Source organism: Nonomuraea sp. PA05 (assembly GCF_008086045.1).
Classification (GTDB): Bacteria; Actinomycetota; Actinomycetes; order Streptosporangiales; family Streptosporangiaceae; genus Nonomuraea; species Nonomuraea monospora.
Genome location: NZ_VSEY01000011.1, coordinates 171,863 through 285,062 on the forward strand (window position 1 = coordinate 171,863; position 113,200 = coordinate 285,062).

At 72.5% G+C, this 113,200-nt stretch carries 101 protein-coding genes (2 of these 101 cut by a window edge); 55 read left to right on the forward strand and 46 right to left on the reverse strand.

The genetic code is table 11. The annotated features are described in order from the left end of the window. The 3 genes from FXF51_RS19325 to FXF51_RS19335 all read right to left on the reverse strand — a co-directional run. Positions 1 to 1,082, reverse strand: the 5' portion of a protein-coding gene (locus FXF51_RS19325; RefSeq protein ID WP_148435887.1) for a benzoate-CoA ligase family protein. It extends 460 nt beyond the left edge of the window; 1,082 of the gene's 1,542 nt are visible here — the first part of the coding sequence; its start codon is at positions 1,080 to 1,082; its stop codon lies beyond the left edge, outside the window. Between the two features lie 79 nt (positions 1,083 to 1,161). Beyond that, positions 1,162 to 1,497 carry a hypothetical protein gene (locus FXF51_RS19330; RefSeq protein ID WP_148435888.1) on the reverse strand — a complete coding sequence of 112 codons (336 nt, stop codon included), beginning with the start codon at positions 1,495 to 1,497 and terminating at the stop codon, positions 1,162 to 1,164. A 35-nt stretch (positions 1,498 to 1,532) separates the two neighbouring features. Further along, on the reverse strand, positions 1,533 to 2,477 hold the full coding sequence (locus FXF51_RS19335; RefSeq protein WP_148435889.1) for a LysR family transcriptional regulator: 945 nt from the start codon (positions 2,475 to 2,477) through the stop codon (positions 1,533 to 1,535). Between the two features lie 63 nt (positions 2,478 to 2,540). On the opposite strand from FXF51_RS19335, the gene FXF51_RS19340 reads away from it, so the two are divergent. Next, the gene (locus tag FXF51_RS19340) at positions 2,541 to 3,866 is read left to right on the forward strand and encodes an MFS transporter (protein WP_262379651.1); all 1,326 of its coding nucleotides are present in this window, start codon (positions 2,541 to 2,543) and stop codon (positions 3,864 to 3,866) included. Between the two features lie 92 nt (positions 3,867 to 3,958). On the opposite strand, the gene FXF51_RS19345 is transcribed toward FXF51_RS19340, so the two are convergent. Further along, the gene (locus tag FXF51_RS19345; protein ID WP_148435890.1) at positions 3,959 to 4,873 is read right to left on the reverse strand and encodes a MerR family transcriptional regulator; all 915 of its coding nucleotides are present in this window, start codon (positions 4,871 to 4,873) and stop codon (positions 3,959 to 3,961) included. A gap of 64 nt (positions 4,874 to 4,937) precedes the next feature. On the opposite strand from FXF51_RS19345, the gene FXF51_RS19350 reads away from it, so the two are divergent. Then, positions 4,938 to 5,681 (forward strand): maleylpyruvate isomerase family mycothiol-dependent enzyme, encoded by a 744-nt coding sequence (locus FXF51_RS19350; protein WP_148435891.1) that lies wholly within the window; start codon positions 4,938 to 4,940, stop codon positions 5,679 to 5,681. Between the two features lie 69 nt (positions 5,682 to 5,750). Here FXF51_RS19350 and FXF51_RS19355 read toward each other — a convergent pair whose 3' ends face one another. Both FXF51_RS19355 and FXF51_RS19360 read right to left on the reverse strand, forming a co-directional pair. Next, positions 5,751 to 6,875, reverse strand: coding sequence for an acyl-CoA dehydrogenase family protein (locus tag FXF51_RS19355; RefSeq protein WP_148435892.1), 1,125 nt, complete (start codon positions 6,873 to 6,875; stop codon positions 5,751 to 5,753). An 88-nt stretch (positions 6,876 to 6,963) separates the two neighbouring features. Further along, the gene (locus FXF51_RS19360) at positions 6,964 to 7,785 is read right to left on the reverse strand and encodes an aldo/keto reductase (RefSeq protein WP_316247624.1); all 822 of its coding nucleotides are present in this window, start codon (positions 7,783 to 7,785) and stop codon (positions 6,964 to 6,966) included. A gap of 130 nt (positions 7,786 to 7,915) precedes the next feature. Between FXF51_RS19360 and FXF51_RS19365 the strand changes: the two genes are divergently transcribed. After that, positions 7,916 to 8,635: a sulfotransferase family protein gene (locus tag FXF51_RS19365; protein ID WP_262379652.1), complete on the forward strand. Its 720-nt coding sequence runs from the start codon at positions 7,916 to 7,918 to the stop codon at positions 8,633 to 8,635. Here the strand turns inward: FXF51_RS19365 and FXF51_RS19370 are convergent. From FXF51_RS19370 to FXF51_RS19390, 5 genes are all read right to left on the reverse strand, one after another. Beyond that, a complete protein-coding gene (locus FXF51_RS19370) occupies positions 8,632 to 9,276 on the reverse strand; it encodes a response regulator (RefSeq protein ID WP_148435894.1) in 645 nt (214 codons plus the stop codon). The two genes, FXF51_RS19365 and FXF51_RS19370, sit on opposite strands and share 4 nt — an antisense overlap. Then, positions 9,267 to 10,430, reverse strand: a complete 1,164-nt coding sequence (locus tag FXF51_RS19375) for a sensor histidine kinase (RefSeq protein ID WP_262379653.1) — start codon at positions 10,428 to 10,430, stop codon at positions 9,267 to 9,269. The genes FXF51_RS19370 and FXF51_RS19375 overlap by 10 nt, the downstream gene beginning before the upstream one ends. Before the next feature lie 11 nt (positions 10,431 to 10,441). Beyond that, on the reverse strand, positions 10,442 to 11,233 hold the full coding sequence (locus tag FXF51_RS19380; RefSeq protein WP_148435895.1) for an ABC transporter permease: 792 nt from the start codon (positions 11,231 to 11,233) through the stop codon (positions 10,442 to 10,444). Continuing rightward, positions 11,230 to 12,135 carry an ATP-binding cassette domain-containing protein gene (locus FXF51_RS19385; RefSeq protein WP_148435896.1) on the reverse strand — a complete coding sequence of 302 codons (906 nt, stop codon included), beginning with the start codon at positions 12,133 to 12,135 and terminating at the stop codon, positions 11,230 to 11,232. Before FXF51_RS19385 ends, FXF51_RS19380 begins: the two co-directional genes overlap by 4 nt. Positions 12,136 to 12,211: 76 nt before the next feature. Beyond that, positions 12,212 to 12,892, reverse strand: coding sequence for a MarR family transcriptional regulator (locus tag FXF51_RS19390; RefSeq protein WP_262379654.1), 681 nt, complete (start codon positions 12,890 to 12,892; stop codon positions 12,212 to 12,214). Between the two features lie 162 nt (positions 12,893 to 13,054). Between FXF51_RS19390 and FXF51_RS19395 the strand changes: the two genes are divergently transcribed. The 5 genes from FXF51_RS19395 to FXF51_RS19415 all read left to right on the forward strand — a co-directional run bounded on the left by FXF51_RS19395 (position 13,055) and on the right by FXF51_RS19415 (position 17,721). Beyond that, positions 13,055 to 14,254, forward strand: a complete 1,200-nt coding sequence (locus tag FXF51_RS19395; RefSeq protein ID WP_148435898.1) for a cytochrome P450 — start codon at positions 13,055 to 13,057, stop codon at positions 14,252 to 14,254. Between the two features lie 2 nt (positions 14,255 to 14,256). Further along, positions 14,257 to 15,210: an ATP-binding cassette domain-containing protein gene (locus tag FXF51_RS19400; protein ID WP_148435899.1), complete on the forward strand. Its 954-nt coding sequence runs from the start codon at positions 14,257 to 14,259 to the stop codon at positions 15,208 to 15,210. Beyond that, complete coding sequence (locus FXF51_RS19405; protein ID WP_148435900.1) at positions 15,207 to 15,965, forward strand: ABC transporter permease; 759 nt, start codon at positions 15,207 to 15,209, stop codon at positions 15,963 to 15,965. Before FXF51_RS19400 ends, FXF51_RS19405 begins: the two co-directional genes overlap by 4 nt. A gap of 75 nt (positions 15,966 to 16,040) precedes the next feature. Then, positions 16,041 to 16,592 (forward strand): RNA polymerase sigma factor, encoded by a 552-nt coding sequence (locus tag FXF51_RS19410; RefSeq protein ID WP_148435901.1) that lies wholly within the window; start codon positions 16,041 to 16,043, stop codon positions 16,590 to 16,592. After that, the gene (locus FXF51_RS19415) at positions 16,585 to 17,721 is read left to right on the forward strand and encodes a CU044_5270 family protein (RefSeq protein WP_148435902.1); all 1,137 of its coding nucleotides are present in this window, start codon (positions 16,585 to 16,587) and stop codon (positions 17,719 to 17,721) included. The genes FXF51_RS19410 and FXF51_RS19415 overlap by 8 nt, the downstream gene beginning before the upstream one ends. Positions 17,722 to 17,838: 117 nt before the next feature. Here FXF51_RS19415 and FXF51_RS19420 read toward each other — a convergent pair whose 3' ends face one another. From FXF51_RS19420 to FXF51_RS19440, 5 genes are all read right to left on the reverse strand, one after another. Beyond that, positions 17,839 to 19,914 (reverse strand): SpoIIE family protein phosphatase, encoded by a 2,076-nt coding sequence (locus FXF51_RS19420; protein ID WP_148435903.1) that lies wholly within the window; start codon positions 19,912 to 19,914, stop codon positions 17,839 to 17,841. 59 nt (positions 19,915 to 19,973) lie between these two features. Continuing rightward, positions 19,974 to 20,285 (reverse strand): YbaB/EbfC family nucleoid-associated protein, encoded by a 312-nt coding sequence (locus tag FXF51_RS19425; protein WP_148435904.1) that lies wholly within the window; start codon positions 20,283 to 20,285, stop codon positions 19,974 to 19,976. A gap of 17 nt (positions 20,286 to 20,302) precedes the next feature. Continuing rightward, positions 20,303 to 21,181: a hypothetical protein gene (locus FXF51_RS19430; RefSeq protein ID WP_148435905.1), complete on the reverse strand. Its 879-nt coding sequence runs from the start codon at positions 21,179 to 21,181 to the stop codon at positions 20,303 to 20,305. Continuing rightward, positions 21,181 to 21,567 (reverse strand): hypothetical protein, encoded by a 387-nt coding sequence (locus FXF51_RS19435; RefSeq protein ID WP_148435906.1) that lies wholly within the window; start codon positions 21,565 to 21,567, stop codon positions 21,181 to 21,183. The genes FXF51_RS19430 and FXF51_RS19435 overlap by 1 nt, the downstream gene beginning before the upstream one ends. A gap of 82 nt (positions 21,568 to 21,649) precedes the next feature. Then, complete coding sequence (locus FXF51_RS19440) at positions 21,650 to 24,553, reverse strand: hybrid sensor histidine kinase/response regulator (protein WP_148435907.1); 2,904 nt, start codon at positions 24,551 to 24,553, stop codon at positions 21,650 to 21,652. A gap of 155 nt (positions 24,554 to 24,708) precedes the next feature. Here FXF51_RS19440 and FXF51_RS19445 point away from each other — a divergent pair, with 155 nt between their 5' ends. The 6 genes from FXF51_RS19445 to FXF51_RS19470 all read left to right on the forward strand — a co-directional run bounded on the left by FXF51_RS19445 (position 24,709) and on the right by FXF51_RS19470 (position 29,382). Next, a complete protein-coding gene (locus FXF51_RS19445; protein ID WP_148435908.1) occupies positions 24,709 to 25,392 on the forward strand; it encodes a response regulator in 684 nt (227 codons plus the stop codon). Then, positions 25,389 to 26,231, forward strand: coding sequence for a glutamate ABC transporter substrate-binding protein (locus FXF51_RS19450; RefSeq protein ID WP_262379655.1), 843 nt, complete (start codon positions 25,389 to 25,391; stop codon positions 26,229 to 26,231). The genes FXF51_RS19445 and FXF51_RS19450 overlap by 4 nt, the downstream gene beginning before the upstream one ends. A gap of 81 nt (positions 26,232 to 26,312) precedes the next feature. Next, positions 26,313 to 27,056 (forward strand): amino acid ABC transporter ATP-binding protein, encoded by a 744-nt coding sequence (locus tag FXF51_RS19455; protein WP_148435909.1) that lies wholly within the window; start codon positions 26,313 to 26,315, stop codon positions 27,054 to 27,056. 9 nt (positions 27,057 to 27,065) lie between these two features. After that, positions 27,066 to 27,893, forward strand: coding sequence for a glutamate ABC transporter substrate-binding protein (locus tag FXF51_RS19460; RefSeq protein ID WP_148435910.1), 828 nt, complete (start codon positions 27,066 to 27,068; stop codon positions 27,891 to 27,893). After that, a complete protein-coding gene (locus tag FXF51_RS19465; RefSeq protein WP_148435911.1) occupies positions 27,893 to 28,561 on the forward strand; it encodes an amino acid ABC transporter permease in 669 nt (222 codons plus the stop codon). Before FXF51_RS19460 ends, FXF51_RS19465 begins: the two co-directional genes overlap by 1 nt. After that, complete coding sequence (locus FXF51_RS19470; RefSeq protein ID WP_148435912.1) at positions 28,558 to 29,382, forward strand: amino acid ABC transporter permease; 825 nt, start codon at positions 28,558 to 28,560, stop codon at positions 29,380 to 29,382. Before FXF51_RS19465 ends, FXF51_RS19470 begins: the two co-directional genes overlap by 4 nt. Here FXF51_RS19470 and FXF51_RS19475 read toward each other — a convergent pair. Continuing rightward, a complete protein-coding gene (locus tag FXF51_RS19475; RefSeq protein ID WP_148435913.1) occupies positions 29,306 to 30,571 on the reverse strand; it encodes a hypothetical protein in 1,266 nt (421 codons plus the stop codon). The genes FXF51_RS19470 and FXF51_RS19475 overlap by 77 nt on opposite strands. A gap of 43 nt (positions 30,572 to 30,614) precedes the next feature. On the opposite strand from FXF51_RS19475, the gene FXF51_RS19480 reads away from it, so the two are divergent. Further along, on the forward strand, positions 30,615 to 31,943 hold the full coding sequence (locus tag FXF51_RS19480) for an amidase (protein ID WP_148435914.1): 1,329 nt from the start codon (positions 30,615 to 30,617) through the stop codon (positions 31,941 to 31,943). A gap of 5 nt (positions 31,944 to 31,948) precedes the next feature. Here FXF51_RS19480 and FXF51_RS19485 read toward each other — a convergent pair whose 3' ends face one another. After that, positions 31,949 to 33,949 carry an ATP-binding protein gene (locus FXF51_RS19485; protein ID WP_148435915.1) on the reverse strand — a complete coding sequence of 667 codons (2,001 nt, stop codon included), beginning with the start codon at positions 33,947 to 33,949 and terminating at the stop codon, positions 31,949 to 31,951. 337 nt (positions 33,950 to 34,286) lie between these two features. Here FXF51_RS19485 and FXF51_RS19490 point away from each other — a divergent pair, with 337 nt between their 5' ends. Genes FXF51_RS19490 through FXF51_RS19500 form a run of 3 tightly spaced genes read left to right on the forward strand, consistent with a single transcriptional unit; the run spans position 34,287 to position 37,512 of the window. Beyond that, positions 34,287 to 35,366, forward strand: a complete 1,080-nt coding sequence (locus FXF51_RS19490; protein ID WP_148435916.1) for a dihydrodipicolinate reductase — start codon at positions 34,287 to 34,289, stop codon at positions 35,364 to 35,366. Beyond that, complete coding sequence (locus FXF51_RS19495; protein WP_148435917.1) at positions 35,363 to 35,899, forward strand: carboxymuconolactone decarboxylase family protein; 537 nt, start codon at positions 35,363 to 35,365, stop codon at positions 35,897 to 35,899. The genes FXF51_RS19490 and FXF51_RS19495 overlap by 4 nt, the downstream gene beginning before the upstream one ends. Next, on the forward strand, positions 35,896 to 37,512 hold the full coding sequence (locus tag FXF51_RS19500; RefSeq protein ID WP_148435918.1) for a GMC family oxidoreductase N-terminal domain-containing protein: 1,617 nt from the start codon (positions 35,896 to 35,898) through the stop codon (positions 37,510 to 37,512). Before FXF51_RS19495 ends, FXF51_RS19500 begins: the two co-directional genes overlap by 4 nt. Before the next feature lie 37 nt (positions 37,513 to 37,549). Here the strand turns inward: FXF51_RS19500 and FXF51_RS19505 are convergent, their stop codons facing one another. From FXF51_RS19505 to FXF51_RS19515, 3 genes are read right to left on the reverse strand one after another with little or no spacing between them, the layout of a single operon-like run. Next, complete coding sequence (locus FXF51_RS19505) at positions 37,550 to 37,750, reverse strand: hypothetical protein (RefSeq protein WP_148435919.1); 201 nt, start codon at positions 37,748 to 37,750, stop codon at positions 37,550 to 37,552. Positions 37,751 to 37,796: 46 nt separating this feature from the next. After that, positions 37,797 to 39,245, reverse strand: a complete 1,449-nt coding sequence (locus FXF51_RS19510) for an amidase (protein WP_187414450.1) — start codon at positions 39,243 to 39,245, stop codon at positions 37,797 to 37,799. 36 nt (positions 39,246 to 39,281) lie between these two features. Further along, positions 39,282 to 40,037, reverse strand: coding sequence for a GntR family transcriptional regulator (locus FXF51_RS19515; RefSeq protein WP_222871356.1), 756 nt, complete (start codon positions 40,035 to 40,037; stop codon positions 39,282 to 39,284). A gap of 345 nt (positions 40,038 to 40,382) precedes the next feature. On the opposite strand from FXF51_RS19515, the gene FXF51_RS19520 reads away from it, so the two are divergent. Next, entirely contained in the window at positions 40,383 to 41,489 is a 1,107-nt protein-coding gene (locus FXF51_RS19520) for a glycerophosphodiester phosphodiesterase (RefSeq protein WP_262379656.1), read from the forward strand. 28 nt (positions 41,490 to 41,517) lie between these two features. Here FXF51_RS19520 and FXF51_RS19525 read toward each other — a convergent pair whose 3' ends face one another. Beyond that, the gene (locus tag FXF51_RS19525) at positions 41,518 to 42,339 is read right to left on the reverse strand and encodes a DUF1206 domain-containing protein (protein ID WP_262379657.1); all 822 of its coding nucleotides are present in this window, start codon (positions 42,337 to 42,339) and stop codon (positions 41,518 to 41,520) included. A gap of 109 nt (positions 42,340 to 42,448) precedes the next feature. Between FXF51_RS19525 and FXF51_RS19530 the strand changes: the two genes are divergently transcribed. The 4 genes from FXF51_RS19530 to FXF51_RS19545 all read left to right on the forward strand — a co-directional run bounded on the left by FXF51_RS19530 (position 42,449) and on the right by FXF51_RS19545 (position 47,245). Next, the gene (locus FXF51_RS19530; protein WP_148435920.1) at positions 42,449 to 43,864 is read left to right on the forward strand and encodes a tetratricopeptide repeat protein; all 1,416 of its coding nucleotides are present in this window, start codon (positions 42,449 to 42,451) and stop codon (positions 43,862 to 43,864) included. Positions 43,865 to 43,912: 48 nt separating this feature from the next. Continuing rightward, complete coding sequence (locus FXF51_RS19535; protein WP_148435921.1) at positions 43,913 to 44,746, forward strand: PIG-L family deacetylase; 834 nt, start codon at positions 43,913 to 43,915, stop codon at positions 44,744 to 44,746. Between the two features lie 108 nt (positions 44,747 to 44,854). Continuing rightward, on the forward strand, positions 44,855 to 46,534 hold the full coding sequence (locus FXF51_RS19540) for a PQQ-dependent sugar dehydrogenase (protein WP_148435922.1): 1,680 nt from the start codon (positions 44,855 to 44,857) through the stop codon (positions 46,532 to 46,534). A 213-nt stretch (positions 46,535 to 46,747) separates the two neighbouring features. Next, entirely contained in the window at positions 46,748 to 47,245 is a 498-nt protein-coding gene (locus FXF51_RS19545; RefSeq protein WP_148435923.1) for a hypothetical protein, read from the forward strand. Positions 47,246 to 47,340: 95 nt separating this feature from the next. On the opposite strand, the gene FXF51_RS19550 is transcribed toward FXF51_RS19545, so the two are convergent. Genes FXF51_RS19550 through FXF51_RS19565 form a run of 4 tightly spaced genes read right to left on the reverse strand, consistent with a single transcriptional unit; the run spans position 47,341 to position 51,131 of the window. Further along, positions 47,341 to 48,354 (reverse strand): LacI family DNA-binding transcriptional regulator, encoded by a 1,014-nt coding sequence (locus FXF51_RS19550; protein WP_262379658.1) that lies wholly within the window; start codon positions 48,352 to 48,354, stop codon positions 47,341 to 47,343. A 13-nt stretch (positions 48,355 to 48,367) separates the two neighbouring features. Beyond that, the gene (locus FXF51_RS19555; protein ID WP_148435925.1) at positions 48,368 to 49,177 is read right to left on the reverse strand and encodes an ATP-binding cassette domain-containing protein; all 810 of its coding nucleotides are present in this window, start codon (positions 49,175 to 49,177) and stop codon (positions 48,368 to 48,370) included. Further along, entirely contained in the window at positions 49,174 to 50,136 is a 963-nt protein-coding gene (locus FXF51_RS19560) for an ABC transporter permease (protein ID WP_222871357.1), read from the reverse strand. Before FXF51_RS19560 ends, FXF51_RS19555 begins: the two co-directional genes overlap by 4 nt. 11 nt (positions 50,137 to 50,147) lie before the next feature. Continuing rightward, positions 50,148 to 51,131: a sugar ABC transporter substrate-binding protein gene (locus FXF51_RS19565; RefSeq protein WP_222871358.1), complete on the reverse strand. Its 984-nt coding sequence runs from the start codon at positions 51,129 to 51,131 to the stop codon at positions 50,148 to 50,150. A gap of 133 nt (positions 51,132 to 51,264) precedes the next feature. Here FXF51_RS19565 and FXF51_RS19570 point away from each other — a divergent pair, with 133 nt between their 5' ends. After that, complete coding sequence (locus tag FXF51_RS19570; RefSeq protein ID WP_148435928.1) at positions 51,265 to 52,185, forward strand: carbohydrate kinase family protein; 921 nt, start codon at positions 51,265 to 51,267, stop codon at positions 52,183 to 52,185. Positions 52,186 to 52,206: 21 nt separating this feature from the next. Here the strand turns inward: FXF51_RS19570 and rhaS are convergent, their stop codons facing one another. From rhaS to FXF51_RS19605, 7 genes are all read right to left on the reverse strand, one after another. Continuing rightward, on the reverse strand, positions 52,207 to 53,271 hold the full coding sequence (gene rhaS, locus FXF51_RS19575; protein ID WP_148435929.1) for a rhamnose ABC transporter substrate-binding protein: 1,065 nt from the start codon (positions 53,269 to 53,271) through the stop codon (positions 52,207 to 52,209). A 9-nt stretch (positions 53,272 to 53,280) separates the two neighbouring features. Further along, positions 53,281 to 54,279, reverse strand: a complete 999-nt coding sequence (locus FXF51_RS19580) for an ABC transporter permease (RefSeq protein ID WP_148435930.1) — start codon at positions 54,277 to 54,279, stop codon at positions 53,281 to 53,283. 26 nt (positions 54,280 to 54,305) lie between these two features. Next, positions 54,306 to 55,331, reverse strand: coding sequence for an ABC transporter permease (locus tag FXF51_RS19585; protein WP_148435931.1), 1,026 nt, complete (start codon positions 55,329 to 55,331; stop codon positions 54,306 to 54,308). Then, positions 55,328 to 56,836: a sugar ABC transporter ATP-binding protein gene (locus tag FXF51_RS19590; protein ID WP_148435932.1), complete on the reverse strand. Its 1,509-nt coding sequence runs from the start codon at positions 56,834 to 56,836 to the stop codon at positions 55,328 to 55,330. Before FXF51_RS19590 ends, FXF51_RS19585 begins: the two co-directional genes overlap by 4 nt. A 191-nt stretch (positions 56,837 to 57,027) precedes the next feature. After that, the gene (locus FXF51_RS19595; protein ID WP_148435933.1) at positions 57,028 to 61,302 is read right to left on the reverse strand and encodes a TIGR02680 family protein; all 4,275 of its coding nucleotides are present in this window, start codon (positions 61,300 to 61,302) and stop codon (positions 57,028 to 57,030) included. Next, positions 61,299 to 62,534 carry a TIGR02678 family protein gene (locus FXF51_RS19600; RefSeq protein WP_148435934.1) on the reverse strand — a complete coding sequence of 412 codons (1,236 nt, stop codon included), beginning with the start codon at positions 62,532 to 62,534 and terminating at the stop codon, positions 61,299 to 61,301. Before FXF51_RS19600 ends, FXF51_RS19595 begins: the two co-directional genes overlap by 4 nt. Beyond that, positions 62,531 to 64,216, reverse strand: coding sequence for a TIGR02677 family protein (locus FXF51_RS19605; protein WP_222871359.1), 1,686 nt, complete (start codon positions 64,214 to 64,216; stop codon positions 62,531 to 62,533). The genes FXF51_RS19600 and FXF51_RS19605 overlap by 4 nt, the downstream gene beginning before the upstream one ends. 143 nt (positions 64,217 to 64,359) lie before the next feature. Here FXF51_RS19605 and FXF51_RS19610 point away from each other — a divergent pair, with 143 nt between their 5' ends. Continuing rightward, the gene (locus tag FXF51_RS19610; protein WP_148435935.1) at positions 64,360 to 64,779 is read left to right on the forward strand and encodes an SRPBCC family protein; all 420 of its coding nucleotides are present in this window, start codon (positions 64,360 to 64,362) and stop codon (positions 64,777 to 64,779) included. A gap of 55 nt (positions 64,780 to 64,834) precedes the next feature. On the opposite strand, the gene FXF51_RS19615 is transcribed toward FXF51_RS19610, so the two are convergent. Together FXF51_RS19615 and FXF51_RS19620 are read right to left on the reverse strand one after the other, a co-directional pair. After that, entirely contained in the window at positions 64,835 to 65,716 is an 882-nt protein-coding gene (locus FXF51_RS19615; RefSeq protein ID WP_262379659.1) for a hypothetical protein, read from the reverse strand. Between the two features lie 278 nt (positions 65,717 to 65,994). Next, a complete protein-coding gene (locus FXF51_RS19620; RefSeq protein ID WP_148435936.1) occupies positions 65,995 to 66,363 on the reverse strand; it encodes a hypothetical protein in 369 nt (122 codons plus the stop codon). Between the two features lie 194 nt (positions 66,364 to 66,557). On the opposite strand from FXF51_RS19620, the gene FXF51_RS19625 reads away from it, so the two are divergent. The 7 genes from FXF51_RS19625 (at position 66,558) to mnhG (ending at position 74,457) form a co-directional block, all read left to right on the forward strand. Continuing rightward, entirely contained in the window at positions 66,558 to 67,931 is a 1,374-nt protein-coding gene (locus FXF51_RS19625; protein ID WP_148435937.1) for an alpha/beta hydrolase, read from the forward strand. A gap of 213 nt (positions 67,932 to 68,144) precedes the next feature. Further along, positions 68,145 to 70,916, forward strand: coding sequence for a Na+/H+ antiporter subunit A (locus tag FXF51_RS19630; protein ID WP_148435938.1), 2,772 nt, complete (start codon positions 68,145 to 68,147; stop codon positions 70,914 to 70,916). Beyond that, entirely contained in the window at positions 70,913 to 71,728 is an 816-nt protein-coding gene (locus FXF51_RS19635) for a Na(+)/H(+) antiporter subunit C (protein ID WP_262379660.1), read from the forward strand. Before FXF51_RS19630 ends, FXF51_RS19635 begins: the two co-directional genes overlap by 4 nt. Continuing rightward, a complete protein-coding gene (locus tag FXF51_RS19640; RefSeq protein WP_148435939.1) occupies positions 71,725 to 73,344 on the forward strand; it encodes a Na+/H+ antiporter subunit D in 1,620 nt (539 codons plus the stop codon). Before FXF51_RS19635 ends, FXF51_RS19640 begins: the two co-directional genes overlap by 4 nt. After that, positions 73,341 to 73,892, forward strand: a complete 552-nt coding sequence (locus FXF51_RS19645) for a Na+/H+ antiporter subunit E (RefSeq protein WP_262379661.1) — start codon at positions 73,341 to 73,343, stop codon at positions 73,890 to 73,892. Before FXF51_RS19640 ends, FXF51_RS19645 begins: the two co-directional genes overlap by 4 nt. Continuing rightward, a complete protein-coding gene (locus tag FXF51_RS19650) occupies positions 73,889 to 74,149 on the forward strand; it encodes a monovalent cation/H+ antiporter complex subunit F (RefSeq protein ID WP_148435940.1) in 261 nt (86 codons plus the stop codon). The genes FXF51_RS19645 and FXF51_RS19650 overlap by 4 nt, the downstream gene beginning before the upstream one ends. Next, a complete protein-coding gene (gene mnhG / locus FXF51_RS19655; RefSeq protein ID WP_148435941.1) occupies positions 74,146 to 74,457 on the forward strand; it encodes a monovalent cation/H(+) antiporter subunit G in 312 nt (103 codons plus the stop codon). The genes FXF51_RS19650 and mnhG overlap by 4 nt, the downstream gene beginning before the upstream one ends. On the opposite strand, the gene FXF51_RS19660 is transcribed toward mnhG, so the two are convergent. Genes FXF51_RS19660 through FXF51_RS19675 form a run of 4 tightly spaced genes read right to left on the reverse strand, consistent with a single transcriptional unit; the run spans position 74,412 to position 78,461 of the window. Continuing rightward, positions 74,412 to 74,924: a DUF6328 family protein gene (locus FXF51_RS19660; RefSeq protein ID WP_262379662.1), complete on the reverse strand. Its 513-nt coding sequence runs from the start codon at positions 74,922 to 74,924 to the stop codon at positions 74,412 to 74,414. The genes mnhG and FXF51_RS19660 overlap by 46 nt on opposite strands. A gap of 53 nt (positions 74,925 to 74,977) precedes the next feature. After that, positions 74,978 to 77,008 (reverse strand): xanthine dehydrogenase family protein molybdopterin-binding subunit, encoded by a 2,031-nt coding sequence (locus FXF51_RS19665; RefSeq protein ID WP_148435942.1) that lies wholly within the window; start codon positions 77,006 to 77,008, stop codon positions 74,978 to 74,980. Beyond that, entirely contained in the window at positions 77,005 to 77,976 is a 972-nt protein-coding gene (locus FXF51_RS19670) for an FAD binding domain-containing protein (protein WP_148435943.1), read from the reverse strand. The genes FXF51_RS19665 and FXF51_RS19670 overlap by 4 nt, the downstream gene beginning before the upstream one ends. Then, the gene (locus FXF51_RS19675; RefSeq protein ID WP_148435944.1) at positions 77,973 to 78,461 is read right to left on the reverse strand and encodes a (2Fe-2S)-binding protein; all 489 of its coding nucleotides are present in this window, start codon (positions 78,459 to 78,461) and stop codon (positions 77,973 to 77,975) included. Before FXF51_RS19675 ends, FXF51_RS19670 begins: the two co-directional genes overlap by 4 nt. A 97-nt stretch (positions 78,462 to 78,558) precedes the next feature. Between FXF51_RS19675 and FXF51_RS19680 the strand changes: the two genes are divergently transcribed. From FXF51_RS19680 to FXF51_RS19695, 4 genes are read left to right on the forward strand one after another with little or no spacing between them, the layout of a single operon-like run. Continuing rightward, positions 78,559 to 79,689: an acetate/propionate family kinase gene (locus FXF51_RS19680; protein WP_148435945.1), complete on the forward strand. Its 1,131-nt coding sequence runs from the start codon at positions 78,559 to 78,561 to the stop codon at positions 79,687 to 79,689. A 22-nt stretch (positions 79,690 to 79,711) separates the two neighbouring features. Further along, positions 79,712 to 80,959: an erythromycin esterase family protein gene (locus tag FXF51_RS19685; RefSeq protein ID WP_148435946.1), complete on the forward strand. Its 1,248-nt coding sequence runs from the start codon at positions 79,712 to 79,714 to the stop codon at positions 80,957 to 80,959. Between the two features lie 35 nt (positions 80,960 to 80,994). Next, on the forward strand, positions 80,995 to 83,127 hold the full coding sequence (locus FXF51_RS19690; RefSeq protein ID WP_148435947.1) for an ATP-dependent RecD-like DNA helicase: 2,133 nt from the start codon (positions 80,995 to 80,997) through the stop codon (positions 83,125 to 83,127). A 51-nt stretch (positions 83,128 to 83,178) separates the two neighbouring features. Further along, positions 83,179 to 83,799 carry a hypothetical protein gene (locus FXF51_RS19695; RefSeq protein ID WP_148435948.1) on the forward strand — a complete coding sequence of 207 codons (621 nt, stop codon included), beginning with the start codon at positions 83,179 to 83,181 and terminating at the stop codon, positions 83,797 to 83,799. A gap of 10 nt (positions 83,800 to 83,809) precedes the next feature. Here FXF51_RS19695 and FXF51_RS19700 read toward each other — a convergent pair whose 3' ends face one another. Beyond that, positions 83,810 to 86,746 carry an FAD-binding and (Fe-S)-binding domain-containing protein gene (locus tag FXF51_RS19700; protein WP_148435949.1) on the reverse strand — a complete coding sequence of 979 codons (2,937 nt, stop codon included), beginning with the start codon at positions 86,744 to 86,746 and terminating at the stop codon, positions 83,810 to 83,812. Positions 86,747 to 86,861: 115 nt separating this feature from the next. Here FXF51_RS19700 and FXF51_RS19705 point away from each other — a divergent pair, with 115 nt between their 5' ends. Then, positions 86,862 to 87,404, forward strand: a complete 543-nt coding sequence (locus FXF51_RS19705; RefSeq protein ID WP_148435950.1) for an RNA 2'-phosphotransferase — start codon at positions 86,862 to 86,864, stop codon at positions 87,402 to 87,404. A 48-nt stretch (positions 87,405 to 87,452) separates the two neighbouring features. On the opposite strand, the gene FXF51_RS19710 is transcribed toward FXF51_RS19705, so the two are convergent. Further along, the gene (locus FXF51_RS19710; RefSeq protein WP_148435951.1) at positions 87,453 to 88,025 is read right to left on the reverse strand and encodes an NADAR family protein; all 573 of its coding nucleotides are present in this window, start codon (positions 88,023 to 88,025) and stop codon (positions 87,453 to 87,455) included. After that, positions 88,015 to 88,191, reverse strand: coding sequence for a hypothetical protein (locus FXF51_RS19715; RefSeq protein WP_187414451.1), 177 nt, complete (start codon positions 88,189 to 88,191; stop codon positions 88,015 to 88,017). Before FXF51_RS19715 ends, FXF51_RS19710 begins: the two co-directional genes overlap by 11 nt. 126 nt (positions 88,192 to 88,317) lie before the next feature. Between FXF51_RS19715 and FXF51_RS19720 the strand changes: the two genes are divergently transcribed. From FXF51_RS19720 to FXF51_RS19750, 7 genes are all read left to right on the forward strand, one after another. After that, complete coding sequence (locus FXF51_RS19720) at positions 88,318 to 88,548, forward strand: DUF2945 domain-containing protein (RefSeq protein WP_148435952.1); 231 nt, start codon at positions 88,318 to 88,320, stop codon at positions 88,546 to 88,548. Beyond that, entirely contained in the window at positions 88,545 to 88,883 is a 339-nt protein-coding gene (locus tag FXF51_RS19725) for a DUF3140 domain-containing protein (protein ID WP_148435953.1), read from the forward strand. The genes FXF51_RS19720 and FXF51_RS19725 overlap by 4 nt, the downstream gene beginning before the upstream one ends. Positions 88,884 to 89,073: 190 nt before the next feature. Then, positions 89,074 to 90,423 carry a TrkH family potassium uptake protein gene (locus tag FXF51_RS19730; protein WP_148435954.1) on the forward strand — a complete coding sequence of 450 codons (1,350 nt, stop codon included), beginning with the start codon at positions 89,074 to 89,076 and terminating at the stop codon, positions 90,421 to 90,423. After that, entirely contained in the window at positions 90,416 to 91,078 is a 663-nt protein-coding gene (locus tag FXF51_RS19735; protein ID WP_148435955.1) for a potassium channel family protein, read from the forward strand. The genes FXF51_RS19730 and FXF51_RS19735 overlap by 8 nt, the downstream gene beginning before the upstream one ends. A gap of 41 nt (positions 91,079 to 91,119) precedes the next feature. Then, positions 91,120 to 91,563 (forward strand): CBS domain-containing protein, encoded by a 444-nt coding sequence (locus tag FXF51_RS19740; RefSeq protein WP_148435956.1) that lies wholly within the window; start codon positions 91,120 to 91,122, stop codon positions 91,561 to 91,563. Between the two features lie 8 nt (positions 91,564 to 91,571). After that, entirely contained in the window at positions 91,572 to 91,766 is a 195-nt protein-coding gene (locus FXF51_RS19745) for a hypothetical protein (protein WP_148435957.1), read from the forward strand. Positions 91,767 to 91,832: 66 nt separating this feature from the next. Further along, positions 91,833 to 92,714: an STAS domain-containing protein gene (locus FXF51_RS19750; protein WP_187414452.1), complete on the forward strand. Its 882-nt coding sequence runs from the start codon at positions 91,833 to 91,835 to the stop codon at positions 92,712 to 92,714. Between the two features lie 38 nt (positions 92,715 to 92,752). On the opposite strand, the gene FXF51_RS19755 is transcribed toward FXF51_RS19750, so the two are convergent. Next, the gene (locus tag FXF51_RS19755; RefSeq protein ID WP_148435959.1) at positions 92,753 to 93,319 is read right to left on the reverse strand and encodes a TetR/AcrR family transcriptional regulator; all 567 of its coding nucleotides are present in this window, start codon (positions 93,317 to 93,319) and stop codon (positions 92,753 to 92,755) included. Positions 93,320 to 93,413: 94 nt separating this feature from the next. Between FXF51_RS19755 and FXF51_RS19760 the strand changes: the two genes are divergently transcribed. The 6 genes from FXF51_RS19760 to FXF51_RS60855 all read left to right on the forward strand — a co-directional run bounded on the left by FXF51_RS19760 (position 93,414) and on the right by FXF51_RS60855 (position 99,243). Further along, the gene (locus tag FXF51_RS19760; protein ID WP_148435960.1) at positions 93,414 to 94,334 is read left to right on the forward strand and encodes an NmrA family NAD(P)-binding protein; all 921 of its coding nucleotides are present in this window, start codon (positions 93,414 to 93,416) and stop codon (positions 94,332 to 94,334) included. A gap of 144 nt (positions 94,335 to 94,478) precedes the next feature. Next, entirely contained in the window at positions 94,479 to 95,006 is a 528-nt protein-coding gene (locus FXF51_RS19765) for a PadR family transcriptional regulator (protein ID WP_148435961.1), read from the forward strand. After that, complete coding sequence (locus tag FXF51_RS19770) at positions 95,003 to 95,704, forward strand: ABC transporter ATP-binding protein (RefSeq protein ID WP_148435962.1); 702 nt, start codon at positions 95,003 to 95,005, stop codon at positions 95,702 to 95,704. The genes FXF51_RS19765 and FXF51_RS19770 overlap by 4 nt, the downstream gene beginning before the upstream one ends. After that, positions 95,701 to 97,929 (forward strand): FtsX-like permease family protein, encoded by a 2,229-nt coding sequence (locus FXF51_RS19775; protein WP_148435963.1) that lies wholly within the window; start codon positions 95,701 to 95,703, stop codon positions 97,927 to 97,929. Before FXF51_RS19770 ends, FXF51_RS19775 begins: the two co-directional genes overlap by 4 nt. Positions 97,930 to 97,966: 37 nt before the next feature. Beyond that, on the forward strand, positions 97,967 to 99,025 hold the full coding sequence (locus FXF51_RS19780; RefSeq protein WP_148435964.1) for an LLM class flavin-dependent oxidoreductase: 1,059 nt from the start codon (positions 97,967 to 97,969) through the stop codon (positions 99,023 to 99,025). 65 nt (positions 99,026 to 99,090) lie between these two features. Beyond that, positions 99,091 to 99,243: a hypothetical protein gene (locus FXF51_RS60855; protein ID WP_187414453.1), complete on the forward strand. Its 153-nt coding sequence runs from the start codon at positions 99,091 to 99,093 to the stop codon at positions 99,241 to 99,243. 3 nt (positions 99,244 to 99,246) lie between these two features. Here the strand turns inward: FXF51_RS60855 and FXF51_RS19785 are convergent, their stop codons facing one another. Next, positions 99,247 to 100,665: an APC family permease gene (locus tag FXF51_RS19785; protein WP_262379669.1), complete on the reverse strand. Its 1,419-nt coding sequence runs from the start codon at positions 100,663 to 100,665 to the stop codon at positions 99,247 to 99,249. Between the two features lie 49 nt (positions 100,666 to 100,714). After that, a complete protein-coding gene (locus FXF51_RS19790; protein ID WP_148435965.1) occupies positions 100,715 to 101,347 on the reverse strand; it encodes a pyridoxamine 5'-phosphate oxidase family protein in 633 nt (210 codons plus the stop codon). A 127-nt stretch (positions 101,348 to 101,474) separates the two neighbouring features. On the opposite strand from FXF51_RS19790, the gene FXF51_RS19795 reads away from it, so the two are divergent. The 5 genes from FXF51_RS19795 to FXF51_RS19815 all read left to right on the forward strand — a co-directional run bounded on the left by FXF51_RS19795 (position 101,475) and on the right by FXF51_RS19815 (position 112,618). Beyond that, positions 101,475 to 102,080 (forward strand): TetR family transcriptional regulator, encoded by a 606-nt coding sequence (locus FXF51_RS19795; RefSeq protein ID WP_148435966.1) that lies wholly within the window; start codon positions 101,475 to 101,477, stop codon positions 102,078 to 102,080. A gap of 130 nt (positions 102,081 to 102,210) precedes the next feature. Next, positions 102,211 to 103,791 carry an MDR family MFS transporter gene (locus FXF51_RS19800; RefSeq protein WP_148435967.1) on the forward strand — a complete coding sequence of 527 codons (1,581 nt, stop codon included), beginning with the start codon at positions 102,211 to 102,213 and terminating at the stop codon, positions 103,789 to 103,791. 219 nt (positions 103,792 to 104,010) lie between these two features. After that, the gene (locus FXF51_RS19805; protein WP_148435968.1) at positions 104,011 to 107,964 is read left to right on the forward strand and encodes a HAMP domain-containing protein; all 3,954 of its coding nucleotides are present in this window, start codon (positions 104,011 to 104,013) and stop codon (positions 107,962 to 107,964) included. A gap of 22 nt (positions 107,965 to 107,986) precedes the next feature. Further along, positions 107,987 to 110,476, forward strand: coding sequence for a SpoIIE family protein phosphatase (locus FXF51_RS19810; protein ID WP_262379672.1), 2,490 nt, complete (start codon positions 107,987 to 107,989; stop codon positions 110,474 to 110,476). Positions 110,477 to 110,521: 45 nt separating this feature from the next. Then, on the forward strand, positions 110,522 to 112,618 hold the full coding sequence (locus FXF51_RS19815) for a DEAD/DEAH box helicase (RefSeq protein WP_262379673.1): 2,097 nt from the start codon (positions 110,522 to 110,524) through the stop codon (positions 112,616 to 112,618). Between the two features lie 6 nt (positions 112,619 to 112,624). On the opposite strand, the gene FXF51_RS19820 is transcribed toward FXF51_RS19815, so the two are convergent. After that, positions 112,625 to 113,200: the 3' end of a CHAT domain-containing protein gene (locus FXF51_RS19820; protein WP_148435970.1), read on the reverse strand. Its footprint extends 1,983 nt past the window's final position; only the last 576 of its 2,559 coding nucleotides appear in the window; its start codon lies off the right edge, out of view — the gene reads right to left on this strand; the stop codon is at positions 112,625 to 112,627.

Consider the following 113,200-nt stretch of genomic DNA (forward strand, 5'->3'; position numbering starts at 1 on the left):
ACGTACAGCTGGCCCGGCTCGCCCACCCCGGCCGGCTCGCCCCGCTCGTCGAGGAGGCGGGCCTCGTAGCCGGGCACCACGGTCCCGGAGGTGCCGGGGCGGACCTGGCCGGGGCGGTTGGAGATGAAGATGTGCAGCGCTTCCGTCGAGCCCAGGCCGTCGATGACGTCGACCCCGAAGCGGCCGGTGAAGCGGCGGTAGATCTCGGCGGGCAGCGCCTCGCCCGCAGAGACGGCCAGGCGTACGGACGAGAACGCGTCGGCGGTGGCGGTGTCGTCGGCAGCGGCAGCGAGCAGGGCCGCGAAGAACGTGGGGCCCGCGAAGAACAACGTCGGCCGCTCCTGCGCCACCCGCGCGATCACCCCGCCAGGCGTGGGCCTGGCCGGATCGAGGATCGCGGTCGCCCCCGCCGCCAGCGGGAAGAACATCGAATTGCCGATCCCGTACGCGAAGAACAGCCGCGCCACCGACAGGCACCGGTCGTCCGGCCGGATGCCGAGCACCTGCCGGCCGTACGTCTCGTAGACGTCCCTGATCGCGCCGTGCCGGTGCATGGCGGCCTTGGGGGCGCCGGTGGTGCCGGAGGTGTAGAGCCACAGGGCGGGCGAGTCGCGCCAGGTGTCGTACGGCGGATCGACCGGCCCGCCCGGCGCCGCCACCTCGCCCCAATCGCGGTCCGTGAGCAGCAGACGGGTCACCTCGGGAGCGCCGGTCAGCGCCTCACGCACGGCGGGCTCGAACTCGGGGGTGGCCACCACCAGCCGCGCCCGCGAGTCCCTGACGAGATCCCCCAGCTCAGCACCGTTGTACATGGTGGACACCGGCACCGCGACCGCTCCCATGCGCATCACGGCCAGGATGGTGACCACGGTCTCGGGACGGTCGGACATGACGAGCAGCACCCGCTCCTCCGGCCTGACACCCAGCTTCCGTAAGCCGGTGGCCAGCTCCGCCACCTGGGTGGCCAGCTCGGCGTAGGTGAGCGTGCCGGCGGGGCCGGTGATCGCGACGTGGTCGCCCCGGCCCGCCGCGACGTGGCGGTCGGTGAGATGGACGCTGGCATTGAACGACTCGGACGTCATGGCCGTCCCCATCCTCAGGCGGGCAATCGTTGCCAAATCTTCTACACAGAATGGGTAGCCCGTCAATGACTTGTAGAACTTACGCGGACGGCCTGCGGTCGAGGGCCTGGGTCCACTTGACGGCCACGGCCGCCACCTGGATCAGCTCCGCCCTGAGCCGGGCGGGATCCGACTCGGCGAACGCCTCCATGACCTCCTCGGCCAGGATGTGCCGCCAGGTCAGCGCCCCTCCTCTGGCCGCCGTGTCCGTCGCGTCCCTGGCCTGGTCGGAGGCGGCCACCGTCTCCTCGCCGCCGGTGCCGTCGGGCAGCAGCTGCATGCCGAACCGTACGTCCTGCGCCGCCCTCTCGGCCGCCACCTCCGCCAGGACCCGCGCCAGCGAACCCGGCACTCCCGCATCCCCGTCATGTGTCATGGGGCCCAGTCTGGCGCAGCCCGGATCTCACGCGCTCACGCACCGGCCGGGGGGCGGAAGGCGGGGCCCAGGCCGGTGGGGCGCGAGCAGACGTGGTCGCGGAAGGCACGGACCGCGGGCGTCATCCGCTCCCCCGCCGGCCAGCTCACCCCGACCGTCCTGAACAGGGCCGGCGACAGCGGAATCTCCACCACCCCGCCCGCCGGCGCCTGATCCGACCGCGGCAGAATCGCCACCCCCAGCCCGGCGGCCACCAGCCCACGCACGGTCTCCGACTCCTGCCCCTCGAACGCGATCCGCGGCTCGAACCCCGCCGCCGCGCACAGGTCATCGGTGATCTGCCGCAGCCCGTACCCGTGCTCCAGCGTCACCCACTCCTCCCCCGCCAGCTCGGCCGCCCGCACCCGCGCCCTGGCCGCGAGGCGGTGGGACGGCGGCACGCACAGCATGAGCTCCTGGTCGGCGAGCGGGCGGCTGACGAGGCCGGGGTCGTCGAGCGGCATGGGCGCCACGAACACCAGGTCGATCTCGCCTTCGCGCAGGGCGTCCAGCATGTCCTGCCGCGAGCCCTGCGCCAGGCTGAAGCGGATGCCCGGGTTGCGCTCACGGAAGCCGCCGATGAGGGACGGCACCAGCGTGCGCCCGAGCAGGTGCAGGAAGCCGAGGACGATGCGGCCGCTGCCGGGGTCGATCTCCTCGCGCACCTCGCGGGCGGCGGCGGTCATGGTGGCCAGCGCGCGGGTGGAGGCGGCGGCCAGCGTACGTCCTGCCCTGGTCAGGCGGATGCCACGGCCCGAGGGCAGGACGAGCGGGGCGCCGACGAGCTCGGCCAGGGCGGCGAGCCGGCGGCTGGCGGTCGGCTGGGGGATCCCGAGCAGCTCGGCGGCGCGCGTCACGTGCCCGGTCTCGCCCACGGCGGCCAGCAGCGCGAGGGCCGGGGCCAGGCGGGCGGCCAGCCGGTCATCGGAATCATCCATCATCGTATGGATTATCGCATGGTGACGTATTAGACGTATTTATTAGCCTTGCTTAGCGTTTGGGGGGTGGTGGTTCTCCAAGCTTCCGAACCGGTCGCCGACACCCGGCGCGTGAGTGCGGCCGTGGCGGCGGCGGGGTTGTCGTCGTTCGCCCTGCTGTACGCGCCGCAGCCGGTGCTTCCCCAGCTCGCCGCCGCGTACCGGCTCGATCCGGGCAGCGCCTCCCTCGCGATCGGGGTGGCGACCGCCTCACTGGCCGTCGCGGTGCTGCCCCTGGCGTGGCTGGCGGGGGTGGTCGGGCGGCGGCGGGTGATCCTCTGGTCGGTGGTGGTGTCGGCGGTGATCGGGCTGCTGCTGCCGCTGGCGCCGTCCTTTTCCGCGTTCCTGGTGATGCGCGGGGTGCAAGGGGTGGCCATCGCCGGCTTCGCGGGGGTCGCGGCGGCGTACCTGGCGGACCAGGTCGGCACGGCCCGCCTCGCCGGGGCGGTGGGGGCGATGATCGCGGGCAACTCGGTCGGGGGCATGCTGGGCCGTCTCGGGGCCGGGTTCGCCGCCGGGCCGATGGGGTGGCACGGGTCGCTGGTGGCGGTGGCGGGGGTTTCGCTGGTGTGCGCGCTGTTCACGGCGGTGACCCTGCCGCGCGGGGAAACCGGCGAGGAGACGCGCGGGGCTGAAGAGGCGCGCGGGGAAACCCGCGGGGGTGAAGAGGCGCGCGGGGAAACCCGCGGGGGTGAAGAGGCGCGCGGGGAAACCCGCGGGGGTGAAGAGGCGCGCGGGGAAACCCGCGGGGGTGAAGAGGCGCGCGGGCGACGGGCGGTGGCCGTTGCGCCTCGCGGGGATGGGGCGCGGCTCGGGTTCGGGCTGGTGGCACCGTTCGCCGTCGGGGCGCTCGCGATGGGAGCGTTCGTGGCGCTCTACAACGCGGCCGGTTTCCGGCTGGCCGCGCCGCCGATCTCGCTGAGCCCCGCCGCCGCCTCGCTGGTGTTCCTCTCCTACGCGATGGGCACCGCCTCCTCGGCCGCCGCGGGCAGGCTGGCCTCGCGCCTGGGCCGGACGCCGGCGCTGGTCGCGGCGCTGGCGGTGACGGTGGTGGGTTCGGCGCTGACCGCGCACCCGTCGCTGCCCGTGATCGCGCTCGGGTTCGCCGTGCTGACCGCCGGGTTCTTCGCCGCGCACGCCATCGCGAACGCCTGGGTGACCGCCGACGCGCCCCCGCCCGCCCGGGGCAGGGCGGCGGGCGTCTACACGCTCTGCTACTACCTCGGCAGCGGCGCGGGCGGCACCCTGGGCGCCGTCGTGTACGGCCGGGCGGGGTGGACGTGGCTGATCGTCATGACGTCGGCCTGGCTACTGCTGGCCGCCGCCACCGTGCTCATGACCCGGCGCTCGTGACCCGCCGCTCGTGACCCGCCGCTCGTGACCCGGCGCCCGTGACCCAGCGCCCGTGACCCGGCGTTCACACCGCACGACCGCCGCCCCGCGCGTCAGCGGGTGAGGGAGTGTTCGAGGGAGTCGGTCAGCCAGGCGACCAGCGCGCCGATCGTGGCCCGCTCACCGCTCACCTCCCCCACGAGCCGCCAGTAGCGGCGTACGCGCGGATCGCGGTCGGACGCCACGATGCCCATCAGCTCACGGCGGAAGGCCGGGGTGTCGTCGCGCCCGCGAACGGTGGCGTGGGCGGCGACGAAGCGGTCCAGCTCCGGCCCCGGGCGCGGCTGCTCACCGGCGACCACGCACGGCTGGGCCAGCGTGACCGCCTCGCCGACGCCGTGCATCAGGGCAGTCTCGTCGCCGATCGTGCGGGCGTTGGCCAGCGCCCTGGCGCGCAGGCCGCTCGTCAGCGCCCGGTCGCCGGTCAGGTGGACGAGTTCGGCGTACGCGACCACCTGGAGCGGGGTCGGGTCGGCGGGCGGCTCGGGCACGGCCATGGACAGGAACGAGGCGTAGATCCCGTCGGAGACGGGCGAGACCAGCTGCCGCCGCCAGAAGCCGACCAGCCGCTCCCGCGCGGCGGCGGCGTCCTCCACGGCGGCCAGCAGTTCGAGCCTGGACGCCCGCTGGTCCGGGACGGCCTCCTCGACGGCGCGCAGCGCGGCGCGACGCCAGGCCAGTTCGGCCAGCCGCGCGTCCAGCGCGGCCCGTTCGGCGGACACCTCGTCGGCCATCGAACGTTCGCCGCTGAGCACCCGCGCGATCGCGTTCAGCCCGAGGCCGAGCGCGCGCAGCCGCCTGATCAGGACGAGCCGGTCCACGGCGGCGCGGCCGAACCTGCGGTGGTTCCCCGTGCTGCGCACCGACGCGACGATGCCCTCGTCGCAGTAGAAGCGGATGGTACGCACCGGGACACCCGTCAGCCGGGCCAGCTCTCCGATCCCGAGCGTCTCATCGCGTAAAAGCACTTGAACCTCCACCCGGCTGGAGTTTCTACGGTAACGGCGTACCCGAAGGAGAGGAGTGACACCGATGCCGGTTCTGGACTTCGCGCGGCTCGTGGAGGGGCTGCGGGAGCAGACGGAGGAGTTCGCCGAGGCGGTCGCCGGGGGTGATCCGGAGGCTGTCGTGCCGACCTGTCCCGAGTGGCGGCTGCGGACTCTGGTCTCGCATGTCGGGCAGGCCAACCGGTGGGGGGCGGAGCTGGTGCGCGGGGGCGTTCCGGTGCCCTATCCGGCGGCCGGGGCCGATCCCGTGGGGCCCGATGAGTGGGGGGCGTGGTTGCGGGCGGGGGCCCGGGAGCTGGCCGAGGCGGTGCGGGAGGTGGGCCCCGACGCCGAGGTGTGGTCGTTCGTGGGGCCGGTGCCGGCGGTGTTCTGGCTGCGCAGGATGTTGTGCGAGACCGTCATCCATCGTTACGACGCGGCGCTGACGACCGGCGCAGGGTACGAGGTCGCCGATGATCTGGCCGCCGACGTCATCACCGAGGGGGCGGAGCTGATGTCGCATCCGCGGGTGGAGACGTTCAAGCCGGAGCTGGCGCTGATGCGGGGGGCGGGCCAGCGGCTGGCGTTCCGGGCTCGCGGGATGGCGGGCTGGGTGATCCACCGGCTGCCGGAGGGGCTTCGGTGGGAGCGCGGGGACGGGCCCGGCGAGGTGGTGGTGTCGGGGACGGTGACCGAGATCATGCTGGTGCTGTCGCGGCGGACGCCGCCCTCCGGCGTCAGCGGGGACAGGGCGCTGCTGGAGCACTGGCTGGCGCACAGCGCGTTCTAGCGCGTCGCGTACGGTGCTCGTACGGGCGTGTCGCGTACGGTGCTCGTACGGGCGTGTCGCGTACGGTGCTCAGCGGAAGGCGGGCGCCGTGGGAGGCAGCCCCATGAGGACGGCCCCCGCGGCGTCGTACATCGCCGGGCTCAGGAAGGCGTGCTCCTGCGGCACCATCGCGTCCCCCAGCAACGCCTGCAGAGGATGCTCACGGTAGATCGCCGCGGTCCCCGCCAGCGACACGACCTTGGCCACCACCTCCGCCGCCGTCCTGGCCAGATGCGCGGCGGACAGGCGCAGGTGCGCGTTCTGCGCGTCGCTGACCGCGCCGCCCCCGTCGAGCGCCTGCCACGCCTCCTCCGCCGCCTCGTAGAAGTAGGCGCGCGCGGACCGCAGCATGGCCTCCGCCTCGGCGATGCCGGCCCGGTAGTAGGGCCGGTCGGCCAGGCGCGGCGCGCCGGTGATGCCGGCGCGCCCGCTCCCCTCCCCCTCCGCGTGGTCCAGGGCGGCGCGGGCGACGCCTGCGGAGACGACGGACAGCGACTGGGCGGCGTAGGTGATGGCGGGATAGCGGTAGAGCGGCTCGTCGATCACCGGGGCGCCGCCGCGGATGAAGGTCCATGCGCGGTCGACCTCGACGTCGCGGGCGACGAGGTCGAAGGAGCCGGTGCCCCGCATGCCGACGACGTCCCACTCGCGGACGATCTCCAGGTGTTCCGGGCGGACGAGGGCGCCGCGCGGCTTGCCGGAGGTGGAGTCGTCGCCGGGGATGCCGACGACGAGCACGTCGGCGGCCATGCAGCCGCTGGCGAACTTCCACCGGCCGTTGAGCAGGAAGCCGCGTGCGGTGGGGGTGGCCTGCTGGACGGGGAACAGGCCGCCGGCGAGGACGACGTCCGGGCCGTCGGCGTACAGCCTGGCCTGGGTCTCCAGCGGCAGCGAGCCCAGGTAGACGAGCTGGGAGCCGAAGCTCGCCACCCAGCCGGTCGAGCCGTCCACGGCCGAGACGCGTTCGATCAGGCGCAGGAACCGGGCCGGCGGCATCGGCTCGCCGCCGAAGCGGCGCGGCGTGGACACCCGGTAGAGGCCGAGCCGTTTGAGCCGGTCGACGAAGTCCTTGGGGACGTAGCGCAGCTCGCGGAACTCCTCGCGGCGGCGGGCCAGCTCCGCCAGCATCTCCTCGAACGTGTCCTCGTCGCGCATCCTCGCCGCTCCTCGGTTGGCAGGAAGGGGGCGTTCCCGTCAAGGCGAACCGTTCATCCCCCAGGCTAAGGCGAAGAGCGGCGAGTGGTCAGAGTTCGACGTGGGTGTCAGGGTCGCCGCCGAGCCGGCCGCCGGTGTCGAGGGTGGCCAGGCGGGTCAGGTCCTCGGGCGACAGGCTGAAGTCGAACACCTCGAAGTTCTGCCGCATCCGCTCGGGGTCGGCCGACTTGGGGATGGGCACCGCGCCGAGCTGCACGTGCCACCGCAGCACCACCTGCGCCGGCGTACGGCCGAGGGCGGCGGCCAGGTCGGTGACGGCGGGCTCGTCGAGCAGCTTGGAGCCGGCGCCGAGCGGGCTCCACGACTCGGTGACGATGTCGTGCTCGGCGTGCCAGTCGCGCAGCTCGCGCTGGGGGAAGCCGGGGTGCAGCTCGACCTGGTTGACGGCCGGACAGACGCCGGTCTCGTCCACCAGCCGCTGGATCTGCGCCGGGGTGAAGTTGGACACGCCGATCGAGCGCGCCAGCCCCTGCTCGCGCAGGTGGACGAAGGCCCGCCAGGTGTCCACGTAGAGCCCGCGCTCGGGCAGCGGCCAGTGAATGAGGAAGAGGTCGACGTAGTCGAGGCCGAGCCGGGACCTGCTCTCCTCGAAGCCGCGCATGGCCGCGTCGTAGCCGTGATGGGAGCCGCGCAGCTTCGTGGTGACGAACAGCTCCTCGCGCGCCACCGGCGCGTCGGCCACGGCGGCGCCGACGCCGGCCTCGTTGCCGTAGGCGGCAGCGGTGTCGATGAGCCGGTAGCCGAGCGAGACGGCGTGGGTGACGGCCTGCCGGGCCTCCTCGTCGTTCATCGGCCAGGTGCCCAGCCCCAGGCGCGGCATCGGGCGGCCGTCGGCGAGCATGACGGTCATGATCATTCCCCCTTGGGTGACGCTGACACTCCCCCTTACCCTCCGGCCACAGGGGTCAATCCGCCGCAATCTGTCACACTCACGCGCAGGTTTCCGACTAGTACGGTAGACAACTCGTGGAGGTGCGATTGTGCTGACCGTGATTGGCGCGGGGTTCCCGCGCACCGGAACCAGCTCCATGAAGGCCGCGCTGGAGCGGCTCGGATTCGGCCCCTGTTTTCACATGTTCAACATCCTGACCGAGCCGGCTCGCGTCGACGACTGGCTGCCGCTGGCGGAGGCCGAGGAGGTCGACTGGGAGAAGCTGTTCGACGGGTTCCGCTCGACACAGGACTGGCCGGCTTCCTTCTTCTGGCGGGAGCTGGCGCAGGCGTACCCGGAGGCGAAGGTCGTGCTCACCGTACGCGACCCGCGCGCCTGGTACGCCAGCATGCAGACGCTGATCGACAACGGGCCCCGGACCATCATGGCGCAGGGCGCCGAGCGTGACCTGCCCCCGGCGGCCAAGGCCGTCTTCGGCGGGATGCAGCGGCTGCAGCCCGTGCTCAACCGCATGACCGCCGCGACGTTCGGCCCCGGCAGGACGATGGCCGACGGGCCGGTGGACGAGGCGAGCGCCGTGGCGGCGTTCGAGCGGCACACGGCCGCCGTGAAGGCGAGCCTGCCGGCCGACCGGCTGCTGGTCTTCGACGTGCGGGAAGGCTGGGAGCCGCTGTGCCGGTTCCTGGGCGCGGACGTGCCGGACGAGCCGTTCCCGCATCTCAACGACGGCAAGTCGATGCGGGAGTTCCTCGGCCGGCTGATGTCGGGCGACCTGTCGCACCCGTCGTTCACCGAGAGCGGCGCCTAGCTCTCCAGGTAGCGCAGGATCGCCAGCACCCGGCGGCTGTAGCCGGGGTCGCGGGGCAGGTCGAGCTTGTCCATGATGGCGTTGACGTGCTTCTCGACGGTGCTGAGCGACACGTGCAGCCGCTCGGCGATGGCGGCGTTCACCAGCCCCTGGGCGAGGTGCCGCAGCACCTCGCCCTCGCGGGGGCTGAGCCTGCTCAGCGGGTCGGTACGGGTGGTGCGGGCCAGGAGCTGGCGCACCACCTCGGGGTCGAACGCCGTGCCGCCCGCCCGCACCCGCTCCAGCGACTCCAGGAACTCGGCCACCTCGGAGACCCGGTCCTTGAGCAGGTAGCCGAGCCCCTCCGTGGACCCGGCCAGCAACCTGGCGGCGTAGTGCTGCTCGACGTACTGCGACAGGACGAGCACGCCGACGCCGGGCAGCCGCTCACGGATCTCCAGCGCGGCCCGCAGCCCGTCGTCCTTGTGCTCGGGCGGCATGCGCACGTCGATGACCGCCACGTCGGGGCGGTGCAGCGCGACCGCGTCGAGCAGCGCGGGCGCGTCGCCGACGGCGGCGACGACCTCGTGGCCGGCGTCGTCGAGCAGCCGGGTCAGGCCCTCGCGCAGCAGCACGGAGTCGTCGGCCAGGATCACCCGCACGGCGGCGCCTTGGGCAGCGTGGCGGCGATCCTGGTGGGGCCGCCCGGCGGGCTGTCGACGGTGAACGTGCCGTCGAGTGCCAGGACGCGCCTGGCCAGCCCGGACAGGCCGCCGCCTGACGGGTCGGCGCCGCCGTTGCCGTCGTCCGATATCGCCACGTTCACCGTCCGCTCGTCCTCGGTCAGGACCACCAGGATGTCATGGGCGCCGGCGTGCTTGACCGCGTTGGTGATGGCCTCGCGGGCCACGAAGTACAGGGCGGTCTCGATCTCGGAGGCGGGGCGGCCGGTCAGGTTGTGGTGCACGGTGACGGGCACGCCCGCGCGTTCCGCGACGCCGGCCAGCGCGGCGCGCAGGCCCAGCTCGTCGAGCGCGGTCGGGTAGATGCGCCAGGCCACGCTGCGGAGCTCGTCGAGGAGCTGCCGGGACTCGCCGCACGCCTGGGCGACCAGCTCGGCGGCCGAAGCACTGGCGCCGGGCTTCCCGTCGAGGCTGTGGCGGGCGCGGCCGAGCAGCATGGCCAGCGCGACCCCGCGCTGCTGCACCCCGTCGTGCAGGTCCCGTTCGATCCTGCGCCGCTCGTCGTCCACGGCCTTGACGATCCCGGACCGGGTCTCGGTCAGCTCGGCGATCCGCCGGCGCATCAGCTCCTCCCCGGCCGGCCCGAGGAAGTGCGCGGCCAGCCGCCGGTCGAGCGCGACGGCGGCCCAGAGCAGCGGCACCAGCACCGCCAGCAGCGCCAGCCCGGCCGTGATGCCGAGCGCGCCCCCACTGGTGACGATCTTCACGCCGGGCAGCTCCAGGGGAACCGGCTCGGAGTCTCCCCAGATCAGGTCCCATGTGCCGCCGGCCAGCAGCAGCACGCTGAGGAACAGGACGCTCGCCCAGACGTACCCGCCGAGGACCCCCAGGGCGGCGCGGGCGGCGAGGTAGGCGTACCCGCTGTCGTGCCGCGCCGCCTCGTGCCCGAGCCACCTGGACAGGCGGGCGCGTTCCAGCGCGGTCAGCCGGGCCAGGCCGCGCGCGGCGGCGGGCCGCAGCGCGGGAATCGGCGCGGCGAGCGCCGCGACGGCCAGGAAGAGCAGCTCGGCCACGCCGAGGACCGCGCCCAGGAGGACTCCTGTCACGGGGCGGGCGATGCGGTTGCCTGACACGGGCGTGAAGTCTAGGCGTCGCGGCGGCGCAGGACGGCGTGGCCCGCCGCCACGGCCGCCGCCACCCAGGCCAGCAGCCACGCCAGCCCCTCCCCCGCCGAGTACGGCATGGGCCCGCCGGTGAGGTTGTCCGTGCTGCCCATGAACGCCAGCCCGGCGAACATCGGCATCCGCAGCGACGCGTCGAGCAGCGCGGGGACGCCGGTCATGAGGATCATCAGTGGCAGGCCCATGAGCAGCATGAACATGACGGTCAGCGTCCCGGCTGCGCTGCGCATGGCCGCCGCGACGCCCAGCGTCAGCACGGACACCAGCGCGTAGAACACCCCTGCCCCGAGCAGGTCGGTCACCACCTCGCCGGGCGGCAGCACCACGAGCCCGCCGAACACGTCGGCCGACAGCACCGCGTACACGGCCGCCGTGGCGACCGCCCCCGTGAGCACCCCCGTCGCGAACATCACCGGCCCCACCACCAGCGCCTTGGCCGCCAGCACGATCCCGCGCACCGGCGTGGCCTGCAGCGTGGCGCGGATGCCGCCGGAGGCGTACTCGGCGGTGATCACCAGCATGGCGGGCGCCACCAGCGCGAACTGCACGAAAGACGTGGCCGAGACCACGGCCTCGCTGGCGACGATCCGCACGCCGGTCCGGCCGTCGCGCAGCGCGTCGGTGGCCGTCGCGCCGCCCAGGGTGACGGAGATCAGCACGGTGAGGGCGAACGCGCAGGCCAGGCCCCACCACGTGGCCCTGACCGACCACAGCTTCGCCCACTCGGCCCCGATCACCTGCCGCAGGACCCTCATCTGCTCACCCCGTACTCGACGCTGCCCGAGGTCAGCTCCTGGTAGGCCTGTTCCAGCGAGGCCTCCTTGGCCCGCAGCTCGTGCAGCCGGATCCCGGCCTCGTGGGCGAGGTCGCCGACCCGCTCGATCGCGGCGCCGGTGACCTCCAGCTCGTTCTCCCCGTACCGGTCCACCGCGATGCCCGCTCCGCGCAGCAGCGCCGCGAGGTCGCCCGCGTGCGGGGTTCTGACCAGCACCGCCGTGAGCGAGCTGTTCGCGAGCACGTCCTCGAGCGGCGCGTCCATGATGAGCCGGCCCTTCCCGATCACCACGAGGTGGTCGGCGGTGAGCTGCATCTCGCTCATCAGGTGGCTGGAGACGAACACCGTGCGCCCCTCGGCGGCCAGCGACCGCATGAACCCGCGCACCCAGCGCACGCCGTCCGGGTCGAGCCCGTTGACGGGCTCGTCGAACATCAGCACCTCGGGGTCGCCGAGCAGCGCCGCCGCGATGCCGAGCCGCTGGCTCATGCCGAGCGACAGGGTTCCGGCCCGCTTGCGCGCCGCCGCCGCCATGCCGACGGTCTCCAGCACCTCCTCCACCCGCCGCCGGGGGATGCCGTTGCTGCGGGCCAGCGCCACCAGGTGGGCCCGGCCGCTGCGGCCGGGGTGCAGGGCGCGCGCGTCGAGGAGCGCGCCGACGGTGCGCAGCGGGTTCGGGATGCGGTGGTAGGGCACGCCGCCGACGAGCGCGGTGCCCGAGGTGGGGCGATCGAGGCCGAGGACGAGGCGCATCGTGGTCGACTTGCCCGCGCCGTTCGGGCCGAGGAAGCCGGTGACGGTGCCCGGTCTCAGCTCCAGCGTCAGGTCGTCGACCGCGAGCCGGTCGCCGTACCGTTTGGTCAAACCCTTGAGACTGATCACGCTCCCTCACGCTAGGAGCGGGCGGAGCGGGCGGCCATGGGGGCAGCCCGCCGACTCCGATGGCGGTGAACCGTAATCACCGCTCTTGCGTGTTCAGCAGGCCGCGCCAGCGTTCGGCGGACTCCATCGTGTCCTGGGCGATCCGCTCCAGGTACGCCCCTCCCCTGCCCAGCCTGCCGCCCACGGCGGAGTCAGGGCCGAGCGCCCGCGCCGCCGCCACGGCCATCGCCGCCACCTCGACCGTCTGCCGCGCGCTGACCACGATCGAGTGGTACCAGGCGTCGTCGTCGACGACGTAGATGTCGCGGCGCCGATGCGGGTCACGCTCACGCCTGATCAGCCCCTGCTGGGCCAGGTAGCCGACGGCCAGGGAGACGGACGCCGGGCTGACCTTGAGCCTGCGGGTCAGCTCGGCCGCGGTGAGCCGTCCCTCCTCGCTCAGCCACAGGCCGATGAGCACGCGGGCCATCATTTTCGGCAGCCCCATCCTGACCGCCATCTCGATGGTCTCGTCCAGCGTGACGCTCAGCTCGCCGTAGGGCGCCGCGGCGCCGGGCGCGAGGGCGGGCGTGCCGCGGCGTGCCCGCCGTTCCGTGGCCCGGTGCGCCTGTTCGGGACGGTAGCCGGTGGGGCCGCCGTTGCGGGCGATCTCCCGGCTGACGGTCGAGGTCGGCCGGTCGAGCCGCCTGGCGATCTCGGCGTAGGGGAGCCTGTCTGCGAGACCCGCCGCGATGCGGTGGCGGTCCCGCTGGGTCAACCTTCCTCCTGGCATGCCGGCCATTATTGCCTTCGCCCCCATCCATTGCAACGAATCATTGCGTTCGCATCCAGCGTCATTGCATCAATATTTCCCGTCTCACCTGCGATGACGCAGCGGCCAGATTGACCTGTCTTTCGAACGCAACGTAGCGTTCAAAGCATGTCGAACACGTACTATCGCGAGCAGTCGCCGTCCTTCGACCGCTCCCCCGCTTGCCCCTTCGACCCCGCTCCCGAGGTCACCGCCCTGCGCGCCGAGCAGCCGATCGCCCGCCTGGCCGCGCCCGCCGGCGCCCCGGGCATCTGGCTGGTCACCGGCTACAGCCTGGTCCGCCAGATCCTCGCCGACCCGCGCTTCAGCTCCCGCTACGAGACCCAGTACTTCCCGCAGGCGGGCACGCACCTGCCGCCCGCCCCTGTCGGCGACCTGACCGGCCTGGACGCGCCGGAGCACACCCGCCTGCGCAGGACGCTGACCGGCAAGTTCACCGTCCGCAGGATGAACCTGCTCACCGAACGGGTCACCGAGATCACCCAGGAGCGGCTCGACGCGATGGAGCGGCTCGGGCCGCCCGCCGACCTCGTCGAGGTCTACGCCCAGCCCATCCCCGCCCTGATGATCTGCGAGCTGCTCGGCGTGCCGTACGAGGACCGCGAGCGCTTCCAGGTGCAGACCCGCGTGCTGTCCGGCGCCGCCGAGCCCGAGGCGCAGTACACCGCCTTCACCGAACTCGGCGACTACCTGCGGCGGCTCGCGCTCGCCAAGCGCGACGAGCCGACCGACGACCTGCTCAGTGACCTGGCCACGGGCGGTGACCTCACCGACGAGGAGCTCGGCGGCGTGGCCGCCTTCCTGCTCGGCGCGGGCCTCGACACCACCGCCAACATGATCGCGCTCGGCACGTACGCCCTGCTGCGCGACCCGGCGCAGCTCGCCGCACTGCGCGCCGACCCCGGCCTGGCCACCGGCGCGGTGGAGGAGCTGCTGCGCTACCTGTCCATCGCCGCCAACGGCAGCCGCGGCGTGCTGGAGGACGTCGAGCTGGACGGCGTGCCGCTGAAGGCCGGCGACACGGTCATCCTGGCGGTCAACGCCGCCAACAGGGACCCGGCCAGGTTCGCCGACCCTGACGTGCTCGACCTGCGCCGCTCCGCCGCCGGGCACCTGGCCTTCGGCCACGGCATCCACCAGTGCCTCGGCCAGCAGCTCGCCCGCGTCGAGATGCGCGTCGCCTTTCCCGCGCTCCTGGCCAGGTTCCCGACGCTGCGGCTCGCCGTACCGGCCGGGGAGGTGCCGATGCGCACCGACCCCGTGCAGATCCACGGCGTCCGCAGCCTGCCCGTCACGTGGGAGGCGTGAGCGTGGACACCGCCACAGACACCGCCACAGACACCGCGATCTCGGTGCGCGGGCTGCGCAAGTCGTACGGCCCGCACGTCGTCCTGGACGGCATCGACCTCACCATCCCGCAGGGCACGATCTTCTCCCTGCTCGGCCCCAACGGCGCGGGCAAGACCACGGCCGTGCAGATCCTGTCCACCCTGATCAGGGCGGACGCGGGCGAGATCCGGGTGGCCGGGCACGACCTGGCCGCCGAGCCCGACCGGGTGCGCGCCGCGATCGGCGTCACCGGCCAGTTCTCCGCCGTGGACGGCCTGCTCACCGGCGAGGAGAACCTGCGGCTCATGGCCGACCTGCTGCACCTCGGCCGGGCGCGCGGCAGGCAGCGCATCCGCGAGCTGCTGGCGCGCTTCGACCTCACCGACGCCGCCCGCAAGCCCGCCGCGGCCTACTCGGGCGGCATGCGCCGCCGGCTCGACCTGGCCATGACCATGGTCGGCACCCCCCAGATCATCTTCCTGGACGAGCCGACCACCGGCCTGGACCCGCGCAGCCGCCGCACCATGTGGCAGATCGTCAGGGACCTGGTCGAACGGGACGGCGTGACCATCTTCCTGACCACGCAGTACCTGGAGGAGGCCGACGAGCTGGCCGACCGCATCGCGCTGCTCAGCCAGGGCTCGCTGGTCGCCGAGGGCACGCCGGGCGAGCTGAAGCGGCTGGTCCCCGGCGGCCACCTCGTGCTGCGCTTCGCCGACGCCGACGGCTACCGCCGGGCGGTCCCGCACCTGGGCGCCACCTCGTGCGACGACGCGGCGCTCACCGCCCAGATCCCCGGCGCCGGCGGCGTCAAGGAGCTGCGCGGCCTCCTGGAGTGGCTGGACGCCCAGGCCGTCGAGGTCGCGGAGCTGACGGTGCACACCCCCGACCTGGACGACGTGTTCCTCACTCTCACCAAGGAGCCCGCCCGATGAGAGCGATCACCGATTCGGCGACGATGCTGCGCCGCCAGCTTCGGCACATGATGCGCCACCCGTCGCTGATCCTCACCTTCGCCGGCGTCCCCGTGGTGTTCCTGCTGCTGTTCGTGTACGTCTTCGGCGGCACGATGGGCGCGGGACTCGGCGGCGACCGCACCGCCTACGCCGGCTATCTCACCCCTGGCCTCATGGTCACCACGATCGCCTCGGCGGCGCAGGGCACGGCGATCGCGGTGGCCTCCGACATGGCGGAGGGCATCATCGCCAGGTTCAAGACCATGGCGATCGCCCGCGTCTCGGTGCTCACCGGGCACGTGCTCGGCGCGATGGCGCAGACGTTCGTCGCGATCGCGGTGGTGACCGTGACGGCGCTGCTGATCGGCTTCCGCCCGGCCGCCTCCGCGCTGGGCTGGCTCGGCGTGGCCGGCGTGCTGGCCATGTTCATCTTCGCCGTCACCTGGCTGTCGGTGGCGCTGGCCCTGGTGTCCAAGAGCGTCACCACGGCCAGCAACCTGCCGATGCCGCTGATGGTGCTGCCCTTCCTGGGCAGCGGCTTCGTCCCTGCCGAGTCGATGCCGCCGGGGCTGCGGTGGTTCGCCGAGCACCAGCCGTTCACGCCGGTCATCGAGAGCCTGCGCGCGCTGCTGGCCGGGCGTCCGCCGGGCACCGCCCTCGTGGAGGCGGCCGCGTGGAGCGCGGGCATCGCGCTGACCGGATACTTGTGGGCGCGCCGGCTCTACAACCGGTGACCGCGTGAAAGGGCTGGGGGGCTTCGGGCAACAAGAGGTGTTCAGCGTCGACCCGACCACAGGGGAGTTGCCTGCATGGCCGTCCCGCCCGGTCTCACCGGCCCGCCCGATCCGGGGGCGGACTGGGAGGAGATCTTCACCACGCACTTCGCCGAGATCCACCGCTACATCGCCAGGCGGCTCTCGGCGGACCTCGCCGACGACCTGGCGGCCGAGGTGTTCCTGGCCGCCTACCGGCGGGGTCACGACGCCTCGCGCGGCGCGGTGCGGCCCTATCTGTACGGCATCGCCACGCACCTCGTCGCCCGGCACCACCGCGGCGAGCTGCGCAGGTGGAAGGCGCTCGGCCGGGCGGCGGAGCGGCAGGAGCACAGCCACGAGGACGCGACGCTCGCGCGGGTGGCGGCGGGCGAGCTGACCGGCAGGCTGGCGGGGGCGCTGGCCGCGCTCAACCGCAGGGACCGCGACGTCGTCCTGCTCAGCGCGCTGGGCGGCCTCAGCCACGCCGAGGTGGCCGCCGCGCTCGGCATCCCGGCCGGAACGGTCGCCTCCCGCCTCAACCGGGCCCGCAAGCAGCTTCGCGCGGCGCTCGGCGACGTCAACCCCCTGGAGGTCAACCATGGATGAGCTGGAACTGCTGGCCAGGTCCCTCCCGGACGCGCCGCCGCCCTCGCCGGAGGTGGTCGGGCGGGCCCACGCCCGGCTGACGGCGGCCATGGAGCGGCCGGCCCGCCGCCGAAGCGCGTTCTGGGGGTGGACGGCCACGGCGACCGTCGCCGTCGTCACGGCGGTCGTCTCCGCGGTGACGATCCTCGCGCCCGCGCCCGCTCCGGTGATCGCGCCTCCCGGTGGCAACGACGCCCTGCTGCGGCTCGCGGACGACGTCGCTCGGCTGCCGGAGACGACGGGCCCGTACTGGCTCAGGCCGCTGATCAACGGCAGCCTGCTCAGGGTCGAGGCGGGCGGCGAGGCGTTCAACGTGCTGTCCGCGTCGAGCGCGTACCTGTGGCAGCCGCGCGATCCGGACGACCCGGTGCAGGCGCGGCAGCGGCAGGAGTACGTGCGGCCCGCCACGCCCGCCGACGAGCGCGTGTGGAAGGCGGCCGGGTCGCCGGCGGAGGTCGCGCGTGTGTGCACGCCGGGCACGCCCGCCAAGCGCTGTGGGAAGCTGCGGTTGGGCGACCGGCCCGCGTCGTGCGTGTACACCCGCACGCGGCAATCGGGCGTCCTCGGCGACCGGCGGCTGGGCGAGCTGACGCCGGCCGACCTCGCGGCGCTGCCCGCCGACGTGAACGGGCTGCGCGAGAGGCTGCGCCGCCAGTGGCAGGCGGGCGAGCGGCACGAGAGCTTCGAGGAGTTCCTGCCGCGGGCGTCGTGGCTGCTGGAGATGCCGATCGGCCCGCGGGTGCGGGCGGCCGTCCTGCGTCTGCTGGCCGGGCTGCCGACGACCACGGTGGGCGGGACGGCCGAGGATCCGCTCGGGCGCCGGGGGCTGGCGGTCACGTTCGTCAAGAGCGAGGGCTTCGCCATGCAGTTCGGCGCGGACGACGAGGTGGCCGAGCGGTACACCACCATCCTCGACCCGAGGACCGGCGCCGTCCTGGTGGCGAACGCGAGCGTCGCCGCCGAGAGCGTTGAGGGGCTCGCCGAGGGCACGTACCTGTCCTACCAGGCGTGGACGGACGAGGCGGGCTGGACCTCCGACCGGCCTGAGCGGCCGCGCGGCTGCCGTCTCAGCAGCAAGCAACTCCCCTGAGCGCGCCGGCACGCCTCGGAGGCGCAGGCCTCGGAGGCGCAGGACTCGGAGGCGCAGGACTCGTGATCGCGCGAGTGGACGTCGCAGGCGCGGGACTCGTGATCGCGCGGGTGGACGTCAGAGGCGCAGGAGGAGGACGGCGGTGTCGTCCGCGCGCTGGTGCTGGGCCGCCGGCTCGATGAGGGCGTCGGCGAGGTCGTGCAGGGGCCGGTCGCGATCGGGGGTGAAGCGGGCGGCCAGGCCGGCGATGGCCTCGCCGATGTCCAGGCCCGGCTGCTCGATGAGGCCGTCGGTGTAGAGGACCAGCACAGAGCCCGGCGGCAGGGACAGCTCGACGGTGACGTACTCGGCGCACGGGTCGATGCCGAGGAGCAGCCCTGACGCCTCGTCGAGGATCCTGGCCGGGGCGCCGGGGCTGCTGAGCAGCGGCGGCGGGTGGCCGGCGCTGGCCAGGCACACGGTGCGCGCGTCGAGGTCGACTCTGAGGTAGAGGCAGCTGGTGAACCGGTCGGGGGCCAGCTCGGCCATCAGCCGGTTGGCGTGCGCGAGCACCTCGCCGCAGGTGGCGGTGGTGGTGGCGGTGGCGCGGATGGCGGTGCGCACCTGCCCCATGAGGGCGGCGGCGGTCATGTCGTGGCCCTGCACGTCGCCGATGACGGCGGCGGCGGTCGTGTCGCCGAGGCGGATCACGTCGTAGAAGTCGCCGCCGATGTCCATGCCGGGCGTGGTGGGCACGTACCTGGCGGCCAGCTCCAGGCCGGGGATCTCGGGCAGGTCGCGCGGCAGCAGGCGGGCCTGGAGGGACTCGGCGAGCTGGTGCTTGTTGTCGTAGAGCCAGGCCCGCTCGAACGCCTGCGCGATCAGCCCGCCGAGCGCGGTGAACATGGCCCGCTCCTCGTCCCCGAACCGGTGAGGGTGCTCGTAGCCGAGCACGCACGTGCCGATGGACTGCCCGGCGGCGGACAGCGGCAGCAGCGCCCAGGCGCTCATGCCGTCCACGCGGACGGCGGTGGGGAAGGTCCGCCGGAAGTCCTGCCACGTGCCGTAGAACGACGGCCGGTCCCACTGGTAGCCGGGCACCCAGGGCACCGCGTGCACCACCGGGCGGCCGTTGAAGGTGTCGATGCCCTCCTGGGTGTAGCCGCGCGAGGCGACCACCCGCATGCGGCCGCTCTCCCAGCTCAGGATGGCCAGCGCCTGCGCCCCTGTGACGGGCAGGACGTGGTCGGCGACCAGGTCGACGACGTCCTGCGCGGTGACGGCCTGCGCCAGGCAGGTGGCCAGGTGCAGCATCTCGTGCAGCCCGATCAGCGGGGGGCGTCCCGCGGCCCCGCCGGCCGGGATCTCGTGCGTGGTGGCGGGCCTGATCCTCAGGGTGACGCCGGGAACGCCGGGCAGGCACTCCATCGACAGGTACCGCCCGTCGGGATGGCGGGCGGTGAACCGGGTGACGCGGTGGCTGACGATCGCGCCCCGGTAGTAGTCCTCGTAGAGGGGGTCGTCCAGCCAGGGCAGCGCCTTGCACAGACGCTGCCCGATCATCTCGGACGGGTCCACGGCGAGGATCTTCGCGGCCCGCGCGGTGACGAGCGTGACCCGCCCCTGCGCGTCCAGGTGGCAGTGCCCCTCGGGCAGGGAGTTCAGGCAGGTCAGCGCCGTCAGCCCGGCGGGCTGTCCCGGCCGCAGGGTGTGCACCTGGTCGAGGACGCGGGGCAGCGGCCCGGGAACGACCGGCCGGCCCTGCTCGCCGGCCCGGCGCAGCAGGCGGCCCATCCTGGCGCAGACGTCGTCGATCACGCAGGCCTTGTCACGGCTGAGCTCGGCCTCGCCGCCGGTGGGCCAGCCCAGCATGAATCCGCCCCACACCGTGCCGCCGGAGCGGAGCGGGGCGAAGGCCATCGCGAAGTCGTACGGCAGCGCCAGCGCCGCCGCGGGGAAGCCGCGGGCCAGCTCCACCCGGTCCCTGAGCCAGACGAGCCGCCGCTCGCGCACCGCCATCGCGATCGGGACGCACTCGTTCGTCCTGATCCTGGCCCAGGTGCGGGCGATCGCGGCGGGCAGGCCCATGGTGGCCTCCATCTGGAGGACCTGGTGGGTGCCGTCCAGGACGTACACGGCGCCGATGTGGGCGCCCGCGCTGAACACGGCCTCGATCAGGAGATCGTCCAGGCCGGACGGCTCCGTCCACCCCATACGGGCAGAATACGGATGCGCACGTATCGTGAGCGCCAAGAGCGCGGCAAGTGCCGGGATCAGAGCTCGAAGGCGGTCCTGGCGAGGTCGTGGGAGCGGCCCGCGACGTCCTCCTCGGCCTGCCTGAACGCCTCCGTGATGGCCTCGACCAGCGCGTGGGAGCCCAGCCGCAGGGCGCGGGGGTCGATGTGCAGTCCCGCCAGCGAGCCGGTGGCCGTCAGCTCGACGGCGACCTGTCCGCCGGCGCTCTCCCCGCGCCCGGTCGTCTCCCGCAGCAGGCGGCTCACCTCCTCCAGGCGGGCGGTGCCGGCGGCCATCTCGGCGAGTGCGCGGTCGAGCTCGGGGTCGCCGGTGCGCGGCGGTGTCGTCATGGGGGCTCCTGAAGTACTCAGCGTTTGAAGAGGAACGCCCTGGGCGCGTGGGCCAGCGCGGAGCGCAGGGCGCCCTCGTCGGACAGGCCCCCGCTGGCGACCAGGGGGTAGATGGTGGCGGCCGACAGGGTGCGGCGGAAGAACTTGCCCGCCGGGCCGGTGCCGAGCACGGTCTCGGTGACCCGCGTCGGGGGGAAGAACTTCCTGGCGTCGCTGAGGCCCTTGATGCCGCCGTTGTAGGCCATCTCGGCGACGAAGTGCTTGCCCGCGTACTCCCAGAGGTTGCCCATGGGCTGCCCGGTGGCGGCGGAGCTGGCCGCGTGCACGCCGGTCTTGAGCCCGGTCCACAGGACGGAGTCGGCCAGCGCGTCGAGGCCCTCGCGCACCACGTAGCCGCCGACCCTGCGCTTGCCGATGCGCGCCTCCAGGATCGCCTTGGTGATCTTCTGGAAGATGGTGCGTTCCAGCCTGGCCCTGGCCACCAGCCACTTGAACGCCTGCTCGGCGGCGATCCTGGCGGCCGGGTAGACGAAGCCGAACAGCATGGTGAAGGCCATGGCGGCGAGCTGGGTGCCGATGATGAGGAGCTGCTCGCGGTGCTCCTCGACGGCCGCGGCGTAGTCGTCGCAGCCGGCGGCCAGGTCTTCCAGCTCCTCCTGGAGCGCGGCGTAGCGGGGGCCCAGCTCGTACGGCCACACGTCGGCGAAGCGGGAGACCGTGCGGCTGTGGTTGGCCTGGCGGGCCTCGGTGACGGCGGTGCCGGTCTCGCGGGCGAGCGCCCCGATGTCCGCGGCGAGTTCACGCAGCGCCGTGGCCCTGGCGCGGAGGTTGGACACGTCGGCCACCGGCACGCGCACGCCGGCGAACCAGGCCAGCGCCTGGAAGGGGTCGAACATCAGGCGCCCTCTCCCCTGGGCGGGGCCTGCGGGACCGCGAGCCGGGGCACGTCGGGGATCTCGGGCAGGGTGGCGATGATCCGAAGCTCCAGGTAGTCCCAGAGGGCGTCGAAGTCGCGCAGCCCGGCGGCCGAGGTGAAGCTCTTGCCCGCGATGCGGCGCATGGCGTCGGCGAGCGAGTCGTAGCCGTCGGCGTACCACTCGGCGAACGTGTGGCCCTCCTCGTCGCCGCCGACCAGGTCGGAGGTGGTGGCCAGCGGGGAGGAGGCGCGCAGCAGGGCGGTGACGTCGTCGCCGGTCTGGTCGAAGAGCCGGGCGAGCTTGCGGATCGACGTCCAGTCGATGAGGACCCCGTCGCCGTCCGCTTCGCCGGACAAATCAGCCATTAGTGTTCCAATCCCGGAAAAATCATCTTCTCTGCGCACGCTAGTGGAGCGAAATGTCCGTGGTGTTAATCAGTGTGTCAACTCAGGAATAAGCGGCGTTCATCCACTCGGGCGCGGCGCTGAGCAGCCCGCCCAGCTCCTCCAGGAGATCGCCGTCCACGGCGTGTCCCGCCCTGGCCAGCTCCTCGGCCCGCTCGCACAGCTCGGCCTCGCGGGCGGCGCCGACCGTCGCGCAGGCGCCCCTGAGCCGGTGCGCGAGCCCCGCCGCCGCGGCCAGGTCGCCGCTCGACACGGCCTGCCTCAGCTCCTCGAACGTGCGGGTGGCGGTCGCCTGGTAGGCCCGCGCCACGTCCGCCAGCGCCTCCTGCGACAGCCCGGCCAGCTCGGGCGGCAGCCCGGCGGAGGCCGTCCACTCCGGAATCCTGGCCAGCACGCGCGGCCAGTCGACCGGCTTGGCCAGGTGGTCGTCCATGCCCGCCTCCAGGCACCGGATCCGGTCGCCCGGCATGGCGGCGGCGGTCATCGCGATGATCGGGGTGTGCGTCTCCTCGCTCTCCCTGATCTCCTCCGTCGCGGCCAGGCCGTCGAGCACGGGGAGCTGGCAGTCCATGAACACCAGGTCATAGCGGCCGGCCAGCACGGCACGCACCGCCTGGCGGCCGTTGTCGACCGCCTGGACCTCGTGCCCGGCCTGGCTCAGCACCAGCATCGCCACCTGGCGGCTCACCTCGTCGTCCTCGGCCACCAGGATGCGCGCGCCCCCGGTCCGGCCGGCCACCTGAGCGCCCTCGCGCGGCTCGCCGTCGCACTCCGCCGTGCCCAGCGCGTTCTCCACGGCGGCGAGCAGACGGCGGCGGCTGAGCGGCCGGGTGATCGACTGCACGGCCCGCTCCCCCGCCGCGCCAGGCCAGGCGAACCCCGCACGTCCGGGGGTGACGACCACGATGACGCTGGTGGCCTGGAGCGACGGGTCGTTGAGTATCGCGTCGGCGAGCGAGCGCGGCCCGCCCGGATCGGCGGGATCCGGGCTCAGCACGGGGCCCGTACCGGGGCTCGCGCCCAGGTCCAGGGCGACGACCGCCAGCTCGTACGGCCGCCCCTCCGCGGCGGCGGCGCGCAGCCGCGCCAGCGCCGTCTCCTCGTCCCTGGTCTCCTCCACCTCGGCCCCGGCCTGCTCCAGGCAGCGCGCGGCCAGCGTGCGGTCCTCGGGGCGCGGGTCGGCGACCAGCGCGCGCCGCCCTTCCAGCACTCCCGCGCCGGGCTCCGACCAGGTGAGGACGTCCACCGGCAGGGTGGCCCAGAACCGGCTGCCGACGCCTTCGACGCTGTCGAGCCCGATCTGGCCGCCCATCAGCTCGACGAGCTGCCTGCTGATGGCCAGCCCGAGCCCGCTGCCGCCGGTCCTGCGCGTGATCGGCGAGTCCACCTGGCGGAAGACGCCGAACACGCGCTCCCTGTCCCGCTCCCCGACGCCGATGCCGGTGTCGGCCACCGCGAACCTGAGCACCACCCGTTCCTGGCCCGGCTCGCCCTCGTCGAGCGCGACGTGCAGGTCCACGCCGCCCTGGACGGTGAACTTCAGCGCGTTGCCGACCAGGTTCGTCAGCACCTGGCGCAGCCGGGCCGGGTCGCCCGACACCTGGCGGGGCACGTTCTCGTCGAGCCGCAGCGTCAGCCACAGGCCCTGCTCGTAGGCGTGCGGCGCGAACGGCGCCACCACCTCGTCGCACAGGCGCGGCAGGTCGAACGGCACGGCCTCGACCTGGAGGTGGCCCGCCTCGATCCTGGACAGGTCGAGGAAGTCGTCGAGCAGGCGCAGCACGTTGTGCGCCGACTCCTGGGCGGTGCTGGCGTAGTAGCGCTGCTCCTCGTCCAGGCGGGTGCCCATGAGCAGGGAGTTCATGCCGAGCACGCCGTTGATGGGGGTGCGGATCTCGTGGCTGATCTTGGCCACGAACTCCGACTTGGCGCTGGACGCGCTGATCGCCTCGTCCCTGGCCGCGGCCAGCTCGACGGCCGACCTGGACAGCTCGGCGGCGTACTCCGACAGCGTGGCCTGCGCCCGCCGTTTGCTCCTGGTGGAGTGGATCTGCAGGCCGAGGCCGATGAGGATGAGCAGGGCGAGCAGCAGCGCGACGGTGAGCACGTTGGTGCGCAGCTTCTCGGTGGAGGCCAGCGCCTCGGCGACGGAGACCTCGGCGGTGACCGTCCAGCCGATGCCGGGGATGGGCTCGGAGGCCGACAGGACGGGCCCGTCGATGCCGTGGAACTCGCCGCTCCAGGCCCGCCCGGCCAGCGCGGAGTCCACGCGCGGGTCCTCGCGCAGGGAGGTGAGCGCGAACAGCTTCCTGCCGGGGTCGGCGACCAGCACGCCGGCCTTGTCGGTGATGAGCAGCCGGATGTCCTGCGCCTCGGCGGCGTCCTCGGCGAACTCCTGGATGGCGTCGAGGCTGTAGACGACGGTGAACATGCCGAGCATGCGGGTGCCGTCGCCGCTCGGGATGGGCGCGGCCACCGCGACCGCCCTCGACACGCCTACCATGGTGGGTGTGTACGCCTGCGAGACGTGCGCCTGGCGCCCATCGCGCACCGCGCGGTACCAGTCGGTGGTGGAGATGTCCTGCGGGAGCACGGTCGGCGGCTCCGCGCCTCTGGTCTTGCCCTCGGGCGAGACGACGATCAGGCCGCTGACGCCGTCGCGCAGCCGCTCCAGCTCGCCGAGCCAGTCGCGCATGGTGGCGCTGGTGACCTCGTTGACCGCGTCGCGCACCTGGGGCCGCTGGGCGAAGGCGGTGACGAGCTGCTTGAGGGAGTCCATCTGCTGTTCCACCACGACCCTGCTGACGGAGGCGGTGGTCCTGACGCGCTCGCGCACCTCGTCGGTCATCGCGTTCTCCGACAGCGAGATGCTGGACGAGGTGAGCAGCGCCAAGGGCAGCAGGCCGAGTAACGTCCACAGGGCCGTCACCGCGAGCAACCATCGCACGGGCGTCCGTCCCTCCCCCCACTCGCTCGGGTACAGATTAGGAGGAAACCGGCCAGCGCGCCGGTTCCCTGTGAGCAGAAAGAGCAAAAGGTGATCTTTTTTATTAAAACCCGCTTAAGCTGCAGTGATCTACCTGAATGACGAGGAGCGTGGCGGTGCCTGAGCTCAGGGACATCACCGTTCTCATCGTGGACGACGACCCGGTCGTCACGGCGGCCCTGCACGCGCAGGTCAACCGGGTGCTCGGGTTCAGGGTCGTGGGCATCGCGCACACCGGCCACGCGGCGCTGGCCGCCGCCGGGCGGTTCGCGCCCCGGCTGGTGCTGCTCGATCTGCACCTCCCTGATATGCCCGGTCTGGAGGTCGCGCACCGGCTGCGCCGCCCCGACCAGCCACCCGCCGACGTCATCGTGATCTCCGGGCGCAAGGAGTCGGCGACGGTACGCGCCGCCATCCAGCGCGGCGCGCTCAACTACCTGGTCAAGCCGACCAGGGCGGGCACGCTGGAGCAGGCCCTGCTGCGCTACGCCGCCACCGTGAAGCAGCTGGAGTCCGAGCCCCGCTTCACCGACCAGCAGGAGATCGACAACCTCTTCCGCTCGCTCCACCTCGACGTGGGCACCCGTCCCAAGAGCATCTCAGCCTCCACCGAGCAGGCGGTGCTGGACGCGCTGTCGGACGTCGAGGACGCCTCGGCCGACGAGCTGGCGGCCAAGGTCGGCGTCAGCCGGGCCACCGCCCGCCGCTACCTGGAGCACCTGGCCGAGCGGGGGCTGGTGGAGGGCCGGCCGAAGTACGGGACGACGGGGCGGCCACAGCACCGGTACCGCATCCGATGAGGGCGTTACGGGCGCTGCTGGTGGCCGTGCTGGTCGGCGTGCTGCCCGCCGCCTGCGGCGAGGCGAACGCCTTCCCCGAGGACACCACGATGTCGCGTATCAGGGAGCGCGGCATCCTGACCGTGGGCATCAAGTTCGACCAGCCCGTCTTCGGCTACAAGGACCCCGCCAGCGGGCGGATCACCGGCTTCGACGCCGAGGTGGCCCGGCTGGTGGCCAGGGACCTGACGGGCAGCGAGCGCAACATCCGCTTCGTCGAGACGGTGTCGAGCGAGCGCGAGAACTTCATCGAGCAGGGCGTCGTGGACCTCGTCATCGCCACCTACTCGATCACCGAGACCCGCGCCCAGCGGGTCACCTTCTCCGACCCGTACTACTACGCGGGCCAGGACCTGCTGGTGCGGGTCGGCGACTCCACCATCAACGGGGTCACCGACCTGAAGGGCAAGACCGTGTGCACGGCGCGCGGCTCCACCTCGGTCGAGCGGCTGCGCGCCATGGTGCCCGGCATCGACCTGGAGGTCGTGGACGCGTACAGCATCTGCGTGCCCGCGCTGGTGGCCGGGCGGGTGGACGCGGTCAGCACCGACGACACCATCCTGCTCGGGCTCTACGCCCAGCATCCCGACTCGCTGCGGCTGGTCGGCAAGCCGTTCGGGCGCGAGCCGTACGGGATGGGCATCAAGAAGCAGGACACCGCCTTCCGCGACTACCTCAACGGGCTGATCGCGCGCTGGCTGTGCAACGGCGAGTGGGACCGCGCCTACGTGGCCACCGTCGGGGTCTCCGGCACCACCTCCGAATCCGCCAAGCCGGCTCCTCGCCCGGCCAATTGCTGAGCAGAACGATCACAAGCCTTTCCGCGACACATGCGGCTCCTACGGTTACGCCAACGCTGACCGAGACAAGGAGCGTGACGCATGAGCCAGGCGGATTTGATCGTCCTGGACCAGGTCAACAAGCGCTACGGCGATCATCACGTGCTCAAGAACGTGAACCTGACCGTACGGCAGGGCGAGGTCGTGGTGGTCATCGGCCCGTCCGGGGCGGGCAAGTCCACCTTGTGCCGCGCGATCAACCGGCTGGAGACGATCGACTCCGGCACGATCAGCCTCGACGGGACCCCGCTGCCCGCTGAGGGCAAGGAGCTGGCCCGGCTGCGCGCCGAGGTCGGCATGGTCTTCCAGTCCTTCAACCTCTTCGCGCACAAGACCGTCCTGGACAACGTCGTCCTCGGGCAGGTACACGTGCTGAGGCGGCCCAGGGCGGAGGCCGAGCGCAAGGCCCGCGAGCTGCTCGACCGGGTGGGCATCGGCGGCCAGGCCGCCAAGTTCCCCGCGCAGCTCTCCGGCGGGCAGCAGCAGCGGGTGGCCATCGCCAGGGCGCTGGCCATGGACCCGAAGGCGATCCTGTTCGACGAGCCCACCTCGGCGCTGGACCCGGAGATGGTCAACGAGGTGCTGGACGTCATGACGGGCCTGGCCCGCGAGGGCATGACCATGGTCGTCGTCACCCACGAGATGGGCTTCGCCCGCCGTGCGGCCGACCGGGTCGTCTTCATGGCCGACGGCGAGATCGTCGAGCAGAACACCCCGGACACCTTCTTCGGCGCGCCCAGCAGCGACCGCGCCCAGTCCTTCCTCGCCAAGATCCTGACTCACTGAGGAGTTGTCATGTTCGGCAGATCCCTTTTCGCCGTGTTCGCCGTGGTCGCCGTCGCCTCCGGGTGCGGGGGCGGCTCGGAGAGCTACGCCTCCGTGGTGGACAAGGCCAAGAACGACAAGAAGCTGGTGATCGGCGTCAAGGCCGACCAGCCCGGCCTGGGCCTGCGCACCCCTGACGGCAGCTTCTCCGGCTTCGACATCGAGGTCGCCAAGTACGTGGCCAAGCAGCTCGGGGTCGAGCCGAGCGGCATCACGTTCAAGGAGACCGTGTCCGCCAACCGGGAGGCGTTCATCGAGCAGGGCCAGGTGGACCTGGTGGTGGCCACGTACTCGATCACCGACGCGCGCAAGCAGAAGGTGTCGTTCGCGGGCCCGTACTTCGTGGCCGGGCAGGACCTGCTGGTCCGCGCCGACGACGCGGCGCTGACCGGGCCCGAGGCGCTCAACGGCAAGAAGCTGTGCTCCGTCGCCGGCTCGACGCCCGCCCAGAAGGTCAAGTCGGAGTACGCCAAGGAGGTGCAGCTCCAGGAGGAGCGCACCTACTCGGCCTGCGTGGACCGCGTGCTCGGCGGCCAGCTCGACGCCATCACCACCGACAACGTCATCCTGGCCGGCTACGCCGCGCAGCACTCCGGCAAGCTCAAGGTGGTCGGCAAGACGTTCAGCACCGAGAAGTACGGCATCGGCCTGAAGAAGGACGACACCAACGGGCGCAAGGCCGTCAACGACGCGCTGGAGAAGATGTTCTCCGACGGGAGCTGGACCAAGGCGCTGCAGGCCAGCGTGGGCGCCTCCGGGTTCACCCTGCCCCAGGTCCCGCAGCTCGAGCGGTACTGATGGACGCTCTGCTGACAGAAGGCGGCACCATCTTCGCCGCCTTCTGGATGACGGTGCGGCTGACGGCGGTCAGCGCGCTCGGCTCGCTGGTGCTGGGCACGCTGCTGACCGCCATGCGGGTGGCCCCGCTGGCGTCCCTGCGGGCCACCGCCACCGTGTACGTGACCGTGGCCCGCAACACGCCGCTGACGCTGGTGCTGCTGTTCACCGGCCTGGGCATCGGCGCGAACCTGGGCCTGGAGCTGTCCGACGACATCGCGACCAACAACTTCTGGCTCGCCGTCATCGGGCTGACCGCCTACACCTCGGCGTTCGTCTGCGAGGCGCTGCGCTCCGGGCTCAACACGGTGCCCGTGGGGCAGGCGGAGGCGGCCCGCTCACTGGGGCTCGGCTTCGTCAAGACGCTGGCGCTGATCACGCTGCCGCAGGCGTTCCGCGCGGTGGTGGCGCCGCTGGGCAGCATCCTCATCGCGCTGACCAAGAACACCACGATCGCCCTGGTGGTGGGCGTCGCGGAGGCGTCGGTGCGGATGCGGGAGCTGATCGAGACCTACGGTGACCAGGTCATCGAGATCTTCCTCGGCTTCGCCGCCGGGTTCGTGCTCCTGTGCCTGCCGATGGGGTTGTTGTTCGGCTGGTTGTCCAAGCGGATGGCGGTGGCGCGATGACGTACGCGAACCTGTACGAGAGGCCGGGGCCGCGCGGGGTGCGCCGCAACCGGGTGCTGACGGCGCTCGTCGCGGCGGCGCTGCTGGCGGTGGCGTACTTCGTCTACGTGCGCTTCGACGAGAAGGACCAGTGGGCGGCGGAGAAGTGGACGCCGCTGCTGCGGGGCGACGTGTGGGCCACGTTCATCCTGCCCGGCCTGGCCGGCACGCTCGCGGCGGCCGTCGCGGGGGTGGTGCTGGCCGCGCTGTTCGGGCTGGTCTTCGCCGTCGCGCGGCTGTCGGAGCACCGGTGGATCCGGGTGCCGGCGGCCATGGTGGTGGAGTTCTTCCGCTCCGTGCCGCTGCTGCTGCTCATCTTCTTCGCCTTCTTCGGCTCGTTCGTGCTCATCGGCGTGAACATCTCGGCGTTCGCCGCCGTGGTGTTCGGCCTGACCCTCTACAACGGGTCGGTGATCGCGGAGATCCTTCGGGCCGGGGTGCAGAGCCTGCCGAAGGGGCAGCGGGAGGCGGCGTACGCGGTGGGCATGCGCAAGGGGCAGGTGATGCGGCTCGTCCTGCTGCCGCAGGCCGTCAAGGCCATGCTGCCCGCGCTGATCAGCCAGTTCGTGGTGCTGCTGAAGGACTCCGCGCTGGGCCTGATCGTGGGCTACGACGAGCTGGTGGACAGGGGGCTGAACGGGATCGCGGCCAACTTCTCCAACGTCATCCCGGCGGCCATCCTGATCGCCGCGATCTTCATAGTGATCAACATGGCGCTGGACCGGCTGGCGAACCGCCTCGGCGCCTCCTCAGCGCGGGTGCCCAGGGTGCGATCCCGATGAGGGCCAGCAGGACCAGCAGCGGCGCCCGCCACCACCACGAGACGGTGGCGGGCGGCGGGGCGGCCCGCTCCGACACCCAGGGGCGGGCCGTCTTCGACCAGGCGAGGAACGCGTCCCCGACGGGCATCAGGCCGAAGGCGTAGCGCTTGGTCCACGGGGTGCCGACCGGCAGCCCGGCCAGCTCGCCGTAGTTCGCCAGCGCGGCGGCGAGCGCCGCGTCCCCCCGCACCTGGGCGGCGCCCAGGGTGACCGCGGTCGCCGACAGGCTCACCCCCAGCGGCAGCGGCCCCGAGTCGACGTCGCCCGGCCCCTCCATGCCGGACGGGTACTCCAGGACGGCCGGGCCGAGACCCAGCGGGGTGACCACGTAGCGGTCGCGGAAGCGGGCGTACTGCTCGGCGGCGAAGGCCGGGTCCACGTCCACCAGGAAACGCTGGATGATGCTCTGCGAGCTGCCCCTGGCCACCTCGGCGGGCTCGCCCGTGCCGGGCTCCGAGCGGTGCGGGAGCAGGCCGGTGCGCGGGTCGAGCCGCTCGCGGGCCTGGCGCAGCCAGCGGGCCACGGTGCCCGCGTAGAGGGGTGGCCGCAGCGTGTCGTGCAGGCGCAGCGAGGCCATCGCCACCGTGGAGTCCACGGGCCAGGCCTGGCCCGGGTACGCCTCCAGGAACGGCGACCCCGACTCGTCGAACGCACTGGCCAGGGCGGCCGAGTCCGCGGCGAGGCGGCGCAGCTCGGCCGGGTCGCGGCGGCCCTCCGGCTGCAGAGCGAGCACGCCGCCGCGCAGCCAGTTGGTCCAGCCCCGGTAGAAGACGCCGTGCGGCGGGTCGAGGTCCGGGCTGAACGGCTCGCGGCCCGCCGGCGCGTCGAGCCGCCCGAGTGCCCAGCGCGACTCGCGCAGCGCCTCGGGTCTGGACGCGGGGTCCCGCTGGCCCAGCTCGACCCAGCTCAGGCCGTACAGGACGTGCAGGAAGAAGTAGCCCTCGGGGAAGAGCGTCTGCGCCTGCTCGCCCGCGCCCGCCTCCAGGGCCGGGCGGAGGAAGGCGAGCTGGCGGCGCACGCCGGGCGGCTCGCCGTCCGGGCCCGCGGTGGCCGGGACGATCAGGCGCACCGCGCCGATCAGCGCGCACAGACTGATCGCTACGGCGGCGGCCCTGCGGATGCGGCGGGCGATGGACGGTGCGTGGGGCATCCCGATGATCGTAGTGGGGCGATATGCCCGTCATGATGAGTTCATGCCGATCTCCCCTGGCCCCTTCACCGGCCGCACCCTCACCGGCCTCGCCAAGGACCTGCGTGACGGGCGCGTCACCGCCGTCGAGCTGACCGAGCAGGCCCTGCACGCCGCCGGCACGCTCGGCCGCGAGCTGAACGCCTTCGTCACCGTGGACGCCGCCGGAGCGCTCAAGGCGGCGCGCCGGGCGGACGAGGAGCTGGCCGCGGGCGCCGGCAGGGGGCCGCTGCACGGGCTGCCCGTCGCGGTCAAGGACCTGATCGAGGTGGCGGGGCTGCCCGCGACCATGGGCTCGCGGCACTTCGCGGGGCACGTCCCGGACACCGACGCCGCCTGCGTGACGCGGCTGCGCGAGGCGGGGGCGGTCATCGTGGGCAAGACGACGACGCACGAGTTCGCGTACGGGCCGACCGGCGACCGCTCCGCCAACGGCCCCTCGCGCAACCCCCGGGACCCGGCGCGCATGTCGGGCGGCTCCAGCGGCGGCAGCGCGGCGGCCGTCGGAGCGGGCGTGGTCCCGCTGGCGATCGGCACCGACACGGGCGGGTCCGTGCGCATCCCGGCGGCTCTGTGCGGGATCGCCGGGTTCAAGCCCGCGTACGGGGTTCTTTCGGCGGACGGCGTGTTCCCCCTGTCGCGCAGTTACGACCACGTGGGGGTGCTGGCGGGCTCGGCGGAGGACTGCCTGGTCGCCTACCGGTGCCTCGGGGATCTCCCACCTGCGGGGCGGGACGTTCCGGCGCGGGTGGGGTGGGTGGATCCGGCCGGGCTGTTCGACGGTGATCCGCGGGTGAGCCGGGTCGTGCGGGCCGCCGTGGAGGCTTTGGGGCCGGGCGAGGCGGGGCTGCCGGTGGGGTTCATGGAGGAGGTGCGGGAGACGTACGTGGTGGTGCAGAGCTGCGAGACGGTGGCCGTGCACGCCGAGCGGCTGGAGCGGGCGCCCGAGCTGTTCGACCCCGAGGTGCTGGAGCGGCTGCGCGTCGCCGCGGAGGTGCCCGGCTGGCGGCACGTGCGCGCCATGGAGTCGAGGGAGCGGCTGATGGGAGAGGGTGAGATGCTCTTCGGCCGCTTCGACGTGCTCGCGTTGCCTGCCGTGCCGATCGTCGCGCCGCCGATCGACCGGCGCGAGGTCGAGGTGGACGGCCGGGCGGTCGCGGTGCGTCCCGCGCTGCTCGCCCTGACCAGCCCGTGGAACGTGCTCGGCCTGCCCGCCCTGACCGTGCCCGCGGGGACGGTGGACGGCCTGCCGGTGGGCCTGCAGCTCGTCTGCCGCCCCGGCGACGAGCACCACCTCTTCGCCACGGCCGCCAGGATCGCCCCGGCGGCCTGAGCCGGTCAGCGTTCGGTGGCCGGGTGGGCGGGGTTGGGGTCGAGGGCGAGCAGGATGCCGGTGTCCAGCCCGGTGTCGTAGCCGGCGCTGAACGCCGCCTGGTACGCGCTGTCGCCGATCGCCTCCCTGGCCTCCCGCTCGCACGTCTCCCTGGCGGCGACCCACTCCTGGATGCCGATCTGCGCCCGCCCGATCGTGTCCCACACCTGCTGGGCCAGGCCGAGCCGCCGGGCGGCCGGGTCGCCGTGCCCCGAGGCGGACGCGGCGCAGGCCAGCACGTCGAGGGCGAGGGCGATGCCGATGCTGTCGTGCAGCCGGTGCTTGATCTCCAGCGCCGACCGGGCGTAGGCCTGGGCCGCGTCGTTGCGGCCGAGCGACAGCTCCGCCTGGGCGCGGAAGAGGTCGGCGTAGGCCCGCATCCAGCGTTCGCCGTGCTTGTCGCAGTCGGCGCACATCTCCTCGAGCGCCTTGATCGCGTCCTCGACGCGGCCGTGCGCCGTGTGCACGTGGCTCTGCCCGAGCCTGGCCAGCAGGGTGGGCAGGGTGAGGCCGTGCTCGGGCCGGTGCACGGCCAGCAGGCTGTCGGCCAGCGCGAGCGCGAGCGCCAGGTCGCCCCTGATGGTGGCGGCGGCCATGACCATGGCCTGGGCCGCGAGCGCGGCGGCGGTGTCGCCGAGTCGTTCGGCGACTCCGGCGCACTCGGCGGCCCAGGCCATGCCGGCGTCGGGGTCGCCCTGAACCATGAGGGTCAGGCTGCACACCCACAACGCCCGGTTGCGCACCACACTCGGCTCGGTGTCCAGAGCCAGGGCGCGCTCCAGGTAATGCTGACCTTCCCGCAGGAAGCCGCAGGGATACCAGAAGAACCACAGCGCGGCGGCCATCTCCAACGCGGTGTGGTCACGGGGGTTGGCCAGGCAGAAGTCGAGGGCCGTGCGCAGGTTGTCGTGCTCGGCGGTGGTGCGGTCGTTCCAGGAGATCTGCTCCGGCCCTAGCCAGGCGGCGTCGCCGCGGCGGGCCAGCTTGAGGTAGAAGTTGCGGTGGCGGCGGCGCAGCCCGTCCTGCTCGCCGAGGGCGCGCAGCCAGATGGCGCCGTACTCGCGGATGGTGTCGAGCATCCGGTAGCGCTCGCCGCCGCCGGTGGGCGCCCAGATCAGGATGGACTTGTCGACCAGGCCCGACAGCAGGTCGGGGATGGCGTGGGCGGGCAGCAGGTCGTCGGCGCAGACGTCGATGACGGCCGTGTCGTCGAAGCTGCCCGAGAAGACCGAGGTGCGCGCCCACAGCAGCCGCTCCTCCGGCGTGCAGAGCTGGTGGCTCCAGCCGATGGCCGTGCGCAGCGCCTGGTGCCAGGGCGGGTCGGCCTCGCTGACCTCGGCGTCGGTGTCGCCGAGCAGCTCGAAGCGGTCGTCGAGGCGCTCGCACAGCTCGCCTGCGGGCAGGTCGCGCAGCCGGGCGGCGGCCAGCTCGATGGCCAGCGGCAACCCTTCCAGGCGGCGGCACAGGCGGGCCAGGTCGGCGCGGTTGTCGTCGGTGACGGTGAAGCCGGGCACGGAGCGGGCGGTGCGGTCGGCGAGCAGCATGACGGCGTCCTGCCGCCCGCCGCCGCCGGAGTCGGGGACGGGCAGCGGGTCGATGATGAGCACCTGCTCGTCAGGGACGCCGAGCGGGCGGCGGCTGGTGGCCAGGATCGACAGGTGGGGGGCGGCGACGAGCAGGTCGCGGGCGGTGGCGGCGCACTCGTCGACGAGGTGTTCGCAGGTGTCGAGGACCAGCAGGAGGTGCCGGTCCTCCAGGTATTCGGTCAGGACCTCCATCATGGGGCGGGTGGTGCGGTCGGCCAGCGGGAGCGCCTCGGCGATCGTGTACGGCACCAGCGCGCCCTGGTCCAGCGCCGAGAGCGGGACGAGCCAGGCGCCGTCGCCGTAGCCGGGCTGCATGAGGGCGGCGGCCCGCAACGCGAGCCGGGTCTTGCCGACCCCGCCCACGCCGGTCAGCGTCACCATGCGATATTCCCCGCACAACCGGCGGATCCGGGCGAGTTCTCCGCGGCGGCCCACCAGACTGGTCATTTCCGGCGGCAGATTCCCGGCATGCCGCCCACCCATATTCATGATCCTCACCTGTCCGGCTCGGTCCGCCGCATTCGGTGACAGCAGCTTGCCGGACGCGGCCAGGTTCCGCCACGAAAAGTGAGAAAGTGACTACGCAACAGACCGGGTTGCGGGCGTTTCTTATTGCCTTACCACTTTGCGGGGTTCTGCCATGTTAGTCCGCGGCTCCGGCCCGACCACGGGAAACACGGGCCTTCCCACTTAACCAAGCGCTTGCTACGCTCCGCCCATGGTGTCCACGATCGTCTGGGGTACCGGCAACATCGGCCGCGCCGCCATCCGCGCCGTCGAGGCCCACCCGGGGCTGGAACTGACCGCCGTCCTCGTCCACGACCCCGCCAAGATCGGCCGCGACGCGGGCGAGCTGGCCGGGCTCGGCCACCGCCTGGGCGTCGCGGCGACCGCCGACGCCGGGGCGGCCCTCGCCGCGGGGCCTGAAGCCGTCGTCTACGCGGCCTCCGGCGACATCCGCCCGTCCGAGGCGCTGGCCGACGTCGTCGGCGCCCTGCGCGCGGGCGCCGTCGTCGTCACCCCCTCCCTCTACGCGCTGTACGACCACCGCAGCGCCCCGCCCGACGTCCGCGAACCGGTGCTGGCCGCCATCGAGGCGGGCGGCGGCTCCCTGTTCGTCTCCGGCGTCGATCCCGGCTGGGCCAACGACGTGCTGCCACTGCTGGTCAGCGGGCTGGCCGCGACCGTGGACGCCGTACGCTGCCAGGAGATCTTCGACTACTCCACCTACGACCAGCCCGACGCGGTCCGCTACCTGGTCGGCATGGGCCAGCCGATGGACTACGAACCGCCGATGCTCGCCCCGGCTGTGCCCACCATGGTGTGGGGCGGCCAGGTGCGGCTGATCGCCAGGGCGCTCGGCGCCGACCTCGACGACGTGCGCGAGCACGTGGAGCGCCGCCCGCTGAAGTCCACGGTCACGACCGCGTCGATGGGCGCGTTCGAGGCGGGCACGCAGGGCGCGGTGCGCTTCGAGGTGCAGGGCATCGTCGGCGGGCGGCCCAGGATCGTGCTGGAGCACGTCACCCGCATCCACCCGTCCTGCGCCCCCGACTGGCCCGTGCCGCCCGGCGGCGTGGGCGCGCACCGGGTGATCGTCGAGGGCCGGCCGCACATCGAGGTCACGGTGCAGGCCACCGACGAGGACGGCAACCACTCGGCGGGCGGCAACGCGACGGCCGTGGGCCGGCTGGTCAACGCCGTCGAGTGGCTCGTGGAGGCGGGGCCAGGGCTGTACGACGCGCTCGACGTGCCGCTGCGGCCCGCCATCGGCAAGCTCGGAAGGAGGAGCGGGTGAGGATCGACATCCCGGAGGGCAAGGACCCGATCGAGTACGTGTGGGGTGAGATGGTGCCCGGCATCGGGCCCGCCGCCTCGCGCTACTCGATGGCGGTGTACGCGCACACGACGCTCGGGCTGCGCGAGTTCGAGGCCGCCAGACTGCGGGTGGCGCAGCTCAACGGCTGCGCGTTCTGCCTCGACTGGCGGACGGAACGCGACGGGCACACCGTCGAGGACGGCTTCGCCGACGCGGTCGCCGACTGGCGCACCACCACCGCCTTCGACCCGCGCACCCGGCTGGCCGCCGAGTACGCCGAGCGCTACACCGTCGATCACCACGGGCTGGACGAGGAGTTCTGGAGCCGGATGGGCGCGCACTACAGCCAGCTCCAGATCGTGGAGCTGAGCATGTGCATCGGCTCGTGGCTGGCGTTCGGCCGGCTCAACCACGTGCTCGGCCTGGACACCACCTGCCGCCTCCCGAGCGCCCCGTCCCCGAGAGCCCCGTCCCCGGGAGCCTCGTCACCGAAAGCGAGCCCGGCCTCATGAGCAAGGCAGTTCTCCCGAACGACTTCTCCCGCCGCGGCTTCCTCACCGCCACCGGCGCGCTGCTCGGCACCGCCGCCCTCGGCGCGCACTCCCCCGCCGCCCGCGCCGCCGCCCCCATCTCCTCCGGCGCGCACGTCGCGGCCCTGGTCATCGGCACCGGGTACGGCGGCTCGGTGGCCGCCCTGCGCCTGGCGGAGGCGGGTGTGAACGTCCACCTCATCGAGATGGGCCAGGCCTGGGACACCCCCGGCCCCGACGGCAAGATCTTCTGCAACACGCGCGAGCCCGACTACCGCTCCTACTGGCTGCGCACCCGCACCAAGGCCCCGCTCAACTACTTCCTCGGCTTCCCCATCGACCGCGACATCCCCCGCCACGCGGGCATCCTGGACGCGGAGGAGTTCGGCGGCATCACCGTCTACCAGGGCCGCGGCGTCGGCGGCGGCTCGCTCGTCAACGGCGGCATGGCGGTCACCCCGAGACGCGAGAACTTCGCCGCCGTCCTGCCCTCGGTCAACCCCGACGAGATGTACGCCACCTACTACCCGCGCGCCAACGCGGCCCTCGGCGTCGGCACCGTGGACCCGGCCTGGTTCGACACCACGGCCTGCTACCAGTACGCCCGCGTCGGCCGCAAGCACGCGCAGCGCTCCGGCTTCCCGTTCGTGTTCGTTCCGGACGTCTACGACTGGAACTACATGAAGCAGGAGGCCGCCGGCACCGTCCCCCAGTCGGCGCTGGCCGGCGAGATCCTCTACGGCAACAACCACGGCAAGAAGTCGCTGCAGAAGACCTACCTCGCCCGCGCCGCCGCCACCGGCCGCGTCACCGTCTCGCCCCTGCACAGGGTCACCTCGGTCACCCCCGCCTCGGGCGGCGCCTACACGGTCGTCATCGAGCAGCTCAACACGACCGGCGACACCGTCGCCACCAAGACCGTCACCGCCGACCGCGTCTTCTTCGCCGCGGGCAGCGTCGGCACCAGCAAGCTCCTCGTCAAGCTGAAGGCCACCGGCGCGCTGCCGGCGCTCAACGGCGAGATCGGCAAGGGCTGGGGCGACAACGGCAACGTCATGTGCGGCCGGGCGAATCACCTGTGGGACCCGACGGGCTCGCTCCAGTCGGCCATCCCGTGCTGCGGCATCGACAACTGGGCGGCCGGCGGCGCGTTCGCCGAGGTCGCCCCGCTGCCCACCGGGATCGAGACGTTCGCCTCGTTCTACCTGTCCATCACCAACAACCCGCACCGGGCGCAGTTCTCCTGGAACGGCGCCGCCGGGAAGGTGGAGCTGAACTGGCAGACCGCGTGGAAGCAGCCGTCGATCGAGATGGCCAAGAGCATCTTCGACAAGATCAACTCAAGGGAGGGGACGATCTACCGGACGGACCTGTTCGGGGTCTACAAGATCTGGGGCGATCACCTCACCTACCATCCGCTCGGCGGGGCCGTCCTGAACAGGGCCACCGACAACTACGGGCGGCTGACCGCCTATCCCGGGTTGTACGTCATCGACGGGGCGCTGATCCCGGGGAACACGACCGTCAACCCGTTCGTGACGATCACGGCGCTGGCGGAGCGGAACATCGAACGCATCATCGCCGCCGACCTGTGAACGCCTGGGGGCGGCTTCGGGCCGCCCCCTTCCGGGGTCACGACGCCCAGTCGACGATGCGGGCGTCGGCGCGGAAGCGCAGGGCGGGGTCGGCGTAGCGGGCCTCGGGGACGGCGTACAGGGCGTCCACGCCGGCGCGCTGGAGCGGGTACCCGGCGGCGATCACCTCGATCTCGTCCTCGGGCACGGTCAGCCCGGCGGCGGCGAGCAGTTGTCCGACGGCTGCGGTGTGGGTCATGAGGGGTTCTCCTTGCCGGGGGAAGGTCAGGCTTGTCGCGGGGAGGTCAGGCGGCCAGGGCGGGGACGCGCAGGTGCCAGTCGGTGAGACGCTGGTAGGCGTCGCCGGCCCGCAGGATCGTGGCCTCCGCGAAGGGGCGGCCGGCGAGCTGCAGCGAGAGCGGCAGGCCCGCCCGGGTGAAGCCCATGGGGACGACCAGCACCGGGTTGCCGACGCAGTCCCAGTACTGCGTGAAGATCTGCGCGAACAGGGCCTCCACGTCGATGCGGCCCTGTGCGTCGGTGAGCGAGTCGTAGGTGGGGGCGCCCGTCGAGGCGGTCGGGCTGACGATGACGTCCACGTGGTCGAACAGGCGCGCGACGGCGTCCTGGGCGACCCGGCGGACGCGCTGGGCCTGCACGTAGTCGGCGCCGCTGATCAGGGCGCCGCGGGCGAGCATGGCGCGGGTGGCGGCGAAGTAGTCGCCCCAGCGGGTCGCGGCGTCGTTGCGGTGGTAGGCGAGGGCCTCGGCGCAGGCGGTGACGAGGTTCGCGGTGAGCATCTCGTTCCAGTACGGGAGCGTCACCTCGGTCAGGGTGGCGCCGAGGCCGGTCAGCGTGGACAGCGCGGCCTCGAACGCGGGGGCGGCGGCGGGGTCGGCGTCGCCGGGGAAGTGGTGCTCGCGGACCACGCCGATGCGCAGCCCCTCCAGCGACCCGCCCGTCCCGGCCCCCGTCAGAGGTCCGGCCCCCGTCAGGGGGCCGCTTCCCCAAGCGAGGTCGAGGGGCAGGTCCACGCAGTCGGGGTCGCTCGGGTGGTACCCGGCGATCACCTCCAGCACGGCCGCGCAGTCGCGGGCGCTGCGGGCGAGCGGGCCGACGTGGTCGAGCGAGTACCCGAGCGGCGCCACACCCGACTTCGGCACCCGGCCGAACGTCGGCATGAGCCCGCTGACGCCGCAGAACGCGGCCGGGATGCGGATGCTGCCCGCCGTGTCGGTGCCGAGCCCCGCCAGGAACAGCCCGGCCGCGACGCCGTTGCCGGTGCCCGAGCTGGAGCCGCCCGGCCAGGTGCCCGGGTCCCACGGGTTGCGCGGCACGGGGAACGGCTTGGACGGGTCCACCATGCCGCACGCGAACTCCATCGTCGTCACCTTGCCGGTGATCACCGCGCCGGCCGCCCGCAGCCGGGCGACGACGGGCGCGTCCTTGCCCGCGCCCCAGGCGGGGTCGAGCACGAGGCTCTGCGCGGTGGTGGGGCCCTCGGCGGCGGCGATGATGTCCTTCACCCCGAACGGGATCCCGTGCAGCGGCCCCTTGTCCACGCCCGCGGCCAGCTCCTCGTCGGCCTGCTTCGCCGCCTGCAGCGCGCTGTCGTCGAACCGGGCCAGGTACGTGCCCAGCCCGGCGTCCAGCCGGTCGGCGCGGGCGATGGCCTCCTCGGTCAGCGCCACGCTCGTCACCTCGCCGCCACGCAAAGCGTTCGCGGCATCACTCAACGTCAGGGGAAAGGTCAAGATCGACTCCGTTCAGAGGGATGAGAAGTGGGTTCGTTACGGGTGGCGGCGGGCCGCGTTGGAGACGAACAGGAAGCGATCGCCGCGGACGTGGATGAACGCCAGGTTGAACGGCCGCCCGTCGCCGTCCCTGATGAGCTGCTCCATGGTGATCAGCGGCGAGCCCTCGGCGATGCCGAGCCTGGCGGCCGTCGCGGCGTCGGCGGGGGCGCAGCCGTAGATGAACTCCGACTCCTCGTAGCCGACGCCCGCCTCGTGCAGCAGCGTGTACCAGTCGTGCACGAACGGCTTGTCACGCAGCCGATCGGCCTCGGGGGCGAGCACGTAGTTGGTGGCCATGCCGTGCGGCTCGTCGCCGAACAGCGACACGTACTCCAGGCGCAGGCACGGCGTCCCCGCGGGCACGCCGAGCCGGGCGGCGGCCAGCTCGGGCAGCGGGATCGTCGAACGGTCGAGCACGTGCGGGCGCAGCCGCCGGTTCAGCAGGCTCTCCTGGCCCGGCGGCTCCACGCCGTGGGCCTCCACGAGCTGCGTCACCACGGCCTTGACGACGGCGTGCGTGCCGACGCCCTGGCGGCGGTCGATCAGGCCCTCGCGGCGCAGCACGGCCAGCGTCTCCCGCACGGTCGCGCGGGTGGCGCCGTAGGAGGCCATCAGCTCGGCCTCGGTGGGCAGCAGGCCGTCGGGGAAGGCGCCGCGCAGGACGGCGGAGCGCAGCAGGTCGCGCAGGCGGCGCAGGTCGCCCTCGCGTTCCGGGCCCGACCGGTGCGGCCGGGAGGATCTGCCCGCCATGCATCCGGAGGGTACGGGATGGCTGGCCAGTTCCATGCCACCGCCTCCTCCTCCAGCGCCTTCTTCCTTGGAGCAGGAGGCTACGAACGGCGTATTGCCCGGTGATGTCCGGGTGGTTGCGCCGGGTTACGCCGGATCAGGCGCCTGGCGGACCGGCGCCTGCCTGCGGAAACGGAAAGGGGACGCGGCGATCCGCCGAAACGGCGCGCCGATTCGCCGCGGGTGGCGTCGCGCGGTGGCCACCATCCCGTCACGCCCGCCGCCCCATCGGGTGCGCCCCGTCCCGACCGTCCCCGTGTGCCCACCCGTAACTCGCGGTCCACCTGCGAGGTCTACGGTGCGCGCATGACGATGCGCAGGTTACTCGCGAGCATGCTGTCCACGGTCCTGGTCGGCGGTACGGTCACCGTCGTGCTGACCCAGACCCCCACCGCCACGGCCGAGCGCCGCGCCCAGGATCCCATCGTGATCGCCCATCGCGGCGCCTCCGCGCACCGCCCGGAGCACACGCTGCTGTCGTACGAGGCCGCCATCGCCATGGGCGCCGACTACATCGAGCCCGACCTCGTCTCCACCAAGGACCACGTCCTGGTGGCCAGGCACGAGAACGAGATCTCCGGCACCACCGACGTGGCCGCGCGCCCCGAGTTCGCCGGCCGCCGCACCACCAAGACCGTGGACGGCCGGCCGATCACCGGCTGGTTCACCGAGGACTTCACGCTGGCGGAGCTGAAGACGCTGCGGGCCAAGGAGCGGGTGCCGGACCTGCGGCCCGACAACACCGCGTTCGACGGGCTGGCCGAGATCCCGACGTTCGAGGAGGTCGTGAAGCTGGCGCTGGCGCACGGCGTCGGCGTCTACCCGGAGACCAAGCACCCCACCTACTTCGACTCCATCGGCCTGTCGCTGGAGGAGCCGCTGCTCGACGTGCTCAACCGGTACCGGGTGCGCAAGGCGTACATCCAGTCGTTCGAGACGGCGAACCTGCGTGACCTGCGCGGCAGGACGCGGCTGCCGCTGATCCAGCTCATCACGTTCGGCGGCGCGCCCTACGACTGGGTGGCGGCCGGCAGCACGCGCACCTACGACGACATGGTCAAGCCGGAGGGGCTGCGCGAGGTCGCCGCCTACGCGAGCGGGATCGGCGTGGACACCAGGCGCGTCGTGCCGGTGGACGCCTCAGGCGCGACGACGGCGCCCACCACGCTCGTGGCGGACGCGCATCGCAGGCGGCTGGACGTGCACGTGTGGACGGTACGGAACGAGAACTCGCAGCTTCCCGCCGACTACCGGCTCGGCAACCCGGCCAGCCCCGTCTACCCGCGTGCGACGGGGAACGTGATGGGCTGGCTGTCGCGGCTGCTCGAGCTCGGCGTCGACGGCGCGTTCTGCGACGACCCGTCCATGGGCCGCGCCGTGGTGTCCAAGCACGGGTCCAGGCACGCGGCCTAGTTCCGTCAGGTACGGCGCCAGCGCGACGTCAGGTACGGCGCCAGCGCGACTCGCCGAAGCAGTACCCGGCGAACAGCAGCACTCCGAGCGCCACGACCACGAGCAGCGGCGGCCCCGCCGGGGTGTCGGCGAACTGCCGCAGCGTGGCGTCGATGCCGCCCGCCTTGTCCGCGTCATGGGTGATCGCCGCGTAGCCGACGAGGATGCCGGCCATCCCGGCGATCGCCCCGCGGGCGGCGTACCCGCCCGCGCCGAGCCGGTCCATGACCTTCCTGGCCTTGGGCGACATCCGCCCCTGGTCGAGCTCTTCCCTGAAGCCCTTGGTGACGCCCCGGTGGACCCAGTACACGCCGAGCGCGATGAGGCCGAGCCCGATCGCGCCCACGATCCACTGCCCGGCGGGCAGGGAGAGCAGCTTGGCCGTGGCGTCCTGCGACTTCTGGTCGTCGGAGCCGGCCTTGCCCGAGGTGATCACACTCCACAGCGTGTAGACGACCAGGCCGTAGACGAAGACCCGGGCGACCGCCTCGGCCCGCTCGAACGGCTCGCCGCCGCCGAACAGCGCCTCGGAAGCCTGCCACAGGGCCAGCGCCACGAACCCGGCGACCATGATCCACAACAGCACCTCGCTGAAGGGCAGCCGAGCTAACGTGCTGATCGCCCCCGCCTTGTCCGCCTCTTCGCCGGATCCCTGGCCGAGCCCGACCTGCATGGCCACCACGCCGATCAGTGCGTACAGCACGCCACGGCACGCCAGGCCGACCCGGGTCAGCACGGCCATCGGCCGGCTGCGCGTCGCGCGCTGCGTGGCGGCCTTGGCCTCGCGTCCCGCCTGTTGCGCGGTATTCACCGTTTCCTCCAAAAAAGGTATTGCCGGAGCAACCCGAGTGCCCGGGAATCCCGGATCTACGCATCGGCGTGGGTCTGCCAGGGACGACGCGGCTGGTTACAGTGGTGCGGTGAGCCACGACCAGCACGGCCTCGCGATGACGGGGGCGAGCGCCGCGGCGGTGCGGCACTACGACCGCGCGATCGACGAGTTGCTGCACTTCAGGGCCGAGGTGGACGCCGAGGCGAACGCCGCGCTGACGGAGTCGCCCGACTTCGCGATGGGCAACGTCCTGGCGGCGTACCTGGGGCTGCTGACCACCGAGGTCGAGGACGCGCGCACGGCGCGGGCCCGGTTCGGGGCGTTCCTGCGCCGGATCGACGACGGCGCGCTGCTCCCCCGCGAGCGGGCGCACCTCGCCGCCGTGGGCGCGCTGCTCGGCGGCGACTTCCTGACCTGCGGGGCGCTGCTGGCCGAGATCACCGCCGAGCATCCGCGCGACGCGCTGGCGCTGGCCGCCGGGCACCAGATCGACTTCTTCACCGGCGACGCGCGCATGCTGCGCGACCGCGTCGGCGGCGCGCTGACCGCCTGGCGCGAGGACGACCCGCACTTCGGGCACGTGCTCGGCATGTACGCCTTCGGCCTGGAGGAGGCCGGGCACTACGACCGGTCGGAGGAGACCGGGCTGCGGGCCGTCGAGCTGAACCGCCGCGACGTGTGGGGCATCCACGCCGTGGTGCACACCTACGAGATGCAGGGCCGCTTCGGCGACGGGCTGCGCTACCTCGACGCGCGGGTCCCCGACTGGTCGTCAGGGACGTTCTTCAACATCCACAACTGGTGGCACTGGTGCCTGTACGCGCTGGAGACCGGCGACGTGCCGCGCGTGCTGGCCGTGTACGACGCCGTGCTGGCCGACGGGCAGGCCTGCATGGAGCTGCTCGACGCGGCGGCGCTGCTGTGGCGGCTGTACCTGGAGGGCTCCGACCAGCACGAACGGTGGCGGGCGCTGGCCGACGCGTGGCCGGCTCGGGTGGCGGAGCCGTACTACGCCTTCAACGACATGCACGCGGTGATGTCGTACGTCGGGGCCGGGCGCATCGGTGAGGCGGAGAAGCTGATCGCGGTCAGGGAGGCGTACGTCGCCGAGCCGCGTCCCGGGGTCACCAATCACGACATGACGCTCAGGGTCGGGCTGCCGGTGTGCCGGGCGCTCGTCGCGTTCGGGCGCGGCGACCACGAGGCCGTGGTGGATCTGCTGCATCCGATCAGGCACCGGGTCAACGAGTTCGGCGGCAGCCACGCGCAGCGCGACGCCGTGCAGCGCACGCTGGTGGAGGCCGCGCTGCGGGCCGGGCGGCGGGAGGTCGCCAGGATGCTGGTGAGCGAGCGGATCAGCGTGCGGCCGTGCAGCCCGTACAACTGGCTCAAGCAGGCGGCGCTGGCCGACGCGCTGGGCGACGGCGCGGCCGCGGCCGTGGCGCGCGGCCGGGCGGGCGAGCTGGCCCGCTCCGGAATCGCCGGAGCCGAGCCGGGCGGGTGAGCCGGCCCGCTGCGGAATTGTCGGAGCCGCCGAGTAGTTTCTGCTCACATGGATCCGCAACTCACCCTGATGGTCGTGCACGCCCACCCCGACGACGAGTGTCTGAGCACCGGCGGCCTCCTCGCCCGCTACACCGAGGAGGGCATCCGCACCGTCCTGGTCACCTGCACCAACGGCGAGCAGGGCGACGGCGACGGCGGCGTCAAGCCCGGTGACCCCGGTCACGACGACGAGGCGGTGGCCAGGCGGCGGCTCGGCGAGCTGCGCGAGTCGGTCGCCCACCTGGGCATCGACCATCTGGAGCTGCTCGGCTACCGCGACTCCGGCATGGACGGCTGGGAGACCAACGCCCACCCCGACGCGTTCGCCAACGTGCCCGTCGAGACGGCCGCCGCCCGGCTGGCCGCGCTGATGGAGCAGTACCGGCCGCAGGTCGTGGTCACCTACGACGAGACGGGCGGCGGCGGCTACGGCCACCCCGACCACGTCCAGACCCACCGCGTCACGGTGGCGGCCGTCGAGCGCAGCGGCATCCCCGACAAGCTCTACTACACGGCCATCCCGCGCGCCTCGATCAAGCGCATGTTCGAGCTGATGCGGGAGAACGGCGTCGACCTCGGCGACTTCACGCCCTCCGACGACTTCGGCACCCCCGACGAGCGGGTGACCAGCATCGTCGACGTCTCCGCCTACGTCGAGCGCAAGCTCAAGGCGCTGCGCGCGCACGAGAGCCAGGGGGAGAACATCTTCCTGCTGCGGATGCCGGAGCAGGCGCAGCAGCAGGCGTTCTCGCACGAGGCGTTCGAACGGGTGCTGAGCAAGGTGGCCGCGCCGACGCACGAGGAGGATCTGTTCGCGGGCCTGCGCGACTCCTCCAGGTGAAAGTTTCACCGCTGCGCCGCAGCTTGCCGGATCACCGCCCGCGCACCGGTTGAGATCGGGCGGCGCGGGTCTTACGGTGCTCGTACCGATCCGGTCAAGGAGCCCGTCATGCGCGCCCGTGTGATCCTGACCCTGCTCGTCTGTCTGCTCGCCTTCGGCGTCGGCGTCCCTCCCGCGCAGGCCCAGGTGGTCGGCGGGTTCGACTTCGGCAGGGCGGAGGTGTCGGTCACCGGCCTGCAAGTGCCGTGGGCGCTGGCGTTCCTGCCGGACGGCAGCGCGCTGGCCTCCGAGCGGAACACCGGCCGCGTCATGCAGGTCCGGCCCGGCCAGGCGCCCGTCCAGGTCGCCACGGTGAGCGGGGTGAGCGCATCCGGCGAGAGCGGGCTGCTGGGCCTCGCCGTGTCGCCGTCATACCCGCAGGACGGCTGGGTGTACGCGTACTTCACCAGCACGAGCGGCGACAACCGCCTGGTCAGGTTCCAGCTCAGCGCGCCGCAGACGCAGCCGGTGCTGTTCTCCGGGGTGCCGAGCGCGAGCATCCACGACGGCGGCCGGATCGCGTTCGGCCCCGACGGCATGCTCTACGTCGCCACCGGCGACGCGAACAACACCGCCAACGCCCAGAACCTCAACAGCCCCGCCGGCAAGATCCTGCGCATGACGCCGACCGGCGGCGTCCCCTCCGGCAACCCGTTCGCCGGCTCCCGCGTCTGGAGCTACGGCCACCGCAACGTGCAGGGCCTGGCCTGGGACGCGCAGGGCCGCATGTACGCCACCGAGTTCGGCCAGAACACCTGGGACGAGGTCAACCAGATCGTCGCGGGCGGCAACTACGGCTGGCCCACCTGCGAAGGCACCTGTTCCAGCACCTCCTTCCGCAACCCGATCGTCACCTGGACCACCGCCGAGGCCTCGCCCAGCGGCCTGGCCTACGCCAACGGCACGCTCTTCGCGGCCGCGCTGCGCGGCCAGCGGGTCTGGGCGGTCCCGCTGACGTCGAGCGGCGGCGCGGGCACGCCGGTACCCGAACTCCAGGGAGCCTACGGACGGCTGCGCGCGGTCGCCGTCGGGCCGGACGGCTGGCTCTGGCTCGGCACCAGCAACCGCGACGGCCGCGGCACCCCGGTGGCGCAGGACGACCGCGTCATCCGCGTCCCACCCGCCACCAGCGGCACCGACACCGCCCCGCCCACCACCCCCGGCCTCCCGGCCGCGTCGGGCACGACCGCCGCCACGACCACCCTGACCTGGGCCGCCTCCACCGACAACGTGGGCGTCACCGGCTACGACATCCTGCGCGCGCCGGGCGCGTCCGGCGGCTCCTTCACGCAGGTGGGCACGTCCGCGACCGCCACGTTCACCGACTCGGGCCTGAGCGCGGGCACCACCTACCGCTACCAGGTGCGCGCCCGCGACGCGGCCGGCAACCTCTCCCCCGTGTCCGGCACCGTCACGGTCACCACCACGACCGGCGGCACGCCGGGCGGCTGCACGGCCACGGCCACCACGCAGACGCAGTGGAGCACCGGGTACGTCATCCAGCCTGTCACCGTCGCCAACACGGGCACGGCGGCCAGGAGCGGGTGGACGGTGACGTTCACGCTGCCTGCCGAGCACACGGTCACCGGCTCCTGGAACGCGGTGCTGACCGTGTCCGGGGGGACCGTCACCGCGCGGAACGCGGCGCACAACGGGGCGCTGGGGGCGGGGCAGAGCACCACGTTCGGCTTCCAGGCGAGCCGGCCCGGCGGGAACACCCAGCTTCCGTCCGGCTACGGCTGCGCCTGAACCCCGCCACCGGCCGCGACCGCACCGGCCCTCCAGCGCGCCCCGGCCGGCGCACCTCAGGAGGTGTCCGGTATCGGCCACTGCTGGGGTATGGCTTCCGCGGGCGATGTGCCGGAGGGTGAGGCTGAACAACCCAAGTCAGAACCAGTCATGACGGGAGGTGGGATCGTTCGGCCGGTTCAGCGCCATCCGACACTAGGAAAGGCGAGGGTCATGCCAGATGTTCTCCAGTCACCGGTGTACCTCTCCGGTGGTGCGCAACCCACGCAGATCGCTGTGATGTGGGGCTCGGAACGGTTCGAGTCCAGCGTGACCGGCAAGTGGCAGGAACTGCCAGGCGCGAAGATCACATGGAAGGTCGGCCCCGGATCGAGCACGCCACGGTGCATCCTGGTGGCCACCTTCACCGCCGAGGTGATCGTCGGCAGGCCCGTGAGCGGCGGCAACGCCGTCGGGCTGCTCGACATCACGTTCGGTGGCGAGAACGGGCATCCGCAGAGCGACAACCACCGCTACGCCACCGCCCAGAGCACCGAGGAGTGGGGAAGCGTCACCACCTTGCGGGCGATGAACTACCTGACCGGCGTCGACAGCATGCGAGACGCGAGCCCTCAGGTCGTCTTCAACCTCGCCCAGGGCAGCAACTTCGGCTTCCAGAACTGGCTGCTGAAGCTGGAGGCCTATCCCCAGACAGCCTCTCAGGCCGGGTGATCCCGGGCCGAAGGCCGCCCTTCACGAACCAGCGAGCAAGCGTCCGGCCCCGCTCGGGGGCGTTCCGTTCGCGAGCGGGGCTGACCCGGCTCCCCTTACGGCGTTCGTGGCGGCAGCTCGCCGGAGCCCCGCACGATCAGCCGCGTCGGCACAGTCGTGCGGCGGGCCCTGGACCGGTCCCCGTCCAGCCGGGCCAGCACCAGCCCCGCCGCCGCGGCACCCACCGCTGCCGGATCCTGGGCGACGGCGGTGAGCGGCGGGTCGAGCGCCTCGGCCAGCGGCAGGTCGTCGAACCCGACCAGCGCCACGTCCTTGCGCCCCGCCCGCGACAGCGCCACTACCACCCCCATGGAGGCCAGGTTGTTGCCCGCGAACACCGCCGTCGGCGGGTCGGCCAGCGCGAGCAGCCGCATGGTGGCGCGGGCCGCCGCCTCCAGGTCGTGCCCCGTCTCCACCAGCGCGCGTTCGAACCGCAGCCCCGCGCCGTCGAGCGCGTCCCGGTAGCCCTGGAGCCGTTCGCGGCGCGTGTAGAGGGCGGCGGGCAGGTCGCCGACGAAGCCGATCCTGCGGTGCCCGTGCGCGACGAGGTGCGCCACGCCGGCCCGCGCCCCTTCCCGGTTGGCGCTCACCACGCAGTCGGCGGTCAGCCCGACGGCGGGGCGGTCGAGGAAGACGATCGGCAGCCCGGCCGCCCGTTCCGCGCGCAGGTGGCGGTGGTCGCTCGCGGCGGCGGGCACCACGATGAGGGCGCTGACGCGGCGGGCCAGGAACGTGGCGATGAGCGACTGCTCGTGGCCGGCCGTCTCGTCGGAGGAGCCGACGATGAGCGTGAGCCCGCGGGCCCGCACCGCGCCCTCGACGCCGCCCGCCACGGTGCCGAAGAACGGGTTGCCCAGTTCGGGCACGACCAGGCCGATCGCGGCGTCCCTGGCGCCGACCCGCATGTTGCGGGCCATGAGGTTGGGCTGGTAGCCGAGCTTTCTGACCGCTTCCATGACGCGTTCGCGCGTTTCGAGGGCCACGGGGCCTTCGTCGTTGAGTACGCGGGAGACGGTCTTGGCGGTCACCCCGACCTCACGGGCCACATCTGTCATCGTCGGACGCCGCATCGCAGACATTTTGTCAGAGGCCGATGGCCTTTGCCGCGTCCCGGTCCGCCACCACCGCCTTGCCGTCCGACACCTGGAGCGCGCCGGTCATGATGGCCACCACCTCCGCCATGCTGTGCTCCCGCGGGCTGAGCTCGGCGACCCGCCGCCCGAGCCGCTGCACGTGCACCCGGTCGGCGATCTCGAACACGTGCGGCATGTTGTGGCTGATCAGCACCACCGGCGTGCCGCGATCGCGAACCTGCCTGATGAGGTCGAGCACCTGACCGGACTCCTTGACGCCGAGCGCCGCCGTGGGCTCGTCCATGACGACGACGTGCCGCGCCCACGCCACCGCCCTGGCCACCGCCACGCCCTGCCGCTGCCCGCCCGACAGCGACTCGACCGGCTGGGTGAGCGAGCCGAGCCCGATCTTCAGCTCGGCCATGTGCCGGGCCGACTCCTCGCGCATGCGTTTCTTGTCGAGCATCCGGAAGACCTTGCCGAGCAGGCCGGGTTTGCGTAGTTCGCGGCCGAGGAACATGTTGGTGGCGATGTCAAGGGAGGCGGCGACCGCGAGGTCCTGGTAGACGGTCTCGATGCCGTGCCGCCGGGCGTCGAGGGGGTCGCGGAAGCGTACGGGCTCGCCGTCGAGCTTGATCTCGCCCTGGTCCGGTTGCAGCGCGCCGGTCAGCGCCTTGATCAGGCTGGTCTTGCCGGCGCCGTTGTCGCCGATGACGGCGAGCACCTCGCCGGGCATGAGGTCGAAGTCGGCGCCGTCGAGGGCGGTCACGTGGCCGTACTTCTTGACCAGGCCGCGCGCCTGGAGCACGGGGGTGCTCATCGGGTCCTCCTGCGGGAGAGCTGGTCGACGGCGACCGCGAGGATCACCAGGACGCCGGTGATGAGCGTCTGGTAGATCGACGGCACGCCCATGAGCTGCAGCCCGTTGCGGAACACCCCGACGATGAGCGCCCCGACGAGCGTGCCGAGCACCAGGCCCCGGCCGCCGAACAGGCTGGTGCCGCCGAGCACGACCGCGGTGATGCTGTCGAGGTTGTCGGTCTGGCCGGCCTGCGGGTCGCCGACGCCGGTGCGGGAGACCAGGAGCAGGGCGGCTACGCCGTAGACGAGGCCGGCCAGCGTGTAGACGCCGATGGTCAGCCGGCCGGTCCTGATGCCCGTCAGGCGGGCCACCTCGGGGTTGTTGCCGAGGGCGTACACGTGGCGGCCCCACGCGGTCGAGCCGAGCAGGTACGCGAAGAGCAGGAACAGCAGGATCGCCAGCAGCGAGCCGTAGGTGACGTTGGTCTGCCCGAGCTGGAACGTCTGCCCGAGGAAGGTGAGCGCCGCGGGCAGCCCGGTCACCGTCTGCTCGTCGGAGTAGATGTGCGTCAGGGCGAAGACGACGTTCAGCATGCCCAGCGTCACGATGAACGGCGGCAGCGAGATCCGCGTCACGAGCAGGCCGTTGACCAGCCCGAACGCGGCGCAGACGGCGAGGCCGGCGGCGACGGCGAGCAGTGGCGGCAGGCCGGACTCGACGGCCAGCTTGGTCATCACGATCCCGCCGAACGCCATGATGGCGCCGCACGCGAGGTCGATGCCCGCGGTCAGGATGATCAGGGTCTGCCCGATGGCCAGCGTGCCGACGACCATGACCTGCTGGATGATGAGGGAGAAGTTCGGCCCGGTGAAGAACTGGCCGGTGTTGAGGCCGAAGAACAGGCAGGCCAGCAGGAGCGCGGCCAGGGGGCCTGCGACGGGGGTGCTGATCAGGCGGCGCGGCAGCGGCGCTTCCATCACGGCCATGGTCAGCCCCAGCAGTTGGCCAGGCCGAAGGCGGTGTCCTTGGCCTCGACCCCGGAGACGGCCTTGTCGGTGATGAGGGTGACGCCGGTGTCGGTGTAGCCGGTGGCCTTCTGGCCGTTCCTGGCGAACGCGGCGACGGCCTTGACGCCCTCCTCGGCCATCTTGATCGGGTACTGCTGGCTGGTGGCGGCGATCTGCCCGCTCTGCACGGCCTTGGTGCCGACGCAGCCGCCGTCCACGGAGACGATCAGCACGTCCTTGTCGCGGCCCTTGGCCTTGAGCGCCGTGTGCGCGCCGAGCGCGGCGGGCTCGTTGATGGTGTAGACGAGGTTGATGTCGGGGGCCTTCTGCAGGCAGTTCTCCATGGCGGTCTGGCCTTTGGCCTGGTCGCCGCGGGTGTCCTGGGAGCAGACGATGGACGGGTCGCCTTCCTGGACGCCGAAGCCCTTCAGGAAGCCGTCGTGCCTGAGCGTGCCGACCGTGATGCCGGGGGCCAAATCCAGCGTGGCGATCTTGGCGGGCTTGCCGGCCATGGCGGCCTTGGCGTACCGGCCGATCAGCTCGCCGGCCTTGAAGTTGTCGGTGGCGAACAGCGCGTCGGTGGCGTCCTGCGGCTCGGTGGGGGTGTCGAGGGCGATGACGAGCACGCCCGCGTCGCGGGCCTTCTTGATCGCGGGGACGATGGCCTTGGTGTCGCTCGGGGTGATGAGGATGCCCTTGACGCCGGCGGCGACCATGTTCTCGATGGCCGTGATCTGGGCGGCGTTGTCGCCGTCGAACTTGCCCGCGGCGCTCATCAGCTCCAGGCCGCCGGCCTGGGCCGCCTTCTGCGCGCCTTGCTTCATCTTGACGAAGAACGGGTTCGTCTCGGTCTTGGTGATCAGGCCGACCTTGGGGGTGGCGGTGGAGGCGCTCTGCCCGTTGCCGCCGCAGGCGGCGAGCAGGAGTGCTGTGACGAGGAGTCCGGCCGGAAGCTTCGCATTCATGGCGGTTCCTATCAGGGGGGACATGATGTCATCGTTGACATATGTCAACGTTGACATCGGCCGTGCTGTGATGATGAACTCCGATCCGGGAATCGTCAATGCCCCGTGTCAACGCCCCGGAGAGGCTCGCTCGATGATCGCTGTGCTGGGCGAGTGCGTCGCCGACACCTTCACCGGCCAGCCCGCGGCGGGCTCCGCCGAGCTGGTGCTGCGGGCGCTGCCCGGTGGCGGCCCGGCCAACACGGCGGTGGCGCTGGCGCGGCTCGGCACGCGGGCCCTCTTCCTCGGCCGGCTCTCGAACGACGTCTTCGGCGCGCTGTTCCGCGAGCGCCTGTCGTCCTCCGGCGTCGACCTGTCCGCCTGCGTCGAGGCCGCTGAGCCCAGCACGCTCGCGGTCGCCGCCCTCGACGAGCAGGGCAGGGCCGGCTACACCTTCTACGCCACGGGAACGGCCGACTGGCAGTGGACGCCCGGCGAGCTGGGCCCGGCCCGCATGAGCGGAGCGTCCTGCCTGCACACCGGCTCGCTCGCGCTGGTCAAGGAGCCGGGCAGGGAGGCGGTGGAGGAGTTCGCCAGGGCCGCGTCGGCGCACGCCACGGTCTCGATCGACCCGAACGTGCGTCCCAGCCTGGCCGGGAAGGACGACTACCGGGTGGAGCGGTGGTGCGCGTTCGCCGACGTCCTGAAGCTGAGCGACGACGACCTCGCCTTCCTGCTGCCCGGGGTGCCGCCCGAGCAGGCGTGCGACCGCTGGCACGCGGCCGGCGCCAGGCTCGTCGTCGTCACCATGGGCGCGGCGGGGGCGCTGGTGTCGCTGGACGGCGAGCGGGCCACGGTGGCCGCGCCGCCGGTGAAGGTCGCGGACACGGTGGGCGCGGGCGACGCGTTCACGGCCGGGCTGCTGCACGACCTGGAGGCGCGGGGCCTGCTCGGGGGGCGGCTGGACGGGCTCGGGCTGGAGACGGTGGTGGCGGCGGCCGAGTACGCGGCCCGGGTGTCGGCGCTGACCTGCTCGGTCCCTGGCGCCGACCCGCCCTGGGCGCACCAGCTCTGAGCCCAGGGCGGGGGTCGGCGGTCAGAAGTCGAAGTCGTCGATGTTGTCCTTGGTGAACTCGAACGGGTCGCCGAGCAGCACGGTGCCGTCCTTGCCGACGGTGTACTCGCCCAGCTTGCCCGCGGTGAACTTGTCGCCCTCCTTGCCGGTGATCATGCCGGAGGCCAGCGCGCCGCCGGTGTAGGCGGCCAGGTAGCCCAGGTCGGACGGGTTCCACAGGGCGAACGACTTGACCGTGTCGTTCTTGACGTACTCGCGCATCTGGTTCGGCGTGCCGAGCCCGGTGAGCTGCACCTTGCCCTTGTACTCGGAGGTGGACAGGTAGCGGGCCGCCGCGGCGACGCCGACCGTGGTGGGCGAGATGATGCCCTTGAGGTTGGGGTGCTTGGCGAGCAGGCCCTGCGTCTCCTGGAAGGACTTCTGGTCGTCGTCGTCGCCGTAGACGGTGTCGACCAGCTTGAGCTTGGCGTTCTCCGGCTTGGCCAGCTCGGTCTTCATCATCTCGATCCAGGCGTTCTGGTTGGTCGCGTTCGCCGTCGCCGACAGGATCGCGATCTCGCCGCCGTCCGGGCCGACCGCCTCGGAGATCAGCTTGATCTGGGAGGCGGCGATGCCCTCGGCGCTGGCCTGGTTGATGAAGGCGTCGCGGCAGGACGGGTTGGTGTCGGAGTCGTAGGTGACGACCTTGGCGCCGGCGGTGCGGGCCTCCTGCAGCGCGCCGCAGATGGCGTCCTTGTCGTTGGCCGAGACCACGATCACGTCGGTGCCCTGCTGCGACAGCGTGTTGATGTAGGACACCTGGGCCGACGGGCTGGCCTCCGACGGGCCGGTCTGGCTGTAGACGCCCTTGAACTCCTCCACCGCGACCTTGCCGCCCTTGTTGTCGGAGGCGTCGAAGTAGGGGTTGTTGACCTGCTTGGGCAGGAAGGCGATCTTCAGCCCCTCCTTGATGGTCTGGGCTCCGCCGCTCGCGGCCGGCTGGCCGGTGGGCGCGGCGGGCTCCTGACTGGCGCAACCGGAGACGGCGAGAGTGAAGGCGGTGAGCATCGCCAGGGCGGCGGCCCGGCCTCCTCGAATTCTTGACATGGTGTGTCCTCACTCCTGGGGCAGGGGGGTGGCGGGTCGTCGCCTGCGCCATCGTTCGCGCAGCATGCCGGCGACGTTGGGTCCCACGACGGAGACGATCAGCAGCGATCCGGTGATGATGGTGAGGGTGTTGGCCGGCACGTAGGCCAGTTGCAGCGCGTTGCGCAGGGTGCCGAGCAGGACGACCGCGGCGATCACGCCGAGCAGCCGGCCGCGCCCGCCGAAGATGGACACCCCGCCCAGCAGGACGGCGGCCACCACGGCCAACTCCAGGCCGTTGCCGTTGTCGGCGCGGGCGCTGGCGTAGCGCAGCGTCCAGAAGACGCCGGCCAGCGCCGACATGGCGCCGGTGGCGACGAACAGCCAGAACTTCGTGCGGGCCACGGAGATCCCGGTGAAGCGGGCGGCCTCGGCGTTGTTGCCCATCGCGTACAGGCCGCGGCCGATCGGGGTGGCGTGCAGCACCAGGCCGAACACGACGGCGAGCACCGCCACCACGATGATCATCCAGGGGATGGTCAGGCCGGGGATCGCGCCGATCGCGCCCGTCGTCCACTCCGGCGGGTAGTCGGCCACCGCTCGGTCGCCGAGCACCACGTACGCCAGGCCCCGGTAGAGGGCGAGCGTGCCGATCGTGACGGCCAGCGACGGCAGCCCGAACGCGGTCACGAACACCCCGTTGACCGCGCCGAGCAGCGCGCCGAGCAGCAGCGCGACGGCGATCAGCACCGGCAGCGACGAGATCCCCCACAGCCACAGCTGGCCCATCACGGTGCAGGTCAGGCCGAGGATGCTGGCCACCGACAGGTCGATCTCGCCGGTGATCACCACCAGGGTCATGGGCAGCGCGATCAGCGCGATCGGGATGACCTCCAGCGTGACGAACCGCCAGAAGCGCGGGCTGGCCACCCCCTCGATGCTGATCGCGCCCACCATGACGACCAGGGCCACCGCCACCAGCAGGGCGGCGTCCCACGAGCCGACGAGCGACCGCATCCGCTCAGCCATGGCCGTTCCCTCCGCTCAAGGATCGCTCAGCCATGACCGTTCCTTCCTCTCAAGGACCGGGCGAGCCGGACCGCCAGCGCCCGGTCGAGGCCGATCGCGGCCAGGATCAGCGCCCCCACGGCGGCCCGCTGCCAGAACGGGCTCACCCCCAGCACCGGCAGCGCACTGCTGATCGTGGTCAGCAGCACCGCGCCGAGCGCCGCGCCGTAGACCGAACCGCTGCCGCCGAAGATGGCCACCCCGCCGACCACCACCGCCGCCACCACGTTCAGCTCGAAGCCGTTGCCCGCGTTGGCGTCCAGCGTGCCGAACCGGGCCGCGTACAACACCCCGGCCAGCCCGGCCAGCGCGCCGCTGGCGACGAACGCGGCGAACACCCGCCTGCCGACAGGGATGCCGGCCAGCCGCGCGGCGGCCGGGCTGGAGCCGATCGCGTACAGCTCCCGCCCGCTGCGGTAACTACGCAGGTAGAAGCCCGCCAGCGCCAGCACCACCACCGCGAACAACGCCAGCACCGGCACACCCAGCACCGTGGCGCTGCCCATCCGCAGAAAACCCGGCGGCATGTCCGCGGCGTTGATCTGCCTGCCCGTGGCCCACGTGTAGTCGATGCCGCGAAAGACGTACAAGGTGCCGAGCGTCACCACGAGCGCGGGAACGCGGGCGGCGGCGATCAGCGCGCCGTTCACCGCACCGCAGGCGGCGCCGAGCAGCACCCCGAGCGCCAGCGCCACCGGGACGGGCAGCCCCGGGTTCGACACGAACAGGCTGCCCGTCGCGAACGCCGACAGGCCCAGCACCGACCCCACCGACAGATCCACGTTCCGGGTGATCACCACGATGCTCTGACCGACCGCCAGCACCGCCAGGATGGTCGAGCCGAGCAACAGGTCCTTGACCCCCTGGGCGGTCAGGAAACGCGGGTTGACCAGCACCGTCACACCGACGAGCAGCACCAGCGCGACCGCGATGCCCAGCTCTCTGATCACGAACAGGCGATGCACCAGCCGGGTGCCCTCCCTGGCCCCGTCGAGCACGCCGACCGCCGTCATCCGGCACCGCCGCCCTGACCGGTGGCGGCGAGCATCACCGACTCCTCATCCGCCCGCGTACGGGGGATGTCGGCGACCAGCCGGCCCTCGTGCATCACCAGCACCCGATCGGCCATGCCGAGCACCTCGGGCAGCTCACTGGAGATCATCAGCACGGCGACGCCCTGCCCGGCCAGCTCCGACAACAGCCGATGCACCTCCGCCTTGGTGCCCACGTCGATGCCGCGCGTGGGCTCGTCCACGATCAGCACCCGCGGCTGCGTCGAGAGCCACTTGGCCAGCACCACCTTCTGCTGGTTGCCGCCCGACAGCGTCGAGACGGGATCGGTCAGCCGGGCCGTCTTGACCCGCAGCCGCTCGCTCCACTCGCGGGCCGCCGCGCGCTCGCCGCCGCCGAACAGCAGCCCGAGCCTGCTCAGCGGCCAGCGCCGGGTGAGGGTGGCGTTGCGTTCCACCGACAGCTCCATGACCAGGCCCTGCTGGCGGCGGTCCTCGGGGACGAGCGCCAGCCCGGCGGCGATGGCCGCGGCCGTGTCGCCCTTCGCCAGCCGTTCGCCGTCGACCAGCACCTCGCCCTCGTCGTAGCGATCGACGCCGAACACGGCGCGCGCCACCTCGCTGCGCCCGGCTCCCACCAGCCCGGCCAGCGCCACGATCTCGCCACCGCGCACCGTGAACCCCACTCCGGCGAACACGCCGTGCCGCGTCAGTCCCTTGACCTCCAGCCGCGGCTCTCCCGCCGTCGTGTCGGCCTTCGGATACAGGGACGACACTTCGCGGCCGACCATCCTCCTGACCAGCTCGTCCACCGTCAGATCGGCGGCCAGGCCGGTGGAGACCCAGCGGCCGTCCCGCATGACCGTGACGCGCTGGCACAGCGCGAAGATCTCGTCGAAGCGGTGGGAGATGAACAGCACCGCCGCGCCGGCCTGCTTGAGCGACTCCACGACGGAGAACAGCCGATCGACCTCCACCCCCGACAGCGCGGCGGTCGGCTCGTCCATGATCAGGATGCGCGCGTCGAACGCCAGCGCCTTGGCGATCTCCACGAGCTGCTGGTCGGCGATGGACAGCCCGCGGGCGGGGCGGGCGGGGTCGAGGTGGATGCCGAGCCTGCCGAACAACTCGGCCGTGGCCTCGCGCATGGCCCTGGCGTCGATGCGGCGCAGGGCGCGCAGGGGCTGGCGGCTCATGAAGATGTTCTCGGCCACGGACAGGTCGGGGAACAAGGTGGGTTCCTGATAGATGACCGCGATGCCGGCGGCCTGGGCGTCCCCGGGGCCGGTGGGTCTCAGCTCCTTTCCGTCCACCGTCAATGTGCCGGCGTCCGCGGGATGGGCGCCCGCCAGGATCTTCACCAAGGTCGACTTGCCGGCGCCGTTCTCGCCCACCAGGCCGTGGGCCTCGCCGGGCCAAAGGTCCAGCCGCACGTCCTGGAGTGCTCGTACGGCGCCGAAAGACTTGCTCACGTCACGTAGCGAAAGGACGGGAGGTGGTTCACTCATGTGCCCTCCGACAAACGTTTCGGCAAAACGTTTTAAGGTGTCCAGAACGTAAAACGGGGGCGTGTAACGTGTCAATGATGGCAAGCGCTTACCGGGCAGGCGAAATCGGCCCTTGACGCCCTGACCGGGCAACGCATAGGTTGGCGACTTGGGGGAAATTCTTAAATCGATTTATCTCCCAGTCGCCGCGCTCACTCGGCGGGGACCGTACGGTAACCGTTCCACACGAACCGGGCCGTCGTGACCGCCTCGTCCCCGTCACCCGTGATGAGCTGGTGGATCGCGATCCCGTCCAGCTCGCGGTACTCGCACCACTCGTGGTCCGACGTCAGCACCAGATCCAGCCCCAGATCCACCAGCAGGTCGAACACCTGCCCCCGGTTCGTCCTGTCCACCCCCACGAACACCTCGTCGAGCAGGATGAACCGCGGGCACCCCGGATCGGTCTGGTAGTGCGCGGCCACCGCGGCGAACAGCGGCAGATGCAGCGCGATCGCCTTCTCCCCGCCCGACAGCGCGCCGTGCAGCTTCCTCGTCAGGTCCTGCCAGCCCTGCCCGTCGCCCCGGTCCAGCCTGACCGTGAACCGGTGCCAGGAGGTGTAGTCGAGCACCTTCATGAGCTGGTCCTCCCAGCTCGCGGAGGAGTTGCCTGCCCGCGCCTCCTCCACCCGGTCCCTGAAGAACGCGTACAGCGCGTCCCTGTCGGCTTCCGTCAGCCCGGCCGGGTCGCGCAGCAGCAGGTCACGGGCCGCGCGCGTGCCGGGCGACTGCGTCGGATCGACCTGCCACACCAGCCGCACCGCCACCCTCGACGCGGTGCGGACCCGCTCCAGGCGCTGGTTCATGCCCTCCACCAGGGCCGCCGCCTGCTTGATGCGGTCGGCCAGATGCCGCCGCGTGTCACCGGCCAGCGTCCGGTCGAACAGGTCCCGCTCCGCCTCCGTGATGTCGGAACGCCGCTCGTCCCGCTCCCTGCGCAGCGCCTCTCCGAGCGCCGCCGCCCCCGCCCGCACGCCGTTCACGGTGGCGGTCAGCACCCGCACGTCGTCGTCCGGCGCCAGCTCCAGATCCGCCCGGCCCGCCAGCACCTCCCTGGCGTGGTGGAAGGCGTCCTGCAGCCGCGCCTCCGCCTCCCTGACGCTCTTGTGCTCGTACGGGACGGACGCGAGCTGCTCCGCCACCGACCCGGCCGCCTCCAGCACGGCCCGCACCCCGGCCTCGGCCGGCAGCTCGACGGTCACCTCCGCGTCCGCCGGCAGGTGCCCGGCCGCCAGGCGGCGGAACCTGTCGGACACCTCGTCGCGCGTCCGGCCCGCTTCCGCGTGCTTGTCCTGGGCTGTGTCCAGCTCGCCGCGGAGCTGGCCCAGCCTGGCGTTGAGGCGGGCCAGGTCGTTGTTGACCGACTTGATGAGGCGGCGGCAGGCTCGGTAGGCGTGCTGGGTCCGCTGGAGGCGGTCCAGGACGTCCTGCTGCCCGGCTCCGCCCGCCGCCGTTTCGGCCGCCGACCCGCTCACCGGTTCGTCCGCCGTTCTGATCGCGGACACCGGTTCGCCCGCCGTTCTGATCGCCGACTCGACCGCGGCCAGTCGCTCCGCCAGCACCACGGCGGCGGACGCGGCCTCCTCGGCACGCTCGACGGCCTCGATGGCGACCTGCTCGTACCCGGCGGCGGCCTCGGCCGCCAGGGCGGCGCGTTCCCGGGCGGCGCGGGCGTCGGCGCGGCGGTCGTGCCAGACGGTGCCGGTCGTCTCGGCCGTGCGCAGCGCCTCCTCCAGGTTGTCCAGCGCGGACGGCGACGCGGGCAGCGCGTGACGGTCGGCCAGCTCCGTGAGGCGGCGCAACGACCTGGCGACGTCCTGCTCCCGCTCGTGCAGCCGCTCCTCGCCCGCCCTGAGCCGATCCTCCAGCAGCGCGACCCGCTGCACCGCGCCGTCGAGCGCCTCGACCGCCTCCGCGTACGGCCTCCTGTCGGGCCTGCGCCGCAGCTCGGCCGCCAGCGTGTCGCGCCCGGCGTCCACCACGGCGAGCAGGTGGTCGCACTCGGCGATCCGCCCCGCCAGCTCGCCCAGCCGGTCGTCCAGCTCGGCGACGCGCCGGCGGCGGGCCCGCTCCCGCGCGGTGGCGCCGATGTACGACGGCTCCGGCTTCACCCACCGGCCGGCCGCCGGGCCCAGCCGCCAGGTGCCGTCGGCGCCGACGACGGCCGGATGGTCGACGCCGGTCGCCGTCGGCGCGAACGCGATCCCGGCCAGGATGTTGTCGGCCACCACCGGCGAGTCGGTCTCGGTCAGCAACACGTGCGCCAGGCTGTAGCCGGGGGCGGGCCTGGACAGCGCCGCCATCGCGAACGCGTCGTGCTCCCCCGGATCGCACCCGCCGTCGAGCCGCAGCCACAGGTCCAGCAGCCCCGACGCCTCCAGCGCCGCCTCCACCCCGGCCTGCGCCACCGGGTCCAGCCCGGACCTGAACGACACGGCCCGCCACAACGGCGTGCCCGGACGTCCCTGCCTGGCGGCGGTGCCGCGGGTGTGGGGGGCGGGCGGCTCCAGCACCGTCCGGTCGTCCAGGCTCTCCCGCTGCCCGGCCAGCTCGGACCGCTCGGCCGCCAGCCGCTCCCGCAGCGCCGTCACGTGCTGCTCGCGGGACGTCAGCTCGACGGCGGCCATCGTACGGGCCGTGCCGACCAGCTCGTCCGCCCGCTCGAAGTCGTCGGCCAGGCCCGCCAGCGCGGCGGGGACCAGTTGGAGCTGCGTGCAGCCCGCCGCCCAGTCGGCCAGCCCCGCGGCCAGGTCGCGGGCCCGGTCGTCGCGCAGGCGGGCCGCTCGGGTGGTGGTGTCCTGGGCTGTGACCAGGTCTTCCCTGGCCTGGTCACGATCTTGCTCTGCGGTGGTGCGGCGGGAGATCGTTTCCGCGTGGTGGGAGGTGAGGGCTCTGAGGTCCTTGATCTGGGCGGCCCGGCTGGTCACCGCGGCTCTCAGGAGGTCGCGCGATCTTCGGACGGCGGGCTCGCTGTCCCGGACGACGGGCTCACTGTCCCGGACGACGGGCTCACTGTCCCGGACGACGGGCTCACTGTCCCGGACGACGGGCTCACTGTCCCGGACGGCGCCATCGTGCTCCCCCATGCCGGCGGGCGCCCGTCCCGTGCCCGCGCGTTCCGTGCCCGCGCGTTCCGTGCCCGCGCGTTCCGTGCCCGCGCGTTCCGTCTCCTCGTGCACGGTGAGCAGCCCCGCCCGTTCGGCCGCGTGCCGGGCGTCGGCGCGGGCGCGCTCGGCGAGCGCCTCCGCCGTCCGGGCGCCGGCGGCGGCGAGGGCCGCCAGCTCCTGCTTGCCCGTCACGGCCCGCGCCGCCTGCCCCGCCTGATCGCGCATGCGGCCCGCCACCTCGTGCGCCGCCTGGGCCTCGGCACGGAGCCGGTGCAGCTCACCACCCGCCCGATACGCCCCGCTCTCCTTCAGCCCGTCGATCTGCGCAGCCAGGGCCAGCTCCTGCGCCTCCTCCTCCCCCAGCCGCACGGTCGTCGCGTCGAGCTCCCGTTCGGCCTCCTTGAGCGCCTCCCGCCTGCCCTTGACCTCGGCCGCCAGCGACTCCACCGCCTGCCCTGCGCGGACCACGGCCTCGGCGGCGGCGCGCAGCACCCGCCGGGCATACCCGCGCTGCCGCCCCACGAGCCGACCGGCCTCCTCCACGTCGCGGTCGAGCAGCCGCAGCTCCTCCCGCCGCCGGTCGAGCCGCTCGAACCCTTCGGCGATCTCGTGGATCTCGCCCTCCCCGAGCGGCGGCAGCGCGCTCGACAGCAGCTCCGACAGCAGCCCGGGATCGAGGCGTTCGGACAGCTTGGGCGTGCGAAGCTGCCGCAGCGCGGTCAGCAGCGAGTCGTAGCGCTGCTCGTTGAGCTGCCGGTAGAGCGTCCGGCGCACGACGGCGCGGTAGGACTCGGCCGTCTCGTGCACCTCGCCGGACGTGCCGAGCTCGTCCACGAGCTGCGCCCTGGTGAGCGGCTGCCCCACCTCGCCGGTGAGCCGGACGCCGTCGGTCGTGTCGACGCGCGCCTCGGTGGTGAAGTAGGCGGCGGTGACGTTCTTGGTGTGAACGGTGGCCTGCAGCCGCGCGCCGCACGTGAACCACCGGCCGTCGGAGTGCCGGAACTCCAGCCACACGTACCCGACGCGGGTGGTGCCGGAGGCGCCGTCGCCCATGAGGTTCCAGTGCATGGTGCGTTCGGTGCCGCCGAACGTGGACAGCCTGCTCGGCTTGAGGCTGGCGTCCAGCACGAACGGCAGCAGCAGCTCCAGCACCTTGGACTTGCCGCTGCCGTTGGGCCCGCGCAGCAGCAGCCTGCCCCGGTGGAACTCGAACACCTCGTCGTAGTAGCGCCACACGTTCACGATTCCCGCCCGTACCGGGGTCCAGCGGGCGTCCACGCCCTGCGCGGCACGCGGCACGGCGAGCTCGGTGACTGTCACGAATCCTCCTGTACGGCGCGTTCGACCCGATAACGGGCCGCGGCGGGCAGGGCGGCGACCTGTTCGCCACTCCGGCGGGCCAGCCCGAACTGCGTGAGCACCTCCAGCGCGTCGGCGGCCAGCCTGGGGCCGCCCCCGTCCGACTGGTACGCCTTGGCCCACTGCGGGAACTGGCGCAGCAGCCTGGCCGCCTCGGCGTCGAGCCGCTCGGCGGTGACGGGACCGGAGGTGACGAGCAGGTCGAGCATGAGCAGGGCGGCCACCTTGGCGTGGCTGCCGTCGTCGGGGAACCTCGTGTCGGTGGCGATGGCGTCGGGGTCCACCAGCAGGAACCCCTCGGCCCGCTCCTCCAGCACGAACCCGGCCTCCTCGGCGGCCCGCCGCAGCAACTGGCGGCCGGTCAACGAGGCGGCGTAGGCGGACTGGGCGGGGGTGAGGTCGGCGGCGTAGACGACGGGCTCGTCGAGGAGGCGGCGGATGAGGGAGTGGCGGGTCCACAGGTTGCGCTGGGTGTCGGTCGGCTCGCCGCCGCCGCCGTACCTGGCTTCGGTGGTGAGCTCCTCCAGCACACCCGCGCCACCGCCCCCCATCGCATCGAACGGGGGAGCTTCCGCGGACACCCTGGAGGGCGGGACCGGCGCGGCCAGCAGCCGGATCACCCGTACCGTGTCGACCCGGTAGAGCACCTTGGCCTCCCCGTCACCCAGGTAGGCGTCGGTGTCCCCGTCCATCGCGGTCAGCGCCCCGTAGTGCTCCAGCAGTTTCAGCGCGTCCACGAAGGCGGCCCGCTCCTCGTTCCTGACCGGGTCGAACGCGGGCACGTCCGGCTCCACCGCCGCCGCCTGCGCGACCCGCTGGGCCAGCATCCCGATCGTCGTCACCGGCGAGGTGAGCAGCTCGGCGGCGCACAGGCACAGCAGCGTGTACCGGCGGCGGTCGAACGGCGCGCGGGTCGTGCGGCGGCGCCGCGCGGGCCTGGCCGCCGTCGCCGTGCGCGCGCCGGGCGGGCCGATCTTGACCAGCCGCGCGTACCCCTGGCGCGGCTCCACGACCAGCCGCCAGCCGCAGAAGTAGTCGAACCACTGGATCAGCGGGCCGCGCCGCTTCCTGATCAGGTCGAACGCGGCGGGGTCGTCGTGCGCTGAGATCAGCGGGCGGCCGAGGAGCGTCCTGATCGCGCGGGCGATCTCCTCCTTCTCGGCTCGCACGAGCTGGTTGGCCAGGCTGCTCATGCCCCCGCCACCCTTGCGCGCAGCCCCGGGTCATCACCCGCGGCCCTTCCACGCAGCCCCGAATCGTCGAGCGTCAGCCGCCCGCCGGCCTCGGGTTCGCCGAGCGGCGCCCGCCCTCGAAACCCGAGCTCGCCGGCCACGGCCCGCCCCCGGAGCCCGGCCTCGCCGAGTGTCCGCACGTCGATGAGGTAGTCGGCCGCCCGAAACCACCCCTCCGGCGTACGCAACACGGCCACCGCACCGTCGTCCGGCGCCCGCAGCACGATCTCCACCCGCCCGTCCGAGGTGACCGCCCGCCGGAACCCGGTCGAGTCGGGCCGCTCGGCCAGCGCCCGCCCGAGCAGGTCGAGCAGCCGCCCGAACGTGTCATGATCCAGCTTGCCGAGCTGCGACAACCGCATCGCGCCCGTCGTCGCCAGCGCCGACCAGGCGGCCTCCAGCTCGGCCCGCTCCTTCTCCGCCCGCTCCCTGCGCTCCGCCTTCAGCGCGGCCACGTCCCGCACCTTGCCCGTGCGTCCCATCCGTTCCGTGCGCCCGCGCGAGCGCAGCAGCGCCGACACCTCGACCGGCTCGGCCTCCGCCCACGGCACCCCGGCCGGGATGAGCTCGGCGTCGGCGTGCCCCAGGTGCGCGTGCCTGGCCGAGCCGAGCCCGAACGCCGCGTCCCACAGCCGGTGCGCGTCGTCCTCGCCGGGCGCGGTGGCGAACCAGCGGGCCAGCGTACGGAAGTCGGCGGCGGCGCTGGACGAACGGCGGCGCGAGTCGGTGATCCGGTCCAGCACCTGCAGCAACGACACGATGGCCCGCCGCGCCACGTCATGCAGCCGCCGCACCCTCGGCACGCTCCCGTCCTCGGGCGCGAACCACGCCCGCAGCGCCTCCCACCGTTCGGCACGCACCGCCAGCCAGGGCGTGGCGCGGTCGGCGCCGGGCACCTTCGGCAGGTCGGCGCCGTCGAGCGCGCGGGCGTGCAGCACGGCGGCGCCGTGGCCGGCCACGGCCTTTAGCGCGGCGGCGATCGCCTCGGCCCGCTGCTCCAGGTTAGTCACGAACTCCTGAAGGTAGGCCACCGTCGCGGCCTTGACCTCATGAAACGTCGCCAGCTCCGAACCTGCGCCCTCGACCCGCAGCAGCCGCTGCAACTCCCCGTTGAACCGCCCTGTCCCGGCCCGCAGCCCGTCGAGATGCCCTTCCAGCTCCCCCAAACAGGTGAAGATCCGCCGGTTCCGCCCGGGATCCGGGTCACGCAACAGCCTGCCCAGCTCCCCCAGCCGGTCCGCGATCGCGTCCAGCACCGCCGTTTGCAACGCTCCAAACGACGACAGGGCCGCCACCGCATGCCGAACCCCGGCATACGCCGCCTGCCCTCGCCGGGTCAGCGCGTACTGCAGGTTCCTGCGCTCGTACTCCTCCGCGGTGGCGAAGCTCCCCGCGTGATTGAAGATCACGTCCAGCAGCCCCCAGCCCGCGAGCTGCCTGAGCGTCCCGGCCAGATCCTGTTCCGAGACCGGCCCGTACCATCCGGCCGAGCGCAGCCGCTCGCGCACCTCGTCCACCGTCAGCGCCGTCTCGAACCGCTCGTCGGCCTCGCCGAACGCGTGGAGGACCGCGGTGTGCAGGTCTGCCCGCTCGGTGCTGGTGAACCGGAACATTTCCGGCGGCATCCGTGGCGGCTCCGCCATCGCCCCGCTCTCCCTCCGCCGCACGATGATTACCCTGCGCACGCAACCGTAGCGGGAGACACCCACGGGACGACCGCTGTTTGCGAGCAGATCACAGGGGTACGGCGCTGGCATTGGAACTCAGGTGCCTGTTGGGGGACGGTATGGCGGAGTTCGAGGCGACCCGCGGGATGCCGGCGGAGAGCACGGTGGTGTTCGGGGTCGCGTCCGATGTGGACATCATGGATCGGTGGCTGCCACAGGGGCTGTCGGTCCACGACAGCGGCCCCGGCACGGTGGAGGCCGACGGCGCCCTGGTGCCGGGAAGCGGGAAGCACGAAGGGCTCTTCCGGGCTTCCGAGGAGCAGCTCCGGGTGGAGTGGGGCGGGCGCGATCATCCCGACTACTCCGGGTGGCTGCAGGTGGCGGATTCGGCCGCCGGGACCAGCGAGGTGACCGTGCACATCAGCCTGCTGGACGAGGCTGAGTCAGGGGCTCGGGCCGAGGAGGTGCGGGAGCTGCTGGATCGGTCGTTGGATCAGCTGGCGGACGAGGTGGGGCGTCGGGTGTCCGACGCGGGCTGACGCGATACGAAGAGATGCCCACGGAGGCGTGGGCATCTCTCACCGTTCGATGTTGTCAGTCCAGCTCGTGAAACAGGTTCTCAGACGTCTTGGCAGTCGCTGCGCGCCGGATCCAGGCTTCGAGCAGAGCGAGGTCGGTGCAGGCGGTGAGCTCGGCGCGAAGGTCGTCGGCAATGAGGAAGCCGCGGGCCTCCAGCACGAGAAGCAGCGCTCGGGAGGCCTCTTGTGCCTTGCCTTTCGCCTCGCCTTCTTCGACACCGCGGCCGAAGTGCTCACGAGCGAACGGGCTGTAGACCGGCCAGTCAGTCGACGCCATGATCTCCTCCAAGAGACGCCGGACCTCGGGACCAGCGATGCTGTAGGCGTATTCATTGTACTTCGTAGCGTGTTCATCGTCCGCGTGTCGCAGCGCTGACGTGAAGGCCTCCACCACCTTGCGATCCCGCCCGTGAGCCATGACTGACATGGCTGCGAGGTCCAGGCGGGCGGCGGCTTCTTGCGGATTCGTGAAGGCCGGAACATCGTCCGGCCCCAGCACATAGGGCTGTGGCCGGTAGCCGAGCAAGTCGGTGTCGATGGGCTGCGCATAGAAGGCCGCGTCCGCGCGATCGGGGCAGATCACCAGCACAGAGACCGGGCAGTCCAGCATCAGCCACAACGCGGCGGCGTAACGGGCCAGTTGCCGGGGGTTCTTGCCCTTGCCCTGCTGGACCTCCACGATGATGGCGTGCTCCGCCTCACCGTGCGGAGGCCCCATCGTGAGGACCAGGTCGGCTTCGATGTCGTCCGACTTGCGCGTGTTGAACGTGCGCTCCTCCTGCTGGACCCATGGGGTGTCGGGCAGTTGCACGCCTATGAGGTCGCGCAGGATCTCAACTGCCAATTGGGGACGCTCGCTGATCATCTTGACCAGCGCGTCATGTCGGGGGGACGGCATGACACATATAGTAGCGCTAAGTTTACCTAACGTGATGATGCTTCGCTTACTCACTGCTGCGTCAAGTTCCCGTGCCCGCCACGACCGGGAGAGCGCGAGAGGGCTGGAAAGCCCTCTCGCCCCGGGGCTCGTGGCGGAGCCACGAGCCCGATGAGCACAGCCCGAGCCGAAGGCGAGGCCCACTCGGGGGGCGGGCTCCCAACGGCCAACCCGGTAAATGGGCAACGGGCGGGCTGGGTTTCAGGAGAACGCCCGAGCGATCAGCGAGGACCTCGCTTTCAGGCGTCTTCCCGATCAGGATTCTCCAGCCGGAAGAAGTTGCTCGGGTTACCGTCCTTGCGATGCTCCTGGTAGATGAAGTTCAGCCCTCGCTCGTCGAACGTCCTGAACCAGTCGTCCCAGGAGATCTCCTCGAGGTCTCCTCCTCCGTATCCGGGGAAGTCGAAGCGGAGCACCCCCGCCCGGCCGTCGTGTTCCGTTCCCGGCACCGTGGAGGGGCGGGCCTGGCGTTCTTCGGCCCATTGGCGGATGACGTCGTGGTCGGTGGTGATGAGGCTGCGGCCGGCGCGTTCTTCGTGCTCGTCCGTCGAGGTGACTTTCTGTTCGTACGGATGGTCCCCGCGCACCGGGCGATTCTGCTGCGACATGAGATCTCGACTCCCCCTGGGTCGGCGTACAACGTCCCCCACGTCGCTACCCTCGGAGAAACGCTTCTCGCGGTGGATCTGTTCCGGTTTGCATCAGGCAGGGACCAACGTCTATAAAGAACGGCGCAAGTGTTGCCAACGAATGTTCTTCTATGCGACGTCTTAGCAAAATCCTTGCGCCTGTTCTCGCAGGCTTGGTCACCGTCACCGGTCTCACCGGGGCGGCCGGGGCCGATGCGCCGGTCCGGCTCGATTCCTTCTACGGTCAGCGTCTGGCCTGGGCCGGATGCGGCAACGGGTACGAGTGCGCGAAAATGTCGGTACCGCTGGACTATGCGAAGCCCAGTGGCCGGAAAATAAAGATCAGCATGGTCCGGCTCCCGGCGACGGGAAAGAAGATCGGCTCGATCGTGCTCAATTTCGGCGGTCCCGGCGGGTCCGGCGTGGACGCGCTCAAGGCGAGCAAGGATGCCGTCTCGGCGGATGTCCGCGAGCGGTTCGACGTCGTGAGTTTCGATCCGCGCGGCGTCGGCGATTCATCGCCGGTGCGGTGTTTCGATACGCTGGATCTGGACGCGTATTTCGCGATCGATCCGACGCCCGACACCAAGGCCGAGGTCAAGAAAGCGGAAAACTGGGACAAGGTTTTCGCAAAGTACTGCACCGAGAACAGCGGCAAGGAACTGCTGGCCCATGTGGGCACGGAGGACTCCGCGCGCGACATGGACGTGATGCGCGACGCGCTGGGTGACGCCCGGCTGACGTACCTGGGTTTCTCCTACGGAACGTACCTGGGCGCCGTTTACGCGGACCTGTTCCCGAAGCGGATCCGGGCGATGGTGCTCGACGGCGCCGAGGACCCTTCGGAGAACGCCGGAGATCTCGGGGCCGACCAGGACGAAGGTTTCGACGTGGCGACGAAGTCGTTCCTGAAGGACTGCTTCAAGCGTTCCGGCTGCCCGTTCCGTAAGCACACCGTGGAGGGCGCGCAGGAGCAGCTCGACGAGCTGTACGCACGGGCCGACAGGTCGCCGCTGCGCAACGAGTACGACGGCCGCCAGGTCACCGAGGCGGTCGTGAGCGCCGCCGTGGACTACTCCATGTACGACGTCCGCAACTGGCCGAGGCTGCGCCAGGCGCTGACGGAGGCGTACCGGGGCGACGGCACGAAACTGCTGCTGCTGGCCGACGAGAGCAACGGGCGCCGGCCGGACGGCCGCTACGACAACAGCTTCGAGGCGCTCATGGCCATCAACTGCGTGGACCATCCCGAGGAGCCGTGCCCGAACTGGCCGGTCAAGGGCACCCGGTACCCGAAGAAGGTGGAGGCCAAGGACTCGCCGCCGATCGTGGTGGTGGGCACGACGCGGGACCCGGCGACGCCGTACAAGCTGGCCCAGTCGCTGGCCGGGCAGCTCGCGCACGGCGTGCTGCTCACGAACGACGCCGACGGGCACACCGGGTACGGCCGCGGGTCGGCCTGTCTGGACCGCAAGGTGGACCAGTACCTGATCACGGCGACCGCGCCCAAGGCGGGGACCTGCCGCGATCCGCACCCCAAGGCCTGACAACCCGAACCTCAGGCCTGACGACCCCGGGAACCACCAGTCCCGCACCTCGGCGAGGTGTGGGACTGGTGGTTTTCGGGTCAACCCCGGCCCTGCCTGCGTGGTGACCGAAGCAGCTCCGGGAGAGATTGGGCGGACGTAGCCGGAAATGCCCACCGGCCCCCGCGTGTGTCCCCGGACGGGAGGCACCGGTCGAGCCCGCCCGAGGAGCCCATGGAGTCGCTGCTGGTCCTGCACGCGATCGCGGCTGCCTGCGCTCCCTGGCTCGCCGCCCGCCTGGGCCGCGCCTGCTTCGCCGTGCTGGCGGTCCCGCCGGCGGCGGCGTTCTGCTACACCGGCTGGCTGGCGGCGCGCGGGCTGCCCGTGCGGGAGAGCACCCCGTGGGCGATGGGCATGGAGCTGTCCTTCCGCGCCGACCCCCTCTCCGTGCTGATGATGTCGCTGGTCACGGGGGTCGGCGTGCTGGTGCTGTGTTACAGCGCCCGCTACTTCCCCGCCGGCGACGACGGGCTCGGCCGCTACGGCGGCGCGATGGTGGCCTTCGCCGGCTCGATGCTGGGCCTGGTCACGGCTGACGACCTGCTGCTCCTGTACGTGTTCTGGGAGCTGACCACCGTCTTCTCCTACCTGCTCATCGGGTACGACCCGGAGAGCCGCATGAGCCGCCAGGCCGCGATGAAGGCGCTGACGGTCACCACGTTCGGCGGTCTGGCGATGCTGGCCGGGTTCGTGCTGGTGGGCCAGCAGGCGGGCACGTACCAGATCTCGCAGATCCGCCCCCAGGACCTGGCGCCGGCCGCGGTGCTGCTGGTGCTGGCGGGGGCGCTGTCGAAGTCGGCCATCTTCCCGTTCAGCACCTGGCTGCCCGCCGCGATGGCCGCGCCCACGCCCGTGTCGGCGTACCTGCACGCGGCGGCCATGGTGAAGGCGGGCGTGTACCTGCTGGCCCGGCTGGGGCCCGCGTTCGGCGAGCTGACGCTGTGGCGGGCGGTCGTGGTGCCGCTGGGCGTGCTGACGATGCTGCTGGGCGGGTGGCGGGCGCTGCGGGAGACGGATCTGAAGCGGCTGCTGGCGTACGGCACGGTGGGGCAGCTCGGGTTCCTGGTGGTGCTGTTCGGGGCGGGGACCGAGGGGGCGGCGCTGGCCGGGGCGGGCATGCTGCTGGCGCACGCGTTGTTCAAGGCGGCGCTGTTCCTGGTGGTGGGGATCGTCGATCACGCGGCGGGGACGCGGGATCTGCGGGAGCTGAGCGGGCTGGGGCGGGCGATGCCGTGGGTGTGCGCGGTGGCGGTGCTGGCCGGGGCTTCGATGGCGGGGCTGCCGCCGCTGGTGGGGTTCGCGGGGAAGGAGGCGGCGCTGGAGGCGCTGCTGGACTCGCCGTTCGTCCTGACGGGGGTGGTGGCGGGGTCGGCGCTGACGGCCGCGTACACGCTGAGGTTCCTCTGGGGCGCCTTCTCAAACAAGGGACAGGAGGCGGCGAGGGAGGTGCATGGGGTGCCGGGGGCGATGTTCGTGCCCGCCGCGCTGCTGTCCGTCCTGGGGCTGGCGCTGGCGCCCCTGGCCTCCTGGTACGAGTCCGCCATGTCCCCCTACACCAGCACGTTCCGCGACCCGGGCCACCACTCCCACCTGGCCGTCTGGAGCGGCCCGTCGTTCCCGCTGCTGCTGTCGGCGGCGGCGCTGGCGGCCGGGGTGGCGCTGTTCCTGGCGCGGGATCCGGTGGCGCGGGCGGGCGCGGCGCTGCACCTGGTGGACTCCGGCCAGGTCTTCTGGACGATCATCCGGCGCCTGGATCGTTTCGCCATTCAGCTCACCGGGCTCATCCAGCGCGGCTCCGTGCCCGATTACCTCATGCTGACACTCCTCGCGACGGTCGGAGTGGGGCTGTTCTCCATCGTCTACGGGGGCGAGCCTCACCTGGACGTGCCGGTCGTCGCCTGGCAGCGGCCCGAGCAGCCGGTCATCGTCGCGCTGCTCGCGGCCGCGGCAATCCTGGCGCTGTTCTCCCGCGCGTACGTGCTGGTCGCCCTGGTGATCGGCCTGACCGGGTACGGCACGGCGCTGCTGTTCCTCGTGCACGGCTCCCCCGACCTGGCGCTGACCCAGTTCCTGGCGGAGACGCTGAGCCTGGTGGTGTTCGCGCTGGTGCTGCGGCGGCTGCCGATCCAGCCGGAGGAGGGGCGGCTGGCGTTCCCGTTCCGGCTGGGGCTGGGCCTGGCGGTGGGGGTGGTGGCCGCGGGGGCGGGCATGCTGGCGATGGCGGCGCGCGGCACGGAGCCGGTCGGCGTGTACATGGCCGGGGCGGCGGAGGAGGCCGGCGCCCGGAACATGGTCAGCGCCATCATCCTCGACGTCCGCGCCTGGGACACGCTGGGCGAGAGCGCCGTGCTCATCGTGCTGACGCTGGGCGTGACGAGCCTGGTGTTCCTGCGGCGCAGGTCGTACGCGATCGAGCGGGCCGAGGGCGGGCACCGGGCGGAGGAGCGCACGCACTGGCTGGCTGCGACGCTGCCGCGCGGGCAGCGGGCGCTGGCGTTCGAGGTGGCGGCGCGGCTGACGTTCCACACGGTGCTGGCGTTGTCGGTGTTCCTGCTGTTCATCGGGCACAGCGGGGTCGGGGGCGGGTTCGCGGGCGGCATCGTGGCCGGGCTGGCGATCACGGTGCGGTTCCTGGCGGGCGGCCGCAACGAGCTGGCCGCGGCCGTGCCGGTGCACGCGGGTGTGCTGATGGGGATCGGGCTGACGCTGTCGGCGGGCACGGCCCTGACGGGGCTGCTGTTCGGGCGGGCGGCGCTGGACATGCTGGCCACGGAGGTGAGCGTGCCGCTGGTGGGACATGTGCACCTGTCCACGGGGCTGCTGTTCGATCTGGGCGTGTACGTGTCGGTGATCGGCATGGTGCAGGACGTGTTGCGGGCGCTGGGGGCGGAGCTGGACCGGCAGATCGACACCGACGACGGCACCGAGGATTGGGAGGGCGCGTGAACAGCGTCTCGGTGCTGCCCTTCGCCGCCTGCTGCATCATGATCACCTGCGGGGTGACGCTGCTGCTCGAACGGAGCCTGGTGCGCGTGCTGGCCGGCGTCATCGTGCTGAGCAACGGGGTGAACCTGCTGATCGTCACCGCCGGCGGCGACACGGGCGGCCCGCCCTTCACGGACGAGCCCGGCGCGGCCGACCCGCTGCCCCAGGCGATGGTGCTCACCGCGATCGTGATCACCCTGGGGGTGACGGCGTTCTTGCTGGCCATGGTGCACCGCTCGTGGCAGCTCACGGGCAGCGACGAGGTCCAGGACGACACCGAGGACCGCCGGGTGCGGCTGCGCTCGCGGCGCGGCGAGCTGGGCGACGCCGTACGGGCCAGGCAGGACGCCTACCGGCGGCTGGTGATCGAGCAGCGGGCCGAGCTGGCGAAGCTGGAGGCCGAGCAGGCCGAGCGGGAGCGGCTGGAGGAGGCGGACCTGGAGCTGCGCATCTCGCGCGTGCACGACGAGCTGGGCCAGTGGATGCGCGAGATGCGGTACGAGGGGCTGCCGGAGGAGGCGTTGCAGGAGCGCCTGGAGGAGGCGGGGCTGCGCGAGGATCCCGGCGCCATGTCGAACCTGGAGCGGATCGAGCAGCTTCGCGAGGAGCACGAGCGGGGGCGGGCGCAGCAGGCGGCCAGGGAGAAGGAGCTGCGCAGGAAGCTCAAGGCGAGGCAGCGGGAGGCGCGCAGGCAGATGCGGACGGCCATCAGGGAGGAGCGCGAGCGGCAGGCCCTCGCGCAGGACCCCGAGCTGGAGGGCGACGACACATGACCGGTCCGACGGCGAGTGTCCTCGCGGGCGGCCCCTTGCAGGAAGCCGCGCTGGTGAACGGGCCGCTGGAGAGCCTGGTCTGCGTGCCCGTCCTGCTGCCGCTGCTGGCCGCCGGCGTGAAGCTGGCCATCGGCGGCCGGCTACGGCACCTGCAGTCGCTGATCAGCCTGGTCACGCTCGGCATCTCGCTGGCCGTCTCGGTGGTGCTGATGATCGCGGCCGACACGAACGGCCCGCTGGTGACCGAGCTGGGCGGCTGGCCGTCGCCGATCGGCATCTGCCTGGTGGCCGACCGGCTCTCGACGCTGGTGCTGGTCGTGTCGTCGGCGGTGACGTTCTGCGTGATGGTGTACTCGGTCGTCAGCGCGTACGACGAGCAGGAGCACGACGCCCCGATGGCGATCTTCCATCCGGCGTTCCTGGTGATGGTGGCCGGGGTGGCGGACGCGTTCCTGTCGGGCGACCTGTTCAACCTGTACGTGGCGTTCGAGCTGCTGCTGAGCGGCTCGTACGTGCTGCTCACGTTCGGCGGCACGGAGTCGAGGATCCGGGCGGGCGCCACGTACACGCTGATGGCGCTGGCCTCGTCGATGTTGTTCCTGATCGCGCTGGCCATCACGTACGGCGCCACAGGCACCCTGTCGATGGCGCAGCTCGCCGAGCGTTTCGCCACGCTGCCGGAGCAGGTCAAGGTGCTGGTGGAGCTGACGCTGCTGCTGGCGTTCGCCATCAAGGCGGCGATCTTCCCCATGTCGGCGTGGCTGCCGGACTCCTACCCCACCGCGCCCGCCCCGGCGACGGCCGTGTTCGCCGGGCTGCTCACGAAGGTCGGCGTGTACTCGATCATCCGGCTGGAGGCGCTGCTGTTCCCGGGCGGGCCGGTGTCGACGCTGCTGATGTGGGTGGCGCTGGCGACGATGCTGGCCGGGGTGCTGGGCGCGGTGGCGCAGACGGACCTGAAGCGGATGCTGTCCTTCACTCTGGTCAGCCACATCGGGTACATGGTGTTCGGGGTGGCGCTGTCCACGGTGGCGGGGCTGGCGGGGGCGGTGTTCTACGTGGTGCACCACATCACCGTGCAGACGAGCCTGTTCCTGGTGACGGGGATGGTGGAGCGGCGCACCGGGACGACGTCGGTGACGCGGCTGGGCGGGCTGATGAAGGCGTCGCCGCTGATCGCGGTGCTGTTCTTCATCCCGGCCATGAACCTGTCGGGCATCCCGCCGATGTCGGGCTTCCTGGGCAAGCTGATGCTGGTGCAGGCGGGGCTGGCGCAGGGCGGGTGGCTGCCGGTGACGCTGGTGGCGGCGGGGCTGGTGACGAGCCTGCTCACGCTGTACGCGGTGGCCAAGACGTGGGGGAAGGCGTTCTGGCGGGGGCCGCGGCCCGATCGGGTCGGGCGGGTGGTGGAGAGCGAGGAGCACACCGGTGAGGATCCGACGGTGACCACCACCACCCTGCCGGCGGCGCTGCCGGTGTCGGTGGCGGCGCTGGTCGTGCTGGGGCTGTCGTTCACGGTGCTGGCGGGGCCGCTGTCGGCGCTGGCGCATCGGGCGGCGGGGGAGCTGATGGCGCGCGAGCCGTACATCACGGCCGTGCTGGGGAGGCAACCGTGAAACGGGAAGCGGCCGGGAACCGGGAGGTGATGGCGCCGCGCCTGCTGGGCAGGCGGGTGCCGCTGCCGCTGGTGGCCTGGCTGGCGCTGGTGTGGGTGACGCTGTGGGGCGACCTGTCGGTGGGCAACGTGCTGGGCGGCCTGCTGACCGGCCTGGTCGTGACGTGGCTGCTGCCCCTGCCCGTCCTCGACCCCGGCATCAGGGTGCACCCGGGACCGCTGGTCAGGTTCCTGCTGTGGTTCGCCTGGGACATGGTGACCTCGACGGTCCGGGTGGTGTTCTGGGTGGCCCATCCGGGGCCGCCGCCGACGCGCATCGTCAGGGTGCCGCTGCGCACGTCGTCGGAGTCCATGACGGTGCTGCTGATGGTCGCGCTGGCCACGGTGCCGGGCTCGCTGGTCGTGGAGGCGTACAGGAAGGAGCTGGTGGTGCACGTCCTGGGCCTGACGGGCGACGTCGCCGGCGCCGTGCGGGCGGACGTGGCGGGGCTGGAGTCGCGCATCGTGCGCGCGTTCGGCACCGCGAGGGACCGGGAGGAGCTGGGATGACGGGGGTGTACCTGGCGACGGTCGCGCTGCTGTTCTGCGGCGCGGCGGCCTCGCTCTACCGGGTGGCGCGCGGCCCCTCGATGCTGGATCGGGCCGTGGCGCTGGACGTGTTCACGTCGCTGTCGATGTGCGGGGTCGGGGCGTTCGCGGTGGCCAGGGACGACTACTCGGACCTGCCGATCCTGCTGGTGCTGTCGCTGCTGGGGTTCGTCGGGTCGGTGTCCCTGGCCCGGTTCTTCTCGGGGAGATCACGATGAACGTGGCCGCGGCCGTCTGCCTGCTGATCGGCGCGACGCTGGCGCTGTCGGCCGGGGTGGGGCTGATGCGGTTCCGCACCACGCTGGACCGCATGCACGCCGGCACCAAACCGCAGGTGCTCGGCGTGCTGCTGGTGCTGCTGGCGATGTGGCTGCACCGGCCCACCTGGTCGTACGCGGGGCCGCTGCTGCTGGTCGGGATCTCCCAGGTGGTCACCGTGTCGGTGGCGGCCTACATGGTGGCGCGGGCCGCCTACACGCGTCAGTCCTCCGACGACGACACCGAGCTGCCCTCGTCCGACGACTGACCGTTGCGGGTCAGGCCAGGCTGGCCGAACCACGTCCACATGGCCAGCGCGGCCAGCGCGCCCGCGGTGATCCAGGCCAGCGTCGCCTGGAACAGGTAGTCGATGACGAACATCGTGGACGTGGTCATCGACACGGCCAGGGCGAGGGCGCCGAGGATGCCGTACAGGTTGGAGCGGCGTACCAGCGTCTCCTTGCGCCCCTGCCGGAACAGCACGCGGTGCTGCGCGGTCGGCGCGATGTAGCAGATGGACGCGACGGCGGCGCTGACCAGCGCCACGTAGTACAGCCACCGGTCCGCCTGGTCCAGCCGGGAGAACCCGGAGGAGAAGGGCACCGTGAGCAGGAACGCGAACAGGACCTGCACTCCGGTGACCGCGACACGCGCGCCTTGCAGCAGCTCGACGAAGTTGCGATCCGCCCGCTCCTGCTCCGACTCGTTGCGCTGCTGCGCCATCTCGCTCTTCACGCTGCCTCCCGACCAATCAAACCGAGAGACTTCCTCTTCCATGTAAAGCGCGGTCAAAACCTCGCCATCAGGATCTTCGCCGGCGTGATGGGCAGCTCGCGGAAGCGGTGGCCGGTGGCGTGGTGCACGGCGTTGCCGATGGCGGCGGCGGTGCCGACGATGCCGATCTCGCCGATGCCCTTGCTGCCCATCGGGTTGAGCTGCCCGTCCTCCTCATCCAGCCAGTGCGCCTCCACGTGCTGCGCGTCGGCGCAGGCCGGGACGTGGTACTGGGCCAGGTCGCGGTGCAGGAAGCCGCCGAACTCCTCGTCGGTGACGGTCTCCTCCATCAGCGCCATGCCCATGCCCATCGTCATGCCGCCGAGGAACTGGGACCTGGCCAGCTTGGCGTCCACGATGTGCCCGGCGGCGAACACGCCGAGCAGCCGCGACACGCGGATCTCGCCGGTCACCGCGCTGACCCGCACCTCGGCGAACTGGGCGCCGAAGGCGTGCCTGGCCAGCTCGGCGTCCGCCTTGACCTCGTCGGTGGTGTCGGCGCGGCCCTCCTTGCCGTCGCGCCGCAGGTCCTCGCAGGCGCGTACGACGGCGGTGCCCCAGGAGGCGGTGCCCATGGAGCCGCCGGCCACCGGCGCCTGCGGCAGGTCGCTGTCGCCGAGCTCGATGTGCACCCGCTCGGGGTCCACGCCGAGCGTGGCCGCCGCGATCTTCCTGAGCGCCGTGCGGGCGCCGGTGCCGATGTCGGCGGCGGCCACCTGGACGAGCACGTCGCCGTTCTGGGTGGTGGCCACGGCCTTGCACGGCGATCTCCTGGCCGGGTAGGTCGAGGACGCCACGCCGGTGCCGATCAGCCACTCCCCCTCGCGCTTGATGCCCGGCCGGGGGTCGCGGTGCTGCCAGCCGAAGCGGTGGGCGCCCTCGCGCAGGCAGCCGACGAGGTTGCGTGAGCTGAACGGCAGGCCGCTGTCCGGCTCGGCCTCGGGGTCGTTGCGGACGCGCAGCTCGACCGGGTCCAGGCCGGCGGCGTAGGCCAGCTCGTCCATCGCGGACTCCAGCGCGTACATGCCGGGGCACTCGCCGGGGGCGCGCATCCACGACGGGGTGGCCACGTCCAGCCGGACGAGCCGGTGCCCGGTGCGCAGCGCGGGCGTGCCGTACATGACGCGGGTCGGGACGGTGGTCTGCTCGGCGAACTCGATCAGCGTGGAGCTCTGCTCGTAGGCCAGGTGCTCGACCGCGGTGAGGCGGCCCTCGGCATCCACGCCGAGGCGCAGCCGCTGGATCGTCGGCGTGCGGTAGCCGGTGACGTCGAACATCTGCTGCCGGGTCAGCGCGATCTTGACCGGGCGGCCCACCATGCGGGCGGCCAGCGCGGCCAGGATCGCCTGCGGCCTGGTCGTGCCCTTGGAGCCGAAGCCGCCGCCCACGTGCCTGGACACCACGCGCACCTGATCCTCCGGCAGGCCCAGCGTCTTGGCGATGAGGCTGCGGCTGCCGCTGGTGCCCTGCGCGGTGTCGTACACCAGCAGCCGGCCCTCGGTGTCCCACAGGGCCAGCGCCGCGTGCGGCTCCATCGGGTTGTTGTGCAGGACGGGCGTCTCGTAGGTGACGTCCACGCTCGCCGCGGCGGCCGACAGCCCCGCCTCCACGTCGCCCTTCTCGGTGTCGGAGGGGAAGTTCGGGTTGACCACCTCGGGCTGGTAGAGGCCGGGGTGGTCGCTGCTCAGCCGCACGTCGTGGTCGTCGGCGTCGTAGTCGACGCGGACGTGCGCGGCGGCGTCGCGGGCGATCTCGTAGGTGTCGGCCACGACGGCGGCGACGATCTGGCCCCGGTAGGCCACCTCGCGGCTCTGGAACAGGGCCAGCTCGGGGTCGGCGTCCTCGGCCAGGCGGGGCGCGGCCTCGCAGGACAGCACGGCCAGCACGCCGGGAATCTCCAGCGCGGGCGCGGCGTCCACACGCTTGACGCGGCCCTTGGCGATCTGCGCCTGCACGGCGTAGGCGTAGGCGACGTTCTCGGCGGGGTACTCGGCCGCGTACGTGGCCAGCCCCGTGACCTTGACGCGGCCCTCGATGCGGTTCATGCCGCGAGCTCCTCAAGCGTGGCGACGATCAGGTTGCGGGCCAGCGGCACCTTGAAGGCGTTGCGCGGCAGCGGGCGGGCCTGCTCCAGCTCGGCCTCCGCCGCCTGGAGGAACGCCTCGCCGGTCGCCGGGCCGCCGATCAGGGCCTGTTCGGCGCGTTCGGCCCGCCAGGGCACGTGGGCGACCCCGCCGAGCGCGATGCGGCAGCCGGCCACGTCGCCGTCCGGCCCGACGTCGAGCACGGCGGCGATGGACACCAGGGCGAACGCGAACGACGCCCGCTCGCGTACCTTGCGGTAGAGCGAGGCGCCGGGCGGCGGTGGCGGCAGCTCAACGGCGGTGATCAGGTCGCCGGGGCTCAGCACGGTGTCGCGCTCAGGCTCCTCGCCCGGCAGGCGGTGCAGGCCGGGCATGGGCACGATGCGGTCGCCGCCGGGGCCGGTGACGTGCACCTGGGCGTCCAGCGCGGCCAGGGCCACCGCCATGTCGGAGGGGTGGGTGGCCACGCAGGCGTCGGAGGCACCGAGGATCGCCAGGCCGGCGTGGTCGCCGGCGATGGCCGGGCAGCCGGAGCCGGGCCGGCGCTTGTTGCAGGGCCTGGTGACGTCCTGGAAGTAGGTGCAGCGGGTGCGCTGCAGCAGGTTTCCGGCGACGGTGGCGACGTTGCGCACCTGGCCGGACGCGCCGGTCAGCACCGCGCGCGCCAGCATCGGGTAGCGGCTGCGGATCAGCGGGTGGACGGCCAGGTCGGTGTTGCGGACGGTGGCGCCGACGCGGACGCGGTCGCCTTCCTGCTCGATGGTGTCGAGCGGCAGGCGGCTGACGTCCACCAGGCGCTCGGGCTCGGCCACGCCCAGCCGCATGAGGTCCACCAGGTTGGTGCCGCCGCCCAGGTACATGGTGCCGGGGCCGAAGTCGCGCACGGCCTCTGCGGTGCTGCCGGCGCGGGCGTACTCGAAGGGTTTCACCGGGCCACCTCCTCGATCGCGCTGACGATGTTGACGTAGGCGCCGCAGCGGCACAGGTTGCCGCTCATGCGCTCACTGATCTCCTCGGGGGTCAGGTCGGGGTCGACGAGGATGTCGTCGGTGACGGCGCTGGGGCCGGGCTCGCCGAGCATGCCCGCGGCCGAGCAGAGCTGGCCGGGCGTGCAGTAGCCGCACTGGAAGGCGTCGTGCTCCATGAACGCGCTCTGCAGCGGGTGCAGCTCCTCGCCCGTGGCCAGGCCCTCGACGGTGGTGATCTCGCGGCCGTCCACCGCCACCGCCAGCGCCAGGCAGGCGTTGGCCCGCCGCCCGTCGATGAGGACCGTGCAGGCACCGCACTGACCGTGGTCGCAGCCCTTCTTTGCGCCGATGAGCCCGAGTCTTTCGCGCAGCAGGTCGAGCAGCGACATCCGCGGGTCCACGTCCACCGTGCGCGGCACGCCGTTCACCTGCAAGGTGATAGTCATTTCGCACGACTACCCGAGCTCTCGGAGAGACAACCCCTGACCGCGGCAAAGACCATCCGTCCGGTTTTGCCGGAATCCCGAGGGGTAGCCGGGCCGCATGGACGAGCAGGTGGAGTCGGCGGCGATACTCACCGTCAACGCGGGGTCGTCGAGTCTGCGCCTCGATCTCGTGCAGGGGGGCAGCGTGCTGGACAGCGCGCACGCCGAGCGCGCCGCCGATCCCGGCTCGGCCAGGGAGGAGCTTTCGGCGTTCCTCGGCGGCCACTTCGACCGCGACATCAGGGCGGTCGCGCACCGGCTGGTGCACGGCGGCGACGTGGTGCGCTCGCCCGCGGTGGCCGACGACGAGACCGCCGAGGCGCTGCGTCGGCTCACCGATCTGGCGCCGCTGCACCTGCCGCCCGCGCTGGCGCTGCTGGAGGCGGCCCGCGAGCAGTTGCCCGCCGTGCCGCACGTGCTCTGCCCCGACACGGCCTTCCACGCGGACCTGCCGGACGAGGCCGCCGTGTACGCCCTGCCGCCCGAGTGGCGCGACCGGTACGGCCTGCGCCGCTACGGCTTCCACGGCCTGTCGTACGCCTGGGCCGCGGACCGCGCCTGCGAGCTGCTCGGCCGCCCGGCGAACGAGCTGGAGCTGGTGCTGGCGCACCTGGGCGGCGGCTCTTCGGTGGCCGCGGTGTCGGGCGGGCGCAGCGTGGACACCTCGATGGGCTTCACTCCGCTGGACGGGCTGCCCATGAGCAAGCGCTCGGGCAGCGTGGACCCCGGCATGCTGGTGTGGCTGCTCGGGCCGGGACGCCTGACGCTGAAGGAACTGGCCGAGGGGCTGGAGCACCGTTCGGGGCTGCTGGGGCTGTCGCGCGGGCGTTCAGGGGACACGCGGGAGCTGGTGGCGGCAGAACGGGACGGCGACGAGGCGGCCCGGCTGGCGGTGGACGTGTTCGCGCACCGCGTCAGCCGGGAGATCGCCGCCGCGGCCACCTCGCTGCGGCGGGTGGACGCGCTGGTGTTCACCGGGGAGATCGGCTGGGACCAGCCCGAGGTGCGCGAGGCCGTCTGCCGCCGCCTCGGCCTGCTCGGCGTCGAGCCGCCCGCCACGGGCAACCGGCGCGACGACGGGGCGGTCAGCCCGGAGGGCGCCGCGGTGCCCGTGCTGGTGGTCCAGGTGCGCGAGGAGCTGCAGCTCGCCCGCGAATGCCTCGCCATGCTGGCCGAGGAGGAAGCATGACCGACCTCACTGAGGAGGGCCGATGACGAACACCGACGAGGTGCGCCGCTCGGCGCTGCCGCTCACCGGACCCGACGACCTGAGCCCGCTGCTGGAGCGCGTCGGCGAGGCCCGTTTCGTGCTGATCGGCGAGGCCACCCACGGCACCAGCGAGTTCTACACGTGGCGGGCGGAGCTGACCCGCCGGCTCATCGCCGAGAAGGGCTTCGGCTTCGTCGCCGTCGAGGGCGACTGGCCCGACTGCGAGCGGATCGACCACACCGTCACCACCGGCGCCGACCCGTTCGAGGCGTTGTACGCCTTCGAGCGCTGGCCCACGTTCATGTGGGCCAACGAGGAGGTCGCCGGCTTCTGCCGCTGGCTGCAGGGCTGGAACGCCGGCCGCCCGCCCGCCGGGCGCTGCCGCTTCCACGGCCTGGACGTCTACAGCCTGTGGGACTCCCTGCGCGCCATCCGCCGCTACGCCGCCACCCACCTGCCGGAGCGGATGGAGGCCGTCATGCGGGCCCTGTACTGCTTCGAGTCCTACGGCCACGACCCGCAGCAGTACGGCCTGGCCACCCGGCTGGTCCCGGACACGTGCGAGGACGAGGTGGTGACCCTGCTGGCCACGCTGGGCGACGACGAACTCGGGGTGCGGCAGAACGCCGAGGTCGTGGCCGGCGCGGAGCGCTACTACCGGGCCCTGGTCCGCGGCGGCCCCGGCTCCTGGAACATCAGGGACGTGCACATGGCCGACACCCTGGACCGGCTGGCCGGGCACCACCAGGCGAAGGGCGTGGTGTGGGCGCACAACACGCACGTCGGCGACGCCCGCGCCACCGACATGGCCGCCGCGGGGATGACGAACCTCGGGCAGCTCGTCCGCGAACGCCACCGCGAGGACGCCGTGCTCGTCGGCTTCGGCACGCACCGCGGCACCGTGGTGGCCGCCGGCCGCTGGGGCGACCGGCACCACGTCATGCGGGTGCCGCCGGCCCGGCCCGCGTCGCTGGAGGCGCTCCTGCACGAGGCGCTCCCCGGGCAGGACGCGCTGTTCCTGGTGCCGCCGCCCGGCCTGCGGGCCGGCTGGTACGACGAGCCGATGGGGCACCGGGCGATCGGCGTCGTCTACCACCCCGAGCGGGAGCGCTGGGGCAACTACGTGCCCACGGTCGTGGGCCGCCGCTACGACGCCTTCCTGTGGCTGGACGAGACCAGGGCCGTGCATCCGCTGCACGGCGAGCCGTGGGACGAGGTGGAGCCGGAGACCTTTCCCACGGCCATGTGAGGCGTTTGTCGGTCGCGGATGGTTTGATCTCCCGTGTGGAGGCCTCCGTCGAGCAGCTCGTCTACGTCCGCGAGGACGAGTACACCGTCGCGCGCATGAGCGCCGACGGCGAGCCCGACTTCGTGGCCACCGGCCGGGCGCTGGCGGGCATCCAGCCGGGCGAGACGCTGCGGCTGCTCGGCGACTGGAGCCGCCACCCGCGCTACGGTCGCCGCTACGCGGTCACCGGGTGCGAGCGGGTGACACCGTCGTCGGTCCGGGCCATCCGCATCTACCTCGGGTCCGGGCTGATCAGGGGGATCGGGCCGCGGCTGGCGTACGCGATCGTCGACCACTTCGGCGAGGCCACGCTCAAGGTCATCGACGGGGAGCCCGAGCGGCTCACCGAGGTCGTCAACATCGGGCCGCAGCGGCAGGGCCAGATCGTGCAGGCGTGGCAGGAGCAGAAGGCCATCGCCGCGCTCATGGTGACGTTGCAGGGGCTCGGGGTCAGCCCGCTGCTGGCCGCCAAGATCTACCAGGTGTTCGGCAAGGACGCCGACGAGGTGCTCGCCACCGACCCGTACCGGCTGATCGGGCGGGTCAGGGGCATCGCGTTCCGGATCGCCGACCGGATCGCCCTGCAGTCGGGGGTGCCGGAGCGCAGCCCGCAGCGGATCAAGGCCGCGCTGCTCGACCGGCTGGAGGCGGCCGGCAGCCGCGACGGCCACTGCTTCCTGCCGGTGTCCACCCTGGTCAGGGAGGCGGCCGAGATGATCGAGCTGGATCAGGACATGGTGCGGCCGCTGATCGACGCGCTGGCGGCCGACCGGCGGCTCGTCGTGGAGGCGTCCCCTGACCAGCCGGGGCAGGTGGTCGCGTTCGCCAAGCACGTGCACAGCCGCGAGGTGGCGCTCACCGCCCAGCTCGCGGCGCTGCTGAAGGCCCGCTCGACGCTGCCGCTGCGCGCCTACCGCGAGGACCCCGACCTGCACGACGACCAGCGCGCCGCCGTCACCATGGCGCTGACCAGCACCGTCTCGATCATCACCGGCGGCCCTGGGTGCGGCAAGAGCCACACGGTCAGGTCCATCGCGGCCACGGTGCGGGCCGCGGGCGGCTCTGTGACGCTCACCGCCCCCACCGGCAAGGCCGCCAAACGGCTGTCGGAGCTGACCGGGCTGCCCGCGATGACCGTGCACCGCATGCTCGCCCAGCAGCCCGACCCCGACCCCGAGACGCTGTTCGACGAGCGTCCCGCGCAGGCCGACCTGATCGTGGTGGACGAGGCGTCCATGCTCGACCTGCACCTGGCCACCCGGCTCACCTCGGAGGTCCGGCCCGGCAGCCACCTGCTGCTCATCGGCGACGGCGACCAGCTCCCCAGCATCGGGCCCGGCGACGTCCTGGCCGACCTGCTGCGGGTGACGTCCATCCCGCGCGTCCAGCTCACGCACGTCTTCCGGCAGGCGGGCGGCAGCGGCATCATCGACGCCGCCCACCGCATCCGCGCGGGCCGGCTGCCGGCCGTTCCGGGCGGGGGCGGGTTCTGGTTCGAGGAGCTCGACGACCCCGAGCAGGTGGCGCGGCGGGTGGCCCACCTGGCGATGGTGGCGATCCCCCGCAAACAGGACGTCGAGCCCGGCCAGGTGCAGGTGCTGTGCCCGATGCGCAAGGGCGACACGGGCGCCACGGCGCTCGGGCGGCTCATCCAGGACCAGCTCAACCCGGCCGCCGACGACAAGCCCGAGCACTGGTCGGGGGCGACGGTGTTCCGGGTGGGCGACCGGGTGATGCCGATCCGCAACAACTACGACAAAGGGGTCTTCAACGGGGAGACGGGCACGGTGACGGCGGTGGTGCGGGAGGAGCGCGTGATCGAGATCCGCACGGACGACGGGGAGAGCGTGAGCTACGGCTTCGACGAGCTCGACGACCTGACCCACGCGTACGCGATCAGCGTGCACCGGTCGCAGGGCAGCGAGTATCCGTTCGTGGTGGCGCCGATCGTGGCCGAGTCCGGCGGGATCATGCTGCGCCGCAAGCTGCTGTACACCCTGGTGACAAGGGCCAAGGCGTGGGTGGTCCTGGTCGGGCAGCGGGAGGCGCTGGAGCTGGCGGTGCACCGGCTGGGGCACCGCAGGAACACGGGCCTGGCCCGGCGGCTCTCCCTGAGCCTGGACGGGTGAGCACAGGCCCGGCCGCGGATGATCACGGTAGGGTCAGGCATGCCGGAAAACGTGACAGGGTCCGTGGTGGGTGACGCCGCGTCAACGCCTGCCCTGGCGCCGCTCCTCCGGACGCTGGCCCGCCCGCCGGGGTGGTGGCTGCTGGGCTTCGTCACCGCCGTCTGGCTGATCCTGGTCAACAGCCTGAGCCTGCCGGGCGGAGGCCCGTTCAGGCTGCTGATGCTCACCGTCCCCCTGGCGCTCGGCACGATCACCGTCTGGACGGCCCGCCTCGCCGCCGCCCTCGCGCGCCGTGACGGCCGGGCGGGGCTGCGCCGGCACTGGGCCCGGTGGGCGGCGGCCCCGGTCCTGGGGGTGAGCGTGATCGCGATGGCGTACACGGACCTGCCGTTCAGCGTCCGGTTCGCGCTCTCGGAAGCGAGTCTGGAACGCTACGCCCGGACGGTGGCGAGCCGGCCTGACAGCGTCCGCGAAAGCCGGTGGGTGGGGTTGTTCCCGCTGCAGGACGCCGAGGCGATCGAGGGGGGCGGGGCCCGGTTCCTGGTGCGGGACAGCGGGTTCCTCGACCGGTTCGGGTTCGCGTGGAGCCCGGCGGGGATGCCGCCCGACGAGAGCCACACGGGCTACGAGCGCATCGGCGGGGCCTGGTACAGGTGGACGAGCCGGTTCTGAGGGCGCGGGCTCAGTGCGGGCGGGTGAGGGCGGCGGCCAGGATCTCGGCCAGGTGGCGCCCCTCGCGCCCGCTCCGCAGGGCCCCGATCTGCGTCCGGCACGAGAACCCGTCGGCGAGGATGGCCTCCGTCTCGCTCGCCGCCCGCACGGCGGGCCACAGCCCCTCCTCGGCGCAGGCCACCGAAACGTCGTAGTGCTCCCGTTCGAACCCGAAGTTCCCTGCCTGCCCGCAGCACCCCGAGTCGAGCACCCGCGTACGGAACCCGAACCGCGCCAGCACGGCCCGGTCGGCGTCGTACCCCATGACGGCGCTCTGGTGGCAGTGCACCTGGGCCAGCACCGACCCGCCCGCCGAGGACGGCCGCCAGTCGGGCGCCCGCTGCTCCAGCAGCTCCGACAGCGTCAGCGTGCGCTCGGACACGAGCCGCGTCTGCGCGGTGTTGAGCAGCTCGGGCGCGTCGGAGCGGAACACGGCGGTGCAGCTCGGCTCCAGCCCCACCACCGGCACCCCCGCCTCGGCCCACGGCAGCAGCGCCTTGACGCTGCGTGCCAGCACCTTGCGGGCGACGCCGAGCTGCCCGGTGCTGATCCAGGTCAGCCCGCAGCACAGCGTCACCGGCGGCACGTGCACCTCGAACCCGGCGGCCTCCAGCACCTCCACCGCGGCGCGGGCCACGCGCGGGTCGAAGTTGTTGGAGAACGTGTCGGCCCACAGCACGACGCGTCCGCGCGTGCCCGGCCCGACGACGCCGCGCCCCTTGAACCAGTCGGTGAACCGCTCCCCCGCGAAGCGCGGCAGCGCCCGCCGCCCGGAGACCCCTGCGAGGAGCTTGACCAGCCGCGCCAGGCCGGGCGTCTGGGTGACGGCGTTCACGACGTGCGGGGCGGCCGAGGCGAGCGCCGCCCACAGCGGCAGCCACCCCATCGAGTAGTGCGCGGCAGGGCGCAGCCGGTGCCGGTAGTGGTGGGCGAGGAACTCGGCCTTGTACGTCGCCATGTCCACGTTCACCGGGCATTCGGCCCGGCAGGCCTTGCAGGCCAGGCAGAGGTCGAGCGCGTCGCGTACGGCCTCCGACCGCCAGCCGTCGGCGATCAGCTCGCCGCGCACCATCTCCTCCAGCAGCCTGGCCCGCCCGCGCGTGGAGTGCTCCTCCTCGCGGGTGACCCGGTAGCTGGGGCACATGACGCCGCCCTCGAACGTGTGCTTGCGGCAGTTGCCGGTCCCGACGCAGCGGGTGGCGGCGTGCCCGAAACGTCCGTGGTCGTTGGGGTAGTCGAAGAACGTCTCCCTGGGCTCCAGGGGGTAGAAGTGCCGCTGGGCGAGGTTCTCATCGAGGCGGTGCGGGTGGACGACCTTGCCGGGGTTCATCCGGTCGCGGGGATCGAAGACGGCCTTGAACCGGCCGAACGCCTCCACCACGGCCTCGCCGAACATCCGCGGCAGCAGCTCGGCCAGCGCCTGCCCGTCGCCGTGCTCGCCGGACAACGATCCGCCGTAGGAGGCGACCAGGTCGGCGCTCTCCTCGGCGAACCTGCGGTAGGTGGCGATCCCGTCGTCGGTGTGCAGGTCGAGCGGGAGCCTGCCGTGCACGCAGCCCTGCCCGAAGTGGCCGTACAGGGCGGAGTGGGCGTAGCCGTGGCGGTGCCGCAGCCGGTCGTAGTCGCGCAGGTAGGCGCCCAGCCGCTCGGGTGGGACGGCCGCGTCGGACCAGCCCTCGTAGGTCTGCCGCCCGGTCGGCGGGTACGCCTCCACGCCCAGCCCGGACTCGCGCAGCCGCCACAGCTCGTCCTCCCTGGCCGGGTCGCCCAGGAACGCGTGCGACGGTGCCGGCCTGCCGTCGCCGCGGCACAGGTCGCGCATCATGTCCTCGGCCCGCTGGCGCGACTCGTCGGCGGTGTCGCCGCCGAACTGCACGAGCAGCCATCCGGCTCCCGGCGGCAGGTCGCTCAGCGCGGGGTCGCCGGGGCGTTCGGCGCGGGCGAGCCGGTACATGGTCTCGTCCATGGCCTCCAGCGCCAGCGGCCGGTGCGCGGCCACGGAGGGGACGGCGTCGGCGGCGGCGAAGATGTCCTGGAAGCCGAGGACGGCCAGCGCCCTGGTGGCGGGGCGCGGCACCACGGACAGCTCGGCGCGCAGCACGGTCACCAGGGTGCCCTCGCTGCCGACGAGGGCGCGGGCCAGGTTGAAGCCGTTCTCGGGCAGGAGCTGGTCCAGGTTGTAGCCGGACACGCGCCGTTCCAGCCGGGGGAAGCGGGTGCGGACCAGCTCCATGGTGTCGTCGCGCAGGTCGCGCAGCTGCCGGTAGATCTCGGCCAGGCGGCCGCCCTCGGCCTGGATGCGGGCGTACTCGTCGGCGCCGGTCGGCCCCACCCAGGCGCGCACGCCGTCGTAGGTGAGGATCTCCAGCCGCAGCACGGAGTCGGCCGTCTTCCCGTACGCCTGCGCGGACGCCCCGCACGAGTCGTTGCCGATCATGCCGCCGATGGTGCAGGCGCGGTGGCTGGACGGCTTGGGCCCGACCATCAACCCGTCGGGCTCCAGCACGTGGTCGACCTGGTCGAGCACCGCTCCCGCCTGCACGACGATCCGCCGGCCCGGCACGTCCACGGACTCGACCCGGCCGCAGTGCTTGGACCAGTCGATGACCACGGCCGCGTTGCAGCACTGCCCGGCCAGGCTGGTGCCGCCGCCGCGCGACAGCACCGGCACGTCCCTGGACCGGCACACGGCCACCGCCGCCACGCCGGCGTCGAGATGGCGCGGCACCACCACGCCGATGGGGACCTGCCGGTAGTTGGAGGCGTCGGTGGAGTAGGCGGCGCGGCTGCCCGTGTCGAAGCGGACCTCCCCGTCCACGGCTTCCTCCAGCCGCCGGCGCAGCATCTCGACGTCGATCTCGCGCGGCGCGGGCGGATGGGTTACGGGCGTGCTGACCTGGGTGTCCATGCCCGGCCCTTACCCGAGCCGGCTCTCCGGAGCCCCAATGAAACGCCAAGTGTGTCCTGAATGTCCGCTATGGCGGAGTCGCGGAGCGACGTCACAAGCGGCACCATGACCATTGATGGACGAACGTCGCATGATTCGCGTTTCCAAGTACCTCTCCAGGCACCTGCGGCACGACCCGCAACGCATCGGCCTCACCCTCGACGCGGGCGGCTGGGTGGAGGTGGAGGACCTGCTGCGGGCCGCCGCCGCGCACGGGTTCCCGATCACCCCCGAGGAGCTGCGCGAGGTGGTCGCGGCCAACGACAAGCGCAGGTACGCGATCGAGGCCGGCCGGATCAGGGCAAGCCAGGGGCACTCGGTGCCTGTGGACCTGGGGCTGCCCGCCGTGCAGCCGCCCGAGGTCCTCTACCACGGCACGGTCGGGCGGTTCCTGGTGGCGATCAGGCGGGAGGGGCTGCGGCCCATGAACCGCCACCACGTGCACCTGTCGCCCGACCGGGAGACGGCCACCCGGGTGGGGTCCCGGCGGGGCGTGCCCGTGGTGCTGGTGGTGGCGGCGGGGGTGATGCACGCCGACGGGCACGCGTTCATGCGCAGCGAGAACGGGGTGTGGCTGGTGGACAGCGTCCCGCCCGGCTACCTGCGCTTTCCGTCCTGAAGGCCCCGCCGGACTACCCGCGCTTCCCGTCCTGAAGAGCCTGCCGGGCTACCCGCGCTTCCCGTCCTCAAGGGCCGCCCTGGCGGCCATCAGGGCGAAGCCGAGCAGGTTGAGGCCCTGCCACCGCTGCGGCGAGGCGGCGCGGTCGTCGTCGGCGGCCAGGCCGATGCCCCACACCCGGTCGACGGGGCTGGCCTCCACGAGGATCCGCGTGCCGGTGCCGAGCAGGTAGCCCGCCAGCTCCTCGTGCCCGCCGAACTTGGCCACGTTGCCGCGTACGACGATGTCGAAGCGGTGCTTCTCCCACGTCGCCTGGTCGAAGCCGCGTACGGCGCGGCCGAGCTCCTTGGCCTGCTTCGGATGCCGCACGGCGAGCACCCTGGCCGCGTTCTCCTCGTCGCCGAACAGCCACGCCTTGTGCGCCATCATGTAGTGCTCGGCCGAGGCGAACGTGTGCCCGTCCGCAGTGAACCGGACCGGCCACCACTGGCTCAGGCAGCCCTTGCCGACACCGCCGTCACCGGCAGGCTGGTGTCCCCAGAAGTACAGATATTTCAGGCGCCGCCCCCGCCGTTCGGCGGCGATCAGCTCGTCCATGGTCATGGGCAGGTCAGCGGGCATGGCGTTCAGTATGCCCGGCCGCCCGCCCCAGCCGCGCGGCCATTTCCCGCAGGTGCGGCACCAGCTCGGGCGGGTCGAGCACCTCGAACAGGAACAGGCAGGTCCGCGCGGGGAACAGGACGCGGGCCTGGTAGCGGTACGGGGCCGAGGTGATGGAGCGCGACACGTACGCTGCCGCGTCCTGCTCCGGCAGCGGCCGTGGTGACGGAGCTGCGCGAGTTCTTCGCCTCGCTGCGGTAAAGAATCGGCGGCCGGCGGCTGCCGGGTGGCGCGGCGGGTAGCGCGGCTCGGCATGACAAAGAAGAAGAGCGACAAGGACCTCTCGCCGGGCGACGAGGTCTCCTGGAAGAGCCACGGCTCCACCGCCAAGGGCAAGGTCGAGAAGAAGGTCACCAAGCGGCAGAAGGAGGGGGGACGCACGGTCGCCGCCTCCCCGGAGGATCCGCAGTACGTGGTGCGCAGCGAGAAGAGCGGCGGCAAGGCCGTGCACAAGCCGTCCGCGCTCCGCAAGGGCGGCAAATGACCTCCTCCGACAGCGAGAAGAAGACGATCGCGGACGAGTTCGGCAAGGCCGTCAACATGACCGCGAAGGAGCTCGAACACTGGCTGACCACCGACGAGTCGAAGTCCGTCGGGCAGAAGGACGACGGCGGCGAGTCGGTGGGCCACGAGTCGGGGCGCAAGATCATCAAGCTGCTCCAGGGCAAGAAGTCCGACCGGTCGGACGGCGACTACGCGCACATGCACAAGGTCGTCGGCTACGTCCACCGCCACCTCGCCCAGCGTCCCTCCGGGGACGTGACCGACACCCGGTGGCGGTACTCGCTGATGAACTGGGGTCACGACCCGCTCAAGTAGCCGCCGCCATCAGGTAGCTTCCGCGTCAGGAAGGCGTAGGTACGCCGGCGCCCGCGGCTCCTGTTACGGTAGTGCGCGGTGCGCCGGGAAGTCTGGTCGGCAAGGACTGCCGGTCGGATGTTCTGGGGAGGCGTTCGCGGATGCGTGGCCGAGCTGGCGGGTGTCGGCATCGCCGCCGCGAGGTGCGGTGATGGGTGTGCTGACGCCGTTCACCTCGCGCTTCCGGCACCCCGCGCAGGTCGTGGTCGCCGCGTTCGGGCTGACCGTCGCCGTCGGCACGGGCCTGCTCGCGCTGCCGATCGCCACCACCACCGGCGAGTCGGCCGGCTGGGTGGCCGCGCTGTTCACCGCGACGTCCGCCGTCTGCGTGACGGGGCTGGCCATCGTCGACACCGAGGCGCACTGGTCGGTGTTCGGCGAGCTGGTGATCGCCGGGCTGGTCCAGGTGGGCGGCCTGGGGATCATGACGATGGCGACCGTGTTCACGCTGCTCGTCTCCGGCCGGTTAGGCCTGCGCGCCAAGATCGCGGTGCAGGCCGAGACCAAGACGCTGAGCATGAGCGACGTGCGGCACGTCCTGCGCAAGGTGGTCCTGTTCAGCCTGGCGTGCGAGGCGGTCGCCGCCGCCGTCCTCACCACCCGCTTCGTCACCGGGTACGACGAGCCGTTCGGTCGCGCCCTCTACCTGGGCGTCTTCCACGCGATCAGCGCCTTCAACGACGCCGGGTTCGCGCTGTGGCCCGACAGCCTCATGCGGTTCGTGTCCGACGGGTGGATCTGCCTGACCGTGGCGACCGCCAGCATCGTCAGCGGGCTCGGCTTCCCCGTGGTCTTCGAGCTGGCCCGCTCCTGGCGGCACCCCCGCAGGTGGACCGTCCTGACGAAGATCACGGTGTGGGTGACCGCCGTCCTGCTGCTGCTCGGCACCCTGGCCTTCCTCATGACCGAATGGCGCAACCCCAGGACGCTCGGGCCGCTCGACGAGGGCGGCAAGGTGCTGGCGGCCTTCTTCGCCGCCGTCATGCCGCGCTCGGCCGGGTTCAACACCCTCGACATCTCCCAGATGCAGCCGTCGAGCTGGCTCACCACCGACCTGCTGATGTTCATCGGCGGCGGCAGCGCGAGCACCGCCGGCGGCATCAAGGTCACCACCGTCGGGCTGCTCGCCTTCGTCGTGTGGGCCGAGCTGCGCGGCGAGGGCCGGGTGAACATCGGGCACCGCAGCCTTCCCGACACCGCGCAGCGGCAGGCCGTCACGATCACCGCCCTGGGGGTGACGATCGTGGGGCTGGCCACGTACACGCTGCTCGCGCTCACCCCGTACAGTCTCGACCAGGTCCTGTTCGAAGTGGTCGCGGCGTTCGGCACGGCGGGCCTGTCCACCGGCATCACCGCCGGCCTCGGCACCGCCGGCCACCTGCTGCTGGTCGTCCTCATGTTCATCGGCCGGATCGGCCCACTCACCCTGGGCTCCGCCCTGGCACTCAACAGGCGCGCCCGGCACTACGAGCTACCCGAGGAGCGTGTCATCGTTGGCTGAGTACAAGGGCGACCCGGTCGTCGTCATCGGCCTGGGCCGGTTCGGCACCTCGCTGGCGCTGGAGCTGACCCGGCGCGGCGCCGAGGTCCTGGCCATCGACCACCGCCCCAAGATCACCCAGAGCCTGGCGGGCCAGATCACCCAGATCGCCACCGCCGACGCCACCGACATGGAGGCGCTGCGCCAGCTCGGCGTGCCCGACTTCTACCAGGCGGTGGTGGCCGTCGGCAGCGACGTCGAAGCCAGCATCCTGGCCACCTCGCTGCTGGTCGAGCTGGAGATCAACGACATCTGGGCCAAGGCCGTCAGCACCCAGCACGGCCGCATCCTCAGCCGCATCGGGGCCCACCACGTCGTCTTTCCCGAGCACGACATGGGCGAGCGGGTCGCCCACCTGGTGTCGGGGCGGATGCTCGACTACATGCAGGTGGACGAGGACTTCGCCATCGCCAAGACCAGCCCGCCGAAGGAGTACGTGGGGGTTCCGCTCGGGCGGTCGAACCTGCGCCGCAAGTACGGGGTGACGATCGTGGCCGTCAAGCCGCCCGGGGAGGAGTTCACCTACGCCACGGCGGAGACCGAGCTGACCTACGGGGACATCGTGCTCGTCTCGGGGCGGACCGAGCAGGTGGAACGCTTCGCCGAACTGCCGTAGACCGGTGGTCCGGCGGCTAGGCTGGTGATCGGAGGCGATCGATGCGCGCACGCGACCTGGCCGTCGACTTCCCGACGGTCACCCTCGACACCCCCGCGCTGGAGGCGGCCAGGCTGCTGGCCGACCGCGACCTGCCGGGGCTCATCCTGGTCGACGACGACGGCCGTCCGCTCAGCATTCTGCCCGGCACGCAGGTGCTGCGGCTGGCGGTGCCGGCGTACTGCCAGGACGATCCCGCGCTGGCCCGGGTGGTCGACGAGGCCCACGCCGACCGGTTCCTGCACCGGCTCGGCGGCAAGACGGTGCGGGAGTGCCTGCCGGAGCAGCCGCGCGAGCTGCCGGTGACCGACGCGAAGGCGACGGTGCTGGAGCTGGCGGCGCTGATGGCCCGTACGCGCAGCCCGCTGGTGGCGGTGATGGACGCGGACGGGCTGGTGGGCGCCGTCACGCTGCAGTCGCTGCTCGACCACGCCCTTCAGCTCTGACCTCCCGCATGGACGAGGAGACCGTCAGGGTGCTCGGCGGCCCGGCCACCGCGGTGGAACCGCTGACCCGCAACGCCATGAACGCCGTCACCGGGGGCATCTGGCGGGTGCGCACGGAGCGCCGCTCCGCCGTCCTCAAGGTGCTGACCAGGCGGAAGGACGGCCAGGAGGGGTGGGAGAGCGCGACCGGCCCGCGGCACTGAAACTACCGGCGCAGGGAGGCCGACGGCTACGCCACCGGCCTGCCGTCGGTGTGGTCGGGCTCCGGCGTGCGCGCCCCGCGCCTGCTGGAGCTGGTCGAGCGGGACGACGGCGACCTCGCCCTGCGGCTGGAGGACGTGCCCGGGCAGCCCGCCACCGCCTGGACGATCGAGCGCCACGGCCTGCTCAGCCACCGGCTCGGCGTGGCGCAGGGCCGTGCGGGGCGGGTCGAGCGTCCGTGGACGAGCCGGTCGTTCCTGCGGGACTACGTGGCGTCCAAGCGGGTGCCGTACGAGCTGCTTGAGGACGACGCCGCCTGGCGGCACCCCCTGCTCGTCGAGAACTTCCCGCCCGGCCTGCGCGCCGAGCTGCTGCGCCTGCACCGCGACCGGGACTGGTTCCTGTCCGTCCTGGAGTGGCCAGGACGATGCCGTCCCTGCTCCGCCCGCCGGGCCGGGACCGATCATCTCCGGGTGGCACGGATCCGCCATCACACCAGCAAAAACCGGGATATCGCCGACGACTTCGGCGGTCTATCCTTCATTGATGGTCAAGTTCCGCCGGCGGGCGCGGTGAATCCGCAGACGCCGCCATTGACGCTGGCGCACCAGCACCTGCCCGGGGTCACGGTGATCGCTGTGACCGGCGAGATGGACGCCACCAATCGAGCTGACCTTGAGACCTACCTCCGGGAGGCCAGGGCCGCTCCCGCGGAACGGCTGGTGTTCGACCTGTCCGGGGTGCCGTTCATGGACAGCTCGGGCCTGCACGTCCTGCTGAAGTGCGCCACCGACTGCCTGCGGGCGGGCGGTGTCGTGCATCTCGCGGGCGTGCAGCCGCTGCCGGCCCGCCTGTTCGAGATCACCGGCGTGGTGGCGCACCTCCCGGTGCACGAGCGGGTCGAGGACGCCGTGGCCGCCGCCCTCGACTCATCGGAACGCTCCATCTAGCGATCGCGCGACCACACAGCGCTCCGCTGTCACTCCGGTCACTCGCGGGGTGGGCTGACTCCGTTGACGGCCAGGCCGAGCAGCCGCTGCGCCTCGGCGGCGGGCCGCGGGTGGTGTTCGGAGGCCAGGGCGATGCCGGTGATCAGGGTGAGCAGGTCGGTGATGGTCACGCCCGGCGTCAGCGCGCCCGCGCCGGCGGCGCGGCGTACCAGGGGGGCGCCCGCCTCGGTGAGCTGCGCGGTGCAGCAGGGCTCGCCCGCGTCCGGGTCGCCTGCCCGCTCGCGGGTGAGCGCGATGGCCAGCCCCCTGATGGTGGCGGTGGCCGCGGTGACGGCGCTCAGCCATTCCAGCAGCGCGGCCCTGGTGTCGGGCCCGGCGGTCAGGTCTCGGGCGAGGGCGCACAGGGAGTCGATCTGCTCGCGGAAGACCGCCTCCAGCAGCGCCTGACGGCTGGGGAAGTGCCGGCGCAGGGTCGCTGATCCGACTCCCGCCGTGCGGGCCATCTGCTCCAGGGACGCGTCGGGGCCGTACTCGGCGATCGCCTCCTTGGCGACGGTGAGCAGCAGCGCGTAGTTGCGCCGTGCGTCCGCTCGCTGGACGGGCATCGCATCACCTCACGTTTGCTAAGTGGCGGGGTCCGCCGTATCTTACCGGAAGATAAACGGCGGGCCCCGCCGTTTACGACGCTTGGAGATTCTCATGCCCTTTGACAACGCCCCTGTCCTGGTCACCGGCGCCACCGGACGGCAGGGCGGCGCCACCGCCCGCGCCCTGCTCGCGTCCGGCGTCCCCGTCCGGGCCCTGGTCCGCGACCCCGGCAGCGACCGCGCGAAGGCGGTCGAGGCCCTCGGCGCCGAGCTGGCCGTCGGCGACCTGAACGACCCCGGCTCCCTGACCGGCCCCGCGACGGGAGCCCGGGCCGTCTTCTCCGTGCAGATGCCCCCGATCATCGACGGCGCCTACAGCTTCGAGGGCGAGCTGGCCCAGGCCGTCAACCTGATCGAAGCCGCCAGGGCCGCCGGCGTGCCGCAGTTCGTGCACACCTCCGTCTCCGGCGCGGGCCGGCACACTGAGGCCCCCGGCTGGGCCGAGGGCCGCTGGGCGCCGATGGAAGGCGTCTACGCCCCGAAGACCGGCGCCCAGGACCGGGTGCGCGAGGCCGGCTTCACCCACTGGACCATCATCAAGCCGGGCTTCTTCATGGAGAACTTCCTCCCGTCCCTGGCCTACCTGCTCCCCCGCGGCGTCGAGGGCGGCCTGGCGACCGTGCTGAAGCCCGGCACCCGGCTCTCCCTCGTCGCGACCGACGACATCGGCGCGGCGGCCGCCGCGGCCATCGCGGCCCCGGAGCGCTTCCACGAGGTCGAGCTGGAACTGGCCGGCGACTACCTGCCGATGACCCGGATCGCCGAGATCCTGTCCAGCGCCTTCGGCACCCCGCTGACCGCACCCGACATGACCGTGGAGGAGGCCACCGCCGCCGGCATGCCGCTCTACGCCGCCACCTCCCACGAGTTCATCAACGTGGCCGGCCAGCCCGCCCGCCCGGAGTACGCCCGGGCCCTCGGCATCCCGCTCACCTCCTTCGACGCGTGGGCGCACCGGCACCTCAAGCCCTGACCCCTACGCCCGCCGGCTACGCCTGGCCCGCGCCGCCGTCGCGGCGCGGTTCCGGCCCGGCGCGCCCCAGAACGCCCGGTGAGCACTCGCACGTGGCGCTCTTGACATCCGCCGGCCTATACCCCCGGTGTATAGTCGGCGGTCATGAGCGTCCCTCTTGCACTGCTCGGCCTGCTCGAACGCGAGCCCAGCCACGGCTACGACCTCAAGCGCGACTACGACACCTTCTTCGGCCAGGGCAAACCGCTCCCCTTCGGCCAGGTGTACTCCACCCTCGGCCGCCTGGCCAGGGACGGCAAGGTCACCGCCGGGCAGAGCGAGCCGGGTGACGGCCCCGACCGCAAGCGCTACGCCATCACCCCGCTGGGCACGCAGGAGGTCGAGGTGTGGCTGACGGAGCCGGTGGCGGCGGAGCCGTACCTGCAGACGGTGTTGTTCACCAAGGTCGTGCTGGCGCTGATGCTGGGCCGGGACGCGGCCGGCTACCTGGACCTGCAGCGGGCCACGCACCTGCGCCGGATGCGGGAGTTCACGCAGATCAAGCGGACGGGCTCGCTGACCGACGCGTTGCTGGCCGACCACGGCATGTTCCATCTGGAGGCGGACCTGCGCTGGATCGACGTCACGCAGGCGCGGCTGGGGGCGCTGGCGGCCATGGTGCGTGAACAGTGATCATCGAAGCGCGCGGGCTCAGCCGCTCCTACGGGCGCACTCCTGCGCTGCGCGAGGCGGATCTGGCGGTGGGGGCCGGGGAGATCGTCGCGGTCATGGGTCCCAGCGGCTCGGGGAAGTCGACGCTCCTGCACTGCCTGGCCGGGATCTTCACGCCCGACAGCGGCGAGGTGTGGTTCCGGGGCCGGCGGCTGGACACGATGAGCGACGCCCGGCGCACCGAGCTGCGGCGGACCGCGTTCGGGTTCGTGTTCCAGTTCGGGCAGCTCGTGCCGGAGCTGACCGTGGCCGACAACGTCGCCCTGCCGCTGTTGCTGGGGCGGACCAGGCGCAAGGAGGCCTACGGACGCGCCGGTGAGTGGCTGGAGCGGCTGAGGCTGGGAGAGCTGGGCGGGCGGCGTACCAGTGAGTTGTCGGGAGGGCAGGCGCAGCGGGTGGCGGTCGCCAGGGCGCTGGTGACGGGGCCGCGGGTGCTGTTCGCGGACGAGCCGACGGGGGCGCTCGACTCGCTGGCCGGGGAGCAGGTCATGGAGCTGCTGGTCGGGCTGGCGCGGGAGGAGGGCACGACGGTGATCGTGGTGACCCACGACGCCCGGGTGGCCGCCTTCGCCGACCGGGAGGTGATCGTCCGGGACGGCCGCCTGACCGACCCCTACGCGAACCAGGGCGGCCGCGGCGCCCATGAGGTCGTTCGATGATCCTGCTGGGGCTGCGGCTGTCGTTGCGCGGCGGCAGGGAGGCGGCGGCCAGGCTGGTGTTGATCGTGACCGGGGTGGCGGCCGGCGTCACGGTGCTGCTCACCACGCTGTCCCTGTTCAACGCCTTCGAGTCCACCACGGACCGCCCCTGCTGGGAGTGCACCACCGGCACCGCCCCCGGCGGCCGGGTCCTCGACCCGGCCGCCACCGGCGCGCTGTGGAACTACCACGAGGACTACTTCGCGGGCCGCACGATCAAGCGCCTGGACGCCGCCGCGCTGGGCGCGCAAGTTCCGGTCGTCCCGGGCCTGGCGCGCATGCCCGCCCCGGGCCGGCACGTTGTCTCGCCCGCGCTGGCCGAGCTGCTGGACACGGTGCCGCGCGGGCGGCTGGCCGACCGTTTCCCCGGCGCCCGCGCGGGGATCATCGGCCGGGCCGCGCTGTCCGGGCCCGACGAGCTGGTCATCGTGGTGGGCAGGACGCCGGAGGAGGTCGCCGCCCTGGCCGGGACGCGGCAGGTGGACGCGGTGGAGACGGCGCCGAAGGCGTCCCTGCGCGACGACGACAGCGACCTCTACCGCTTCGGTTTCGCCGTTGCCGCGATCGGCCTGCTCGTCCCGCTGCTGGTGCTGGTGAACACCACGACCCGGCTGGCCGCGGCCCGCCGCGAGGCGCGGTTCGCCGCGATCCGGCTGGCGGGCGGGACGTCCCGGCAGGTCAGCGTGCTGGCCGCGGTGGAGGCCGGGCTCGGCGCGCTGCTGGGGGCGCTGCTCGGCGCCGCGCTGTTCCAGCTCGTACGCCCGGCCGTGGCGCTGATCAGGGTCACCGGCTCCCGCTTCTTCCCCGACCTGGTCACGCCGGAGCCCTGGCAGTACGCGGCCGTGCTGGTGTGTGTCCCGCTGCTGGCGGGCGGCTCGGCCATGTGGTCGCTGCGCCGCGTGCGGATCTCCCCGCTCGGCGCGGCGAGGAAGGCCGCCGCCCGGCCGCCGAGGGCCTGGCGGGTGATCCCGCTGCCGGCCGGGCTGGTCCTGTTCGCCGGCCCGGCGTTCCAGGGCGACGGGCGCGAGCCGGATCCCGTTCTGGCGGGGGCGGCCCTGGCGCTGGTCATGGTCGGGCTGGTCCTGGCGGGCCCCTGGCTGACGATGCTGGCGGCCCGGCTCGCCGCCCGGCTGACGGGCGGCGCGGCGACCCTGCTGGCCGCGCAGCGGCTGGCGGCCGATGCGCGGGCCGCGTTCCGGTCGGTGAGCGGGCTCGTGCTGGCGGTGTTCATCGGGACGGCGATCGCGGCCATGGTCCCGGCCGTGGTCTCCGGCCAGCGGGCGGTGGCGGGCGGCGCGCTCACCGACGTGCTGCGCGCGCCCCTCACCCCCGATCCCGGGCGCGGCGGGCTGTCGCCGCGGGCGGGAGCGGAGCTGCTCACGCGGTTGCGGGCGCATCGGGGCGTCGAGGTGCTGCCGATCTACGCGCTGCCGCGAAACGCGGCGGAGCGCACGGCCGTGCCGGGCGACGGCCCGCCGCCGCCCAGCACGGCCGTGGACTGCGCGAGCCTGGCCCGCCACCCCGCGCTCGGGCGGTGCCCGGCGGGCGCCCAGGCGGTGTCGGGCGCCTTCGACCGCGTCGTCGAGGCCGACAACCCGCTGACCATCGACAAGCTGCTCCCCCTCGCCGGCCCGGCCGTCTCCACCGAAGGGCTCGGCCTGGCGGCCGTCCTGGTCAGCATGGACGACAAGGACGGGCTGGAGGAGATCCGCACCCTGCTGGCGCCCTACAGCACCGGCCCGCCGATGACCTTCGCCGAGGTCGCCCAGGTCAGGGCGACGATCTTCACGCAGGTCGAGAACATCGCGCTGGCCATGGTCGCGCTGACCCTGCTCACCGGCGGGTGCGGTCTCGTGGTGGCGGTCGGCGGCGGGCTGATGGAGCGCAGGCAGCCGTTCACGCTGCTGCGGCTGACCGGCGCGCCGTCCCGCACCCTGGCCGCGGTGGTGCTGCTGGAGTCGGCGCTGCCGCTGGTCCTGGCCGCGGCCGTCGCCGCCCTGGCGGGGTTCGGCGTGGCGGGGCCGTTCGTCGGCCAGCTCGCGATGAAGGGCGCGTCCGTGGCCATGCCGGGGCCTGTCTACTTCGCGGCCGTGGGGGGTGGCCTGGCCGCGTCCCTGCTGGTGAGCCTCATGGCGCTGCCGCTGCTGCGGCACATGACCGCGCCCGGCAACGCGCGAGTGACCTAATTGAACTCAACCTACATGAATAGTAGGTTTTGGGGTCATGAGCCTCCAGTTCCTCTGGTACATCCCGAACCAGGCCCGGCCAGGCCATCGCGGCGACGACACCATCGCCGGTCACAACAGCCTGGCGACCCTCAGCAGCCACGCCGAGGCCGTCGAACGGCACGGCTGGGCCGGGGCGCTCATCGGCACCGGCTGGGAACGGCCCGACACCTTCACCGTCGCCACCGCACTGGCCGCACGGACGACCACGTTCCAGCCGCTGATCGCGGTGCGGCCCGGCTACTGGCGTCCGGCCAACTTCGCCTCCGCCGCCGCGACCCTGGACCACCTCACCGGCGGGCGGGTGCTGGTCAACATCGTGTCGGGCAAGGACGACCTGGCGGCGTACGGCGACAGCGAGGGCGACCAGGCGCACCGCTACGGCCGTACCAAGGAGTTCATGCGGCTGGTACGCAGGCTGTGGACCGAGGAGGACGTCACGCACCACGGCGAGCACTTCAGCGTCACCGGCTCGACCGTCGTGCCGCGTCCGGTGGTGCTGGGCGAGCGCAGGCATCCCCGGCTCTACTTCGGCGGCGCCTCGGAGGCCGCGGAGCGGGTGGCCGCCACGGAGGCCGACGTGCAGCTCTTCTGGGGCGAGCCGCTCGACGGGATCGCGGCGCGCATCGCGCGGCTCAAGCAGCTCAGCGAGCGGCTCGGACGTGAGCTGCCGCCGCTGGAGTTCGGGCTGCGGGTCACCACGGTGGTGCGCGGCACCACCGAGCAGGCCTGGGCCGACGCGGAGGCCAGGGTCGCCAGGATGGCGGCGGGCGCCGTCGCGGGCGACGTGAACTGGCAGGCCGCCGCCGGCCAGCGCCGGCTGCTGGATCTGGCCGCCAGGGGCGAGGTGCTCGACCGCAACCTCTACACCGCCCCCGGCCGGTACGGCGGCGGCGGCGCGGGCACCACCTGGCTGGTGGGCTCCGCCGAGGACGTGGCCGAGTCGCTGCGCGACTACCAGGCCCTCGGCATCAGCCACTTCGTGCTGTCCGACACCCCGTACCTGGCGGAGGTCGAACGCCAGGGCGACGAGCTCCTCCCCCTGCTGCGGGACTGACCCGCCGCGAGTACACCGGGCGTCGCGCGCCTTGCGCTAGCGCCTGCTCCTGTTAGCGTCGAAGCATGTCAGAGGGTGCGGAGCGCGGCGCGACATCCCCGCCACGGCGGTCGGGCTGGCGGCGGGCGCTGCTCGCCGCCGGCGTCGTCCTGCTGTACGCGGTCCTGCTGGCGACCGGGGTGCTGTCGTTCCTGCTGACCGACGCGAGCGTCAGGTGAGCCTCACCTGTTCGCCTCCTCCCTGCGGCGGGCGAACCAGGTGACCGCCCACAGCACCAGGCCGATCGCCAGCAGCACGCCCGCGATCTGGTACTGGCCGGACGGCCGCCCCGACGACCAGGGCAGCACCAGGTACAGGCAGGTGATCGTGCCCAGCACGGGCAGCACGCGGCCCGCGTTGAAGTGCTTGACCTCGGCCCGGTCCCTGCGCAGGACGAGGACGGACACGTTGACGGCGGCGAAGACGGCGAGCAGGAGCAGCGAGGTCGTCCCGCCGAGCAGCGCCACGACGGGGCTCTCCGGGTCGAGCGAGACGAACGTGATGAGCCCCATGGCGATGACGGTGGTGAACAGGATCGCCGCCTCCGGCGTGCGCCGCCTGGGGTGCACCTTCGACAGGAAGAACGGCAGCACGCTCTGCTTGCTCATGCCGTACAGGAGCCGGCTGGCCATCAGCATGTTGATCAGCGCGGAGTTCGCGACGGCGAACATCGAGATGAACGGCAGCAGGTCGGCGATCGGGAAGCCGGGGGTGGCGGTCTGCACCACGGTCGCCAGCGGCGTCTCGCTCTCGGCGAGGATGCCGACGGGTACCACGGCGACGGCGCAGATGGACACCAGGATGTAGATCACGCCCGTGATGCCGAGCCCGGTCAGCATGATGCGGGGGAAGATCCGTGACGGGTCGCGCGTCTCCTCGGCCATGTTGACCGAGTCCTCGAAGCCCACCATGGCGAAGAACGCGAGCGACGTCGCGGTGCTCACGGCCAGGAACACGCTCTTGTCGGTGGCGGTCTCGAAGGCGACGACCCGGGAGAAGTCGGCGTTGCCGCCCGCGATGAACCAGGCGCTGAGCAGGATGACGAGCAGCAGACCGGAGAGCTCGATCGAGGTGAGCACCACGTTGATCTTGACGCTCTCGCCCACGCCGCGCAGGTTGACGGCCAGGACCAGGAGCATGAAGCCCAGCGCGATCATCAGGATGACGCCGTTGCCGACGTCGAGGCCGAATCCGGCGGCGAGGTTCGCGGCGAAGGCGCGCGAGGCGGCGGAGGCGGAGGTGATGCCGGAGCACATCACGGTGAAGCAGACGAGGAAGGACACGATGTTCAGGCGGAACGCCTTGTGCACGTAGAGCGCGGCGCCCGCCGCCTGCGGGTACTTCGTGACCAGTTCGAGGTAGGAGCAGGCGGTGATCGCGGCGACCACGAACGCGATGGCGAACGGCAGCCACGCCGCTCCGCCGACCTCGCCGGCGACCTGGCCCGTGAGGGCGTAGATCCCGGTGCCGAGGATGTCACCGACGATGAAGAGCAGCAGCAGGCCCGGGCCCATGACCCGCTTGAGGCTGGGCTGGTCGTCGCCGTGCGCTGGAGGAGGACTGGAAGAGGGGGCGGCCATCTGATCATCCCGGTCCGTCATCCCGCCAGCCTATGCTTTCGAGGCCTTTCAGAGCTCGTGAATTCCGCAGTCAGTACTGGTTCATCTTGGCGTCCATGGCCAGGCCCGCGTCGATCACCTTCGCGGGGACGCCCTTGATGCCGATGTGGTCCTTGGCGATCCGCCCCAGCGTGGGCAGGCTCTTGCGGTCGGGCCAGGTCTCCGGCTGCCACAGCGACGAGCGCAGGAACGCCTTGGCGCAGTGCATGTAGAGCTCCTGGACCTCGACGAGGAGCGCCAGTCTGGGCCGCTTGCCCTTGACGGTGAGGTCGTCGAAGAACGGCGCGTCCGACACGAGCGTCGCCCGGCCGTTGACGCGCAGCGTCTCGTTCATGCCGGGCACGATGAACAGCAGGCCGACGTGCGGGTTGAGCAGCACGTTGCGCAGGCTGTCGAGGCGCTGGTTGCCGGGCCGGTCGGCGAGCGCCAGCCGCTGGTCGTCGAGCACCAGCACCGAGCCGGCGGGGTCGCCGCGGGGCGAGACGTCGCAGGTGCCGTCGGTGTTGGAGGTGGCGAGCAGCACGAACGGCGAGTGGGCGATGATCGTGCGCGCGTGCTCGTCGATCCGGGCGATGTCCTTGTCCCAGATGGTCTGCGGCGGCTCCTTGACGATCTCGCGGAGCTCGTCCTCGGTCGTCACCATGCGTATGTCGGAAGAGTGCACCACCCGAGCATAGGCAAGCCTAACCTTCGTCGTCGAGATCCACGCCCTCTGTGATCTGCGGCACTTCACATCCTGAAACATTGCAGATTGTGAAATTTTTCCCGTAATCTTGGGCATTGTGACCATCGTGGACAGCGCAGAGGAGCTCAGCCGCAGGGATCGAAAGAAGCTCGAGACCCGCGCGGCCCTGGAGCACGCTGCCCTGACCCTGGTCGCCGAGCGCGGCCTGGCGGCGGTCACGGTGGAGGACATCGCGGAGGCGGTGGACGTCTCCTCCCGCACGTTCTTCAACTACTTCCCGTCCAAGGAAGACGCGCTCATCGGCTCGCAGCAGATCTCCGCCGGCGAGCTGTGCCTGCGCCTGGACGCCATGCCCGCCCGGGTGCCCGTCCTGGAGGCGCTGCGGCTGATGTCGCGGGCCGAGGCCGAAGCCGTGCAGGAGCAGCGTGAGCAGTGGCTGCTGCGGCTGAAGGTGTTCGAACAGAACCCGTCACTGCTCCCCCGGCTCGTCGCCAGCGGCAGCGAGACCGAACGGGCCGTGACGGACGCCGTCGCCCACCGCGCCGGCGTCGCACCGGGCACCAGCGGCTATCCCGAGCTCGTCACCGCGGCCGCCATGGCGGCCTTCCGGGTGGCGATGCTGCGCTGGAGCGCCGCCGGCGGCCGCCCCTCACTGGCCGGCCTGGTGGACGAGGCCTTCGACCAGCTCGCCGCAGGCCTGCCCAACCCGTGACGGGCCCGGTCACCCGTCCCCCTTCGACCGCCCCGCAGAAGTAAACGTTTCGTACTGCCGGTGCCCGCAGGAGCCCCGCCGAACGCGGGGCCGCCCTGCCGCCGGAAGACGCCCGAGAGAACGAGGAAAGATGACAACCACCAGCGCGCAGCCCGAGCCCGCGGCCGCGGCGCCCACGTCCAGACGGAAGGTCCTGCAAGCGCTGTCCGGGCTGATGGTGGGCATGTTCGTGTCCATCCTGGCCTCGACCGTCGTGGCCAACGCCCTGCCCCGCATCATCACCGACCTTCAGGGCACCCAGACCGTCTACACCTGGATCGTCACCACGGAGCTGCTGGCCATGACGGCCACGGTGCCGCTCTGGGGCAAGATGGCCGACCTCTACAACAAGAAGCTGCTGATCCAGCTCTCACTCGGGCTGTTCGTGGTCGGCTCGCTGATCGCGGGCCTGACGCCGAACGTGGAGATCCTCATCGTCAGCCGCGCCGTCCAGGGCGTCGGCGCCGGCGGCATGACCGCGCTGTCGATGGTCGTCATGGCGGCCATGATCCCGCCGCGTGAGCTGGGCCGTTACTCCGGCATCTTCGGCGCCGTCTTCGGTGTCGGCACCGTCGCGGGGCCGCTCATCGGCGGTGTGCTCGTCGACACCTCCTGGCTCGGCTGGCGCTGGTGCTTCCTGCTCGGCGTGCCGTTCACCATCGTGGCCATCATCCTGCTGCAGCGCACCCTCGACCTGCCGGTGGTGCGCAAGGAAGTCAAGATCGACTACCTGGGCGCGCTGCTCATCACGGCGGGTGTGTCCACGCTGCTGATCTGGTCGTCGCTGGCGGGCAACCAGTTCGAGTGGGGCTCCTGGTGGACCGTCGGCCTCGTCGGCGGCGGCGTGATCATCCTCGCGCTGGCCGTCTGGGTCGAGTCGCGGGCCGCCGAGCCGATCATCCCGCTCACCATCTTCAGGAACCGCACCGTCGCCCTCGCCACCGTGGCCAGCGCGCTGGTCGGCGTCGCCATGTTCGGCGGCACCGTCTTCCTGTCGCAGTACTTCCAGGTGGCGCTCGGCAAGTCGCCGACGGTCGCCGGCCTCATGAGCCTGCCGATGGTGTTCGGCCTGCTCGTCTCCTCGACCGTGGCGGGCCAGCTCATCACCAAGACCGGCCGCTGGAAGGGCTTCCTCGTGGCCGGCGGCATCGTCATGCTCGCCGGGATGGGCCTGCTCAGCACGATCGACGGGCAGACCGGCACGGTCATGCTCGGCGTCTACATGGCGGTGCTCGGCATCGGCGTCGGCATGCTCATGCAGAACCTGGTGCTCGCCGCCCAGAACGACGTGCCCGCCGCCGACCTGGGCTCCACCACCTCGGCGCTGACCTTCTTCCGCAGTATGGGCGGCACGATCGGCGTCAGCGCCCTGGGCGCGGTGCTGGCCAACCGGGTCACCACGCTGCTCACGGAGAAGCTCGGGCCGATGGCCGCCGCCGGTGGCGGCGGTGGCGACGCGCACGCCGTGCCCGACATCTCCAAGCTGCCGGCTCCCGTCGTGCGGATCATCCAGGACGTGTACGCGACCGCGACGGCCGAGCTGTTCCTCATCGGGGTGCCGCTCACGGTGCTGGCGCTGGTGGCGGTGCTGTTCATCAAGGAGAAGCCGCTGGCGACGCTGTCGGGCGAGGAGCGGCTGGCTCGCGAGCGCGCGGCGGCCTCGGGCCACTGAGCCGCGAACGCACGGGAACTCGCTCTATTGCAAGCAAGTCGCAATAGAGCGAGTTTCGCGAGTGGGCCAATTGCCTTCCGCTCAGGCCGAAAATGTTCACACCCCCCGTGCACGTCCTGTGATAGATAGATGACAACTTGGGGTTAGCGCGCACCAAGGGCAGATCCGGCTAATGTCTCCGCTACCTGAGGAAGCCCGGGCGAGCACGGAGGACCGGTCATGGGCGAGTCCACTGTCGGCACATCCCATTCGTCCGCGCGTAACAAGCGCGCCCGCGGCCCGGGGGAGGCCGGTGAGGAGCCGGAGCTCCGGCGGCTGCTCGCAGGGCTCACCGCCGTCAGGGACGGCGACTTCCGCACCAGGCTTCCCGACGACGCCGACGGGCTGCTCGGCGAGATCGCCTCCGTCTTCAACGGCATGGTCGACCAGCTCTCCCTGTTCACCTCCGAGGTCACCCGCGTGGCCCGCGAGGTCGGCACCGAGGGGCGGCTGGGCGGCCAGGCCGAGGTGCCGGCCGTCTCCGGCACCTGGAAGGACCTCACGGAGTCCGTCAACGCGATGGCGGGCAACCTCACCGACCAGGTACGCAGCATCGCCCAGGTCACCACGGCCGTGGCCCGCGGCGACCTGTCACAGAAGATCACCGTGCACGCGCGCGGCGAGATCCTGGAGCTGAAGAACACCGTCAACACGATGGTCGACCAGCTCTCCTCCTTCGCCGCGGAGGTCACCAGGGTGGCCCGCGAGGTCGGCACCGACGGCAGGCTGGGCGGCCAGGCCGACGTCAAGGGCGTGGCCGGCACCTGGCGGGCGCTGACCGACTCGGTGAACTTCATGGCGGGCAACCTCACCGACCAGGTGCGCAACATCTCGCAGGTGGCCACCGCGGTGGCGCGCGGCGACCTGTCGCAGCGGATCACGGTCTCGGCGCGCGGCGAGATCCTGGAGCTGAAGAACACCCTGAACACGATGGTCGACCAGCTCTCCTCCTTCGCCGACGAGGTGACCAGGGTGGCGGGCGAGGTCGGCACCGAGGGCAACCTGGGCGGCCAGGCCACGGTCAGGGGCGTCTCCGGCACCTGGAAGGACCTGACGGAGAACGTCAACGTCATGGCCTCCAACCTGACCAACCAGGTGCGCAGCATCGCCCAGGTGGCCACCGCCGTGGCGCGCGGCGACCTGTCACAGAAGATCACCGTCGAGGCCAAGGGCGAGGTCGCGGCCCTGGCACAGACGATCAACACGATGGTCGACACGCTCAGCGCGTTCGCCGACGAGGTCACCCGGGTGGCCCGCGAGGTCGGCACCGAGGGCCAGCTCGGCGGGCAGGCCCGCGTGCCGAACGTGGCGGGCACCTGGAAGAACCTCACCGACAACGTCAACTCGATGGCCGACAACCTGACCAACCAGGTGCGCAGCATCGCTCAGGTCACCACCGCGGTGGCGCGGGGCGACCTGACCCGCAAGATCGACGTGGACGCCCGGGGCGAGATCCTGGAGCTGAAGACCACCATCAACACGATGGTGGACCAGCTCTCCTCGTTTGCCGCCGAGGTCACGCGCGTGGCCCGCGAGGTCGGCAGCGAGGGAAGGCTGGGCGGGCAGGCCGAGGTCGAGGGCGTGTCCGGCACGTGGAAGCGGCTGACGGAGAACGTCAACGAGCTGGCCGGCAACCTGACCCGGCAGGTCCGCGCGATCGCCGAGGTGACCAGCGCGGTCACCTCCGGCGACCTGACCAGGTCGATCACCGTGGACGCCGAGGGCGAGCTGGCCGACCTGAAGGACAACATCAACTCGATGGTGAAGTCGCTGCGCGAGACGACCAGCGCCAACGAGCAGCAGGACTGGCTGAAGTCCAACCTGGCCCGCATGTCCGGCCTCATGCAGGGGCACCGCGACCTGGCCACGGTCGCCGAGCTGGTGATGAACGAGCTGGCGCCGCTGGTCTCCGCCCAGTACGGCGCGTTCTTCCTGGCCGAGGAGAGCGAGCTGCAGCTGATCAGCGCCTACGGCTACCCGGTGGACCCGGAGCGGCCGAGCCGGTTCAGGATCGGCGAGGCGCTGGTCGGCCAGGCGGCGCGCAGCCGCAGGACGATCGCGATGACCGACCTGCCGCCCGGCTACATCACGATCTCCTCGGGGCTGGGCAGGACCGATCCCACCTCGGTGATCGTGCTGCCCGTCGTGGTCGAGGAGCAGGTGCTGGGCGTGATCGAGCTGGCCTCTGTGCAGCCGTTCACGCCGGTCCACCGCGCCTTCCTCGACCAGCTCATGGAGACCGTCGGCGTCAACCTCAACACGATCGTGGCCAACGCGCGCACCGACGAGCTGCTGGAGGAGTCGCAGCGGCTGGCGTCGGAGTTGCAGGCCCGCTCGGAGGAGCTGCAGAGCCAGCAGGAGGAGTTGCAGCGCTCCAACGCCGAGCTGGAGGAGAAGGCGACGCTGCTGGCCCGCCAGAACCAGGACATCGAGACCAAGAACCTGGAGATCGAGCAGGCCAGGCAGGAGCTGGAGGCGCGGGCGCACCAGCTCTCGCTGGCCTCCACCTACAAGAGCGAGTTCCTCGCCAACATGAGCCACGAGCTGCGCACCCCGCTCAACTCGCTGCTCATCCTGGCGCAGCTCCTGGCCCAGAACCACACGCGCAACCTGACGCCGAAGCAGGTGGAGTACGCCGGGATCATCCACTCGGCCGGCTCCGACCTGCTGCAGCTCATCAACGACATCCTCGACCTGTCCAAGGTCGAGGCGGGCAAGATGGACATCAACCCCGAGTGGGTGCAGCTACGCAAGCTGCTCGACTACGTCGAAGCGACCTTCCGCCCCATGACGGGGCAGAAGAGCCTCGCCTTCCGCGTCACCACCGCGCCGGGCGTGCCCGCCGAGCTGCTCACCGACGACTCGCGGCTGCGGCAGGTGCTGCGCAACCTGCTCTCCAACGCGGTCAAGTTCACCGAGAGCGGCAGCGTGGAGCTGCGCATCGAGCCGGCCGCGCCGTCCGAGCTGCCTCCCTCCGTACGCTCGAACGGCCCCGCCATCGCGCTGCGCGTCGTCGACACCGGCGTGGGCATCCCCGAGCAGCAGCTCGAAGTCATCTTCGGCGCGTTCCAGCAGGCCGACGGCACCACCAGCCGCAAGTACGGCGGCACCGGGCTCGGCCTGTCGATCTGCCGCGAGATCGCCTACCTGCTGGGCGGCGCCATCACGGTGCAGAGCACGCCCGGCCAGGGCAGCGTGTTCACGCTGTTCCTGCCGGTGGCGCGGCCCGGGTTCGAGGTCATGCCGGCGGAGGGCGGCGAGCCCGCCCAGCCCACCGAGCGGGAGCCGGTGGCCGCGCGGCGGCTGCTCGTCATCGAGGAGCGCCGCAACGGGCTGCTGTCGCTGGTGTCGGAGAGCGTCGTGGGCGACCTGGCCGGCGCGCGCGACCACGACGGGACGATGGAGGTCGCCGCGGCGGCGGGTGTGGAGGAGGCGGCCGTCATGCTCGCCGGCGAGCCCTGCCACTGCATCGTGCTGGACCTAAGCATGCCGGACATGTCGGCCTATCACCTGCTGGACATCATGGACCGCGACCCACGCCTGCACGGGGTGCCGGTGCTGGCGTACAACAACTGGCGCTCGCACGCGCAGCAGGAGGTGAGCCTCGCGCACCAGCCGCTGGAGCTGCTGTCCAGCCTGGACGAGCTGCGCGAACGCATCGCCCTGCACCTCACCGCCAACCAGCCCGGCGACGTGCTGCCCCTGGTCAGAACCGGCACCGTGGGCGAGGCCGCGGCCCGCGAGATCGACAACACCCTCGCCGGGCGTACCGTCCTGGTGGTGGACGACGACGCCCGCAACCTGTACGCGCTCACCAGCATGCTGGAAATCCACGGCATCAACGTGCTGCACGCCGAGAACGGCCGCAAGGGCATCGACACGCTGACCGCCCACACGGAGACCGACCTGATCCTGATGGACGTCATGATGCCGGAGATGGACGGCTACACGGCGACCGAGACGATCAGGGCCATGCCGCAGTACGCCGACCTGCCGATCATCGCGGTGACCGCCAAGGCCATGCCGGGCGACCAGGAGAAGAGCCTGGCGGCGGGGGCCAGCGACTACGTGACCAAGCCGGTGGACGCCGACCATCTCATCGAACGCATCCAGCATTGGATGGACCCGTCCTGACGATTTCGCGAGGAGCGGCGACGTGCACGCAGACGACCAGGCGACTCCTCTCCCCGACCCGGCGCGCCCCGACGACGTGATCGCGGGGTTCGGCGCGGGCGAGTGGCCTGAGGCCGGCACGCCGGGGACACCTGACAGCCCCGCGGCGACCGGGGCACCGGACCACGACCCGCCCGAAGCGCGTGACGGCGGTGACGAGGAGGCGCGGGAAAGCCTCCCGTCCGAGGCGCGGGACGGCGGTGGCGGGGAGGCCGTACCCGAGGACCGGCTGGACGCGCTGGCCGCCACCGTCGAGCGGTTGCGGCGGGAGGCCGAGCGGGCCCGGCGCGAGGCCGACGACCGCGCCCTGATCGAGCTGGCCAAGGGCGTCCTGCTGGAACGGCTGCGCTGCGGCCCCGCGCACGCGGCCGAGCAGCTCGCCACGCTGGCGGCCAAGGCCGGCGTGTCCCGCCTGGAGGTGGCCGCCGACATCGTCAACGAGGTCGCCGAGGACCGCATCGGCGCAGCGTCCCGGTCCGACCCGGAGGTCTCGGTGCGGCTGCGCGCCGCCGAGAGCGCGGCCCTGGACGCGGGCGACACCCAGGTGGTGGCCGTGGCGCTGCTGGAGCACGCGCTGGGCCCGCTGGGCGCCACGGCGGTGGCGGTGTGGGCGGCCGAGCCGGGCGCCGCGCTCAGCCTGGCGGGCTGCGCCGGGTTCGGCCCCGAGGAGGCCAGGCGGTGGCGGCACGTCCCGCCGGGCGTGGTCACCCCGGCCGGGCGGTCGCTGACGGAGCGGCGGATGATCTGGCACGGCGACGCGGGCCTGCCCGCCATCGGCCGGCTCGTCGCCGGCGGCGGCCGGGTCACGGTGCCGATGACGACGGGCGGCCGGGTGCTGGGCGTGCTGGAGATCTGCTGGCCGCACGCGCTGCCCCCGCACCCGCCGAGGCTCGAACGGCAGATCGAGGCCATGGCCGAGCTGTGCGCGCACACGCTGGACGCGCCGTTCGCGGCGCTGACGCCGTCCACGCCCGCGATGTCTGAGGTCGTGGACCTGGCCGACGCGCTGCCCGACCCCGCCGTGGTGCTGCAGGCGCACCTGGACCCCAAGGGCGAGCCGGCCGACTTCCGGATCAGGCACGTCAACGAGCGCATCTCGGGCGGCGACCGGCTGCTGCTCGACGCGTACCCGCTGGCGCCGGACGGGCTGCTGCTGGAGGCCTACCCCCGGGCGGCGGGCGGGCTGCTGACGCGGCTGATCCAGGTGTACGCGACGGGCAGGCCGTTCCGCGCAGAACGGATGACGCTCGGCCTGAGCACCACCGGGGTGGCGGACGTGAGCCTGACCCGGCACGGCGACAGCGTGCTGATGGTCTGGCGCGACCACGACGAGGGCTCGCGGCTGGCCGGGCTCCTGGAGCACGCCCAGCGGCTGGGCCGCATCGGCGGTTTCGAGGAGAGCGCGGTGACCGGCCAGATCACCTGGAACGCGCAGCTCTACTCGCTGTACGGGATGACGCCGGGCGACCGCCCGATCCCGCTGGAGCGGCTGCGCGCCCACGCCCACCCCGACGACGAGATCGCGATCGGCCGGTTCCTGCGGACGGTGCTGCACCACCGGCGGTTCGCGGCCGTGGCGTTCCGGCTGGTGCGCCCCGACGGGGTCACCCGCCACATGCGGGTGGTGGCCGAGCCGGTCTTCGGGCCGGAGGGGCGGCTGATGGCGGTGCGGGGGGCGTACCAGGACATCTCCTCACAACACTGGACGGAGGTGGCGCTGGCGGTCACCCGCGACCAGCTCGCCCACACCGAGGAGCGCTCCGCCGCGAGCAACCGCCTGGCCCTGCAGCTCCAGCAGGCGATCATGCCGCCCTCGCACGGCGCAATGGACTCCTTCGGCCTGCACATCGCCGTCCGCTACCGGCCGGCGCAGAAGGAGGACCTGGTCGGCGGCGACTGGTACGACGCGGTCGCGCTGCCGTCCCATCGGGTGCTGCTGTCGGTCGGCGACGTGGCCGGGCACGGCGTGCAGGCGGCCACCGGCATGGTGATCCTGCGCAACGCGCTGCGCGGCCTGGCCACCACAGGCGCGGGCCCCGCGCAGATCATGAGCTGGCTGAACCAGGTCGCCCACCACCTGGCCGACCGGATGACCGCGACCGCCGTGTGCGCCCTGTACGACCCGCCCACCCGCGTCCTGCGCTGGGCCAGGGCCGGCCACCTGCCGCCCATCCTGCTGCGCGACGGCCGCGGCGTGGAGCTGCCCATGGTCAAGGGGCCGCTGCTGGGCGCGTTCACCGACGCCCTGTACGAGGAGGGGGAGCTCCAGCTCCAGGCCGATGACACGCTGCTCATGTACACCGACGGCCTGATCGAGCGGCGCGACCACAACCTGCGCCACGCCCAGGACCAGCTCCTGACCATCGCCGGGCGCGCGGCCGACACGCTCGACCACCGCCTCGACGACCTGCTCACGCACTGCAACTCCGACACCGACGACGACACCTGCCTCATCGGCGTGCACCTGAGGTGACCGCCCCGTTGTCTGCCGGGCGTCCTCGTGGGCATCCTTGGTCCGGTGGACTTCGAGAACGCCGACCTGCTCCTCGCCGACGCGCGCACCCTGCTGGACGAGCACGCCGCCGTCCGCGCGCAGGCCGTGCACGCCCTCGACGCGCTGCGCCGCGACGTGGCCAGGGCCGGGCTGGAGTCGGTGCCGGTCTCGCGGCTGAAGGACGTCACCGACGGGCGGCTGCGCATCGCGACGCTGGAGAAGGCCGGCTTCGCCACGGTGCGGCAGGTGCTGGACGCCACGCCGTACGAGTTGCAGTTGCTGCCCGGGATCGGGGCGCGGACGGCGGGACAGATCCACGCGGCCGCCCGGCAGATCGAGCAGGCCGCCGCCGACGCCGCCAGCCTGCGGCTCGACGTGGACCTGCCCGACCACCACACCACGGAGCTGGTGGTCGCCCTGCACCGCCTGGTCGGCGCGGGCCCCGACCTGCCGCGCGCGCTGCACGCCGCCGAGGACCTGGCGGGGCGGCTGGCGCCGCTGCTCGCGGCGGCGCGGCCCGCGCGCAGCCGGCTGCGGATGATGGTCACCCTGCCGTCGCGGCGGCGGCAGGCGCGGGAGGCGGTCGAGGCCGTCGAAAGCCTGCTCACGGACAACGACGGGACGCGGCTGCTGATCGCCCAGGCCACGACGGACCTGCTGCGTCCCCCGGCCCGCGACTTCGAGGCGTGGGCGGACTTCGAGTCCCGCTCGCCCGAGTACTTCGCCCTGCTGGCCGAGCTGGCCGGCGAGCCGCTCGGCACCGAGCGGGGGCTCCTGCCGGACGACCTGGCCGCCAAGGTCGCCGCGCAACCCCTGGACGACACGCACCGGCGGGTGTCCCTGCGCGGTTACCAGGCGTTCGGCGCCCGCTTCGCACTCGTGCAGGAGCGCGTGATCATCGGTGACGAGATGGGCCTGGGCAAGTCCATCGAGGCCATCGCCGCGCTGGCGCATCTGCGGGCGTCCGGCGACACGCACTTCCTGGTGGCCTGCCCGGCGAGCGTCCTGATCAACTGGGTGCGGGAGATCGGCGCGCGCAGCACCCTGCGCGCCTACCCGCTGCACGGTCCCGAACGGCTCGCCGCCCAGCAGGAGTGGCTGCTGCGGGGCGGCGTCGCGGTGGCCACCCTGGACGGGCTGCACCGGGTCGAGCCCGCGGACCTCGGCATGCTCGTCGTGGACGAGGCCCACTACGTCAAGAACCCGGAGACGAAACGCTCGCGGGCCGTCGCCGGCTGGTGCGGGCGGGCGCGGCGGGTGCTGTTCCTGACCGGCACGCCGATGGAGAACCGGGTGGAGGAGTTCAGGACGCTGATCGCGTACCTGCGGCCCGGCCTCGCCGCCGAGCTGCGCAGCAGCGACGTGGTGGCGGGGGCGCAGGCCTTCCGCAAGGCGGTCGCGCCCGTCTACCTGCGGCGCAACCAGCAGGACGTGCTGGCGGAGCTGCCCGATCGGGTGGAGGCCGACGAGTGGGTGGAGTTCAGCGGGGCCGACCTGGAGGTGTACCGGGAGGCGGTGGCCAAGGGCAACTTCATGGCCATGCGGCGCGCCGCCTACGCCGAACCGGCCACCTCCGCCAAGCTCAAGCGGCTGCTGGAGCTCATCGACGACGCCGAGGCCAACGGGCTGAAGGTGGTGGTGTTCTCCTACTTCCGCGCGGTGCTCGCCGCCGTCGGCGCGGCGCTGGACGGGCGGGCGCACGGCCCGCTGTCCGGCGACGTCAGCGCGGAGCGGCGGCAGCGGGTCGTGGACGAGTTCTCCGCCGCGGCCGGGCACGCCGTGCTGCTCAGCCAGGTGCAGGCGGGCGGCGTCGGGCTGAATCTGCAGGCGGCGTCCGTGGTCATCCTGTGCGAGCCGCAGGTCAAGCCGAGCATGGAGACGCAGGCGGTCGGACGTGCGCACCGGATGGGCCAGGTGCGCCGCGTCCAGGTGCACCGGCTGCTCACCGTGGACTCCGTGGACCAGCGCATGCTGGACATCCTGCGGCGCAAGTCGCGGCTGTTCGACGCCTACGCCAGGCGCAGCGACCTGGCCGAGTCCACGGGCGACGCGGTGGACGTGTCGGAGCAGTCGCTGGCGCGGCTGGTGGTGGAGGAGGAACAGCGCCGCCTGCTGCCCTGACGGGCTCTATCCAGCCCCGAAGCAGACGAACGTGCACGCCGGCTCCCCCTCGGCTGCCGACGCCAGCGCGTCCGCCGGGGACGCGCCGAGCGCCACGCCCCGGTGGTAGGCCATCATGACCTGCTCGGCGACGGCGTCGGGCACGCGGGTGAGACTGGAGATCACCGTGGACGTGCCCAGGTAGAGCAGCGCCGCGGTGAACCCGAGCAGTTCGTCCCCCGCCCTGACCACCGCCTGGCCCACGTCGCACGCCGACAGCACCACGTGCCCAGGAGTCCTGTCCAGGCGTTGCAGGTCGTGGGCCATGAGAGGGCCGTCGGCCAGGTCGAGGCGGGAGAAGAGCACGTTCTCGCGCTCGTGGTGGCCGTGGGTGGCGAAGTGCGCGAACGACGCGCCGTCCAGGGCGGACAGCGTGGCCGACACGGTGGCCGACCCGCCCCTCAGCGTGCGCGCCTTCGGATGCACCGCGCCCAGCCGCTCGATCTCCCGCTCGGCGTGCTCCAGATCGGGCCCGGCCACCAGGACGGATGAGCTGCCGTCCCTGACGAACGGCTCGGCGGCGCGCCTGGCCGCCAGCCACAC

Excerpts from the sequence above, each read along its gene's own strand:
- FXF51_RS19330 (WP_148435888.1), bottom strand. The coding sequence starts at position 1,497 with ATGACACATGACGGGGATGCGGGAGTGCCGGGTTCGCTGGCGCGGGTC.
- FXF51_RS19335 (WP_148435889.1), bottom strand. The coding sequence starts at position 2,477 with ATGATGGATGATTCCGATGACCGGCTGGCCGCCCGCCTGGCCCCGGCC.
- FXF51_RS19350 (WP_148435891.1), top strand. The coding sequence starts at position 4,938 with ATGCCGGTTCTGGACTTCGCGCGGCTCGTGGAGGGGCTGCGGGAGCAG.
- FXF51_RS19355 (WP_148435892.1), bottom strand. The coding sequence starts at position 6,875 with ATGCGCGACGAGGACACGTTCGAGGAGATGCTGGCGGAGCTGGCCCGC.
- FXF51_RS19360 (WP_316247624.1), bottom strand. The coding sequence starts at position 7,785 with ATGACCGTCATGCTCGCCGACGGCCGCCCGATGCCGCGCCTGGGGCTG.
- FXF51_RS19380 (WP_148435895.1), bottom strand. The coding sequence starts at position 11,233 with ATGAGGGTCCTGCGGCAGGTGATCGGGGCCGAGTGGGCGAAGCTGTGG.
- FXF51_RS19395 (WP_148435898.1), top strand. The coding sequence starts at position 13,055 with ATGTCGAACACGTACTATCGCGAGCAGTCGCCGTCCTTCGACCGCTCC.
- FXF51_RS19405 (WP_148435900.1), top strand. The coding sequence starts at position 15,207 with ATGAGAGCGATCACCGATTCGGCGACGATGCTGCGCCGCCAGCTTCGG.
- FXF51_RS19410 (WP_148435901.1), top strand. The coding sequence starts at position 16,041 with ATGGCCGTCCCGCCCGGTCTCACCGGCCCGCCCGATCCGGGGGCGGAC.
- FXF51_RS19415 (WP_148435902.1), top strand. The coding sequence starts at position 16,585 with ATGGATGAGCTGGAACTGCTGGCCAGGTCCCTCCCGGACGCGCCGCCG.
- FXF51_RS19420 (WP_148435903.1), bottom strand. The coding sequence starts at position 19,914 with ATGGGGTGGACGGAGCCGTCCGGCCTGGACGATCTCCTGATCGAGGCC.
- FXF51_RS19425 (WP_148435904.1), bottom strand. The coding sequence starts at position 20,285 with ATGACGACACCGCCGCGCACCGGCGACCCCGAGCTCGACCGCGCACTC.
- FXF51_RS19430 (WP_148435905.1), bottom strand. The coding sequence starts at position 21,181 with ATGTTCGACCCCTTCCAGGCGCTGGCCTGGTTCGCCGGCGTGCGCGTG.
- FXF51_RS19435 (WP_148435906.1), bottom strand. The coding sequence starts at position 21,567 with ATGGCTGATTTGTCCGGCGAAGCGGACGGCGACGGGGTCCTCATCGAC.
- FXF51_RS19450 (WP_262379655.1), top strand. The coding sequence starts at position 25,389 with ATGAGGGCGTTACGGGCGCTGCTGGTGGCCGTGCTGGTCGGCGTGCTG.
- FXF51_RS19455 (WP_148435909.1), top strand. The coding sequence starts at position 26,313 with ATGAGCCAGGCGGATTTGATCGTCCTGGACCAGGTCAACAAGCGCTAC.
- FXF51_RS19460 (WP_148435910.1), top strand. The coding sequence starts at position 27,066 with ATGTTCGGCAGATCCCTTTTCGCCGTGTTCGCCGTGGTCGCCGTCGCC.
- FXF51_RS19465 (WP_148435911.1), top strand. The coding sequence starts at position 27,893 with ATGGACGCTCTGCTGACAGAAGGCGGCACCATCTTCGCCGCCTTCTGG.
- FXF51_RS19470 (WP_148435912.1), top strand. The coding sequence starts at position 28,558 with ATGACGTACGCGAACCTGTACGAGAGGCCGGGGCCGCGCGGGGTGCGC.
- FXF51_RS19475 (WP_148435913.1), bottom strand. The coding sequence starts at position 30,571 with ATGCCCCACGCACCGTCCATCGCCCGCCGCATCCGCAGGGCCGCCGCC.
- FXF51_RS19480 (WP_148435914.1), top strand. The coding sequence starts at position 30,615 with ATGCCGATCTCCCCTGGCCCCTTCACCGGCCGCACCCTCACCGGCCTC.
- FXF51_RS19485 (WP_148435915.1), bottom strand. The coding sequence starts at position 33,949 with ATGGTGACGCTGACCGGCGTGGGCGGGGTCGGCAAGACCCGGCTCGCG.
- FXF51_RS19490 (WP_148435916.1), top strand. The coding sequence starts at position 34,287 with ATGGTGTCCACGATCGTCTGGGGTACCGGCAACATCGGCCGCGCCGCC.
- FXF51_RS19500 (WP_148435918.1), top strand. The coding sequence starts at position 35,896 with ATGAGCAAGGCAGTTCTCCCGAACGACTTCTCCCGCCGCGGCTTCCTC.
- FXF51_RS19505 (WP_148435919.1), bottom strand. The coding sequence starts at position 37,750 with ATGACCCACACCGCAGCCGTCGGACAACTGCTCGCCGCCGCCGGGCTG.
- FXF51_RS19515 (WP_222871356.1), bottom strand. The coding sequence starts at position 40,037 with ATGGCGGGCAGATCCTCCCGGCCGCACCGGTCGGGCCCGGAACGCGAG.
- FXF51_RS19520 (WP_262379656.1), top strand. The coding sequence starts at position 40,383 with ATGACGATGCGCAGGTTACTCGCGAGCATGCTGTCCACGGTCCTGGTC.
- FXF51_RS19535 (WP_148435921.1), top strand. The coding sequence starts at position 43,913 with ATGGATCCGCAACTCACCCTGATGGTCGTGCACGCCCACCCCGACGAC.
- FXF51_RS19540 (WP_148435922.1), top strand. The coding sequence starts at position 44,855 with ATGCGCGCCCGTGTGATCCTGACCCTGCTCGTCTGTCTGCTCGCCTTC.
- FXF51_RS19545 (WP_148435923.1), top strand. The coding sequence starts at position 46,748 with ATGCCAGATGTTCTCCAGTCACCGGTGTACCTCTCCGGTGGTGCGCAA.
- FXF51_RS19550 (WP_262379658.1), bottom strand. The coding sequence starts at position 48,354 with ATGCGGCGTCCGACGATGACAGATGTGGCCCGTGAGGTCGGGGTGACC.
- FXF51_RS19555 (WP_148435925.1), bottom strand. The coding sequence starts at position 49,177 with ATGAGCACCCCCGTGCTCCAGGCGCGCGGCCTGGTCAAGAAGTACGGC.
- FXF51_RS19560 (WP_222871357.1), bottom strand. The coding sequence starts at position 50,136 with ATGGAAGCGCCGCTGCCGCGCCGCCTGATCAGCACCCCCGTCGCAGGC.
- FXF51_RS19565 (WP_222871358.1), bottom strand. The coding sequence starts at position 51,131 with ATGAATGCGAAGCTTCCGGCCGGACTCCTCGTCACAGCACTCCTGCTC.
- FXF51_RS19570 (WP_148435928.1), top strand. The coding sequence starts at position 51,265 with ATGATCGCTGTGCTGGGCGAGTGCGTCGCCGACACCTTCACCGGCCAG.
- rhaS (WP_148435929.1), bottom strand. The coding sequence starts at position 53,271 with ATGTCAAGAATTCGAGGAGGCCGGGCCGCCGCCCTGGCGATGCTCACC.
- FXF51_RS19580 (WP_148435930.1), bottom strand. The coding sequence starts at position 54,279 with ATGGCTGAGCGGATGCGGTCGCTCGTCGGCTCGTGGGACGCCGCCCTG.
- FXF51_RS19585 (WP_148435931.1), bottom strand. The coding sequence starts at position 55,331 with ATGACGGCGGTCGGCGTGCTCGACGGGGCCAGGGAGGGCACCCGGCTG.
- FXF51_RS19590 (WP_148435932.1), bottom strand. The coding sequence starts at position 56,836 with ATGAGTGAACCACCTCCCGTCCTTTCGCTACGTGACGTGAGCAAGTCT.
- FXF51_RS19600 (WP_148435934.1), bottom strand. The coding sequence starts at position 62,534 with ATGAGCAGCCTGGCCAACCAGCTCGTGCGAGCCGAGAAGGAGGAGATC.
- FXF51_RS19605 (WP_222871359.1), bottom strand. The coding sequence starts at position 64,216 with ATGGCGGAGCCGCCACGGATGCCGCCGGAAATGTTCCGGTTCACCAGC.
- FXF51_RS19610 (WP_148435935.1), top strand. The coding sequence starts at position 64,360 with ATGGCGGAGTTCGAGGCGACCCGCGGGATGCCGGCGGAGAGCACGGTG.
- FXF51_RS19615 (WP_262379659.1), bottom strand. The coding sequence starts at position 65,716 with ATGCCGTCCCCCCGACATGACGCGCTGGTCAAGATGATCAGCGAGCGT.
- FXF51_RS19620 (WP_148435936.1), bottom strand. The coding sequence starts at position 66,363 with ATGTCGCAGCAGAATCGCCCGGTGCGCGGGGACCATCCGTACGAACAG.
- FXF51_RS19630 (WP_148435938.1), top strand. The coding sequence starts at position 68,145 with ATGGAGTCGCTGCTGGTCCTGCACGCGATCGCGGCTGCCTGCGCTCCC.
- FXF51_RS19640 (WP_148435939.1), top strand. The coding sequence starts at position 71,725 with ATGACCGGTCCGACGGCGAGTGTCCTCGCGGGCGGCCCCTTGCAGGAA.
- FXF51_RS19650 (WP_148435940.1), top strand. The coding sequence starts at position 73,889 with ATGACGGGGGTGTACCTGGCGACGGTCGCGCTGCTGTTCTGCGGCGCG.
- mnhG (WP_148435941.1), top strand. The coding sequence starts at position 74,146 with ATGAACGTGGCCGCGGCCGTCTGCCTGCTGATCGGCGCGACGCTGGCG.
- FXF51_RS19665 (WP_148435942.1), bottom strand. The coding sequence starts at position 77,008 with ATGAACCGCATCGAGGGCCGCGTCAAGGTCACGGGGCTGGCCACGTAC.
- FXF51_RS19675 (WP_148435944.1), bottom strand. The coding sequence starts at position 78,461 with ATGACTATCACCTTGCAGGTGAACGGCGTGCCGCGCACGGTGGACGTG.
- FXF51_RS19680 (WP_148435945.1), top strand. The coding sequence starts at position 78,559 with ATGGACGAGCAGGTGGAGTCGGCGGCGATACTCACCGTCAACGCGGGG.
- FXF51_RS19685 (WP_148435946.1), top strand. The coding sequence starts at position 79,712 with ATGACGAACACCGACGAGGTGCGCCGCTCGGCGCTGCCGCTCACCGGA.
- FXF51_RS19700 (WP_148435949.1), bottom strand. The coding sequence starts at position 86,746 with ATGGACACCCAGGTCAGCACGCCCGTAACCCATCCGCCCGCGCCGCGC.
- FXF51_RS19705 (WP_148435950.1), top strand. The coding sequence starts at position 86,862 with ATGGACGAACGTCGCATGATTCGCGTTTCCAAGTACCTCTCCAGGCAC.
- FXF51_RS19710 (WP_148435951.1), bottom strand. The coding sequence starts at position 88,025 with ATGCCCGCTGACCTGCCCATGACCATGGACGAGCTGATCGCCGCCGAA.
- FXF51_RS19720 (WP_148435952.1), top strand. The coding sequence starts at position 88,318 with ATGACAAAGAAGAAGAGCGACAAGGACCTCTCGCCGGGCGACGAGGTC.
- FXF51_RS19725 (WP_148435953.1), top strand. The coding sequence starts at position 88,545 with ATGACCTCCTCCGACAGCGAGAAGAAGACGATCGCGGACGAGTTCGGC.
- FXF51_RS19730 (WP_148435954.1), top strand. The coding sequence starts at position 89,074 with ATGGGTGTGCTGACGCCGTTCACCTCGCGCTTCCGGCACCCCGCGCAG.
- FXF51_RS19740 (WP_148435956.1), top strand. The coding sequence starts at position 91,120 with ATGCGCGCACGCGACCTGGCCGTCGACTTCCCGACGGTCACCCTCGAC.
- FXF51_RS19745 (WP_148435957.1), top strand. The coding sequence starts at position 91,572 with ATGGACGAGGAGACCGTCAGGGTGCTCGGCGGCCCGGCCACCGCGGTG.
- FXF51_RS19755 (WP_148435959.1), bottom strand. The coding sequence starts at position 93,319 with ATGCCCGTCCAGCGAGCGGACGCACGGCGCAACTACGCGCTGCTGCTC.
- FXF51_RS19760 (WP_148435960.1), top strand. The coding sequence starts at position 93,414 with ATGCCCTTTGACAACGCCCCTGTCCTGGTCACCGGCGCCACCGGACGG.
- FXF51_RS19765 (WP_148435961.1), top strand. The coding sequence starts at position 94,479 with ATGAGCGTCCCTCTTGCACTGCTCGGCCTGCTCGAACGCGAGCCCAGC.
- FXF51_RS19775 (WP_148435963.1), top strand. The coding sequence starts at position 95,701 with ATGATCCTGCTGGGGCTGCGGCTGTCGTTGCGCGGCGGCAGGGAGGCG.
- FXF51_RS19780 (WP_148435964.1), top strand. The coding sequence starts at position 97,967 with ATGAGCCTCCAGTTCCTCTGGTACATCCCGAACCAGGCCCGGCCAGGC.
- FXF51_RS60855 (WP_187414453.1), top strand. The coding sequence starts at position 99,091 with ATGTCAGAGGGTGCGGAGCGCGGCGCGACATCCCCGCCACGGCGGTCG.
- FXF51_RS19785 (WP_262379669.1), bottom strand. The coding sequence starts at position 100,665 with ATGACGGACCGGGATGATCAGATGGCCGCCCCCTCTTCCAGTCCTCCT.
- FXF51_RS19800 (WP_148435967.1), top strand. The coding sequence starts at position 102,211 with ATGACAACCACCAGCGCGCAGCCCGAGCCCGCGGCCGCGGCGCCCACG.
- FXF51_RS19805 (WP_148435968.1), top strand. The coding sequence starts at position 104,011 with ATGGGCGAGTCCACTGTCGGCACATCCCATTCGTCCGCGCGTAACAAG.